Source organism: Amycolatopsis marina (assembly GCF_900111885.1).
Taxonomy (GTDB): domain Bacteria; phylum Actinomycetota; class Actinomycetes; order Mycobacteriales; family Pseudonocardiaceae; genus Amycolatopsis; species Amycolatopsis marina.
In genome coordinates this window covers 1-115,343 of sequence record NZ_FOKG01000010.1, presented here as the reverse complement: position 1 = coordinate 115,343, position 115,343 = coordinate 1, and the positions used below count along the sequence as shown (strand labels likewise).

General features: G+C 67.0%; 93 protein-coding genes, 1 tRNA gene and 2 pseudogenes (1 of these 96 running past the window's edge). 35 read left to right on the top strand and 61 right to left on the bottom strand.

Annotated elements, in window-relative coordinates; genetic code table 11:
* The 4 genes from BM199_RS17775 to BM199_RS17760 form a co-directional block, all read right to left on the bottom strand.
* Positions 1–11,096, bottom strand: partial view of a scabin-related ADP-ribosyltransferase gene (locus BM199_RS17775; RefSeq protein WP_091674378.1) — the beginning only. The gene continues 45,097 nt to the left of window position 1, outside the view; 11,096 of the gene's 56,193 nt are visible here — the first part of the coding sequence; the start codon lies at positions 11,094–11,096; its stop codon lies beyond the left edge, outside the window.
* Positions 11,097–11,167: 71 nt separating this feature from the next.
* A complete protein-coding gene (locus BM199_RS17770; RefSeq protein WP_091674377.1) occupies positions 11,168–11,482 on the bottom strand; it encodes a hypothetical protein in 315 nt (104 codons plus the stop codon).
* Positions 11,472–11,918 carry a YbaB/EbfC family nucleoid-associated protein gene (locus BM199_RS17765; protein ID WP_091674376.1) on the bottom strand — a complete coding sequence of 149 codons (447 nt, stop codon included), beginning with the start codon at positions 11,916–11,918 and terminating at the stop codon, positions 11,472–11,474. The genes BM199_RS17770 and BM199_RS17765 overlap by 11 nt, the downstream gene beginning before the upstream one ends.
* Positions 11,919–12,120: 202 nt before the next feature.
* Positions 12,121–12,384 (bottom strand): hypothetical protein, encoded by a 264-nt coding sequence (locus BM199_RS17760; RefSeq protein ID WP_091674375.1) that lies wholly within the window; start codon positions 12,382–12,384, stop codon positions 12,121–12,123.
* A 385-nt stretch (positions 12,385–12,769) separates the two neighbouring features.
* Here BM199_RS17760 and BM199_RS17755 point away from each other — a divergent pair, with 385 nt between their 5' ends.
* Positions 12,770–13,084: a hypothetical protein gene (locus BM199_RS17755; protein WP_143101851.1), complete on the top strand. Its 315-nt coding sequence runs from the start codon at positions 12,770–12,772 to the stop codon at positions 13,082–13,084.
* Positions 13,085–14,430: 1,346 nt separating this feature from the next.
* Here the strand turns inward: BM199_RS17755 and BM199_RS17750 are convergent.
* Positions 14,431–15,171, bottom strand: coding sequence for a hypothetical protein (locus BM199_RS17750; RefSeq protein WP_177242667.1), 741 nt, complete (start codon positions 15,169–15,171; stop codon positions 14,431–14,433).
* Positions 15,172–15,333: 162 nt separating this feature from the next.
* On the opposite strand from BM199_RS17750, the gene BM199_RS17745 reads away from it, so the two are divergent.
* Positions 15,334–16,284, top strand: coding sequence for an SseB family protein (locus BM199_RS17745; RefSeq protein WP_177242666.1), 951 nt, complete (start codon positions 15,334–15,336; stop codon positions 16,282–16,284).
* A gap of 92 nt (positions 16,285–16,376) precedes the next feature.
* A complete protein-coding gene (locus tag BM199_RS17740; RefSeq protein WP_091674371.1) occupies positions 16,377–17,606 on the top strand; it encodes a S8 family serine peptidase in 1,230 nt (409 codons plus the stop codon).
* A gap of 71 nt (positions 17,607–17,677) precedes the next feature.
* Here BM199_RS17740 and BM199_RS17735 read toward each other — a convergent pair whose 3' ends face one another.
* The 4 genes from BM199_RS17735 to eccD all read right to left on the bottom strand — a co-directional run bounded on the left by BM199_RS17735 (position 17,678) and on the right by eccD (position 21,343).
* Complete coding sequence (locus BM199_RS17735; RefSeq protein WP_091674370.1) at positions 17,678–17,971, bottom strand: hypothetical protein; 294 nt, start codon at positions 17,969–17,971, stop codon at positions 17,678–17,680.
* Between the two features lie 50 nt (positions 17,972–18,021).
* Positions 18,022–18,348, bottom strand: a complete 327-nt coding sequence (locus tag BM199_RS17730; RefSeq protein ID WP_091674369.1) for a WXG100 family type VII secretion target — start codon at positions 18,346–18,348, stop codon at positions 18,022–18,024.
* Between the two features lie 166 nt (positions 18,349–18,514).
* Complete coding sequence (eccB, locus tag BM199_RS17725) at positions 18,515–19,936, bottom strand: type VII secretion protein EccB (protein WP_091674368.1); 1,422 nt, start codon at positions 19,934–19,936, stop codon at positions 18,515–18,517.
* A gap of 6 nt (positions 19,937–19,942) precedes the next feature.
* Entirely contained in the window at positions 19,943–21,343 is a 1,401-nt protein-coding gene (eccD, locus tag BM199_RS17720) for a type VII secretion integral membrane protein EccD (RefSeq protein WP_091674479.1), read from the bottom strand.
* 110 nt (positions 21,344–21,453) lie between these two features.
* Here eccD and eccCa point away from each other — a divergent pair, with 110 nt between their 5' ends.
* A complete protein-coding gene (gene eccCa / locus BM199_RS17715; RefSeq protein ID WP_091674367.1) occupies positions 21,454–25,410 on the top strand; it encodes a type VII secretion protein EccCa in 3,957 nt (1,318 codons plus the stop codon).
* Between the two features lie 51 nt (positions 25,411–25,461).
* On the opposite strand, the gene BM199_RS17710 is transcribed toward eccCa, so the two are convergent.
* On the bottom strand, positions 25,462–26,502 hold the full coding sequence (locus tag BM199_RS17710; protein WP_143101848.1) for a hypothetical protein: 1,041 nt from the start codon (positions 26,500–26,502) through the stop codon (positions 25,462–25,464).
* Positions 26,499–27,650 (bottom strand): type VII secretion protein EccE, encoded by a 1,152-nt coding sequence (locus tag BM199_RS17705; protein ID WP_245788430.1) that lies wholly within the window; start codon positions 27,648–27,650, stop codon positions 26,499–26,501. The genes BM199_RS17710 and BM199_RS17705 overlap by 4 nt, the downstream gene beginning before the upstream one ends.
* Positions 27,651–27,857: 207 nt before the next feature.
* On the opposite strand from BM199_RS17705, the gene BM199_RS17700 reads away from it, so the two are divergent.
* Positions 27,858–28,790 carry a sigma-70 family RNA polymerase sigma factor gene (locus BM199_RS17700; protein WP_245788429.1) on the top strand — a complete coding sequence of 311 codons (933 nt, stop codon included), beginning with the start codon at positions 27,858–27,860 and terminating at the stop codon, positions 28,788–28,790.
* A 132-nt stretch (positions 28,791–28,922) separates the two neighbouring features.
* Here BM199_RS17700 and BM199_RS17695 read toward each other — a convergent pair whose 3' ends face one another.
* The 5 genes from BM199_RS17695 to BM199_RS17675 form a co-directional block, all read right to left on the bottom strand.
* The gene (locus tag BM199_RS17695) at positions 28,923–29,552 is read right to left on the bottom strand and encodes a hypothetical protein (RefSeq protein ID WP_143101847.1); all 630 of its coding nucleotides are present in this window, start codon (positions 29,550–29,552) and stop codon (positions 28,923–28,925) included.
* A 205-nt stretch (positions 29,553–29,757) separates the two neighbouring features.
* A complete protein-coding gene (locus BM199_RS17690; RefSeq protein ID WP_091674364.1) occupies positions 29,758–30,672 on the bottom strand; it encodes a carbohydrate ABC transporter permease in 915 nt (304 codons plus the stop codon).
* On the bottom strand, positions 30,669–32,024 hold the full coding sequence (locus tag BM199_RS17685; protein WP_091674363.1) for an ABC transporter permease subunit: 1,356 nt from the start codon (positions 32,022–32,024) through the stop codon (positions 30,669–30,671). Before BM199_RS17685 ends, BM199_RS17690 begins: the two co-directional genes overlap by 4 nt.
* 11 nt (positions 32,025–32,035) lie before the next feature.
* Positions 32,036–33,346, bottom strand: a complete 1,311-nt coding sequence (locus BM199_RS17680) for an ABC transporter substrate-binding protein (RefSeq protein ID WP_245788428.1) — start codon at positions 33,344–33,346, stop codon at positions 32,036–32,038.
* Positions 33,347–33,483: 137 nt separating this feature from the next.
* Positions 33,484–34,680 (bottom strand): ABC transporter ATP-binding protein, encoded by a 1,197-nt coding sequence (locus BM199_RS17675; RefSeq protein WP_091674362.1) that lies wholly within the window; start codon positions 34,678–34,680, stop codon positions 33,484–33,486.
* A 326-nt stretch (positions 34,681–35,006) separates the two neighbouring features.
* Between BM199_RS17675 and BM199_RS17670 the strand changes: the two genes are divergently transcribed.
* Both BM199_RS17670 and BM199_RS17665 read left to right on the top strand, forming a co-directional pair.
* Positions 35,007–35,690, top strand: a complete 684-nt coding sequence (locus tag BM199_RS17670) for a response regulator transcription factor (RefSeq protein ID WP_091674361.1) — start codon at positions 35,007–35,009, stop codon at positions 35,688–35,690.
* Positions 35,687–37,054, top strand: a complete 1,368-nt coding sequence (locus BM199_RS17665; RefSeq protein ID WP_091674360.1) for a sensor histidine kinase — start codon at positions 35,687–35,689, stop codon at positions 37,052–37,054. The genes BM199_RS17670 and BM199_RS17665 overlap by 4 nt, the downstream gene beginning before the upstream one ends.
* A 46-nt stretch (positions 37,055–37,100) precedes the next feature.
* Here BM199_RS17665 and otsB read toward each other — a convergent pair whose 3' ends face one another.
* The 6 genes from otsB to BM199_RS17635 all read right to left on the bottom strand — a co-directional run bounded on the left by otsB (position 37,101) and on the right by BM199_RS17635 (position 49,079).
* Positions 37,101–39,647, bottom strand: a complete 2,547-nt coding sequence (gene otsB / locus BM199_RS17660) for a trehalose-phosphatase (protein WP_091674359.1) — start codon at positions 39,645–39,647, stop codon at positions 37,101–37,103.
* Positions 39,648–39,801: 154 nt separating this feature from the next.
* The gene (locus BM199_RS17655) at positions 39,802–41,496 is read right to left on the bottom strand and encodes a BCCT family transporter (RefSeq protein ID WP_143101846.1); all 1,695 of its coding nucleotides are present in this window, start codon (positions 41,494–41,496) and stop codon (positions 39,802–39,804) included.
* A 267-nt stretch (positions 41,497–41,763) separates the two neighbouring features.
* Positions 41,764–42,156, bottom strand: coding sequence for an ectoine synthase (locus tag BM199_RS17650; RefSeq protein ID WP_091674358.1), 393 nt, complete (start codon positions 42,154–42,156; stop codon positions 41,764–41,766).
* A 382-nt stretch (positions 42,157–42,538) separates the two neighbouring features.
* Positions 42,539–45,739, bottom strand: coding sequence for a tetratricopeptide repeat protein (locus BM199_RS17645; protein WP_091674357.1), 3,201 nt, complete (start codon positions 45,737–45,739; stop codon positions 42,539–42,541).
* Positions 45,740–45,822: 83 nt separating this feature from the next.
* Entirely contained in the window at positions 45,823–47,172 is a 1,350-nt protein-coding gene (locus tag BM199_RS17640; RefSeq protein WP_091674356.1) for a hypothetical protein, read from the bottom strand.
* Positions 47,173–47,198: 26 nt separating this feature from the next.
* Complete coding sequence (locus tag BM199_RS17635) at positions 47,199–49,079, bottom strand: bacterial transcriptional activator domain-containing protein (protein WP_091674355.1); 1,881 nt, start codon at positions 49,077–49,079, stop codon at positions 47,199–47,201.
* Positions 49,080–49,786: 707 nt separating this feature from the next.
* On the opposite strand from BM199_RS17635, the gene BM199_RS17630 reads away from it, so the two are divergent.
* From BM199_RS17630 to BM199_RS17600, 7 genes are all read left to right on the top strand, one after another.
* The gene (locus tag BM199_RS17630) at positions 49,787–50,197 is read left to right on the top strand and encodes a cold-shock protein (RefSeq protein ID WP_091674354.1); all 411 of its coding nucleotides are present in this window, start codon (positions 49,787–49,789) and stop codon (positions 50,195–50,197) included.
* Between the two features lie 276 nt (positions 50,198–50,473).
* Positions 50,474–51,478 carry a ferredoxin family protein gene (locus BM199_RS17625; RefSeq protein WP_091674353.1) on the top strand — a complete coding sequence of 335 codons (1,005 nt, stop codon included), beginning with the start codon at positions 50,474–50,476 and terminating at the stop codon, positions 51,476–51,478.
* A gap of 60 nt (positions 51,479–51,538) precedes the next feature.
* Positions 51,539–52,471 (top strand): ABC transporter substrate-binding protein, encoded by a 933-nt coding sequence (locus BM199_RS17620; RefSeq protein ID WP_091674352.1) that lies wholly within the window; start codon positions 51,539–51,541, stop codon positions 52,469–52,471.
* Positions 52,468–53,520 carry a FecCD family ABC transporter permease gene (locus tag BM199_RS17615; protein WP_245788427.1) on the top strand — a complete coding sequence of 351 codons (1,053 nt, stop codon included), beginning with the start codon at positions 52,468–52,470 and terminating at the stop codon, positions 53,518–53,520. Before BM199_RS17620 ends, BM199_RS17615 begins: the two co-directional genes overlap by 4 nt.
* Positions 53,521–53,531: 11 nt before the next feature.
* Positions 53,532–54,587: a FecCD family ABC transporter permease gene (locus BM199_RS17610; RefSeq protein ID WP_218160356.1), complete on the top strand. Its 1,056-nt coding sequence runs from the start codon at positions 53,532–53,534 to the stop codon at positions 54,585–54,587.
* A gap of 13 nt (positions 54,588–54,600) precedes the next feature.
* Entirely contained in the window at positions 54,601–55,455 is an 855-nt protein-coding gene (locus tag BM199_RS17605; RefSeq protein ID WP_091674350.1) for an ABC transporter ATP-binding protein, read from the top strand.
* A gap of 237 nt (positions 55,456–55,692) precedes the next feature.
* Entirely contained in the window at positions 55,693–56,826 is a 1,134-nt protein-coding gene (locus tag BM199_RS17600; protein WP_091674349.1) for a BTAD domain-containing putative transcriptional regulator, read from the top strand.
* A 54-nt stretch (positions 56,827–56,880) separates the two neighbouring features.
* Here the strand turns inward: BM199_RS17600 and BM199_RS17595 are convergent, their stop codons facing one another.
* Both BM199_RS17595 and BM199_RS17590 read right to left on the bottom strand, forming a co-directional pair.
* Positions 56,881–58,011 (bottom strand): S1 family peptidase, encoded by a 1,131-nt coding sequence (locus BM199_RS17595; protein WP_091674348.1) that lies wholly within the window; start codon positions 58,009–58,011, stop codon positions 56,881–56,883.
* An 86-nt stretch (positions 58,012–58,097) separates the two neighbouring features.
* Complete coding sequence (locus BM199_RS17590; RefSeq protein WP_091674347.1) at positions 58,098–58,856, bottom strand: thaumatin family protein; 759 nt, start codon at positions 58,854–58,856, stop codon at positions 58,098–58,100.
* Positions 58,857–59,116: 260 nt separating this feature from the next.
* On the opposite strand from BM199_RS17590, the gene BM199_RS17585 reads away from it, so the two are divergent.
* From BM199_RS17585 to BM199_RS17575, 3 genes are all read left to right on the top strand, one after another.
* The gene (locus BM199_RS17585) at positions 59,117–61,498 is read left to right on the top strand and encodes a helix-turn-helix domain-containing protein (protein ID WP_177242665.1); all 2,382 of its coding nucleotides are present in this window, start codon (positions 59,117–59,119) and stop codon (positions 61,496–61,498) included.
* Complete coding sequence (locus BM199_RS17580) at positions 61,495–62,313, top strand: glycoside hydrolase family protein (protein WP_091674345.1); 819 nt, start codon at positions 61,495–61,497, stop codon at positions 62,311–62,313. Before BM199_RS17585 ends, BM199_RS17580 begins: the two co-directional genes overlap by 4 nt.
* Positions 62,314–62,473: 160 nt before the next feature.
* Positions 62,474–63,115, top strand: coding sequence for a hypothetical protein (locus BM199_RS17575; RefSeq protein WP_091674344.1), 642 nt, complete (start codon positions 62,474–62,476; stop codon positions 63,113–63,115).
* Positions 63,116–63,180: 65 nt separating this feature from the next.
* On the opposite strand, the gene BM199_RS17570 is transcribed toward BM199_RS17575, so the two are convergent.
* Both BM199_RS17570 and BM199_RS17565 read right to left on the bottom strand, forming a co-directional pair.
* The gene (locus BM199_RS17570; protein WP_091674343.1) at positions 63,181–64,695 is read right to left on the bottom strand and encodes an MDR family MFS transporter; all 1,515 of its coding nucleotides are present in this window, start codon (positions 64,693–64,695) and stop codon (positions 63,181–63,183) included.
* A 195-nt stretch (positions 64,696–64,890) separates the two neighbouring features.
* On the bottom strand, positions 64,891–65,988 hold the full coding sequence (locus BM199_RS17565; RefSeq protein ID WP_091674342.1) for a hypothetical protein: 1,098 nt from the start codon (positions 65,986–65,988) through the stop codon (positions 64,891–64,893).
* Between the two features lie 157 nt (positions 65,989–66,145).
* Here BM199_RS17565 and BM199_RS17560 point away from each other — a divergent pair, with 157 nt between their 5' ends.
* Positions 66,146–66,940 (top strand): ArsR/SmtB family transcription factor, encoded by a 795-nt coding sequence (locus BM199_RS17560; RefSeq protein WP_091674341.1) that lies wholly within the window; start codon positions 66,146–66,148, stop codon positions 66,938–66,940.
* 9 nt (positions 66,941–66,949) lie between these two features.
* Here the strand turns inward: BM199_RS17560 and BM199_RS17555 are convergent, their stop codons facing one another.
* Positions 66,950–68,212: a cytochrome P450 gene (locus tag BM199_RS17555; RefSeq protein WP_091674340.1), complete on the bottom strand. Its 1,263-nt coding sequence runs from the start codon at positions 68,210–68,212 to the stop codon at positions 66,950–66,952.
* The gene (locus BM199_RS17550) at positions 68,212–68,970 is read right to left on the bottom strand and encodes an alpha/beta fold hydrolase (protein ID WP_091674339.1); all 759 of its coding nucleotides are present in this window, start codon (positions 68,968–68,970) and stop codon (positions 68,212–68,214) included. Before BM199_RS17550 ends, BM199_RS17555 begins: the two co-directional genes overlap by 1 nt.
* Positions 68,971–69,028: 58 nt before the next feature.
* On the opposite strand from BM199_RS17550, the gene BM199_RS17545 reads away from it, so the two are divergent.
* Positions 69,029–69,733: an IclR family transcriptional regulator gene (locus BM199_RS17545; protein WP_091674338.1), complete on the top strand. Its 705-nt coding sequence runs from the start codon at positions 69,029–69,031 to the stop codon at positions 69,731–69,733.
* 80 nt (positions 69,734–69,813) lie between these two features.
* The gene (locus BM199_RS17540) at positions 69,814–70,785 is read left to right on the top strand and encodes a TIGR01777 family oxidoreductase (RefSeq protein WP_091674337.1); all 972 of its coding nucleotides are present in this window, start codon (positions 69,814–69,816) and stop codon (positions 70,783–70,785) included.
* A gap of 156 nt (positions 70,786–70,941) precedes the next feature.
* Here the strand turns inward: BM199_RS17540 and BM199_RS17535 are convergent, their stop codons facing one another.
* The 14 genes from BM199_RS17535 to BM199_RS17475 all read right to left on the bottom strand — a co-directional run bounded on the left by BM199_RS17535 (position 70,942) and on the right by BM199_RS17475 (position 86,554).
* A complete protein-coding gene (locus tag BM199_RS17535) occupies positions 70,942–71,736 on the bottom strand; it encodes an acetoin reductase (RefSeq protein WP_091674336.1) in 795 nt (264 codons plus the stop codon).
* 34 nt (positions 71,737–71,770) lie between these two features.
* On the bottom strand, positions 71,771–72,103 hold the full coding sequence (locus tag BM199_RS17530; RefSeq protein WP_091674335.1) for a putative quinol monooxygenase: 333 nt from the start codon (positions 72,101–72,103) through the stop codon (positions 71,771–71,773).
* A 30-nt stretch (positions 72,104–72,133) separates the two neighbouring features.
* Positions 72,134–73,159: an NAD(P)-dependent alcohol dehydrogenase gene (locus BM199_RS17525; RefSeq protein ID WP_091674334.1), complete on the bottom strand. Its 1,026-nt coding sequence runs from the start codon at positions 73,157–73,159 to the stop codon at positions 72,134–72,136.
* 26 nt (positions 73,160–73,185) lie between these two features.
* On the bottom strand, positions 73,186–73,911 hold the full coding sequence (locus BM199_RS17520) for a metal-sulfur cluster assembly factor (protein WP_091674333.1): 726 nt from the start codon (positions 73,909–73,911) through the stop codon (positions 73,186–73,188).
* A gap of 1 nt (position 73,912) precedes the next feature.
* The gene (locus tag BM199_RS17515; RefSeq protein WP_091674332.1) at positions 73,913–74,911 is read right to left on the bottom strand and encodes an amidohydrolase family protein; all 999 of its coding nucleotides are present in this window, start codon (positions 74,909–74,911) and stop codon (positions 73,913–73,915) included.
* A 189-nt stretch (positions 74,912–75,100) separates the two neighbouring features.
* Positions 75,101–76,540: an AAA-type ATPase lid domain-containing protein gene (locus BM199_RS17510; protein ID WP_091674331.1), complete on the bottom strand. Its 1,440-nt coding sequence runs from the start codon at positions 76,538–76,540 to the stop codon at positions 75,101–75,103.
* 125 nt (positions 76,541–76,665) lie between these two features.
* Positions 76,666–78,264: an alkaline phosphatase D family protein gene (locus BM199_RS17505; protein WP_091674474.1), complete on the bottom strand. Its 1,599-nt coding sequence runs from the start codon at positions 78,262–78,264 to the stop codon at positions 76,666–76,668.
* Between the two features lie 158 nt (positions 78,265–78,422).
* On the bottom strand, positions 78,423–81,473 hold the full coding sequence (locus BM199_RS17500; protein WP_091674330.1) for a M14 family metallopeptidase: 3,051 nt from the start codon (positions 81,471–81,473) through the stop codon (positions 78,423–78,425).
* Between the two features lie 159 nt (positions 81,474–81,632).
* Positions 81,633–82,199 (bottom strand): hypothetical protein, encoded by a 567-nt coding sequence (locus BM199_RS17495; protein ID WP_091674329.1) that lies wholly within the window; start codon positions 82,197–82,199, stop codon positions 81,633–81,635.
* A 95-nt stretch (positions 82,200–82,294) separates the two neighbouring features.
* A complete protein-coding gene (locus BM199_RS17490) occupies positions 82,295–83,242 on the bottom strand; it encodes an NAD(P)/FAD-dependent oxidoreductase (RefSeq protein WP_091674328.1) in 948 nt (315 codons plus the stop codon).
* Positions 83,243–83,307: 65 nt separating this feature from the next.
* A complete protein-coding gene (locus BM199_RS17485) occupies positions 83,308–83,709 on the bottom strand; it encodes a cupin domain-containing protein (RefSeq protein WP_091674327.1) in 402 nt (133 codons plus the stop codon).
* Positions 83,710–83,813: 104 nt separating this feature from the next.
* Positions 83,814–84,419: a flavoprotein gene (locus BM199_RS17480; protein WP_091674326.1), complete on the bottom strand. Its 606-nt coding sequence runs from the start codon at positions 84,417–84,419 to the stop codon at positions 83,814–83,816.
* 128 nt (positions 84,420–84,547) lie between these two features.
* Complete coding sequence (locus tag BM199_RS34950; protein WP_281245712.1) at positions 84,548–84,670, bottom strand: hypothetical protein; 123 nt, start codon at positions 84,668–84,670, stop codon at positions 84,548–84,550.
* 231 nt (positions 84,671–84,901) lie between these two features.
* The gene (locus BM199_RS17475; RefSeq protein ID WP_091674325.1) at positions 84,902–86,554 is read right to left on the bottom strand and encodes an AMP-dependent synthetase/ligase; all 1,653 of its coding nucleotides are present in this window, start codon (positions 86,552–86,554) and stop codon (positions 84,902–84,904) included.
* Between the two features lie 189 nt (positions 86,555–86,743).
* Here BM199_RS17475 and BM199_RS17470 point away from each other — a divergent pair, with 189 nt between their 5' ends.
* The 3 genes from BM199_RS17470 to BM199_RS17460 all read left to right on the top strand — a co-directional run bounded on the left by BM199_RS17470 (position 86,744) and on the right by BM199_RS17460 (position 90,859).
* Positions 86,744–88,213, top strand: a complete 1,470-nt coding sequence (locus BM199_RS17470) for an MFS transporter (RefSeq protein ID WP_143101844.1) — start codon at positions 86,744–86,746, stop codon at positions 88,211–88,213.
* Positions 88,214–88,325: 112 nt separating this feature from the next.
* The gene (locus BM199_RS17465; RefSeq protein ID WP_177242664.1) at positions 88,326–89,519 is read left to right on the top strand and encodes a YcaO-like family protein; all 1,194 of its coding nucleotides are present in this window, start codon (positions 88,326–88,328) and stop codon (positions 89,517–89,519) included.
* Entirely contained in the window at positions 89,516–90,859 is a 1,344-nt protein-coding gene (locus BM199_RS17460; RefSeq protein ID WP_091674322.1) for a TfuA-like protein, read from the top strand. The genes BM199_RS17465 and BM199_RS17460 overlap by 4 nt, the downstream gene beginning before the upstream one ends.
* 51 nt (positions 90,860–90,910) lie before the next feature.
* Here BM199_RS17460 and BM199_RS17455 read toward each other — a convergent pair whose 3' ends face one another.
* The 4 genes from BM199_RS17455 to BM199_RS17440 all read right to left on the bottom strand — a co-directional run bounded on the left by BM199_RS17455 (position 90,911) and on the right by BM199_RS17440 (position 94,628).
* Positions 90,911–91,675 (bottom strand): SDR family NAD(P)-dependent oxidoreductase, encoded by a 765-nt coding sequence (locus BM199_RS17455; protein ID WP_091674321.1) that lies wholly within the window; start codon positions 91,673–91,675, stop codon positions 90,911–90,913.
* 11 nt (positions 91,676–91,686) lie between these two features.
* Positions 91,687–92,196: a quercetin 2,3-dioxygenase gene (locus BM199_RS17450; protein ID WP_091674320.1), complete on the bottom strand. Its 510-nt coding sequence runs from the start codon at positions 92,194–92,196 to the stop codon at positions 91,687–91,689.
* 292 nt (positions 92,197–92,488) lie between these two features.
* Positions 92,489–92,562 (bottom strand) — tRNA-Pro (locus BM199_RS17445).
* Positions 92,563–92,672: 110 nt separating this feature from the next.
* Complete coding sequence (locus BM199_RS17440) at positions 92,673–94,628, bottom strand: aconitate hydratase (protein ID WP_091674319.1); 1,956 nt, start codon at positions 94,626–94,628, stop codon at positions 92,673–92,675.
* Between the two features lie 218 nt (positions 94,629–94,846).
* Between BM199_RS17440 and BM199_RS17435 the strand changes: the two genes are divergently transcribed.
* Positions 94,847–95,278: a fluoride efflux transporter FluC gene (locus BM199_RS17435; RefSeq protein WP_091674318.1), complete on the top strand. Its 432-nt coding sequence runs from the start codon at positions 94,847–94,849 to the stop codon at positions 95,276–95,278.
* A complete protein-coding gene (gene crcB, locus BM199_RS17430) occupies positions 95,275–95,649 on the top strand; it encodes a fluoride efflux transporter CrcB (RefSeq protein WP_091674317.1) in 375 nt (124 codons plus the stop codon). Before BM199_RS17435 ends, crcB begins: the two co-directional genes overlap by 4 nt.
* 21 nt (positions 95,650–95,670) lie before the next feature.
* Here the strand turns inward: crcB and BM199_RS17425 are convergent, their stop codons facing one another.
* The 3 genes from BM199_RS17425 to BM199_RS34945 form a co-directional block, all read right to left on the bottom strand.
* Positions 95,671–96,624, bottom strand: coding sequence for an LLM class F420-dependent oxidoreductase (locus BM199_RS17425; protein ID WP_091674316.1), 954 nt, complete (start codon positions 96,622–96,624; stop codon positions 95,671–95,673).
* Positions 96,625–96,664: 40 nt separating this feature from the next.
* A complete protein-coding gene (locus tag BM199_RS17420) occupies positions 96,665–98,752 on the bottom strand; it encodes a S9 family peptidase (protein ID WP_091674315.1) in 2,088 nt (695 codons plus the stop codon).
* A gap of 169 nt (positions 98,753–98,921) precedes the next feature.
* Positions 98,922–99,221: an ArsR family transcriptional regulator gene (locus BM199_RS34945; RefSeq protein ID WP_091674314.1), complete on the bottom strand. Its 300-nt coding sequence runs from the start codon at positions 99,219–99,221 to the stop codon at positions 98,922–98,924.
* A 24-nt stretch (positions 99,222–99,245) separates the two neighbouring features.
* On the opposite strand from BM199_RS34945, the gene rocD reads away from it, so the two are divergent.
* Positions 99,246–100,469, top strand: a complete 1,224-nt coding sequence (gene rocD, locus BM199_RS17410; RefSeq protein WP_091674313.1) for an ornithine--oxo-acid transaminase — start codon at positions 99,246–99,248, stop codon at positions 100,467–100,469.
* A gap of 286 nt (positions 100,470–100,755) precedes the next feature.
* On the opposite strand, the gene BM199_RS17405 is transcribed toward rocD, so the two are convergent.
* The gene (locus BM199_RS17405) at positions 100,756–101,538 is read right to left on the bottom strand and encodes a class I SAM-dependent methyltransferase (protein WP_091674312.1); all 783 of its coding nucleotides are present in this window, start codon (positions 101,536–101,538) and stop codon (positions 100,756–100,758) included.
* Between the two features lie 126 nt (positions 101,539–101,664).
* Between BM199_RS17405 and BM199_RS17400 the strand changes: the two genes are divergently transcribed.
* Positions 101,665–103,044: a DUF2252 domain-containing protein gene (locus tag BM199_RS17400; RefSeq protein WP_091674311.1), complete on the top strand. Its 1,380-nt coding sequence runs from the start codon at positions 101,665–101,667 to the stop codon at positions 103,042–103,044.
* 4 nt (positions 103,045–103,048) lie between these two features.
* Here the strand turns inward: BM199_RS17400 and BM199_RS17395 are convergent, their stop codons facing one another.
* From BM199_RS17395 to BM199_RS17380, 4 genes and pseudogenes are all read right to left on the bottom strand, one after another.
* Positions 103,049–103,678 carry a formylglycine-generating enzyme family protein gene (locus tag BM199_RS17395; protein ID WP_342741716.1) on the bottom strand — a complete coding sequence of 210 codons (630 nt, stop codon included), beginning with the start codon at positions 103,676–103,678 and terminating at the stop codon, positions 103,049–103,051.
* Positions 103,668–103,865 (bottom strand): DUF397 domain-containing protein, encoded by a 198-nt coding sequence (locus tag BM199_RS17390; protein WP_091674309.1) that lies wholly within the window; start codon positions 103,863–103,865, stop codon positions 103,668–103,670. The genes BM199_RS17395 and BM199_RS17390 overlap by 11 nt, the downstream gene beginning before the upstream one ends.
* Positions 103,828–104,727 (bottom strand): helix-turn-helix domain-containing protein, encoded by a 900-nt coding sequence (locus BM199_RS17385; RefSeq protein WP_091674308.1) that lies wholly within the window; start codon positions 104,725–104,727, stop codon positions 103,828–103,830. Before BM199_RS17385 ends, BM199_RS17390 begins: the two co-directional genes overlap by 38 nt.
* A 55-nt stretch (positions 104,728–104,782) precedes the next feature.
* Positions 104,783–105,055: pseudogene (locus tag BM199_RS17380) on the bottom strand (FAD-dependent oxidoreductase); the annotation flags it as partial.
* A gap of 60 nt (positions 105,056–105,115) precedes the next feature.
* Between BM199_RS17380 and BM199_RS17375 the strand changes: the two are divergent.
* The 7 genes from BM199_RS17375 (at position 105,116) to BM199_RS17340 (ending at position 112,506) form a co-directional block, all read left to right on the top strand.
* Positions 105,116–106,573 carry a recombinase family protein gene (locus tag BM199_RS17375; protein WP_177242663.1) on the top strand — a complete coding sequence of 486 codons (1,458 nt, stop codon included), beginning with the start codon at positions 105,116–105,118 and terminating at the stop codon, positions 106,571–106,573.
* Between the two features lie 687 nt (positions 106,574–107,260).
* Entirely contained in the window at positions 107,261–108,475 is a 1,215-nt protein-coding gene (locus BM199_RS17365; protein WP_177242662.1) for an AAA family ATPase, read from the top strand.
* Positions 108,472–108,678 carry a hypothetical protein gene (locus tag BM199_RS17360; protein WP_091674303.1) on the top strand — a complete coding sequence of 69 codons (207 nt, stop codon included), beginning with the start codon at positions 108,472–108,474 and terminating at the stop codon, positions 108,676–108,678. The genes BM199_RS17365 and BM199_RS17360 overlap by 4 nt, the downstream gene beginning before the upstream one ends.
* Positions 108,678–111,239, top strand: a complete 2,562-nt coding sequence (locus tag BM199_RS17355; protein WP_091674302.1) for a hypothetical protein — start codon at positions 108,678–108,680, stop codon at positions 111,237–111,239. The genes BM199_RS17360 and BM199_RS17355 overlap by 1 nt, the downstream gene beginning before the upstream one ends.
* Positions 111,236–111,484, top strand: a complete 249-nt coding sequence (locus BM199_RS17350; protein WP_091674301.1) for a hypothetical protein — start codon at positions 111,236–111,238, stop codon at positions 111,482–111,484. Before BM199_RS17355 ends, BM199_RS17350 begins: the two co-directional genes overlap by 4 nt.
* A gap of 48 nt (positions 111,485–111,532) precedes the next feature.
* The gene (locus BM199_RS17345) at positions 111,533–112,177 is read left to right on the top strand and encodes a hypothetical protein (RefSeq protein WP_143101843.1); all 645 of its coding nucleotides are present in this window, start codon (positions 111,533–111,535) and stop codon (positions 112,175–112,177) included.
* On the top strand, positions 112,174–112,506 hold the full coding sequence (locus tag BM199_RS17340) for a hypothetical protein (protein ID WP_091674299.1): 333 nt from the start codon (positions 112,174–112,176) through the stop codon (positions 112,504–112,506). Before BM199_RS17345 ends, BM199_RS17340 begins: the two co-directional genes overlap by 4 nt.
* Before the next feature lie 484 nt (positions 112,507–112,990).
* Here BM199_RS17340 and BM199_RS17335 read toward each other — a convergent pair whose 3' ends face one another.
* Positions 112,991–113,185, bottom strand: a complete 195-nt coding sequence (locus BM199_RS17335; RefSeq protein WP_091674298.1) for a hypothetical protein — start codon at positions 113,183–113,185, stop codon at positions 112,991–112,993.
* Complete coding sequence (locus tag BM199_RS17330; RefSeq protein WP_091674297.1) at positions 113,182–113,412, bottom strand: hypothetical protein; 231 nt, start codon at positions 113,410–113,412, stop codon at positions 113,182–113,184. The genes BM199_RS17335 and BM199_RS17330 overlap by 4 nt, the downstream gene beginning before the upstream one ends.
* Before the next feature lie 135 nt (positions 113,413–113,547).
* Here BM199_RS17330 and BM199_RS17325 point away from each other — a divergent pair, with 135 nt between their 5' ends.
* Complete coding sequence (locus BM199_RS17325) at positions 113,548–113,724, top strand: MerR family transcriptional regulator (protein ID WP_091674473.1); 177 nt, start codon at positions 113,548–113,550, stop codon at positions 113,722–113,724.
* Between the two features lie 135 nt (positions 113,725–113,859).
* Here the strand turns inward: BM199_RS17325 and BM199_RS17320 are convergent, their stop codons facing one another.
* The 5 genes and pseudogenes from BM199_RS17320 to BM199_RS17310 all read right to left on the bottom strand — a co-directional run.
* Entirely contained in the window at positions 113,860–114,105 is a 246-nt protein-coding gene (locus tag BM199_RS17320) for a hypothetical protein (RefSeq protein WP_091674296.1), read from the bottom strand.
* Positions 114,102–114,227: a hypothetical protein gene (locus tag BM199_RS34940; protein WP_281245711.1), complete on the bottom strand. Its 126-nt coding sequence runs from the start codon at positions 114,225–114,227 to the stop codon at positions 114,102–114,104. The genes BM199_RS17320 and BM199_RS34940 overlap by 4 nt, the downstream gene beginning before the upstream one ends.
* Before the next feature lie 94 nt (positions 114,228–114,321).
* Complete coding sequence (locus BM199_RS17315; protein ID WP_091674295.1) at positions 114,322–114,957, bottom strand: FAD-dependent oxidoreductase; 636 nt, start codon at positions 114,955–114,957, stop codon at positions 114,322–114,324.
* Between the two features lie 41 nt (positions 114,958–114,998).
* Positions 114,999–115,163: a hypothetical protein gene (locus tag BM199_RS33900; RefSeq protein ID WP_177242661.1), complete on the bottom strand. Its 165-nt coding sequence runs from the start codon at positions 115,161–115,163 to the stop codon at positions 114,999–115,001.
* Positions 115,160–115,343, bottom strand: a pseudogene (locus BM199_RS17310) (IS701 family transposase); the annotation flags it as partial. The gene BM199_RS33900 and the pseudogene BM199_RS17310, both read right to left, overlap by 4 nt.

The window sequence follows — 115,343 nt, the reverse complement described above, 5'->3', positions numbered from 1 at the left end:
GAGGACCTGTGCTGAGCCGGGGGAAAACGCACCTGCTCCGCCGCCTCCGGTGCGGGCGCCGCGTGGAGGATTTTCCGTCGTTGGTCGCTGAGCGCGGTGAGCACATCCGGATCGGTGACATCGGCCGCCTGCCGGTCCCATTCCGCGAGCTCGCTGCGGACGACGGCGGACTCCGCAGTGTCCAGCGACAGTACTAGATAATCGCCTGTACCGGGGGCCCGCCAACTGGTCGCCAGGCCGGTCTCACCGTTTTCCCAGCCGTTGATGACATCTCCCACCGGCCGATAGCCTCGCGCGATCAGACGATCGATCACGTTCTGTGCCTCGGACGCGAAGCGCTGGCCCGAAGACAGCACCGCCGAGTACCTCGGTAGTGCGGGGAAGTCGTTGTCCGCGCCGAGTGCCTGCGGCAGCACCATCGCACCACGCACCCCGTACACGGCGTCGCGCAACGCTCCGGTGTCCGGTGTGGCCTCGACCTGGGCGAGCAGTTCGGCCAACTGCTGCCAGTCCGCGATATCCCGCCGAAGCAGTTCTTCTGCCTCACTCAGCGCCCCGAACGTGGCAACTCGCTGCGCGACCGAGTTGTCCGCACCTTCGGCGGATACTTCGATCACCGCCGGGGTGAGCTGCTGGATCCTGCCGTCCACCACCTCGAAACGCGGAGGCGTGACCCGCTGCTGCCGGTACCGCAAACTCTGCTGCACCACGTAGTACGTGTCCACCGACACGCCACCGAACTGCCGGCGCACGAGACCATGTCCTGTATCGGCCACCACCCCGTCCTGCACACTGACCGGCATCGCGCCGAGCAAGACCTGCGCGGCACCGTCCGAGGGGGAAACAGCATCCGCTCCCGGCGGAGGGGTAAGGCCGAACAACGGGACCGCGCCGGGACTCGTCAGCCAGTCCACGTACTCACCGACGAGTGCGGCGACACCTACGGCGTTGTCCGGCGCTGTCGTGGTTTCGCCTGCCGTGGTGGTCGGTCCGCTGGTCAGGATCGGCACCCAGTCCGGGGTGAATCCGGAACCGGGAAGTGGAACGAAACGTCGTGTGGAGTCACCGAGTTGCGAAAACTCCACTTCGACACCCGCGACGACGGTCCCATCGGGCAGCCGGCGGAAGAGCGTGTCCTGTTCGATCGTCTCGGACACCCCGGAGCGCACGAGCTCCAGTTCGGCCGAATCGGGCAGCACACGGTACAGGTCCCAGCCCGCCCCATGCCGGGAGCTGCGCCACTGCAGCGGCGGAGCATCGGCGAGCTCTGTCTCGGTGATCGGCGCGGTCTCGACCGCTCGGTCCGCGGCCTCATCCTCGTCCAGGTCATCGAAAACAGCAGCGTTCGACGGCAGGTCAACGGGTTTTCCTGTGGAGTCGAACCAGTACGTGAACTCATCGTCCTCGTCCACAATGGTCAGCTCGACACGGAGGCCCAACCGTGCCGCGACATCCCGGGCCAGCTGCTCAGGTGTGGGACCGCGGCCCAGCGTGTTGGCAAGCGGCAACGGGCCGGGGTCGACGCCGGTCGCCCGCACGAACTGCCGTACCACCCGGGCCTGTTCGAGCATGTCCCCGGCGCGATCGGCCATTTGTATCCAGCGCGTGAATGCCGACGCGGCCGAGTCCTCGGCTCGCTCCCTCGCCTTCAGATCGCGGGTGCGCAGAGCGGAGACATGAGCCGCGCGACGGGCCTGTCGCAGTTCCTCGCTCCGCTGCTGAATCCCTGCGGCGATTTCCCAGGCCTGGCCTGCTGCCTCATATGCGGCGCCCACCGCGTCTCGCTCGCCGGCGCTGGTGGCTCGCTGTGCTGCCGTGCCGATGTCGTCCCATACATCGACGACTAGCCGCTCGACACCGGCGGCAGCCCCGATCGACTCGCCGAACAGCACACCTTCCCCAGCCGAACGCAGCCGGACGAGCATCCCGGCTCTCGCCCGGCCGTCGAGGGCGCGAGCGGCCTCGTGGACAACGGCATCAGGAAGGCCTGTGGTATCCGCACCGCCCTCGACGGCGTTACGGAGCAGCACTTCCAGCTCCAACGTTGGCGGGCCGCCATTCGGACTCTCGTCGGGGACGTTCAGCCGGCTCAAACCATCCGGCTCGGGCACCGCGGACAAGATCTCCGAGCGTTCATCGCGCAGCCGCTCCCGGAGGTCCGGATCAGTGGCTTCGGACTCACGGCGCAACAGATCCGCGGCCTCGCCGCGAGCCACCGACGCCTCACCGGTCCCCAGCACGACCACGACCTGCCTGCCGCTGCCTCGCTCACGCCACCTTGTCGCCACACCGGCGTTCCAGCCCGGATCGATAAACTCGGCTTCCGGGTCGTACCCGCTGTCGCGCAGTCGCTGGAGCACCTCCTGCGCTTCGTCCAGGAAGGCCCGCCCGCCCGGTAGGCGGATCAGGTACCGGGCCGCACCGTCGTCGGCATCGGCGGTGCCGACCGCACCGTCCGGCAGCAGGTATGCCGCCGAGTCGAGAGCCACCTGGTGCAGCGGCCGGGCAGCGGGGTCCATCGCCATCCGCACCGCGTCGTTGTTGAGCGGCCCCAGCGGGGTCAGCGTCTCGCGGAGGTGGTGCAGGACCGCACGGATCAACGGATGGTCCCAATCGCGATCCTCGCGCGGCACTCCTCGCAGTTCGGCGACGGCGGGGCGCATCACCCAGATGTCCCCATCGGTTTCCCGCAGCACGGGCGGAGTGATCGTGACCGAGGGTTGTGCCTCCTCGTCGACGGCGCCGGTGGTCTCGCCGTCCTGGAAGTCGAAGAGCGTATACACGTCGGTGCCGTCGAAGTGCAGGGTCACACCCCCGCCGTCGTGCGCGGTCAGCTCGGGCGGGCCGTCTCGCAGCTCGGGCGGTGGAGACTCCGTCGCCTCCGCCATGGTCACGGTGACCGGTTGCTGCTGTTGCGCCTGGAAGAGGTCAACGACGTTGTGACCGCGGTGAACTCGCTGCCCACCGGGTCCGCTCCGGCTCAGCTCGCGCAGCGCGGTGTCGAGCAGGTTGTTGATCTGCTCCCACCGGTTGCCGAGCAAGACGGGTCCCGGACGGGACAACAAGATCCGGGACACCTTGGCCTGTCGCCAGCTCGTCCCGTCGTACATCCACTGCCCCGGCTCGACCACGACCGTGCCGGATGGGGCGCCGAAATCCACCTCAACGGCTTCCGTCGAGCCGTCCGCACGGTGCAGCAGCCTCCTCTCGCCCGTCGCCCCACTCACGCCGACGACACCACCGTTGGGCCGGCCGTCGTGTACGCCCGCCAGTGCGTGGGCCAATATGTCCGCGTCGGTGGACAGCACGCCGGGGATCGGGCTCTCCTGCTGCGCCTTCCCGGTTGCTTCGTAGACCCGGAATGCCCCGGGAAGCGCCCGCCAGACGTCACCCTGCTGCGACGCTTCCTCCCCGCGAACGCGGCCGCTCTCGACCGGCATGCTCGCGGCGTTCACCGGTCCTGGCCGTAGTTCCCATGCCTGAGCGCGCGCACGAGCCAGTGTTGCCCGGACCGCCCCGACCAGCTGCCGGGGATCGTCCGGCCACCCTCCGGCCGGCAAGACGATCGTGTCGGGTGTCAACTGGGTCCAGCCGGCGCTGGTGAACTTGTATTCGCCCGCAATGATGCGAAACTCGTCGTTCAGGTCGGGGTCGACCTGATAAATCTCCTCACGCGTGGATCCGTCGGCGTAGGTGACGATGACCGGCTGGTTGCGGGCGGTCACGGAGACGCCGACTACATCGCTCGGCTGCTCGTCTGCCTGCTCGTCCGGCGCCCCACCACGGTGGCCCTGCAGCGCGGCGAGGTCGTAGTCGATGGCGAGTGCGACACCCGCCGACGAGCTGGTGGCCGCGGCTGCGCCTCCCTGTCGGAAGGCGATCACCCGCCCGGTCGGCAACACCTCGACGGCGATCTCGAACTCTTCGTCCTGCTGTTGATGCACACCGGTCAGCAGCCAGCGACCCGCGATGGGCAAGGCGTTCTGACTATCGGGCGTGGTGGCGGCCGCCCTGGCGACACCTTCGACGGCCGCGAGGATGTCCGCGTCCGACCATTCGGCTAGGGCGCTGTCGTTCCCGATTTCCTCTCGCCACCGGTCGAGCAGGGGCTGCCGCTCGTCGGGCTGGATCGCGATGCTCTCGGCGTTCGGCATGTCCGGGCGCGACTCCCGGTACTCCTCGCTCTGCCAGATGTCGCCGACTCGCAGCGATTCACCCTCTTGGTACCGCCGTACATCGGACGTCGATGTGGCGGACGAGAGTCCGGGTACGGCTCCGGCGGCGCGGGCCCGCGCCGCTGACGCCGCGATCTCGGCCTTCCTTTCCGGCGTCAGCGGTTCACCGGCGCTCGCCCGGCTGCTCAGCTGTTCCGACTTCGCGTCGGCTCGCCAGAACTCCTCCATACCCACGACCTCGGGGGTGCCCGGCACCACAACGGCCTCGTTCGGCACCGGCACGAAGACCGAACCGACAGCGGAGACGTCCACCCACCTCCCGCGAACATGAAGCTCGATCGAGCCGTCCGGTCGCGGCAGGTTGGCGTGTTCGAAACCCCATGAGGCACTGTCAGACGAAACACCTCGATGAAGCACTTCCCCGTCGCTCCACAGGTCGAACAGGCCGGTGTCCACGTTCCAGACCCAAGCAAGGCCACTGGTAGGTACGACCAGCGGTTCGGACGACGGATCGACATCCGCCTTCGGCCGAACCGGTTCGTCAGTGCTGATGTCGTCTTCGTCGTCCGGCGGAAGTGCTCCGTGAATACGGTGCTTGATCTCGATATCCGAGACAGCGGCGCCGGAATCTTCGGACTGCGGTCGGCCACTCGAAGGAGTTGCCCCCTCGACGAGTGACGTGCCCGGCACTCCGTCAGCGGAACCCGTGTCATCGGTGATCTCTGACGAATCACCCCTGTGCACGTTCTCCGCCGAACCCGAGGAACCGTCGGCGGGAACGGGAAGGTTCTGCCCGGTGTTGCTGAAGTTGTCCGAGAGAAACTCGTCCAAGGACATTCCGTCGTCGGGTTCAGCCGTCGCTGTGGCCGTTCCGTCCCTGGCAGGAACGTCGGTCACCGGGCTTCCACGAGACGGGGGTGCCTCCGTCGCGGCCGAACCTTCCGGAACGGGCGCCGAGCCGGAGGAGCTCTTACCGGGTAACACCGACACCGGAGCAGGGGAGTCGCGCCCGCTGTCACCGCCGTGGGCCGCGATCCAGGAGTCCATCGACGCCGCCGCATCGTTCACACCACCCGAATCCGATGACTGCGGCCTGCTGGAGAGGCCCGGAATGGCGTCGGGATTCTGTACGAGTACGCGGTTGATCTTGCCGTTCGACCACATCTCAACAGTCACCCTGATCGGGACCCCGTCGTGGTGCACGACGCCGCGCAGGAACCACCAGTCCTGGTAACGACCGCTGTGCCGGGTTGCTGTCGCCTCCGTCGGATTGTCCACGACGTCCCGCGCCACTCGTTGAACGGCCGCACGGAAATCGGCCAGTGACATGCCGTCCGGAATCCGCACGGATCCGTCACGCAGCTTCGTCCACAAATCCCAGGTGAATCGGACGTCCTCGCGCGCGGGCAGCCCATCCATGCCGTCAGGTTCGGTAGGCGGATCTGTGGCGGGAGCTGCGGACTTTTCCTGACCGCCACGGGACCCGACGGTGCGGGAGACGCTCGCATCGGTAGCCGACGACGAGGGTGCCGTTCGCTCCTCGCGTGCCGCGGCCGCCGCGTCAGCGGCCCCGACGACCCGTGGCGCTCCGGGCACTCCCGAAGTGTGGTGCGGCAGCGGCACGAAGTCCGGAGTTCCCGATCGCGAAACATCGACCCAGATTCCCCGCGCCGCGGCGATCGTTCCATCCGGCCTCGGAACAGGCATCTCGGTCGCCCGTGAGACGGGATTCTCCTGCAGGTACTGACGAAGCTCGGCCGGGATCGACGTGACCAGCTCCCACCGTGGCGGTCCGCCTCGTTCGCCGGGCCGCTCCTCGTAAACGTCCCAGCCACCATCGGAGCGCGGCCCGAACCGCACCGGGAGCGCCCCGCCCGCCGATACGCCGGGCAGCAGATCGAAGTGCAGTTCGCGGCCGTTCTGGTCCTGAACCACCTCGGTCAGATCCCATCGGCGGGTTTCGCCGTTCCAGGACCATTCCAGCCTCGAGGTCACTCCGTCGGGCACCACGTCGCCCGTATTACCGGCGACCACTTCGGAATCCGTGCCCGGATGTTCAGCGGGCCAGCCCGGTCCCTCGCCGTCGCCGACCCAGAGATCCCGGATCTTGCCACTCGTCCAGACGTCCAACGTCACCGTGACAGCGTTGCCCTGCCCGTCCAGGATCTGCCCCCGCACCAGAAACCGATCCTTGTACCGCGCCACGGTCTCCGACGCCGGGCTGTCGAACGCGTCCCGCGCCACCTGCTGAACGCTCTCGACGAAGTCTGCTGGCGACATCTCGTTGGGCGGCACGAGTTCGCCTCGATGAATCGCCCTCCGCAACCAGCGGGTGACCCCGACGTCGTCCGAGCGCGGAACACTCTTCTCGTTCACGGCAGCCGCACCGTCCGGGCCGGCGGAGTGCGATTCGCCGACCGTACTGGCGGTGGAAGTATCCACCTCGTCAGCAGCGGACGCGCTGGTCTCGGATTCGGACGCGGCCAGTTCGGCGTCGGGGGCAGACAGGGCCGCCGTAGGGTCGGTGACCGTCGGACGAGGTGTGGTCGGCGACTCCTGGTGGCCCTGCTCCCATCGGTCAGCGCGATGCTGTGCGTCCCGGTGGTCGACGTGCTTGGGCAGCCGGATACCGTCGACGCCGTCCGGTGTTCGCACGGCGGACAGGATCTCTTCTTCCCGACGAGCCAGCGCCGACTGTCGCTGTGTGTTCGCCGGGCTGTCGATCTCTGCCTGGTGCAGTCGCGCGGTGACGTCGCGTGCCGCGCTGGCGCTCGGCGTCTCGAATCGAAGCAGGACAGTCTCACCGTCGGGTCCACGCAGTCGAACCACGAAACCGGGATCACCGAACGCGGCCCAGCCATTGATCGCCGAGTCGACCTGGTATCCACGCCCTGCCAGTGCCCGCAACACCGTTTGCGTATCCGAGACGAAAGTCTTCTCGAACGGCAGCCGCGCCGAGTACCGTGCCGGCTCCTTCATGTCCGGCTGGGCGGCAACGGAGTCCAGTACATCCGGGGTGAGCGCCGCACCCTTGACCTTGCGGACCGAGTTCAGCAGATCACGCGCACCTGGATCGGCCTGGACACGCAACTCTCCGGTGGAGAGCAGCCCCATATCATCAGCGGCCCGACCCGCCATCTCCAGCGCCCGGCGCCCGACGGCCGTGTTCCACAACCGCATCGCACCAGCACTCTCGGGGCCCTGTCCGGAAACACGAACCTCCAGCAACTCACCTTGCTTGGTCAGCTCGACTTTTCCGGCGGGCATCTCGTTGTCGAAGACAACCCGGACATCCGCGACGGCTCGCGACGTGTGCAGCGTGAAAACGTCCCCGTTTCCGGGGGTGACCGCGACCGACCCCTGCGGACCGAACATGGCACCCGGCTCCGGTCGAGCGACCTTGCCGTCCAGCCAGTCCCGGAAGGCCTGCGCCATCGTCTCGGCCTGGCCGGTGGTCTCATTGCGGATCTTGACGAATTCCGGGGGTGGGTTCTCGGTTGACCGATTCGCCGTGTCAAGGGCATTGTGCCGGAGGCGAACCAATTCCATTGTGGAATCTCCGCGCCCTGGGACACCTTCCCGCAGTGCCCGGACACCGGCTTCGATGCCTCCCCGCAGATCCTGCTGGGGGGAGTCGCTGACAGATTGCGTCGAGACTTCGAGCTGGTGCGGACGTCTCATGCGCAGAACGCCCGAATCATCGACGTGATAGTCGGCCGCCAGGACACGAACCTTTCCCGGGGACACGTCGGCACTTGCGATGATTTTGACCGGAAGCCTGGTTCCCTCCGGATCAACGAAAACCGCTATACCGTCCGCTTCGGAAACCCACTGCGGGAGAATCGCATCGGACGCCGTGTCACTCTGCCCCTCCGAATACATTCCCGACAGCACGCGCCCGATGTGCCCTTCGGGATTGGCGATATGCGAAGGTTCACCACTGGCGTCGTGAACCTCGATCAGCCTGGGCAGCACCTGCCAGACGTCACCTTCCCGTGCGCCGGCAACACGAGTTTCACCGACCATCTGGCTGGTCGGCTGCGGTGCCGCCATTTTCGCCTTGGCCCACGCGGTGAAGAGGTCCTTCGCGACGTCCTCGACAATGCCTACGATGTCGGCCGGGCGACCTTTCGTCCCGATCGTGATCGTGGTGGGAGTCGACTGGATCGGTCCGGCGGGAGTCATCTCGAACTCCCCTGGTGTCGCTACGGCGTCCTGCGGGCCGCGGTTCGGATCCAGGATGATTCGGCCGTACTGCTGTGCGCCGTCGCTGTAGGTCCAGTTCAGGTACGTATGCTGGTTGCCTTGGTTGTCGATCTGAGTGATCGTCTCGACCGTGACGACCTCGAGCGGGTTCCCCCCGAGCAGCTCCGCGAGCACCTCCTTTCCTCTGCCCGCGAGCTTGGAGAGCACGGCATAGACGGAACTCTCGGTTATCGCGGCATTCGACGTGGTCGCAGTGGAGCCGGCCTCGGACGAGGATGAGTCCGCCGACGGCTGTGTTTCCTCCGGCCGGGTCTCCTCCTGTTGCCGCGCAACGGCGTCGGTGGCGACGCTGCCGGGCCGATCGGCATCGGACTTGTCGGTGTCGGCGTCCGTTTGCGCTGCCGATTGATCTGTGGACTCGACCAGGCGAGCAGGTGGGCCTTGCCCTTCGCCGCTGTCGGATGCCGCTGCCGAGTCGGCCGGAGCGTGGGTGTCCGGTGTGGACTGCTCTGATGTGGACGCAGCATCCGACACCTGCTCCCGCGTCGCCGTCTCCGAGGACTCCGACGATTCCGGCGAAGGACCATTCTCGGTCCGTCGTGAGGACTCGTCGGCAAGGGGAACCGACGAGGGCTCACGAACCGCTTCCGCTTCGGAGCCGACCACCCCGTCCGGTTGTTCCGTCGTCGCGTCCTGAGCACTCTGCTCGGACGCGACCTTCGCATCGTCCACGGCGCCGGTCACCGGAGTTGCGTCCGGGCCGGTAGGTGGCCCACCGTCATTCGAATCCGCGCTCGTGGCCGAGGTTTCCGCATCGGCTCGCGGGTTCTGCACCACGGCCCCATCCGGCTGGCGTGCAGGTGTCCCCTCCTGCGTCGTCCCCTCCGCCGGAGACTGGATCACTCCTGGCTTCGGCGCGCTACTCGGCGCGTCGGAGGTGCCGGTCCGCGAATCCGCCGCCGCGTGTTCCTTTCCGGACTGCTCACTGCCGGGCGCCGTCGCACGCTCGTGTCCGGCGGACACAGACGATCCCGATGCACCCCCACCAGTCTTTGGCGCGGCTGTTCCACTCGCAGCGGCGGGCGCGGCAGCGTGCGCCGGGGAGGACGCACCCGCTCCCCCGGCGAAGGCAGCTGCGGCGTGCGAGGCGGCGGCAGGTGGGACGGGACCGATGGCCGCCAAGCCGATCCCACTCGCCGACATGACCTCGACGGGACCCAACAGGCCGGAAGTCGCATTTATGCTGTACGACAAGTTCCGCACATTGTCGAAGAGGTCGCCACCGTGCCGCGCGACCCCAGCTTCCCAGAAGGCCCCCGCAGCCCCTTCCGCCATGCTCTTGATCAAGCCCTGCTTGCTGAACCCCTCGGTCTCGACCGTGCCGCGACCAGGGCGCCCCGCAACGGCAGCAGACCCTTCCGTGTTTGCCACGTGTGCGAGACCCTGGTCGGCGCTGTAGGCAAGAGCACCACCCGCGGCCCCCATAACTGGCCAAGTAAGCCCTCGTGCCGCCCCCAGCGGTGCGCCGCCGAGGAAACCGTTCATGCCGGCCCTTCCCGCGTCCCCCCAGGAGAAGGTGGAGCCGGAAATGCCGAGTTCCTTCAGTAAGGCGTCGCTTATCATCGCGCCGCCCCCATAGATGCCGACCCCGAATCCGGCACTGGCAAGGCCGAAGCCGGCCATCCGCCCGCCCAGGGTGCTCCAGGTGGAGACCTGGTGCGTCGCCATGTTCTGGACGAACGGCCGGGCTGCGGGCGCGACCCGTGCCAGGTTCGCCGCTGTAGGGCTGGTCAGCGCCCGTCGTACCGCAGGCGTCATCAGCTGCCTGATGAGCAGCGGGCTGTGGCCTGCGGCGCGGGCTGCCGCGGCGAGGCTTCGTTGCGCACCCGCCGACCACGCGTGCCGGGCGAGCGCGTTCGGCAGGTAGTTCATCGGGTTGAACATTCGGCCGGTAGCGGCGGCTCCCCCTCGCACCACACGGCCGGCGGCCGCGGCCGCCACGTGGGCTACGGTGCCGACCAGGTCTTGGGCGAACATCGCGGAGCCGGCGAGGCTGCCCCGCGTACCCCCGGCGCGGGCGGTCGCGCCCAGAACACCAGGAGTGTGTGAAAACTGCTTGATAGCCGTCCGTGCCCGGAGACTGCGAATCGCGGCGGCGATCGCTGCCATAAGCGCCTTGAGAGTTGCGTACCTCATTCCCATTTTACCCAAGGCGACGAGTATCTGTGCGGGATTCACGAGAATGGCAACCACGGCGAAAAAGAGTTCCGTCAGCAAGGCGAATATTTGCGCGGCGGACTGCCCAACACCCTTCGCTGCATTGACAGCCATTTGCATCACAACACGGGCAACCTCGAGGAGGGCTCGGACGATACTCCCGGCCGCTAGGGCGAACTCGGCCATCTTGCTGGCGAACACCACGGGCCCGCCGTCGCCCATCCACATCGCCTGGACACCACGAGCAGCATCAACTGCGCTCGTTACGAGATCGTTGATGCGTGTTGCCTCGTCCATATAGTGACGAGCTGCGGCCATGAGTGGCTCGAGCGGTGTCTTGGGAATCTCTCCGACCAGCAGCTTCATGCCGGGAGTCGCTACCTGCGGGATGCTCAGGCCGCTCCAGCTGTTGAACTCCCCGATGAAATCGTCCAGCATGCCGGCGAATTCCAGGCCCGCTGTTTCCACAACGGTCGCGGCCTCCACCGCACCCGACATGTCTCAGCCCCCACCAGACAGGGCAAGCATGCACGGTGCGGCCGCGGTACGCCCGCGATCAGGACGGCACATCAACGGGGGTCCTCGCACCGGACCACCCGCTCCCCATTGAGCTTGTCCGTGGTCACCATCACGCCGACCGCGCTGATCACCGACTCACCCAGGCTGGCGATTCCCGGACCCAGTTTCGTTGACAGTACCTCGTTGATCTCATCCACCACATCTTGTGGGAACGTATCCGCTATCGCTATATCAACCTTTGTGTCGTCAACAAAAGTAACCTCCGGGGCCTCCACAACTACCCCGAAATCCATCGCGAACGCTTCCAGCGACTTTCCCGCAGAGACGGCACCGCCAGCGTCGGGAATATCGATGTCACCAGCCATTGTCACCCTTCCGCTCGGCCATGATCTCGGCATCCGTCTTGAGCATCTGGCTTGCCATGTCGTCGGATTCCACGTTGTACTGCCCCTGGAGTTCAGCGACCTCCGGCGGAATCTGCCCGGCCATGAGCTCGTGGGCCTGGGTGACGACCTCGCGCACCGCCTGCTCGTTCGTGGTCAGAATCGTCGACCTGAGTGTCTGCGTGTCCGGATTCCGCAAAACTCGGGGATCGATTTCCAGGTCCACGAGTTGGCCGCGAGGGCCGACTACGACTTTCACCATGCGGTCCTCGGACCAGGCCGTGCCGCTCAGTTCGAGCATCTGCTCCTGAGTGTCGGGAATCCGCTCCATCGACTTCTTGAGATCGTCCATGATCCCCTGTAGCACCGAGCTACTGGGCAGCCCGAAATCCTCGAAAGCCGCACTTTTCGGTTCCATCTGCTCTCCCCAATCCAGCCAGCGCCGTATTTAAGGCCAGTTTAGGCAGCCGTTGAGCTTGCCGCCTACGCCGAACACCCGTACCTACCGTTGCGAAATGACAGCAAACGCGCAGGTCACGTGGCGTTCCGTGATCGCTGCGAGGTTGCGGTACGGGGGCACTACGGGAACGAGCAGGGAGCCAGCCACGCGGCGGCCGAGGTCAGTTCGCGGCGCCGAAGGTGGGTGGCGGTTCCGCCTGGCGTCGTTCCTGCTCCTGCCTGCGCGCGGAGACCACCGGCCCGCCAGGCGTTTGCACCTCCCAAGCGGCCTCATCCGCGACCACCCGCGGCTGCTCCTCATGGGACACCGGCTGCGACACCACCTGGCGAGCGCTCTGGTCGGCCTGCACCTGCGGCTTGACACGCCGTTCCGGCCTGCCCGGCCGCGATGTCGCAGGACGTAGAGCGGTGGGAACCTCGGTCATTCGACCATTTACACGTTCGCCACCGACACGGCCCTCGAACACGGGCGAGGTCCCGCTCTCCACGCCAGCGACGAACTCCGAGGTCCGAAGCTCCTGATTTCGCTGGCGTTGGGCACGCCGAGCCCGCCGCTCTTCCTTCAGTCGCTCCATATCAGTCTGCACAGGCCCAGACCGGCGATGATTCGACAATACCGGCGGTGCGCCACCAGACGAACTGGACGGCCCCCTTGTCGGGGCCTCAGCACTGCCTCCCGGCCGTGTCCGCCTGCCGTTCTGGCCAATGACCGGCGAGCCGACCGCTCCACCAGGAGACTGGAACGCATCCTCGGTGGCGGACCGCCCTACAGACGCATCGCCATCCTGCCGCTGACGGCCCGGGGCGCCGATGGTCTTGCCCTGCTGTTGCTGCCCCACCGCGGCCGAGGACATCGCGGACATCATGCCTGGCGGGAGCATGGTCCCCGGCGGGAACTCCATCGTGTCCAACGGCAGATTGGTGTTGTTCTGCGGATCGAGCGGCGTGTCCACCACCGGCGGCGTGGTGGAGACGTTCGGTGGCGCAGGCTCGGCGGGCAGGCTCGGAGATCGGGGCGGACTCGCTGACGGCATCCGGGGAGCGCTCGTGAGTGGCGGCGCGGCAGGCGGTAGCGCGGAAGGCGCGGAAGGAACACCAGGAGGGGTCAACCCGGGGGCCGGCTGAAACGCGGGGGGCACAAGTCCCGTGGGTGCGGTGGGCCCCGATGTTGATCCTCCCGGTGCAGGGATACCAGACGGGTCGCCCACCGCGTCACCGAAGCCGGGTGAACCAGCATCACCGGCGCCCCCGAGTTCCCCTGCACCCCGCGCGCCGAGCGAGCCACCCTGATCCCTCGTGCCGGATCCAGCGAACTGGCCGGCGCCCGGGGCGATGCCCGCTCCCGCGAACTGTGGGACGCCCCCAACAGCCCCACCTGCGCCTTCACCGTCCGAAGGTAGGCCCCCTTGCCCTTGGGCGCCCCCGCCACCGGCACCTAATCCCGGAGCTTGTCCCGCACCGGTCGAGACCCCATTTCCTGCTCCGAATGCCGGAGGGCCCCCAAGGCCTCGAGCGCCCGCGAATGTGGGTGCCCCGCCCACTCCGGTAGCTCCGGTAGGAGCGCCACCGGTGAATGTTGGTGCGGGAGGTGCCGCACTGGCGAACGGCGGCGGAGCAGGAGGCGCTCCACCCCCGAACGATGGCGGAGCGGGGGGCGGCCCACCGTAACCCCCCGGTGGTGGCGGCATCCCGAAGGCGCCCGGATGCATGATCGCGTTGATCGCATCAAAAGTTCGTGGCAGCGAGGATCGCATCAACGACAAATAGGGCTCATAGTCAGCGGCCATGCGAAGGACCAGGTTCTCGGCAGCCGTGTCGAACCGCTGCTTCACCTCCTTCGCAGTTTCAACTCCGAGCATGCTGGCGACCAATGCTCCGGGGACAGCACCAGAAGCATACTTATCAAGATATTCGTCGTTTCGTTGCGCCTCAGAAAGGGCCGTTTTGTACTCTTCGTAGAGTTCGACCATTTCTTCCTGTCGCTGCTCGGCTGAGGCAGCAAGACCTCGCAGCGCCCCTGCCACACCATCCGCCGAGACGACACCGTCATCCAGATTTCTGACTAAATGGCCAACCTTGCTGAGAAAGACGTCTCTTGCCGTGGGCGCCTCGAAATCAAGAGAGAGCGTAGCGTGTTCCAAGACTGTACGGGAATCCCGAAGCAGAGCACCCATTCGATCCCATTGCCCCGCCAACGCCGCCATGACTGCCGGCTGCTCCCCGAGGACCTGCTGCCGGTAGTCTTCAATACCGAGGCCGTCTTCATAGTCCGGGTGCATTGGGTCATCCGTGTCTCGATACGAGTCCGGATCCACACCGTACGGTCCGTCATACTCGACATCGGGCATCGAGACCCCCCATCACTATAAAGAACAAGCGCCAACACCAGGCCGACGCATCTCTCCAGGCGAGCACTTCAGCAGCTTGCGCTGCCCATGATTCACCTCGACTGGATTCACATCGACCTATCCCTAATCATTGCTGCCGATCTCATCCCTAGCCTCCTCAACCTCCTCATTAAGTTCGTCAAATACATCGTCCATACTCATGGCGTGCCCATCGGTGCTCACCGTGAAGTGGCCCGTGGTCTCGCCGTCCTCGGCCCGACGGTAATAGTGCACAGTGTCGTCCTGATAGTTGTGCACCTCGTGGGCAACGCTGCCAGTTTCTTCGTTGATAGTCTGGTAATCGATGCCGATCACTCGACCGGACGAGTCGCGAAGGATCACCGTGTTCTCTTCGTTCCCGGAACCCTCGAACTGCTCGGGATCAAACTTCTCAAGCTCGTCGTTGAACGCTTCACTGTACTCTTCGTTCGCCTCGTCAGAGCCACCCATCATCGTTTCCTCTGGAACGATATGCGGCGGGAGGTAAGCGGGCTTGTCGGCGCGCGGATCACCGAACATGAACCTGAAACCGTTTTCCAGGTCGGTCACACCGAAGAGGTCGGCCATACCGTAAACTGCGGACGACAGACTTCGGAAGCTCAGTGCGATATTGGGGTCGTTCTGACCCTGAAGCGTTACCGCCTTGTTGTAGATGTTCTGAGCTTCACCTCCCTGTGCAAACTTTCCGGAGCTGATCATTGAATGATCACCCTGGCCGGTGAGACTCACATCAGACCCAACTGTCAGCTGGAAGTTGGAGGCCAGCTCCTCGAGCGTGGCACCGCAACTACGCAGGCTCTCCTGGTTGACATCGATGGTTCCCATGGAAGCACTCTCCCGTACGAGCTGACCGTGGATCTTGCGTTCGGGCCCAGCGGATGGAATCCGCGCCCATCCCCAGAGAAGCACCACGTGTCAACCCCGGTACTGGATGGACGTACGCCGCGCCCTCCGGGTTCCATTGCATCGCGATGGGATGATGAGCACATGGAGTTCAACTGGGAGCCCGCCAACGAGGCGGAGAGGTCCGTTGTCGCGGCGCTGGAGCGTGGTGCGGGGCAGGAGGTCGCGCGGCTGCTGATGTCTGAGCCGCTGTACGTCCCGGATATGCGGGACGGCGACGCCGAGAACGGCTGGTTGCTGCGGCAACGGCTCCCCCTGCCGGAGCAGCACGTGCTCGTCTTCACCTCTCCCGAGACATTGTCGTGGGTACTCGGTGATCTCGTGTCACGACACTGGAAGACCAGCTTCGGCGAGTTGCGGGAGCAGTGGCCGGGGACGGACTGGCAGCTTGCCGTCAACCCCGGGACCCCGTTCGCCGTGTTCCTCCCCATCGACGGGGTACCGAAGCTGGCCGAAGGCGAGGAAACCCTCCTGCCACTCGAGGAAATGCGGCAACGAACGACCGAACAGGCGCTCATCCATATGCGTCAGGCGTGTCGAACGGAGCTTGCTGGCACCTCCGCCGGAGACCGGAATTCGTCCGCGGCCCACACGCTCGATGATCACGAGCCGGCGAACGAGCTGGAGAGTCAACTCCACGCGGCCACCGCGCAGCGCGACGGCGACAAGTACCTCGAATCGCTGGTCGACGGTTCCGTGATCGTGCCTACCACGGAACCAGTGCCCGACCCCGCACAAGCGCCAGACGCGCTCATCCCATGGCGGATCATCTTGGAGGACTCCATTCCGACGATTCCGGTCTTCAGTTCGAATACCGGCCTGGACCGCCTCGCGCCCCCGGAATCCTCCCGTATCCAGATTTCGTTTCGCGAACTGTTGGCGAACTGGCCCAGTGAGGAACAAGCCTTGTGCGTCAATCCCGGCATGAGCACTGAACTATTCCTTCCTGGTGACGCGGTGCTGGGCCTCGCGTTCACGATTCTGGAGGCCGGGGAGTCCCTAGCGGGAGAACACCAGCCGGAAGCCAGGCCTTGAGCTGGTGGTCGCAGCCGGATTCTCTTGCCTCGCGTAAGTAAGGTTTCACTGTGCACGGAAGGCGTGGTTGGCGAGTTCTCCTCATCGCGGCGATGAGTGCCACCGTATGCGCATTCGCGCCACAACAGGCGATCGCGCAACAGTGCGTACCCGTCGGCGACCGGCTGGCACCGGTGCCGTGGGCACAGAACATGCTGGCGCCGGACAAGGTGTGGCCTCTGAGTACCGGCGCGGGCCAACGGGTCGCGGTTGTCGCCACGGGTGTCGCGGACACGCCGTTCCTCGCCAGCGCGCTCATCGGCAACACCGACGTCGCACCAATGGACGAGAACAGGCAGGACAGCGGGCGGGTGGACTGCCTCGGCATCGGCACCGGTGTAGCCGGGACTGTCGCCGGACAGCCGGTGCAGGGCGCGGGTTTCCGAGGACTGGCGCCGGGCGCGCGAATCCTGTCCGCGAAGGCTGTCGGCGACGCGTACCCGACCGGCAGGCAGCCACCGAACAGTGTCGCGCCCGGGACATTGGCCACGGCGATCGATTGGTCAATCGACCAGAACGCGACGATCATCGTGGTCGCGTCGATCACCTACGAGGACAGCGAGCAGCTGCGTGCGGCGGTTCGCCGGGCCGTGGACAGCGACGCTGTCGTCATTGCTGCCGTGGGCGAGGCCAACCAGAACGAACCGACCGGCGCTACGCCCTATCCCGCGGCCTACGAGGGTGTGCTCGGAGTGGGGGCGATCGGCCAGGAGGGCACGGTCGCCCAGGAATCTCGAGCAGAACACGTCGACCTGGTCGCACCGGGCGCGAACATCGTCACCACGTACCCCCGCGATGGACTCGGTTCGGCCTCCGGTACCGCCTTCGCGGCGGGATACGTCGGGGGCGCCGCGGCCCTCGTCCGGGCGTACCGGCCGAACCGGAGCGCGGCATCAGTCGTCCACCAGTTGCTGGCGACCGCGACGCCTGCGCCGGAAGGCGTCGGAAGCGCGAGATATGGCCACGGTATCGTGAACCCTTACCTGGCCACTCTGAACCGGACCGTGGACGGCAATCCTGTGCAGCTGCCGACCATGACCCCCGCAGTTGTGACCGCGGAGGAACTCGCCAGGCAGCAGAGCTGGGCGGCGAGCAGCAGTCTGGCCTTCACCCTGGCCGGAGCGGCACTTACCGTGGCCGGACTGCTGACCGGGATCGCGGTGTTCGGGCCACGTGGCCGGCGCCGCCGCTGGCGCAGCGGGTTCGCCCCGGTTCCGGCAGCGCCTTCCGACACGGTGTCACCCAGCCCGCCAGGTGGGCTGTTCGACGACAAGCGCAGGTAGCCCTCCGAGGTCATCGAACACAAGAACCGGCCGCGAAGCCTGAGCTCCACGGCCGGCGGTGCCTGTTCAGTTCAGACGAACAGGCTGCTACAACGCACGTCGGCGGCGATCATGTCCTCGCCGCACTGCTGGGTAACCACGCTGCTGCGCTGCTCGGCGATTGCGCCCGCCTCGATCTCCGTGTTGCACCGCTTCTGCGCGACCAAGTACGCCTTTTCGGCGGCACCTTCCCATTCCGACCCGCAGATCTTTTTCATCCTCACGCCCAGATCGTCAATGATCCGTCGCTGTTCAGCTGAGCATTGCGCTTGCGCCTGCGACAGCATGTCGGTTGCCCCAGACGCATACCTGATCTGTTCGACCATTGAACCCAACATCCTTCCTGTTAGTGTCCACAAGCTCGGTTGAAGACTGATTAGAGTCGGGAAAAGTGCATACCGCCGCCGGCCTGGACGGCAACCTGCTGCGCCCCGGCATCCTCATCGGCCGCGGTCATGTTCCTACCTGCCTGCAGGACGTTGGTTTCCAGCTCGTCGAGGTGCGCACACAGACGCGTGGTCGTCTCGCTGGCCTGACACCGATAGGTGTTGTTGCCATCGGCCCCGGAACCTGTCCAACCCACCTTGTAGATGCCCTGCTGGGTACTGGTGATGCGATTCTCCGCCGCTCGGAGCGATTGCTTCGCCTCCTCGATGGCGGCCCCCAGCTCAGCGATCGCGGTCGCGGTAAGGTTAATTGTCACGCCTGTCACCCCAAAAGATGTTCGGCTACATTCCCAAGCCCGATGATGCAGGCCCTCGCTGACAAGGTAACGGCACCCGTCAAGGCGACCGCTCGCAACAAAAGCGCAGGTAAGAGGCCCGGGACCCGCCAACGCGCAGGCATGTGCGGACCGGGTACGGAAACCGTCAGCCCGTGCCGGGTACCGGTGCGGGAATCAGCGCCGCCTCCGGAGACAATGTCGGACCGGCTGGGATCCGCTGCACCAGGGCAGCAGGCATGGGCACCGCGTCCGCGGGTTGGTAGCCAAGGCTTGTCAGTACCTCGTCTGACGGCACGGGAAAGCGCAGACCGACATCGGTGACCAGGTTGACCGCGCCGGGACCGGCGCGATCGCTCGGCATGGCCCGGACGACCGCGATCTGCCCCGGGGGTACCAGTACCTGATCGGCGAGCTTCGTCCCGGAGCTGGACTCCCTCGTGGTCTCGATGCCGTCCTCAATCGCCGAGATGTCACCGCCGAGTGACACCTCCGGCGCCGCTGTCGAGCCGGATGTCTCCGAGCACAGGGCTGCCCTGCCGTCACCGGGCACCAGCACGAGCTGCGGCGGCGCCGGCGGCGGTGCCGGATCGCCCGACACCGGCGCGAGCGCGTCGACGGTGGGGATCGAGTTGGCGACCGACGGAGCGATCTCCTGTGCCTCCACCGCGTACTGACCACGCAACAGTCGCATCTGTAACTCGGTCAGCGGGGCAAGGCCGCCGTCGAGTACCAGATAGTACTGTTCGCCGTCACTCACCGCGTGATAAAGGAGATCCCCGACGCGCCTGCCCTCTGCGGCAGTGGACATCGCGCCTCGCCCACCGACCTCGATGGTCCCGATATCCTGCCCGGCGGGAATTCCGTTGAGCCAGGCTGTACCGACCTCCATGATCGTGTTCCGGGCGCCGAACAACGATCGAATCACCCCGTCCGGATCGTCCCCCGAAATCCGGTAGCGGTGATCACGCCACAGCAGATAATGCGTGCCGTCAGCCGCATCCCGCACCAGCAGGCCACGCTCACCCAGCGGAACTCCCCCGGGGACCTGGCCACCGACCACCAATCCCGTCTGGGTGATGGGGGCGCCGGCCGCGTCCTGGCGCGGTATCGAACACATCGTCCACGGCGTGCCCGCGACACGATCCGTCGGCGGCAACGAGTCCGGCGCACCTACGATGCCGACTGGCACCTCACGCGGAATACCCGCGAGACTGCTCCCGGCCACCCGGTGTGTCTCGGCGTCGGATGCGCCACTGATCAGCCGTGCTGACGCATAATTGATCACGGGGCGCAGGGTGTCGTCCCGATAGACATAGCGGGTGCCGGTCTCGCGCTCGATGATGATCGAGCCATCGGCCTTCCAGCTGGTGCCGCCGACCCCGGTGAACACCCCGATCACCCCGAAGATCGCGGCCACCAGAACCGCGATCATCACACCGCCGAAGACGGCACCGACGCCCCTGCGTAGCGGCGTCTGCTCCGGGTCGGTTTCGCGCACGATGATCGAGGAGATCACCCGTTGCATCATGAACTGATACGACTGGAGCTGGTCGCGACGTGAGGCCATGCCGGCTCAGCCGATCCCGGCCATCAGGCCCTGCACGAAGGTGAAAAAGCCGGTGATATAGCAGGTGAACGGGACGAGCGCGAGAATGGCGACGACGTCGAACACGTCAGCCAGACGGCCCAGGTAGGGCGACGGATTCCGCTTGCTGTAAGTGAGGCCCGCGAAGGCCACCATTCCCGCGATCGCTGCCATGCCCAGCAGTAACAGCGTCCGGCTCGTATTGCTTTGCGCACCCACGACGAACGTTGCCATCAGCATGGCGGCCACCGCCATGCCGCTGATGAGCAAGGGAATCCGCTGGCGTGGGACGGCGAACAACCTGGAACGTAGCAGCAGTGCCACCGCGACCGCACCGAGCATGATCAGCCTGGCACCGCCACCGTGGACCGCCAGGAAGACGGAGCAGACCGCCGCGACCGTCGCGAGACCGAGCAGCAGCCCCGACAGGATTTCGTCGGTCCGGGCAGCGGCCGCGAACACGGTGGGCGGCGGCGGCAACGGCTCGTCGCGGAGCAACTCCTCGGCGCTCTGCGGCAACGCGGGCAGCGGGAGCCGGCCAAGCCTGATCGCCAACAGCGGGTATCCGGGCAACAGTCCGATACCGACGGCGAGCACCACCGCCGCAGCGCCGTCCGGCTCCATCGAGGTGGCGAGCAGGGCACCGAGCGCACCCAGGACGGCGACCGCGACAGCCGCCGCGAAAATCCTCGCCGTCGCACCGACGGCGAGGTAGCCGACGACACTGAACACCAGCAGAGTGATCGAGGCCAGCAGCAACTGCGGCGCCCCGAACGCCATCGGACCGAGATGGTCGGGACCGGTCAGCAGCCAGCCGCCGATGAACGCGTAGGGCAGAGCACAGCCGGCGAACACCGCACCCGCACGGGCGTCCGGAACCGCACCGGCCACGGCCACCCCGAGGCCGGTGAGTACGGCCGCGACGCCGAGCATGGTCAGGCCCGGTACCAGCCAGGCGGGTTCGAACGCGATGGTGACGAGCGTGCCGGCGAGCAGGATCGCGCAGGACGCCGCGAGTCCGCATCGGCGGGTGGCGTCGTGTCCCCAGCTTCGGCCGTATCGGCGGGCACCGCTCGCGATGGTCTCGACGACGTCGTCGTACTCCAACTCCGGCCATTCCAGATTGCCCGGAACGAGATGCATCACCTCGCCGTCAAGGACCTCCTGGGCGCCAAGGGTCTTACGGCCGTCCAGCTGATCGCCCGTCGGCCGACGCAACAACCATCCGCCGTGCCGTTCCCCGGCGTCGGGCGCATCGTCGCCCGCGTGCCGCAGGATGTAGGGCAGCAGTTCCGCGACCGGCACATCCTCGGGCAACGCGACATCGATAGTTCGGTTGGGCGTCGCTATCGTCACCTTGGCGAGCGCCGCGCCCGAAGCAACAGTCATCGCCATCCGTTCTCCGTGAGCATCGAGTTGCTTGAATGGTACTTACCGCGCTCAACCACCGAGCGCATCGCCGAGACGCACAGACACAGCGAAAGCTAGGAGAGTCGATCTTGGGAACGGTGATCGTCAAACGGCCACTACGGCAACCGGCGCCCGAGCTGCCCTCCGGCCAGGTGCTCCTGGAGCCGCCGCCCGAGAACCCGTCCCCGGGCAACCGCAGCTGGGGCCGGTTGCTGATGATTCTGCCGATGCTCGGTATGGCGGGTGGGATGACGCTCATGATGGGGGCGGGCCGTGGAGCTGGTCCGATCATGTACATCGCGGGCGGCCTGATGGGTATCGGGATTCTCGGCATGATCGGCTTCCAGGTCCTCAGTCAGCAGGGACAGGGCGCCAGCAAACAGGAAATGGTCCTCAACCGCCGACGCTACATGCGCCGTCTCAGCCAGCTCCGGGCCCAGGTACGCGACACCGTGTCCCGGCAGCGCGAGGCCATGTTCTACCGGCATCCCGATCCGGATCGGCTCTGGTCGACCGTGCAAAGTGGCCGCCTGTGGGAGCGCCGCAAGGGAGACTGGGACTTCACCGTGGCCAGGATCGGCGTGGGATCTCAGGAGTTGGCGACACCGCTGGTCCCGCCGGAGACCAAGGCGATCGACGAACTCGAACCGCTGTGTGCCATGGCGCTGCGCAAGTTCGTCACCAGCTACTCGACGGTGCCGGACCTTCCGGTGGCGGTCGCGCTGCGGGGCTTCGCGCAGATCTACCTCACCGGTGAGCGTGAGCGTAAGCGCGCACTCGCCCGCGCCATCACCGCGCAACTGGGTGCGTTCCATGCTCCGGGCGATGTGCTCGTGGCCTTCTGCGTCCGACCCGACGAGCGGTCGGACTGGGAATGGGCCAAATGGCTACCGCACGCGCTGCACCCCGCCAAGATGGACGCGATCGGTCAGATCCGGCTCGTCGCGACCAGCGTCACCGCACTCGAGGCGATACTCGACGACGTGCTGGCCAATCGGCCGCGGTTCGACGCGAACGCCGCGCCCATCGACGGTGCCGCCCATCTGGTGGTCTTCGTCGATGGCGGCGACACCTCCAGCTCCGAACACCTGATGATCGAAGGTGGAGTCGAGGGTGTGACGGTGGTCAACCTGGCGGATCAACCACCTCGGCTCCTGGACTCCACCACGCTGGTGCTCGACATCGCCGAGGACGGGACGCTGACCAGTCGGACCATGGACGGTACGGGAACCGTCGGCCGGGCCGACGCGTTAGCGGCCGACGATGCCAGAGGACTGTTCCGTGGCCTATCGCCGTTGCGACTGTCCGCGTTGTCGGTGCGCGATCAGCCCTTGTCCGGCACGCTCGAACTCACCGAACTACTCGGCCTCGGAGACCCGTTCGAATTCGCACTCACCAGGTCGTGGGCCACTCGATCCAATCGGGACCGACTACGGGTCGCGATCGGTATCCAGTCCGACGGCAGACCGATCGAACTGGACTTGAAGGAGTCCGCGCAGGACGGTATGGGGCCACACGGGTTGTTGGTCGGCGCGACCGGCTCCGGCAAGTCGGAACTGCTGCGCACCCTGGTGCTCGCGCTCGCGGTGACCCACGATCCGGAGATCCTCAACTTCGTCCTGGTCGACTTCAAGGGTGGCGCGACCTTCACCAAACTGGATCGGCTGCCGCACACCAGCGCCGTGATCACCAACCTGGCCGACGAGCTGGACCTGGTCGATCGGATGCTCGACGCCATCCAGGGCGAATTGCTGCGCCGGCAGGAACTGCTGCGCAAGGCGGGCAACTACGGCTCCCAGCGGGATTACGAGAAGGCACGCACCGCGGGCGCGCCGCTGGACCCGCTGCCGGCACTACTGGTGATCGTCGACGAGTTCTCCGAGCTGCTCACCGCAAGGCCGGACTTCATCGACATGTTCGTCCAGATCGGCCGGGTGGGCCGATCGCTCGGTGTACACCTCCTGCTGGCCTCCCAGCGACTGGAGGAAGGCAAGCTCCGGGGTCTCGACTCGCACCTTTCCTACCGGGTCGGGCTGCGTACCTTCTCCGCAATCGAGAGCCGAGCAGTTCTCGGCGTGCCCGACGCGTACCAGCTGCCACGCTCCCCCGGGAACGGCTTTCTGAAAACCGGCACCGAGGAGCTGACCCGGTTCAAAGCGGCTTACGTTTCCGGAGTGCACCGCAGCGTGGGGGCCGCCCGGACGGTCACCAGCAGGCAGGTCGATTCGGTGCAGGACTACACCACCAGGTATACGGTTCCGCGAGTCTCCGAGGAACCAGAGCCCGCACAGGCGGAACCGGCGGAGTTCGGCGACACGCTGCTGGACGTACTCGTCGAACGGATGGAGGGCCAGGGCACAGCGGCGCATCAGGTCTGGTTGCCACCGCTCGCCGAACCGCCGACGCTGGACCAGCTGCTGACCCCGCTGCTGCGGGATCCGGACCGAGGGCTGACAACGGAACAACAGGATCTCCGCGGCACGCTGCACGCCGTGGCGGGAATCATCGACATGCCGTTCGAGCAGCGGCGTGCCGTGCACCGAATGGATCTGGCCGGGGCGGGTGGAAACGTGGTGGTGGTCGGCGGTCCACAAAGCGGCAAGAGCACCACCGTACGCACGATCATCGGCAGTCTCGCACTCACTCACACCCCTGCCGAAGTGCAGTTCTTCTGTCTGGACTTCGGCGGCGGCGGTCTCACCGCCATGCGCGATCTTCCGCACATCGGCGGCGTCGCCACGCGGCGTGAGGTCAACAAGGTCCGGCGCAGCATCGCCGAGGCGCACAACCTACTGACCGAACGCGAGCAGCGCTTCGCCGAGCACGGCATCGACAGCATGGCCACCTACCGTCAGCTGCTCCGAGAAGGACGCTTTCCCGACGATCGATTCGGCGATCTGTTCTTGATCGTGGACGGATGGACAACCCTGCGCACCGAGTTCGAGAACATGGAGGCCGTCGTCACGGAACTGGTCAACCGAGGCCTCGGCTTCGGCGTGCACATCGTCGCCGCATGCAACCGCTGGATGGATCTGCGGATGAACATTCGCGACATGTTCGGTACCCGGGTGGAACTACGCCTCGGGGACGCGAGCGATTCCATGGTCAACCGCCGGAAGGCGGCGAGTGTGCCCGAGCAGTCGCCGGGGCGCGGGCTCACCCCCGACGGCATGCACTTCCTCGCCGGGGTGCCCCGCGTGGACGGTGAGGCCACGGCCACGGACCTCGCCGAGGGCGTCCGGCACTTCGTGCAGGAGGTCACCGAGGCGAGCTCGCAGCCTCCCGCGCCCCGCGTACGACTGCTGCCCCCCGAACTTCCCTACGGCGCGCTTCCCCCCGCGAACAGCCGTGGCCTTCCGATCGGCATCGCCGAGACCGATCTGCGGCCGGTGGCCCTCAACTTCGAGGCCGAGCCGCACCTGCTGCTCTTCGGCGACGTCGAATGCGGAAAGAGCGCGTTCCTGCGGGCGTTGGCCACCAGCATCATGGGCCGTTACGGGCCGGAGCAGGCGCAGATCGCGCTGATCGATTTCCGCCGCAGCATGCTCGGGCTGGTTCCGGACGAATATCGGATCGGCTACGCCACCACCAAGGCCACCGCGCAGGAGATGGTGCAACTGACCGTTGACGCGATGACCAAGCGGCTACCCGGCGGCGACATCACGCCCGAGCAGCTACGCAACCGGGACTGGTGGAGCGGGCCAGAACTGTTCGTGCTGGTGGACGACTACGACCTCGTCGCTCCGAACGCACATGACAACCCCATGGTCCCACTCCTGGAGTTCATGACCCAGGGGCGCGACATCGGCCTGCACCTGATCGTCACCCGACGCTCGGGGGGCGCCGGCCGGGCCCTGTTCGACCCGGTTCTCTCCCGCATCCTGGACTTGGCTTCACCGGGCATCCTGATGTCCGGCAGCAAGGAAGAAGGGCCGCTGATCGGCAATCTGAAGGGCGAGCCGCTACCTCCCGGCCGTGGCTGGCTGGTCACTCGCAAGTCCGGTGCCCAACTGGTTCAGCTTGCCTACCTACCTGCGGAACACTGAGGGCCAGGCACCCTCGATGGTTCCAGACCGGGCCGTCCCGGCCGCCAGAAATCAGTGGCGGCCGGGACGGCCCAGCGCGCTGATCTCGGTGCTGGTCGGGTCGGTCCAGACATAGCCGACCTCGGTCCCGCTCAGCACGGCGAGCATGTCGTCGTGCAGCATCTGCACCGCGTGGCAGGCGTGCTGCTCCAGCCCTCGCCATGCGGCGAGCGTGGCTACCTCCTGCGCCGCCAATCGCTGGGCCAGCAGCAGATCGGCCTCGTGGACCAGTGCCATCGTGTCCGGCGCGAGGCCACGTATCACCGACAGCTCGGTCTGCCAACCGGACAGGTCAGCCGACTGCGGCTGTTGTCCCGGTGCCAGATCCGCCACCCGCAGTACCGGTGCGTCCGGGGAGGCGACCGAATCAACCGGCGTGCCCGGTTCGACCACCGCCACCCGGTCACCTCGTCCGGTCGCCCACTGCCCGAGGTGTTGCCACTGCGCCGGGCGAGCGGTGAGCACCACCACCCGCGCCCCGAAACCGAGGGCACGGAACGCGACGAGTTGCGCCGCCCACAAGTCGCCGAGCACGACGGCACGGACGGGCCGGGGCCGGAACAGCGTGACCGGCACGGGTGCGCCGGACTGGTCTCGTCCCAGCGCGACGCCGAACGAGGTGGCGGTCAGCTGGAGTTGATCGAGCGCGGCGGCCGGGGCCAGGTGCCTGCCGATCCGCAGCCGGGACAACCGGCGGTGCCGCCGCGACCGCCACGCTTCGGGCTCGTGTTCCGGCCGCGGTGGTTCGCCGCCGTCACCGGGACCGGGCACCGGGGGAAGCGGGGCGGCACTGGCCAGCGCAGTCTGCTCCGGTCGCGCCCGCACCTCGCCGATGGCTGCTGGTGTGGCCGCTCGTTGTTTTTCTGGGTTCTGCTCGGCCTGCGGCTTCGACTCCTGCTCGGCGGGCGGCGCGGCAGGCGCGGGTGCCAACACCGGCTGCGTCTCCTGCTGGGCGGCAGGCGCGGACAGCACCTGACCGATCCTGCCCGGTGTCGCCCCTTCCGACCAGGGCTGCTGCCCTGCGGGCGGCTGGCCGCGCCCTGGTGAATTCACCGTGCCCCGCCTCCCGTCGGTGCCGTGGCGTAGACGGCCGCGGCCTGTTCACCGTCCAACCGGAACAGTTCCCCACCCGCCTGCCGGGTCAGCCGCATCGCCGTCTCGCAGGCCTCCCCCAGCCCCGAAGCAGGTGCGGAAACGCGGACCAGGCAACGGATGTCACTGTCCTGGTGAGCGGGTTCGAGGAGGAACGTCACCGTGACGCGCGCCGCTGGCAGTGCTCGCAGGGCCGCGAGCAGCCCGGCCGCGCGATCGGGGCCCGGCCAGGACCGCAGCCAGAAGCAGGCGTGGGACAGTCCCGTGGAGTGCCATGCCGTCCACTCCTCCCGGATCGGCACGGACGGAGAAGCCGACCCCAACGCGCAGGACCGGGCGAGCGCGTCGAGCACACCGTCCGCGTCGAGCACCCGGTTCGGCAGTCCGCGCCGCTTGAGCACCCGCCCGGTTCGCCGGGTCAGCTCGGCCAGCACCACGGGAACGCCGACGTCCGCACCGTCGGTCCCGGCAACCGACTCGGCCACGAGTTCGGCGTCCAGCCGCACGGACACCCAGGTCACCTGCCGGACCTCGCGTGCTCCGACCCCGGCGGAGGCGGGCCCGGCTCGCCACGATGGCTCGCTCTGCGACACCACCTGCATGACCACCCCCGGCTGTTCGGCATCGGCGGCGAGCCGGACCAGTCCCGCGAGCGGTACCGGTGGGTGAATCTTGTCCTCGGGGGCGGACACCACCTCGAGTACGGTGAACCAGCCCGCACCGTCGGCGCCGAGGCCCATTGTCGTGTGCGCCGGACCGTCGACGTCCTCGACGACGAGGTCAGGTGCCAGCTCGCGCAGAGCGGCCAGACGCGGATCGTCGACGTCGGCGGCGATCACGCCGCGCCTGCGGCGAAACCGCAACCACGCTCCGAACCGCTCGGTCCACCATCGCCCCCCTGATCGCCCGAACGCGACCACGACGGCGAGCACACCGATCACCACCCCCGCGATCCTCGCCCAGTCCTGCCGCACGACCACGAACAGCAGGACCACCTGGACGATCTCGAACACGAGCAGCCGCGACACGCCGACGGGCCCCAGAAAGCCGGGGCGCCGGCGACGGCGGAACCACATGTCCACATCGGCCACACCCGAGTCGGTCACCACACGACACACGTTATCGGCGCGGGTCAACACGGCGGCCGCACACCCCTCCCGTAGTCCGCCCGCACATCGACGATTGCCACACCGTCGGTGACCGTCCTCACCTGCGGTTTCGCCGCGGTGGCGGAGTCGGCGGCAGAGCAGGGGAATGTGAGCACGCCCGCGCATCCTGAACGGGAACGGGCGAGGCCTGCGCACGGGGAGGCAGTGGTGGCGGAAACACGAGACGACATCGAGGAGCCGGTGGTCTCCATCGACCTGGTCGGGACCTATCTCCACGGAATCAGTCGCACGAGACTGCTCACCCGCTCCGAGGAGGCAACCCTGGCACGGCGTATCGAAGCCGGGCTCTACGCGGACAGGCTGCTCAGCGAAGGCCAGGACCGTTACGACGAAGCAGAACTGCGGATCGTGGCGCAGGACGGCAGGGCGGCCAAGAAACGGCTGCTCGAGGCCAACCTGCGCCTGGTGGTGAGTATCGCCAAGCGGTACACCGGACGCGGCCTTGCCCTGCTCGACCTCATTCAGGAGGGCAACATCGGGCTGATCCGCGCGGTCGAGAAGTTCGACTACACCCCTGGGTTCAAGTTCTCCACCTACGCCACGTGGTGGATCCGGCAGGCGATCACCAGAGCCATGGCCGAGCAGTCCCGCACGATTCGCATTCCCCTGCGTGTTGTGGAAAAGGTGAACCGGGTCAACCGCACCCGGCGGGCCATGTCGATCCAGTTGCAGCGCGAGCCGACACACTCAGAAATCGCCGAGGAGCTGGCGGTTCCCGTCCACGAGGTGCTCGAGCTGCTCTCGTTCGAGCAGGAGCCGCTCAGCCTCGACCAGGACTTCGGCGAGGCCACAAACCGTCCGCTCGCCGAACAGATCGCGAACGATTCGCGACCGGATTCGGCGGACACCATCTCGAACCGGGTACTCCGTCGCGAAGTGGACGGCCTGCTCGCCAGGCTCACCCCGCGGGAACAGCACATGCTCCGGCTCCGCTTCGGTCTGGACGGAAGCCGTCCGCGCACGCTGGACGAGGTCGGCCGGGAGTGCGGTGTCACCCGCGAGCGAGTCCGGCAGATCGAGAAACGGACGTTGGCCAAGCTGCGCACTCCCTCGTCCGATGAGCTGGCCACTGCTTCCTGACGAACGAGGACGGACGGATCGCGGCTGCACTGTCCAGAACAGACACACGATCAGGCACTTGTGCCGAGCAGGTTCGTGGACCTGCTCGGCACAAGCACATGACGCGGCGAATCGGGTCGCGGTACGGCCGGCTCACGCCCTCCAGTTGATCGGATCCGAGCTGTAGCCGGCAGATCCGCGATTGTAGGTGACGGCCGTGATCTCCCCGCTCCGTGAGCCCACCAGGACACAGGACTCGATGCTGGTCCCGGTGTTCCCGCCGGTACGGGGGAACGACCGCTCGACGCATTCGTCCAGGTCACCGATCAGCACGATATTGGAGACCTTGCCGTCAGCCGTACGCCCCTTCAACCGGATCTTGTCCCTGTGGCCGAGCTGCACGTCACCGACGTTGCGTGCGGTGTACCGGACGTAGTAGGGAACGATACCCGCGGAGTCGTCGTCGCCGAACTTCTTGTCGAACGCGGCCTGATCCCCACGCTCGATGGCGGTCACCGTTATCGCGACCATCCCATCACCCTGCTCGGCCTCATACGGGATGACCGCCTTCTCGCCGAGCTTGAGTTCGGTCCCGGGCGGTGTGCTGCCGTCCGACCGCTCCCCCGCCGGGTTCCCGTCCGCACTGCCCGGTTCCGCACTCGAACCCGCGGCCGACGAAGGGGCTTCGGCCGCTTCCTCGCTGTCGCCGCCGCAGGCGGAAACCGTGACCACTGCCGCGGCCGCCACCGTGGCAGCGACCACCTTGGCGCGCATGCGCCTCATGCCGTTCTCCCTCTCGTCAAATCTGTCTGCCCGCACGCACTCGTCGAGCCGTTGTCATGCATATCATCACGCCCCGCACTGCCGTCCTGCCGCACGTCCACGGACTGTGCACACGCGGCGATATACCTGGTCGTGAGGCAAATCCCGGCCCTACCTACTTTTGGGTACGGACCAGGTACGGACGCCACTCACGACAGCCGACCGGCTACTTCGTGGACCCGGCGAGCACGCCCTGCACGAAGAACCGCTGCAGCGAGAAGAACACCGCCAGCGGAACCAGCATCGACACGAAGGAGCCCGCCGCGAGCATGTCGATGTTCGAACCGAACTGCCGCAGCTGTGACTGCAACGCCACCGTGATGGGCTGGTTGTCCGTGCCCGCGAACACCAGGGCGACCAGGAGGTCGTTCCACACCCACAGGAACTGGAAGATGCCGAGCGAGGCGATCGCGGGCAGCCCGATCGGCATGATAACCCGTCGGAACACCACCCACTCCGAGGCACCGTCCATTCTGGCCGCCTCGAGCAGGTCCTTCGGCACTCCGGAGAAGAAGTTCCGGAGCAGGAACACGCCGAAGGGCAGCCCGAACGCCACGTGGAAGAGGATGACACCGGGCAGGGTCCCGAAGATGTCCACGGCGCCGTACAACTTCGCCGTGGGAATCAGCGCGACCTGGATCGGCATCACCAGCATTCCGACGATGCCCACCATCAACCAGTCACGACCGCGGAAGTCCATCCAGGCCAGGGCATAGGCGGCCAGCGACGAGATCACCACGACCAGGAGCGTCGCGGGAACCGAGATCAGCACGGTGTTCCACAGCGCCGACAGAACCGTGCTGTCGGCGAGGAGCTGCTGGTAGTTGTCCAGGGTCAGCTGCGCAGGCGCGGTGAATATCGTCCACCAGCCACTGTCGCCATTGTCGACCTCGCTCCGCAGGGACGAAATGAGCAGTCCGAAGACCGGCATGAGCCAGAACAACGCGACGAGCACGAGGAAGCTTTGGAGTAGCCGGGATCCCAGCAGGCCGGCGAGGCGCGAGACCGCGCTGCGGCGCGGTGGCCCGGACACCTCCGGGTGGTCGATCCGCTCGGGAGGCGGAGCCAATGTCACGGTCATCCTGTTCGCGCCTTTCGGAACCGTCGGATGTTGAACACGATCGCGGGCACCACCAGCAGGAACAAAATGATCGACAGCGCACTGCCGAGCCCCTGGTCACCACCCGCGCCGAAGGACACCTGCCACATCAACAACGCGAGTACGTTCGCCTCCGCCTGCGACGAGCCCGGGGCGACCACGTACACCAGATCGAAGATCTTGAGCACATTGATCACCAGGGTGACGAAGACCACGAGCAGTATCGGGGCCAGCAGCGGCACGGTCACCCTGCGGAAGACCTGGCCTTCCGTGGCTCCGTCCACTCTGGCCGCCTCAAGCGCGTCTCGCGGGATGGCGGCGAGACCCGCCGCCATGAAGGTCATGGCGAAGCCGGTCATGATCCAGATCCAGGCGGAGATGATCACCGGTGTGACCAGATCCGGGCCCAGCCACCCGAGGCCGCGAAACGGCTCGGCGAAGTTCTCCGCCGGAAGCCGCATCGTGTACGGACCGGGCGGCAGATCGGCGAAGATGAAGGTGCCGTCATCGGCGGTGGTGGCAGTCGCCACGACCTGACCGTCGCGCACCGCCTGCACGACGACCTTGGGCATGCCCCGTTCCCCGGCGTCCACTGTGCCGTCGGTACCGCCGGAGGAGACATCCAGCCAGACGCTCCCGCGCAGCTCTCCCGGCTGGACGTCCGGCAACACCGCGGTCTGCGTCTCCGCGGGCATCGACTGGTCCCGGATCCCGACCATGGGAAGCGCGACGACCTCGCCCGCCTCCGCCGGATGCGTGGTGACGAAACCCGCGTCGGATTCGCCGACCAGTTCCTCATCCCTCGGACGAGCTCCTGGGTACTCCGATGACTGGACGAACATGTCGTGGACGGTGACGACCGCGGCATTCGCGACCCCGAGGTCGGGATCCTGGTCGTACACCAGACGGAAGATGACCCCGGACGCGAACAGCGAGATCGCCATCGGCATGAACAACACCAGCCGGAAGGCCGTCGACCACTTGATCCGCTCGGTCAGCACCGCGAACAGCAGACCGAACGCGGTGACCAACGTCGGGGCGACCAGCACCCAGATGAGGTTGTTCTTCAGTGCGATGCTGGTCCGGTCATCGGTGAACGCGTCGATGTAGTTGTCCAGTCCGACGAAGTTCTCCCCCGTTCCGTCGAAAAAGCTGCGACCGAGGGAGAACACCAGCGGATAGGCGATGTACAGCGCCAGCACGATGACACACGGAAGGAGGAACAGCGCCGCCTTCCGGCCGGACCTGCCCTGGATGTCGGAGACCCAGCGTTCCTTGGATTCGGTGTGGCCGACTTCCGTCGCGTCGGCCACACCTGCGTCGTTACCTGCCATGAGAGCTCAGCTCACTCCTGGAACGCTTTGGCGGCGTTGTTCTCGAGATTGCGCATGGCTCCCTCGATGTCGCCCGGATCGGCGACGAAGTCCTGCAGGTCCTTCCACATTCCCGAACCCTTGGTCGCACCGAAGGCCGACGGTGCGAGATCCGACATGTCGAACCGCAGGTTCTCCCCGGCGTCGAGCAACTGCTGGGCGAGCTCGCGGGTCAGTTCGTCGGGGTACGCACCCACATCGAGACCCTTGTTGGGGGAAAGGAATCCCCCGCGCGCGGCCCAGACCTCGGCTGCCTCCGGCGAGGCGAGGAACTTCATCAGCTCCTCGGTGGCCGCGTCCGCGGTGAACGCCACCGCGGCGTCGCCACCGACAACCACACTCGGATCCGCACCGTCGATGCGCGGGAACGGGAAGAAACGCGCGTCGTCGCCGAGTTGGGCGGACGTGCTCGCCGTGATCACACCGGCCACGAAGTCACCTTCGTAGACCATCGCCGCCTTCGGCTCGTTGCCGAACACGTTGCTCACCGAGGTCGGGAACTCGGTCTGCAGGGCACCCCGCGATCCTCCGTCGAGGAACTCCGGCTTCAGGACCTCGCCCAGCACGGTGAGCGCCTCCCGCACCGACGGATCGGTCCACGGGATCTCGTGCCTGCTCAACTTGTCGTACATCTCGGGACCGGCCGTCTGCAGATAGATGTTCTCGAACCAGTCCGTCAGCACCCATCCATCGGCTCCGCCCACGGAGAACGGCGCGATGCCGTTGTCGGACAGCGTTTCCGCGCTGGCCAAAAGATCCGCCATGGTGGCGGGCGGGGTGACGCCGGCCTCGTCGAACAGGGCGGTGTTGTACCAGACGGTCGACTTGTTGGCGGTCTTGAAGAACACCCCGTACGGTGTGTCGTCGACCGACCCGAGGTCGGACCACATCTCCACATAGTTCTCGTTCAGAACGTCCTGGGTCTCCGCACTCAGGGGCTGCAGTGCGCCGGCGCGAGCGAACTGCGTGATCAGTCCGGGCTGCGGGAGGACGGCGACGTTCGGCGGAGTCTTTCCGTCGACCCTGGTCTGCAGCACCGTCGGCAGATCGTCGGTGGCGGAGGTGTAGGTGACCTCGGCCCCGGTCCGCTCCTCGAACAACGCCAGCACCTCTTCGAAGGCGGCCTGTTCGTCACCCGACCACACTCCGGCCACTTCGAGCGTCTGTCCGCTCAGGTCGGCGGACGGCACATCACCTCCCTGGTCTCCGGACCCTCCACATGCGCTCAGCACGAGCGCAGTGGCGGCGACAACGGCGGCACCAGCCAACTTCGTGGTTCTCACGGTTTTCTCCTCAATGTGGACTATTCAGATGAGTGTTATTCACGCGACGTACGTCACCGGTGCACGCGTCTCACCTGCATCGGCCAGCCGCGAGTAGCCCTCCGGGCCACCCCCGTCCGGCCGATCGTGATTAACCCTCAACGGTTCCAGATGGACGCGCCGGTCTTGGGGTCGAAGAAGTGCATGCGCGCGGTATCCACGCGAATCGCGACCTCCTGCCCTTCGAAGACGCGAGTACGAGGGCTGAATCGTCCTACTAGGACAGTGGAGTCTCCGTCACGCTCGACATCGGCGTCACCGAGATCGCGGGCGAGCTCCTTGGTGTCCTCCGTCACGACGGGTTTCGACTGCACCGGAAAATGCACGAGCACGTCGGATCCCATTGCCTCGACGAGATCGGCGACCGAACTCATCGTGTTGTGCGGGCCCGCGTCGGTAAGGGTCGCGTCCTCCATATCCTCGGGACGGATTCCGAGAATCACGTCCCGACCCAGATACTTCTTCAGCGAAGGACGCTGTACCAACACGCTGTCGGGCAATTTTAGGACATGCGCACCGACCTCGACCACGTAACCCTGGCCGTCCCGGTCAGTCAGCCTGGCGTTCATCAGGTTCATGCCGGGAGAGCCGATGAAGCCGGCGACGAAGAGATTGACCGGTCGGTCATAGAGTTCCTGGGGCGGCCCGACCTGCTGCAGCACGCCGCGCTTCATGACCGCGACCCGATCACCCAGCGTCATCGCCTCGGTTTGATCATGTGTGACGTACACGGTCGTCACGTTCAGATCGCGTTGCAACCGGGCGATCTCCGCCCGCATCTGCACCCTGAGCTTCGCGTCGAGATTCGACAGCGGTTCGTCCATCAGGAACGCCTGCGGCTTGCGCACGATGGCGCGTCCCATCGCCACCCGCTGCCGCTGTCCACCGGACAGGTTCTTCGGCTTCCGCTGCAGGTGCTCATCCAGGTCGAGCACCCTGGCGACCTCGCGAACCCGGCTGTCGATCTCCTTCTTGTTCAGCTTCCGCAGGGTCAGACCGAACGCGATGTTGTCGTACACGTTCAGATGCGGATACAGCGCATATGACTGGAACACCATCGCCACGTCGCGGTCCCGTGCCGGGATCTGGTTGACCAGCCGATCACCGATCTTGATTCCACCGCCGCTGATCTCCTCGAGACCGGCGATCATTCTGAGTGCCGTGGTCTTTCCGCATCCGGAAGGGCCGACCAGCACCAGGAACTCGCCGTCGGCGATTTCCAGATCCAGCCCGTTCACAGCGCGTGTGCCGTCCAGGTATTCTTTGTCGAGCTGGGTGAGCACGATGCCCGCCACGGGCCCTCCTCGTCATTGATGAAGGTGACTCTCGGCAGTAGGCCGCCACGGCAGGTCCGTGGTGAGCGCAACCGTAGGAGCACAACCCCTAAGCGACCCTTAAGAAGCGAGAGCAATTCGCTTAACCTGGATCCCGCCGCACGCACTCGACGGTCGCCGACACGAGCCGGAGCAGCGTTCGCGTAACCCGTACCCCGCCCGCACACCGCCCGGTGTGGCTCGACCGAGACGGTCCTGACCTGCGGGAACCCTGGCGTATCAGTCGAACTCCGGTCGTGCCTTCCTGCGGCTTGATTGCCAGCGGGAGGGACCACCCTGGGATTCTTATGTACTCGGTCCTGCTGGTCGAAGACGACCCCGCGGTGCGGGCGGCGATCGTGCGCACCCTCAACTCACACAGCTACTCGGTGCTCGCGGTCGGCACCGCCGCCGAGGCGTTGCGGGAGACGGCGTCGAGCAGATGGGACATGGTGGTTCTCGACCTCGGCCTACCCGATCTCGACGGCAGCGCCGCGTTGCGGATGATCCGAGGCGTCAGTGATGTTCCGGTCATCGTCGCCACGGCGCGCCGGGGGGAAGCCTCCGTCGTCCGACTGCTCGACGACGGTGCCGACGACTATGTGGTCAAGCCGTTCTCCGGCGAACACCTCCTCGCACGCATCCGGGCGTTGTTGCGCAGAACCACACCCGCCCATTCACCCGGTGGCGTCCTCGAGGTCGGAGAGTTACGCATCGACGTCGGCACGCGCGTGGTCTCACTGGCCGGACGCGAGCTCACTCTCACCAAGAAGGAGTTCGACCTGCTCGCCTATCTCGCCGAGCAGCCGGGCCAGGTGGTCACCAAGCGCGCGATCACCGAGCACGTCTGGCACGACAGTGATCCGGGGAGCGTCCAGAGCATCGACGTGCACGTCTCCTGGCTGCGTCGCAAGCTGGGGGAAACCGCCGCGGCGCCGAGGCATCTGCACACCGTTCGTGGCGTCGGCTTGAAGCTGACCACCCCCTCATGACCGTCGTCTTCACCAGATCAGCCCTGTTCTCGTCGACGCTCACGCTCGTCACCGTTCTGCTGACGGCGGTGGTGCTCGACCTGACGTGTACACGGCGGAGTGTCGGCGAGGACTATCGCAGGCAGGCACATCTCGTCGGCGCCGTCGTTCTGGTCAGCACCGACGGGGCCGACATCGGCCGGGTACTGGCGCGGGCCCCCGCGGGTGCGGAGGGAAGGCTGGCTGTGCATTTACCGGACGGCCGGTCATTCGGGACGTCCGGCGCACCACAAACTCAGGTCGCCGAGGTGGCTGGGACCCGGCGAGCGCTCGCCTTTGACGACTCTTGGTCGGGCGAGTCCACCTATCTCCATCCGGTGGTCATCAGCGACACGGAGGTGGCGGTGGTGGAGGTACGCATCCCGGTGCGCTGGTTCAGCTCCGGCTTCGGCACCAGGTTCGCTCTGCTGCTGATGGCCGGGCTCGCGAGCATCGCACTCGCCCTGACATTGGTGCGTATCCGGACGAAACCGGTGGTCGATGCCACGGGCGCGCTGGCGAAGGCCGCGAACCAGTTGGAGCCCGATGCGCTGCCTGTTTCCCTGTCGCCACGCGTCCCCGAGGACCTCCGAAGCCTGCGTGCCGGTCTGATCGCCATCGCCGGACGCTGGGCGAACCTGCGCACGGACGAGCGAAAGCTCATCGCCGACCTATCGCACCGGCTCCGCACGCCACTCACGGCTCTGCGCCTGGACGCGGAATCGTTGGTGCCAGATGTTGTCAGCGAGCGCATTCGCCGATCGATCAACGCGTTGGAAACCGAGGTCGACGAGGTCATCAACCGTTCCGATGCTCCCCCGCCTCCGGCTGCTACCTGGTGTGACCTGGGTGCCGTGGTGCGGGAACGCATGGGGTTCTGGACCACGCTCGCCGAGAACCAGGCCCGTGAGAGCCTGGTGGATCTGACGTCCTCCCCCACCGAGATCGCATTGCCGGAAAAGGCCCTGCGGAGCCTGTTCGACGCCCTGCTGGTCAACGTCTTTCACCACACCCCGCCAGGCACGCCGTTCGCGGTCGTCGTGGTCTCGCATGCGAACTGGGTGACCTTGGTCGTCGACGACGGCGGTAAGGGCATCGCCGATCCCGAGGCGGCTCTACGACGTGGATCCAGTGGAGCCGGGTCGACCGGACTCGGCCTGGACATCGCGCGGACGTGCGTGGAGGAGATCGGTGGGTCGATCCATCTCGAGCAGAGCTCGCTGGGCGGCGCGCGCGTCCGGCTCCGGTTCCCCGAAGCCGGACGCCGCGCGACGAGCGAGGCGCCACGAGCCTGGCGGCTCGGGAAGCGAACACGCCGGGAGTGGACCGATCACGCGGTGCCGTGACGCTCTCCCGCCTCGTCCATGCCCGCTGGCATCACGCGAGCATCAGTCACCCGGACAGCAACTGTGCGCAGCGGATGAGTCCGACGTGGGAGTACGCCTGCGGATGGTTGCCAAGTGATCGCTCGGCGACCGGGTCGTACTCCTCGGGCAGCAGGCCGGTCGGTCCCGCCGAGTCCACCAGGTGCTTGAACAGTTCCTCAGCTTCAAGTCGGCGACCGGTCAGCAGGTAGGCCTCCACCAACCACGCCGTGCAGAAGTGAAAGCCGCCCTCCTTGCCCGGCAGGCCGTCGTCTCGTCGATAACGGTACACAGTGGATCCGTACCGCAGCTGCGCCTCTGTCGCGAGCACGGTCGCGTGGAAGCGCGGGTCCTCCGGATCAAGGAGCCCGGAAAGCCCGATGTGGAGCGTCGCGGCGTCGAGGTCGTCACCGTCGTACGCGGTGGTGAAGGAGCCTACTTCGGCGTTCCACCCGTGTTCGAGGACATCGGTGGCGATCGCCGCACGCAGCTCGGCCCACCTTTCCCGATGGGGCTTGCCCAATGTCTCGGCCAACCGCAACGCACGATCAACGGCCACCCAGCACATGACCTTGGTATACACGTGGTGGCGCGGACGAATCCGCTCTTCCCAAATTCCGTGGTCCGGTTCCTGCCAGCGGCGGTCGACCGCCTCGACCATCTGGGTCACCAGTGCCCACTCCTCCTCCGACAGCCAACCCCGTTCCGCGCCGAGGTCGGTGATCAGTTCGACGACCGGGCCGAACACGTCCAGCTGGACCTGCTGGCCGGCAAGGTTGCCGACGCGCACCGGACGGGAACCGGCATAGCCGGGCAGGGTCTCGATCACCGCCTCCGGTCCGAGCGTGGCTCCACCGAGGGTGTACAGCGGATGAAGACGTTCCGGCCCCGGGAGCTCCGCGAGAATCCTGCCCAGCCAGCCGAGGAATCGTTCGGCGGGCTTCACCGATCCCAGCGAAACCATGCACCGGGCGGTGATGGCGGCATCCCGGATCCAGCAGTAGCGGTAGTCCCAGTTCCGGATACCACCGATCTCCTCGGGAAGGGAGGTGGTCGCCGCGGCCAGGATCGCACCCGTTGTGTCGTGGCACAGTCCGCGCAACGTCAGCGCCGACCGGGCAACCAGGGACCGCTCGACCTGAGGCAGTCGCCGGTCGTTGAGCCAGGACACCCAGTAGGCGCCCGCCAGCGCCCGCCGGGTCGGCTCCGGCAGGTAGTGCGGGCGGGCGCTGGTGGAACCGCACCGAAGCTCGAGTACCACCGAAGCCTTGCCCGCGGGGTTCACCACGGCACGCGCGGTCTCATGTGGACCATCCTGGTCGATCGACCAGCGGACCCCCGGCGCGTACAAGGTGATCGGATCCGATGTCCCGACGACCCGCAGACAATCCCCGTCCGGGACCAGCTTCACCGGGATCTGTCCGAACTCCGGCCGGGGCGCGAACTGAACCACGGCCGGAACATCGCCGGTGATCACCCGAATGAGATCCGTGCGGAAATCGGAGCCCGCATGGTCCAGGTAGTCCGTCACCCGCAGACCGGACCAGCGGGTCTCGACCGTCATCGTGCCGGGGAGGTAACGCTGTCCGAGCGGCAGGCCGGTGCGCGCGGGGGACACCGTGAAGTGGCCTGCCGTGGTGCCCCCGAGCAGCTGCGCGAACAACGCCGAGGAATCAGGTTCCGGATAGCACATCCAGCTCACCGCGCCGTCCGGAGTGACCAGCGCGATCGAACGCTCGTTGGCCAGCATGGAGTGCCGCTCGATCGGTGTCGCCTGTTCCCCGTGCAGCCAGGCATGTCGTTGCTCCTTGAGCAGCGCGAGAGCGAGAGCTACATCCTTGGGGTCGCGCAGCCGGTAGTCGGCGATCGTGTCACCTGGACCGACCTTCACGGACAGATCACCGGAAGCGAGCCTGCCGAACGCGTTCTCGTCCGAAGGACCGTCCCCGATGAAGACGGTGGCGGTGGCCGCACTGTCCCTGCGCACGGAGTCCAGCGCGCGTCCCTTGTCCGTGGGGACAACGGTGAGCTCGACGACCTCGTTGCCCTCGACCACCTGCACTCCGGCGAACTCGGCGCCCCGGACCTCGTCAAGGGTCCGCTGTGCGGTGTGTCGGTCCGCATTGCGGACATGCACGGCGAAGCCGGCAGGCTTGACCTCGAGCGTGACCCCTGTTCTGTCCTGGATGAGCTGTTTGAGCCGCTCGTGCAACTCCTGCTTGTGGCTCAGGGCGCCGCGATCCAGTTGACGAACGAAGCCGGCGTCGAACTCCGAACCGTGACTTCCGACGAGCTGGACCTCGGCGGGCAACCGGGAGAGCGTGGCGAGGTCCCGCAGTGCCCGCCCGGAGATCACCACAGCGCTGGTCTCGTGCAGGGCGGCAAGACCGCGCAGGGCCGCCACGGACTCGGCCAACGGCTTGGCCGCGTCAGGATCCGACACGAAGGGCGCGAGAGTGCCGTCGTAGTCACACCCGACGAGGAGGCGTGGCGTGCGCGCGATTCTGCCGATCTCCTCGCGCAGGCCGGCCGGAAGCGTCGCCACCTCGTCCAAACCAAGTCCTGTCGTCAACATGTGCAGAACCGTATCCGCCTACGTGGAGCTCACCGGCTTCCTTCAGCGAACCGAGCACGTTCGTTAATGCTCTCTTCAGGATGTCCCGCGTCGACTGCTGACGTGAATCGAGGCCGCCGCCCGGCACATTCCGGGCGGCGGCCTCGATCTCGTACTACGTGAGAACCTCACTGTCCTCGTTTGCCGAGGATTTGATTACCGGCACTTCTTTGCTCCGCAACTTGCGCGGCGACGGGAGCAGTTCCTCGTCTGTCACATCCTCTCTCAATGCCTTCACCAGACAGAACATCATCAGGAATGCGATGACAAAGAATGGGAGCCCGAGCACGGTTATGACCTGGGAGAGCGCATCCAATGCCTCACGTCCCGTAGCGGCGATCAGCGTCGCCGCGACCACTCCCTGCAGTACCGCCCAAAAGACACGTTGCCTCGTCGGCGGATTCCACTCGCGCCCTGAACACAGCATGTCTATCACCAGCGACGCCGAGTCCGAGGACGTCGTGAAGAAGACCACGACTATCAGCACCGCGACCGCCATGACGAACTCGGTGGCCGGGAAACTGTCGAGAAACGCGAACAAGGCCCCGGCCGTGTCGCCGTCCTGCACGACCGGCTCGACCAGCTTCCCCGGATCGCCGCTCTCGATCCGCATGGCGGACATCCCGAAGACGCTGAACCACACGATGCTGAACGCGACCGGGGCGCCCAGCACACCGATGACGAACTCCCTGATCGTGCGCCCCTTGGAGATCCGGGCGATGAAAATCCCCACGAACGGCGCCCAGGTGATCGTCCAGGCCCAGTAGAACACCGTCCAGCCGCCCTGCCAGCCCCAGTTGTCACCGGAGAACGCGTCGTTCCAGAACGACAGGGGCACGAGGTGCGTCAGGTACGTTCCGACCGTCTCGATGACTCCCCGCAGCAGGTACACCGTCGAGCCCGCGATCAGCACGAAGACCAGCAATGCGACCGCAAGCCCGATATTGATGTTGGAGAGCCGCTTGATCCCCTTGTCCAGCCCGAGCGCGACCGAGATGACCGCGACGACCGTCACCACAGCGATGATGACGACCTGGGCTGTCCGGCCTTGCTCGATGCCGAACAGCGCACCAAGGCCGGAGTTGATCTGCAGGGTACCGAGCCCGATCGAGACAGCGACGCCGAACAGGGTTCCCAGCACCGCGGTGATGTCGATGATCTTCCCGATGGGACCGTTGATGCGGTCGCCCAGCAGCGGCTGGAAGATGGAACTCACCCGGAACGGCAGCTTCCGGCGGTACGCGAAGTAGGCGAAGGCCAACGCGGGAAGCGCGAAGATCGCCCAGGTGTGCAGACCGAAGTGGTACAGCGTGAATCCCATCGCCTCCTCGCCTGCCGCGTTGCTGAGCGGCGCCGCCGCGCCGGAGGGAACCTCCACCTGCGCGATCTCCTCGGCGCTGAGTCCTTCGAGCACCTCGGGCTGAATTCCGGACTGCGGCGGGTTGGCGTAGTGATTGATCGGCTCGGCGACGCCCCAGAACATGAGAATGGTGCCGATTCCGGCAGCGAACAGCATGCCGAACCAGGTGACGTTGCCGTACTCCGGCCGGGAGTCTTTTCCACCCAGGCGAACATGGCGGTATCGGCCACATGCGATCCAGATCAAGAACACCAGAAAAGATGTGACACCGAAAATATACGTCCAACCAAGGTTTGTCGTGATGAACTCCGACAGCGCCTTGAAAGTCGCGTCAACGGTATCGGTGAAGAGAATCGAAATCGCGACGAACGCGACCGTCAGTATTGCGGAAACAAAGAAGATCGTGGGGTTTGTTCGTAGGCCGAGCTTTTGTTGCAGCCATATGAGCATTCAGCTTTCCCTTCGGATGTCGCCTGAATGACGAGGGAAGCTACGGCCCTGCGCGCCCATTGTCAACAATCGGCTGCAAGCGAGAGTCGCGGCCGTGGGGGAAAATCGGAGGTTGGGACCTACCTCCCCACGACCGCGACTCTCCCGTACCCGAACCGCAGTTCGTCATCCACGGTTCTCGGGAAGCCACTGACCAGCAAACACAAGGCTCTTTACCGCGTATTAAGATGCGTATACACGGTCAGCGAGTGGGCGTATCGCGAGTGTCTAATCCGCTTCCGTGATGAGCGGGTAGACACCGTTCTCATCGTGCACCTCCCGCCCGGTCACCGGGGGGTTGAAGACGCAGACAGCCCGGACGTCCGTCGTGGGACGGACCTCGTGCTTGTCCTGGTTGTTCAGTAGGTACATGGTTCCGGGACGCAACTGGAAGACCTCTCCCGTGGCGCTGTCGACAAGTTCCCCCTCGCCTTCGACCACGAACACGGCCTCGACGTGATTCGCGTACCAGAACTGGTTGACCGTTCCCGCGTAGAGCGTGGTCTCGTGCATCGAGAAACCAACCTTGTCCCCCGCGAGGATCAGCCGCTTGCTGCGCCAGTTCGCAGTTTTGACATCGGCTTCGGTTTCGTTGATCTCAGCAATCGTACGGACGATCACGGTCTTCTCCTCTACGTGGTCTGCGGATGACGCGCCCTGAGCGGTTTCAGGTGCCCATACCTGAAAATCGTTCGTCACACGGGTCGTTCGGAAATGAAGGACGCCGATCCCCGCCGAGCGATAATGAGAGGATCACCGGTGGCGCTGACATATTCCTGCCACCGGTGTTCGGCATTTTCAGCAGCGAACAAGCTGATGGGAGCCGACGGGACCGTGCTGGCGCGGGCGCACTACTGGTCTCCTGGCGCGCCCACCACGCCGCTCGCCGCTCTCGTCCGCCGCTTCAGCGATGGTGCGTCTGCAAGTACCCCCGAGCAAGATCGCCAACGCCGCCAACTACCCCCAACGTCACTCTTCCGGGAAAGTGCCCGGCTGGGGGGTCCTAGGCCGACAGCTCATCGGTCTTCAGCCGCGCACGTAACTGGCCGGCATGCCCGTGGTCCAACTCGGTCAGAATCCCCAACGCCTGTTCCCAGCACTGACGCGCGTCAGCACTCCTGCCAACGGCGACGTACGCGTTGCCAAGAGTCTCGAGAGTTTCCGCTTCCGGAAGCGCCGCGTGTCCCTCCCGGTGGCGCGCACAGGCTTCCTCCAGCACCGAGATCGCGTCCTGGTACTGCCCGATGCTCACCAGAGATTCCCCCAGACTGTGCATCCACACAGCGGCGATCCAGTTGTTCGACTCGCCGGAGTTCAGGTCCAGGGCACGACGGAAGCAGGCGATCGCCTCGCTGTGCCTGCCGAGGCGCTGATACACCGCGCCCATGTTGTTGAATACCACCAACTGCATGTCGTCGTATTGCAGTGCCTCGTTGAAGTGCTCGAGGGCTCGCTCCCAGTCCTCACGCATCGCGGTGATGATGCCCAGATTGCTCAACGCCCACGACTCCTGCTCTCGGTCCCCGATGACGCGGGTGAGTTCCAATGCCCGAGTGACGACCTCCTCAGCCTGATCGAGGTCGCCGAGCTGCCCGTATGCCGAGGACAGGTCGAGCAGTACCGAGGCCTCGCCGAGGTGGTCTCCCGATCCGCGGGCGGCCGCGAGCCCGACCTCACCCGTCCGGATCCACAGATCCCAGTCCCCGATCCGGTCGAAGTAGTCCCGCAGCACCGAGGACAGCTGCCATGCGGTCTGTGGAAAGCCCTGTTCGTGAGCCACCGTCACCGCGGCGACCAGCGCGGCGCGCTCCGCCTCGAGCCACTGGAACGCGTCCTCGTCCTTGGCGAACTCCGGCAGCGGGGCGGATGGCGCGTCGTCCAACACCGGCCGCCTCTTGCGCAACGCGGGAGCGAACACCCTCGCCGCACCGGCGGCGTGCAGGTACCACCGCAGGATTCGGCTGAGCGCCTCCCTGCGGTCGTCCGCCGACTCCTCGGTGAGCAGGTCGCGAGCGTAGTCCCGCAACAGGTCATGCAACCGATAGCGCTCACCGGACACCGCGATGACCAGATGCTCCTCGACAAGGTGATCGAGCAAACCGCGTGCCGTGCCCGCGTCGATCCTGGCGAGTACGGCGGTCGATCCTGCGGTGAAGTCCTCACCGGGATGCAGGCCGAGCAGCTTGAACACCCGCCGCGCTTCGGGGTCGAGAGCTTGGTACGACAGATCGAATGCCGCCCGGACCCGGCGCGTCCCCGCCGCGAGCTCACCCATGCGATCGGCGGCTTCCTCCAACCGCGACGCCAGATCACCCAGCTTCCACGCGGGCCTGGACTGCAGGCGTCGGGCGACCAGCGCCACCGCCAGCGGCAACCTGCCACACAGGTTGATGACGCGGCGGGCGGCGGCGATATCCGTGTGTACCCGGTCCCGGCCCAGGATCCGGACGAGCAGAGCTTCCGCGTCGGACATGGCGAACACGTCCAGCGGGATGGTGTGCGATCCGTCGAGGGCGAGGGAGCGGCGACTGGTCACCAGCACCAGGTTCGCCGATCCCGCGGGGAGCAGTGGCTGCACCTGGTCCAGGCTGACCGCGTTGTCCAGCAGCACCAGCACACGCTTGTCGTGGAGTCGATCGCGGTACAGGGCGGCTCGGTCGTTCACGTCTGGTGGAATCTGGTCACCACGCACTCCCAGCAGATGCAGGAACGAGCCCAGCACCGGCCCTGGCTCGGCAGGTGGCTCGTTCGCGTGACCATGTAGGTCCACATACAGCTGTTGCTCGTAGTAGTTGTTCCTGACCTGCAACTCATGGGCGAGATGCACGGCCAGTCGTGTCTTGCCCACTCCGGCCATGCCTTCGATCGCGATGATCGGAGCGGCCGGCCCACCTTCCAGAGCACTGCTCACCAGGCCGTGCAACACGCTGAGCTCCTGGTCCCTGCCAGTGAAGTCGGCGATGTCCGGCGGCAACTGCCGATGCGCACTAACCGGAGCGTCGTCGTTCGCCGCGGCCTGCGGCACCTCCTGACGCAACACCCGCTGGTGCGCATCGAGAACCTCGGGGCCTGGATCGGCCCCGAGCTCCTCGGCCAGGCGTTTGCGCAGGTCGGCGAACACCGAAAGTGCTCGACCCTGCTGGCCGACGCCCATCAGCGCGATCATCAACCTGGCCTGGGCGATTTCGTTCAGTGGATCGGATTCGACCACCTGACGCAGCAACGGCAGGACATCGGCGTGCCTGCCGAGTTCTTCCGCGACCCTGGCATAGTCGATGACCACGTCCTGCCAGTCGGTGGACAACGCCACGACAGATGGATGAATCCGCAGCGCGGGCTGGTCGGCCAGCGGCGCCCCGCGCCACAGGCTCAGCGACTCGCCGAAAACAGTGAACGCCGCCAGCGGATCTCCGTCTCGCATCGACCGGCGCGCCTGCGCGGCCTGCTTGCGAAAGGCCAGTAGGTCGAGCTGGTCCTCGGTGACCTCGAGCTGATACCCGCCAGAGGTCGCGAACAGCAGTTTGGACTGCGCGGCGTCCGACCTCGCCGACTGCAGTCGCCTGCGCAGCCGGGACATGTTCGTCTGGAGCAGCTCCACCACCTTGGGCGGCGGCTGTTCCCCCCACGCGGCCTCGATCAGCGCGTCCCTGCTGACCGGCAGGTTGGGCGAGAGAGCCAGCAGGCCGAGCAGCAGACGCTGCCTGGCCGACCCGGGATCGACTTCTTTCCCGTCGACCTCGATCGTCAGTGGTCCGAGCACCCGCACCCACAGGTCCTGACCAGGTGCGGGAGCGGATCGGCCAATCCGCAGCAGGTCTTCGGCTTCGCCCGCGGACAGTTCCAGAGCCGATGCGAGCCTGCGCAATGTACCCGCTCTGGGCGCGACAACGCGTCCCTGCTCGAGATCCCGCAGTCCGGCAACGCTCAATCCCGCGAGATCCGCGGCCTGCTGCTGTGTCAAGCCCGCGCGACGGCGGAACAGTTTGATCACTTCGTCCAAGCGTCGCCGCGTACTGCCCATCGCACCCACCATGTTCATCGCCTCTCCACCGGCCTTGTCCCATGGACGCGGCGTCGATGGGATTCGTTCCAGGGGATGTGCAGGATCCGGACTCGCCAGCCGGAAGAGCCAGCGTGTTTCCACTCTGTCATACCGAATCTTCGAGGCAGCGCCCATGCCCAGACCGCCGGAACGCCACTTCATGAACAGATCGTGCGCGCGCCAGCAAGAACCGTGCGCGCCAGCGCAAGCTGACGAGTAACAGCGGAGTGATGTGATGCTCTGGGTCAGCGCATTCGCACGAATTCCTCCGTGTCAGCAGGGAATCCGGGACGCTCGGCGTGAGCGTGTGTTCCTGAGACGGCGCTCAGGAACGAAGCTCGTAGCGAACCGGCGAGGGGATGCTGCTCGCGAGCGAGACTCAGCCGAGACAGGACCGTCTCATCGGTGTCCACGCAACACTCACCGTTCGGCGTCACCCGTTCGAGTTGCTTGCCCGTCTCTTCCACGACTCGGTCGCGGTCGGGCAGCAACTTCCTGGTCATCGCCAGATGCGCCGCACTCACCTCGGCGTTCATCCGGAACAACAGATGGTAATCGGCCAGCCAGGCTTGCTTCGCCACCGACTTGTGCAGCCAGCCGGCAGAACGCGGCACGGACGAGGCGTGCCCCAGGCCGGCCACCCGCAGAATCTGGTCGGACAGGCTCGGCCTGCTCACCAACTCCGACAGCGTCGCTTGCTCGGTCCTGAGCAGACCGGGAAGCAGCCGGAACAGGTGATCGCGAAAACCAGGCGCACCGATACCGAGCAGCAGATCACGCCTGACGTACTCGACGTTCCGCGCAGAACTCGGGGGCACGTCCCCGAGTCGCCAGTGCACACTGAATCGGGCGACGGCATCCGTCGGACTCGTGCCGCCCGACCGTCCGCGCACCAGGTCCTCGGTGAATTCAGCCAGCAGCTGCCGCACGACTCCCAGCAGGGCGGTGGCAACTGCGGCCCGTTCCCGGCCTTCCTCGCCCGAGGGGCTGAGATCCCCTGCACAGATCGGCTCGAGTAGCTCGTTGACGGCCAGTTCGACCGCCTCGCACTTCTTCAGCACAATCAGCAGCGCGGCCTCGCCGGCACCGCTGGTATACGTGCGCACGGAGGAGTCGGAGAAGACTCCTTCGACCACTGCGAGAGGCTGCCCTGCCCACTGGACCCGCACGGTGGGCACGTTCCACCTGACCAACGACGCGAAAGCGTCCCGGCTCGGATGGCCGGTGGCGCTGATCTCCGCGAGTTCGCGGAAGTAACGAAGGAAGTTTCCGCGGCTCTTACCAGTGACGAGGGCGGACAGGCTCCGGGCCGGTTGGGCACGGAGATAGGCGTGCCGTTCCTGCATGTGCTTCGCCACCGAAGCACCGAGCAGGCCGAGTGGTACGAGCAGGCGAGCGGCTCGGTCGGGTGCGAGGCCACGAAGGTCGTCGGGCAGGCGCGGAAGGACTCTCTCGTTCAGTTCCCGGATCAGCTCTTCCGGCTTCGAGCGCCCCGACAGAACCGAATCGTTGAGTTCCCGGAGTCGAATGAGCGTCCAGTCGTTGACGAATCGAATCAGCCTGTCACCGTCGATTCGGCCACCGGAAGGCCACATCCATCCTCCTCGTAGCCTGGTCATACTCACAACAGCCACAACTCACGATCGCGCCTGAGTTGCGACAGCAGAGCGCTGGTCTCGGGCTCCAACCGAGCATGCCGCACACCCGAGGACAACTCCGAGAACATCTCCTGCACGGCTCGGGGTAACTTGCCCGCGGCGTGCTGATGATGGAACAGCAACAACGTTCGCCACAGGCCTTCTGTCGCCGGAAACAGGGAAATCCCCTGCCGCAGGGTCCATTCGACGAGCGCGAGATTCCGTTCCTTCTCGGCGAGTTCGGCGGCACGGCGCACGGTGTGCACAACGATCGACGTCGCTCCCGACGTCAGCGCCATCACCTGCTCCGCGTACGGGCCGACGCCGCCAGGGGCGAGCGGGCCACGGATGAGCGCGAGCGCGCTGTGCAACCGAGCCAGCTCGTTGACCGGTTCCGCCGCGTCGACCAGTGCCTGGAACAGGTGCCAGTCGACTCGGACGTCCGCGGGTATCCGCCAGTTGCCACTCGCCTCATAGACCATTGGCAACCGGGACTGCCCGATCGGTAGCCACACGTAGTCACCTGCCACGGCCTCGGCCGGCGAAACGCCAGGCATCGCGGTGGCAAGCGCGGCCGTCGACAAGCCGTCGGGCAGCAGACTTTCCAGGATCAGTCGGGTGATCACCGGGTCTCTTGTGGTCACGTCCGCACCAAGGGCGACGACCTCCAGTCGTCCGAGCAGGCGCACCTCGACCACTGCGGGCCACAGCGCGGCCCGCTGGGCGTCGGTGGTCACCGGCGCTGCGAGCGTCCGGATCGTGTCGCTCCAGGCACGCGGCAACACGACACCACGTCGGAGAGGTTCGCGTGGCTTCTGCGTCGGCACCTCGATGACCTCCGCCGAAATGCTCGGATACGCACCAGCGGTTGCTTCCCGGTCGTTCGCCGGAGGCGCGGCCGGCCTGCTGAGCACGATCGTCGGCTCGTCGTCGGAGGTCGCCCTCGCGGGAATGAGCAGGTCGTCTCGGTAATCGCCGAAGAGCCGCAGTTGCGTCTTCTCGACCTCAACCACCGCCGGTGTGACGGACAGCCCCAGAGCGGGTACGGACAGGGCGTCCTCGGACACGGCCTCCAGGATCCAGCCCGCCAACGCGGAAGGGCCGACACAGAGGGCGGTGCTTCTTCCACCCGATTCGGCGAGCAGGGCGCGCACCCGTTGCGCATCCCTGCCCATGGGTGGTTGCGCCAGCACGATGACCGAGCCCTGCACCGGCTCCACCGCGTCCTCACTCCGGAGCTCCGCCAGTGTTCGCAACGACGTCACGCGTCCTGGCTCCGGAACACGCACGTCGGTCTCGAAGCCGACCAGCACGACGTCGATCTGCCGCGACCACGGGTTGCTGACCAGATCGAACACGAAACCGTTGGCGATGCGGCAGGCCAGTCCCTGGTCACCGCTGATGCTGATCAATCCGGGGGCGGCCAGCAGGTCGACCAGCACACTGGCGTCACCGGCGGTACCGACCTGAACGAATGCGGTCCTGGGTGGCGGGCCGTGGTGTAGCTTGCCCAGCTCGGCGAGATCGGCCTCCCAGCTGCCCCCCAGCGGACCACCCGCGGCCAGCTTCCAGGGCAACCGCGGCGGGGTGGCGGCAGGGCGGACGAAACGGACCAGTACTTGACTCCCGCTCACCATCACGGTGTGCGCCCTGGGAGCGTTCAACTTGGCCAACATCGACAGCGCGGATTGCACCGCGACAGCCAGCGCCGGATCCCGCACCTCCCAGCTGCCCGGTGCCGTCCCGGAGCCCTCGCGGCGGCGGCGCCATTTCCTGCGCGCCACATCCGTGCCTGCCGCGACGATTCCGACAACGACACACGCAGCGGTCACCCACAACACGAGAACGAACGCCTGCTGGTGCATGGGTGGTTTCCTGCGCTCCTGTGTCGCCAGTTGGTGAAGTGGATGAAGACGGCCGGGTCAGTACCGGGGAAGACAGGCTTCGGCAGTCTCCCGGCGGGGGATGTGGCGCTGCGCGGGCACGGGAGCCCGCCGACACAGGGCCTCCTGGGAAGAGATGGTCCCGGTGTCACGGTCCACAACGGTCTCCTGCAACCAACCGGTTCCGCCACAGTCGCCGCATTCCGGATCATGCATCGTCATTTTCGGACCCTCCATGGTCGAGCATCGGGCGCAAGCGTCCCTACCTTCCGAACGGACGCACGACCGCGCTGGTGTTGACTCGAGTTCCGGACAGTTCCCATGGTCCCGGCCGACGCTGCCAATCGCGGTTCCAGCGAGGTTCGAGAGCCGAGGAAGAAAACAGCAGGTCAGGCGGATACGCAGCGGCCAAACCGCAGTTCGTACGGAGGAGCTACGGGGCCCGGAATCGGGTACGGACGCGCTGACCCGCAGGACCGGCAGCCACGTCCAATGTAGATCGCATCCTGCTGCGCCGATCGGCCTAGGCACGCGGCCGGTCCTGCGCGCGGGAGGACGGGTCGCACCACCCGACCTGCGCACGCACGCCGTCACCCCAGGTCTCCGTGGCCCTTCGATAGCATCGCGCCGGTGGAGCTCACCGGCTGAGCAGCACCTGATCAGTACAGCCAGGAAGGGATGGGGTCGGGATGACGTTGACCACGGGCAAGGTCGTGCGGTTCGACGAGTACAAGGGATACGGCTTCGTGGCACCGGACTCCGGCGGCGAGGACGTGTTCATCCACGTCAACGACCTCACGTTCGACAAGAGCCACGTGACGCCCGGTCTGCGGGTCCAGTTCGAGATCGAGGACGGGGAGCGCGGTCTCAAGGCGTCCAGGGTGCGCCTGCCGGAGTCGGAGGCCCGCCGGGCGGCGCCGATGAGCGCGACCAAACCCGTGGACGACGACATGTGCGATGTGCTCTCGGAACCGGAGTTTCTGGAAGAGGTCACGGAGATCATGCTGCGTGCCGCCCCGGCCATGACGGCCGGGCAGATCGTCGCGGTTCGCGAGGAGTTGACGCGCGCCGCGCGCGCCCGTGGCTGGGTGACCGGCTGAACGCATGGCGGCCATCCGCGCAGCAATTACGTGCGCGGATTCCCCTGTCGCGCATCTCGGCTTCGTCACTGTTCGTCGAACCGACATCCGGGCACCCGAATGGTGATGGTGACGTCGTAACTCGAACCTTCTTCATTATTGCGGTTTCCCCTTGAGTACAAGGGTTCGAGGACGGCGCACCAACCCGTCGGCGCGGCACTGCGCGGGTTTAGCGGTGCCACGAGTAGGGTAGGCTAACTAAACAAGGTGCCTTTCCGTTTCGAGTTGAGGTCGACGATGTCTTCTGTTGCCGCGCTGAACGCTACGCAGTCCGTCGCGCGCCTGGGCAGAAGCAAGCGTGTCGACGCCTGCGCGGCGGTGAGCGCAGGTCTCGGGGAGCCGTTGGCCGGAAGTGCGGGGACGACCCGCGCCTGGTTGCTGCTCGAACACCCCGGCCCGTGGCCGATCGGCGCGGTCGAGCAGGCGGTGGGGGGCGACCTGGTGGCCGAGATCCAGCGGAGGGCGCCCGGGGTACGAGTGGTGCTGATCCGCCGTTCCGGCGGGCGCGATGTTCAGCGCCCGATCTGCGTGCTGGTCTACAGCTTCGGCCCTTCGCCGTGGATGCGTCAGGCCCGCATCGGCGACTACCGCGAAGTCCTCGACATCGATCTCGAGGGCCTGGCCGCCGGGGTCGAACCTGACTTCGGACATCCGCGCTCGGATCCGCTGTTCACCGTGTGTACCCACGGGAAGCGAGATGCTTGTTGTGCCGAATTCGGCCGCCCCGTGCTTCGCGCGATCGGCGGCGAACACGACGAGGCATGGGAGTGCACGCACATCGGCGGGGACCGCTTCGCGGCCAATCTGGTGTGTTTTCCGCACGGCTTGTACTACGGCCACCTCAACCCGATCTCCGCTCTCTCGGCGGCGAACCGTTACCGCGACGGGCGTGTCCAGCTGGCGAACCTGCGCGGCAGATCCGGGCAGCCATCGTCAGCTCAGGCCGCCGAGCATTTCGTTCGGGAAGCGACCAATCTCGACGGCGTGGCGGACGTGGTCGCGGCCTCACCGATCGAGATGGGTGACGGCTTGGTCGAGGTCGTGGTGTCGGCCGGCGACCGGCGGTTCGCGGTATCGCTTCGGCGGGAGCCCGTGGGGCACGCGGTCACGGACGGTTGCGGCCAGGTCGAACCCGTGCAGCGGCAAGCATGGGCGTTGCTCGGGTTCGCGCACGACAACCGTGACGGTAACACCGTCCAGAAGGTGGACCAGGTCTTGGCACCCAAAACGCGCTTAGGTTAGCCTTGCCGAACTTGTCGCCCGAATGGGAGGCGTTGTCGACGAGGACGAAAGGCTTGCCGCATGCGCCGATCGATCGGCCTTTTTCTGGTTGCTCTGCTCCCACTGGCCGCCTGCTCCGGCCAAGCCGACGACGGCGAGGGTGCGGGAAACACCCGAACGGTTCAGCACGTCAAGGGGGAGACGCAGATCCCCGCCGCCCCGCAGCGGGTCGTGACCTTGTGGGCACCGACGCTGTCCGCGATGGTGGCGCTGGACGAGCCGCCCGTCGGCTACGCGTTCAACGAGGAACCCATCCACGGCGTGGATGTCCCCGAGGGCTACGACATCGGGCAGATGAAGCACGTCGGCCACTCACAGGAGCTGGATCTCGAGAAGGTCGCGGGGGTCTCGCCTGACCTCATCATCGCCACCGACCTGCACGAGGAGGTATACGACCAACTGTCCGGAATCGCCCCCACCGTGGTGCTGCGGTGGCCTGGGTCCAGCGGTTGGAAGCAGCATCTGACCGACGTGGCCGAGGTGCTGCAGCTGCGGGACAAGGCCGACGAGGCCGTGGCCGAGTACGACGCGCGGGTCGCGGAGGTCGCTGAGGCGGTAGGCGATCCGGGCGGAACCGAAGTGTCCGTTGTCCGCTTCCACACCGAAGAGCTCCGCCTCGAGGTGCGCAACTCGTTTGCCGGCCAGATCGTCGCGGACGTCGGGTTTTCCCGGCCCGCAGCGCAGGACGTAGCGGAAGAAGGCTCCGGATTCGTCCCGATCAGTCTGGAACGCTTGCCTGAAGCCGACGGCGACGCGATGTTCGCCTACACCATCGCCGACGGCGACGAGGACAAGCCCAACCTCCTCGAGCGGGCACGTCAGAACCCCTTGTGGGGCAACCTCGAAGCCGTGCGCAACGACCAGGTCCATCCGGTCGACTACAAGACATGGATCGCCAACAACTACATCGCCGCCCAAGCCGTCCTCGATGATCTCGAGGAAGCGTTCGAGTGACGCCTGCTCCGGCCGCGGCGCCACCGCGCGACCGGCAGCGCGGGGTCCTGCTCGCCAGTCAGTGGCGAGTCGCGGGAATGGCCGGTGCCGCGTGCCTGTTGCTGGCGGCGTGTTGCGCCAGCCTCGCGCTCGGTTCGGTCCCACTGCCGGTGGGCACGGTGTTCGAGGCGGTGTTCGCCTTCGACGGCTCGAATGAGCACCTCATCGTCCGCGAGATGCGGCTGCCACGCACGCTCATCGGACTCGGGGTCGGAGCAGCTCTCGCGGTCGCCGGTGGCCTGATGCAGGCGGTGACGCGGAACCCGCTCGCCGAACCCGGCATCCTCGGCATCAACGCGGGGGCGGCCTTCGGCGTCGTCGGCGCCGTTCACCTGTTCGGAGTCGTCAGCCCTACCGGGTACGTGTGGTTCGCCTTCGCGGGAGCGGCCCTCTCCGTCGTCGTCGTGTACCTGCTGGGTGGGACAGCCCGTTCGGCGACGTCGCCGGTCAAGCTCGCCCTCGCCGGCGTGGTGGTCACGATGTTGCTGCACGCCTGGACCACACTCGTGCTGGTCTTCGACCAGCGAACCCTGGACGAGGTCCGGTTCTGGCTGGCCGGATCGCTCGCGGGGCGTGGCGACACGGTGCTCGCGCTCACCGCGCCGCTGTTGCTGACCGGTCTCGCCGCGGGCCTGCTCGTCTCTCGTCAGCTCAACGCACTGAGCCTGGGCGAGCAGATGGCCTCGGCCCTGGGGCAGCGGACCGTCCGCGTGCGGATCAGCTGCGGCGCCATCGTCGTGGTGCTCGCGGGTGCGGCGGTCGCCGCGGCGGGGCCGATCGGCTTCGTCGGGCTCGCGGTACCGCACATCGCACGCGCGCTGGTCGGGCCGGACTACCGCTGGATACTGGCATACGGCGTGCTGCTCGGGCCGGTTCTGCTGCTCGTCGCCGATGTCGCCGGCCGGATCATCGCCCGTCCTTCCGAGGTCCAGGTCGGAATCGTGACCGCGGTGCTGGGCGCCCCCCTGCTCATCTGGCTCGTTCGGCGCAGGAAAGTGGCGAGCGTATGACGAGTGGTGCCGTGGATCGCAAGTCCGCCCGGCGCCGTGCGGGGCGGATTCCCGTGCGGCTGGTTCGCGTCCCGATCAGCACGCGGATCAGCGTCCGCACGCTGATACTGGTGATCGCGGCGGTCAGCGCCGCTCTGGCCACGACCATGTGGGCGTTGACGCTGGGCTCGACCGAGCTTGCGCTGTCCGAAGTCCTGCGGGCGGCGGCAGGCGCCCCCGCCGAATCCGGCCACGACTTCATCGTGAACTCGGTACGCCTTCCACGGGCGATGACGGCGGCACTCGTGGGCGGTGTGCTCGGTGTCTCCGGCGCGATCTTCCAAGCCCTGGTGCGCAACCCACTGGCGTCTCCGGATGTCATCGGCGTGAACAACGGCGCCGGATTGGTGGTCGTCTTCGCCATCGTCACGGCGTTGCCCACCGCGGTGATTCCGCTGGGGGCGTTCATCGGGGCGACGGTCACCGCCTTCGTCGTCTATGCGCTGACCTGGCGATCGGGAGTGTCGGGTACGCGCCTCGTGCTCGTCGGTATCGGGATCAACGCGATAGCGGGTGCGCTCACGACGCTGCTCATCGTCCGGTATCCGGTGGACCGGGTCTCACTCGCGGTGTGGTGGCAGGCCGGAACATTGCACGGCTCGGAGTGGGGCGATGTCATCGTTCTCGCGCTCGGACTTGCGGTGTTGCTTCCGGCGGGCCTGTGGTTCATCCGCCACGCGGGAATCCTGCAGTTCGGCGACGACGCGGCGCGAGCGCTCGGGGTGCGTGCCGAGTACGCGCGTGCCGCGTTGCTGGTCGTCGGCGCCGGGCTCGCGGCACTCGCGGTGGCGGCCGCCGGTCCGATCGGCTTCATCGCGTTGATCAGTCCGCACATCGCAAGGATGCTCGCCGGCCCGGCCACCGGTGGGGTCCTTCTCCTTGCCGGCGCCATCGGGGCGTGCATGCTGTCAGCAGCCGATCTCGTCGCGCAGCATGCGTTTCCCGTCGCGCTGCCGGTCGGTGTCCTCACGGCGGCCGTCGGTGCACCGTACTTCCTGTTCCTGTTGGCCCGTACGAATCGCTCATGAGTTCGGAATCGCCATGACCTTTGTCAGTCGTTTGCACACCGAGTCGCTCGATCTGGGTTACAAGGGCACCGATCTCATCGTGTCCGATCTGTCCCTGCAGATCCACAGCGGACAGATCACCGTGCTGTGTGGACCCAATGCCTGCGGGAAGTCCACACTGTTGCGCGCGCTCGCCCGGCTGCTCGAACCGCGTCGCGGGGTGGTGCACCTCGACGGCCAGAAGATCGCGACCCTGCCGACCAAAGAGGTCGCCACCCGGCTGGGGCTGCTACCGCAGTCGCCGTCGGCGCCGGACGGGATCACGTTGGAAGACCTCGTCGCGCGGGGCCGGTTTCCGTATCAACGGTTCTTCCGACAGTGGAGTGAGGAAGACGAGGCCGCTGTGGAGTCCGCACTGGCCATGACCAACACGACGGCGTTGCGGCACCGGCCGGTGGACGAGCTCTCCGGCGGGCAGCGGCAACGGGCCTGGATCGCCATGGCCCTCGCGCAGGAGACCGACATCCTGCTGCTCGACGAACCGACGACGTACCTCGACCTCGCACACCGGGTGGACGTGCTGGATCTGCTCGCCGAGCTGAACGAGACGCGCTCCCGGACCATCGTCATGGTGCTGCACGAGCTCAACGAGGCATGCCGCTACGCCCACCGCATCGTCGCGATGCGCGACGGCCGGATCCACGCCGAGGGCAGCCCGTCGGAGGTCGTCACCGCCGAGCTCGTCCGTGCGGTCTTCGACCTGGAGGCAGTGATCGTTCCTGACCCGATCACCTCGACACCGCTGGTGATTCCGGAAGGGCGGCGGCTCCGGCGGTCCGCGGGACGCCATGGACTACAGGACGTCGAGGGCGGTGTTGCCGGGGCGTGAAGACCGGGGTGGCGGCAGTACCGACGCGGACCGCCTTTGCCGGGCCTCCCCCGGACCGCACTTTTCCGGGAAAGTGCGAGGCCTTGCTCGTCACGCCGGTATGCCTGGCCGATTCTCGGATTCCCGGTACGGGCACCGGCCATCGATGGCCGGTGCCTGACCTGGTCCCGGCACCAGCTCGAACGCCAGCATCAGGCAGGCCACGAGCAGGTAGCCACGTGCGGAAGGGATGGCGAGATGTCCACCGGTTCGATGCTCGGGAGAGGCGCCGTTCCCGCTCCGAAACATCCGGGCGACGAGCTGATCGACGCGGCGCGCGTCCTTGCCAGAAACCGGCGGGGAGCCCGCCTTGGCTCCACCTGCGCTCCCCCGGAACCACTCACCGCGCGCGAACAGGAGGTGCTGTGCGCGGTCGGCCGTGGTCTGAGCCCCGCCGAGATCGCCGCCTCGCTGGCCGTTTCCGAGACCAGCGTGCAGGCCCGCCTATGGCGGATCATCAATCGCCTCGGTCTGAGCGACTGGGCCAGCGCCATCGTCTGCGCCTTCGACGACGCCGCCACCCCGGTTCAGAACTCGTTTCCTGCGGACACGGTCCCCCGGCTTCGGCTGTCGGTACTCGGCCCCCTACGGGCATGGCGTGGCCAGGAGCGGATCGACCTCGGGCCGGTTCGCCAGCAGGCCTTGCTGGCCGCGCTGGTGCTGCGCCCGGACGTGACCGTCAGCCGACGAGGGTTGCTCGACGCGGTCTGGGGGCTGGAACATCCGGCCGCGGAGGTGGTGCCCGTGTACGTGTACCGGATACGCAAGTGCCTGCGACGCGACGATGATCCCTGGGACGCGGTCATCGGCCGGGAGCGGGGTGGTTACCGGTTCGCCAGCCGCGGTGTCCAGGTGGACTCGACACGGTTGACCGAGATCACCGCCGAAGCGCGCGTTGCCCGCGACGGAGGCGATCTCGGCACCGCGGTGGGCCTGTACACCGGCGCACTCGAACTGTTCCGGGGCGAACCGCTGACCGGTCTGCCGGGCCCGTTCGCGGAAGGGGAACGGCGACGGCTCAACGAGCGCAGGATGACGTTGGTGTTCCAGAAGCTCGACTGGCAACTGCGGCTGGGCCGGCACGGCGAGGTGATCGACGAACTGTCCGCACTGACGTCGGCACACCCACACAGCGAGCCACTGGCCACGCTCTCGATGCGCGCCCTCTTCGACAGCGGTAGACAGTCCGACGCTCTCGCGGTGTTCGTCCGGCTACGCAATCGCCTGGTGGACGACCTGGGTGTGGAGCCGGGCGAGACGGCCAGCCGGATGCATGGTGTGGTGCTGCGCGGCGACGAAAGGGTCCGGCGTGACCGCACACGCGATGGTTGACCCGCCGGGTCACGTCGTGCGCACAATTTCGCGCCCGGCGTGACCCGGCGACGATCACGCGGTCACCAGGGACAACCCGTACGTCTGCAGAATCTCGTTCACCGGCTGGAACCAGGTCTCGCCGCCGGAACCGCAGTTGCCCCAGCCGCCGGACGTGACTCCCTGAGCCTGGTCACCGGTGATGAACGAACCGCCGGAGTCTCCTGGCTCCGCACAGACACTCGTCTTGGTCATCTGATGCACCGCGCCCTCGGCGTAGTTCACCGTCTCGTTGTGCGCCAGCACGGTGCCGCAGTGCCAGTGCGTCGTCGATCCGGACCGGCACACCGAGGTGCCGACCGGTGCCACCCACGAACCGCGGACCAGCGCGTCGCTCACCGTGCCCCAGCCGAGCACCACCGGCTCGGTCCACCAGCCGTGGCCGATGCCGACGAAGGCATAGTCGTCGCCGGGGAACGAGGAACCGCGGAACGAGCCCATCGCCGAGCCGTCCCAGCCGGTCACCGAACTACCGGCGCGACCACAGTGGCCCGCCGTCACGAAGCCGCCGTGCACCGAGAACCCGATCGAACACCGTACGTTCCCGTTGATATAGAAGGGATCACCACCGACCGTACCGGCCGCGAGGGACACCGGCTTCGGCCCGGTCTCCACGGTCACCGGCCCGGCCGCGCGGGCACGGGCGAGAAACGCGTCCAACTCGGCACCCGATGCTCCATCCTGGACAGTGACCACCACACTGCCGAGCCGGTGATCGGCACGCCAGCCACTGATCGCTGCCGGCGCCGGAGCCTGCTCGACACCGGCATCGATCGCGGCCTTGACCGCATCCAGCCGTGCGGCGCTGATCTCGGCTGGTGCTGTCACCGCACCGGTCCTCTCCACCGATTCCGCCACCGCGGAATCGGTAAGGCCGACGACGAGCTTGCCAAGGGCAGGATCGAACCAGGCACCGCCGAACGCGGCACCCGCCGCCTGCTGCGCGGCGGGCAGCACCCGGCTGGCAACGGCTTCGTCGGCCAGCCGGGTGCGTGCCTCCGCCACCGTGAGGCCGAGATCGCGTTGCATCGCCGAGACGAGCCCCGGGGACATGGCGGCACCAGCGGTGCCGATGGCGGTTCCGGTGGTGATGGCGGTGAGCGCAAGACAGGCCGTTGCGGCCAGCGAAAGTAGCGTTCGACGCATCAGAACTCCTTATGGGTGGGGTCCGGGAGTACGACGTGCCCAACAGAGCTTGGGTTGACGTCTGATTATTGTCTAGACCATTTCGGTCAGATTCCGCGATGGAACGTCACGGTGAAACCGCTGCACTCCCGGCACTGCCGCACGACCTGGTTTCCCGGCTCGGTGTCGTGTTTGGACCAGGAGTAGGCCTTCGGGCAGCGACTCGCGACGGCATCGCTGTACGGAGTCCTGGCGTCCCGGTTGGGACTGGTACACAAAATCGCCCTACCGGTTCCGTCCCTGGTCAGGTTCTCGGGCGGACAGACTTCCAGCAACCGGTTCGAGCAGCCGACATCCTCGCACTCGGTGGAGTCCGGCGGCACCCTGGCGTCGCGAGGCTCGATGGTGATCGGCAGGGACACGGCGTTGACGTAGCTGACGTTGTACCAGGGAGCCAGCCCGTCGTTGCGGTCGAAGTTGAACTCCGCCAGACTCGCCGGCTGCTCGCCCGTGACACACCGGTCGGCCAGGTTCCCGCAGTCCCCGACCACACAGTGGAACGTGCTGCCGGGGCTGCCGGTACAGCCCTGGCGGGCGAAGAACTTGCCACGCCAGTAGGCCGGGTCACCGGACTCGGGGATGGTGACGGTCGCCTGCTGGCTGTCGTGCAACATGGGCAGCCCGGTGAGATTTCGCGATCCGTCGGCGTTGACCGCGCTGCCGATCCAGATCGGTTCACCGGAACGGTTGACGAAGGTGACAGTGTGATCGGCCGCCGCCGTCGCCGTGCCGGTGCTGACGGCATTTCCGGACAGTGCGGCCGCGACCGTCATCAGGGCCAGCGCCGCGGACAAGATCCTGCGCATTTTCCGCCTCCTGGGCTGCTTGGTGCTCGCCATCGACTTTGGCCCGCCTGTGCCTTTCCGGTCTTCACGGTCCGACCACAGAACTTTCGTCGGGTTCCGCACGACAAAGCGAGACAGGCTTGCGCCGAGCCGGTTGACGCACTCGTTGCCATGCTTATGCTCGCCATGTGCCGAAGCAGTCCATGGCGACGCCGTCGCACGTCTGGCGCAGTCGCGCAGTCGCATCAGCACCGGCGACTCAGTGCCCGTCCACTCTGGCGATGACATTGACGAACGCAGGCAAACACCTCCCCCACGCCGTCCGGCAGGCCGAACGGGCGCTGTCCGACTCGCGCTGCCTCCGCAACGCCGACTGTGTCTTCGACGCACTGACCGGACTCGTGCTCGCCGGTGAACTGGTCATCGCGAACGACGCCGTGACACACCTGGAACACCTCGGCCGCCCGGACAGCTCCTTCACCGACCGCCTCACCCTCGTTCGCGGCCGGACGGCCCGCCGCCTTGGCGACCTGGACACCGCATGGAACCTGTACGAGTCACTGCACACAACGGTCAGCGATCCGGCACTCAGGCCAACCGTCGTCGCCGAAACCACAGAACTACTCCGCGATCGGGGCGAGCCGGTCGCCGCGCGGGCCGTGCTGACCGAGCATGGCGTGGATCGGCGAGGCCGGGAACCACCTCGAAGACCTGAGCTGCTGTGTGCCCGCGGGGCGATCACCATGGCCGCAGGCGACTTCGGTGCGGCGCTGGCCGATCTGCTGGCCTGCGGGCAGAAACTGCTCCGGCGGGGCGTGCTCAACCCCGCGAGCTCGCCCTGGCGGCGCAGGGCGGCCTGGTGTGCCCATCTCATGGGCAACGCGCGGCTGGCGACCGAGCTCGCGGAAAAGGACCACAACGCTGCCCTGCTCTGGGGCGAGCCGCGGACCATCGGGCTGGCGCTGGCCACCCTCGCCGTCGTCACCGGCGCCGAGAACGAGATCGAGTTGCTCAGCGAGTCCACGGAACTCCTCGAGACTGCCGGAGCGGGGTTCGAACTCGGCGAGATCTCCTACGGGTTCGGCAGAAAGCTCGTACACAATGGCCAGCAGGCCTTCGCCCGCGAACAGTTCAACAAGGCTGTCGCCCAGTTCCGGCGCTCCGGGAACCTCCACCGCACCGCACGGGCCGAGGCCGAGCTCGCGCAGCTCAGCACGCCGCCCGAGGCAGAACTCACGCGCAATGAAATGCGAATCGCGAGTCTGGCAGCCGTGGGTTACAGCAACCGCGACATCGCCGCGAAGCAGTTCCTCGCGGTCCGCACGGTGGAGTGCCACCTGTCCCAGATCTACCGGAAACTCGGCCTCCGCTCCCGGGACGAACTCCGGACACGGATGTTCGATCAGGTCGGCACCAGCGTGCCGGACACCACGGCTTTGCCGTACGTGCCCGGCGGCATCGCCCTCGCCGCCATGGCCGGTGCACCATCACCGGAGCGGGCCTGTGCCCTGCGCGCCGTCATGCTGGCGAACCAGGGCAGCGATCGAGCGGATGTCGTCCGGGATGCCGTGTTCGTCCTCCAGGCTCCGGACGGACGCGACCTGCTGTCCTTCTGGTGCGCCGTTCTGGCCCTCTTCCACGCCGGTGCGACGGATCTCGCCGCACAGCACTGTGATCGCGCCGCGGCTACTCCCCACCCGGACGCGGACGAGGTGTACCGGGAGTGCGTGACCGCACTGCGGGGGCGACTGGCCTGGCTGCACGGCGACCCGGCGACGGCCGCGGATCTCCTGCGCGGTGTGGCCGACCGCAACGTCCATCCACCACTGCGCGATCTGCTGACGGCCTGGCAGGTAGCCGCCTCGATCGACCTCGGCGACCTCGACGAGGCCCACAGCCTGATGCTGAAAGACAGTTACCACCCTTCCGCACCCGACTTCGCCGACGCGCCGGAACTGTTCGCCGCACTGGGCAGCCTGGAACTGGCGGCTCAGCGCCACGACATAGCCCGGGCGGCGTTCCTCGCCAGTGGAAGCCTGCTCACCGCGGCCGGGGTCCGCAATCCCGCCGTCATTCCGTGGCGGTCGCAGGCCGCGCTGTGCGCGGACGCCACGGGACGGCGCAGGCTGGCGGTGGTTCTCGCCAACCGGGAACTGATGCTGGCTCGACGATGGTCCGACACGCGGACGGTGGGTGTGGCGACCCACGCCTGTGCCGTGGTGGTGGGTCGGACACCCGACGACGTGCGCGAAGCCGCCGACATCCTCGCCGACTGCCCGGCGAGGGGGGAGTTTCTGCGGGCGCGCTACGACTACGCCCAGTTCCTCAGCTCCGCTCGCCGGTACGGGGAAGCCCGAGCGGTGCTGCGGACCGTCGGCGACCACGCCGCGAAGTACGGCTACCGAAGATGGTCCGACCAGGCGAAGGCGACACTGCACCGGCTGACCCAGCAGGCCAGGACCCGTCTGACCACACAGGAATGCAAGATCGCGGAACTCGCGCGGGCCGGGCTGAGCAACCGCCGCATCGCCGAACAACAGCGCCTGACCCTGCGAACCGTCGAATTCCACCTGTCTAGCGTCTATCGCAAACTCGGAATCTCCGGCCGGCGTGAGCTCGCGATCGTACGAACTCCCGCACCCGACCAGCCGGAGGCACCATGACTTCATTCGTCCGCGGGCTCGCGGTGACCGTGCTGGCGCTGCTCAACACCCTCGCGTTGTGCTCCTCGGCCGCCTCCACCGAAGCCCTGGCCGGCAAGAAGGGGGTCAGCGTGAACACCGTCGCCGGGGTGAACGAAGCCCTTCGCGACGTACGTGTCGACTGGTTCTACAACTGGGCCGCTGATCCGCAGGGCGTCGCAAAGCCGGGCGATACCGAGTTCGTGCCGATGATCTGGGGCTCTGGTTCGGTAACCCCCCAGCAGTTGGAGAGGGCCAAGTCGCTCGGCACCACCCTCCTGGGATTCAACGAACCGGACATGGCCGGACAGGCGAATATGTCGGTCGAGCAGGCTCTCACGCTGTGGCCCCAACTCGAGTCGACGGGGATGCGCCTCGGCGCTCCCGCGGTCGCCTTCGGCGGCGACCAGCCCGGCGGCTGGCTCGACCGGTTCATGAGTGGTGCCGCCGCCCGTGGTTCCCGGGTGGACTTCATTCCCCTGCACTGGTACGGCAGCGACTTCTCCCCGGCCGCGGTCGACCACCTCCGGGGATACCTGCGGGCCGTCCACGAGCGATACGGCAAGCCGATCTGGCTCACCGAATACGCACTTATCGACTTCACCCACGGCACACCGCGCTATCCGACGGAGGAAGAGCAGGTCGCCTTTGTCAAGAACTCGACCGCCATGCTCCAGGGGCTTCCGTTCGTCGAGCGCTACGCCTGGTTCACCCTGTCCACCGCGACCGCACCCACCGGCCTCTACGACGACGCCCGCGCCAACGCCAGTGGGACGGCCTACCGCTCAGCAGGCTGATCCCGCCGAGCGCCCTGCTGACCTACGGCAGTTGGAGCGTTCGTCGTCCTGATTGGATGGTTGTGCGGCACCGGCGACCGCGGCGCCCGGAGCACGCGGGCCGCATCTAGGGTGAGATCGTGCACGGGCGGTCGATCGGTATCGCGGGAGGCGACAGGACATGACGTTCGCCGTGGGGATCTTCGACCTTTTCACCTACACGGTTCCTGGCTTGTCCTACCTGTCACTGTTCACCTATTTGGCTTGGCGGTTCGGTCTGGTCGACGTCCAACTGCTCGGCAGGTCGAACACGCTCGTCCTGGTGATCGGTGTCGTCGTGGTGTCCTACGTCCTCGGCCATGTCGGCGAGGGGATCAACGCCATTCTGCGACGCATGGTTCGCCGGCGGGAACTGCCCAGTGGCGCCGATGCTCGTACCGAGTTCGTCGGCCGAGTCCCGGCCGCCGTGGGAAGGTCCTTCGTCGATGCCGACCGGGCCATCCTCCTGGCGGCCATATCCTTACACGAACGGGAACTCGTCGCCGAAATCGACCGGCTCAGGGCGAGTGGGCTGATGATCCGCGGAATCGGCGCGACATTCGTGCTCGGCGCGGGAGTAGCGGCTGTGGAAGTGTTCACCGGCGGACGCTGGCTCATCGCCTGCCTCGCACTCTTGACGCTGTCACTCATGGCCATCGCGTCGTTGCTCCAGTCGCGGAAGATGCACCGATGGGCGGACCTGCGAATACTCGAGATCTGCTTCTGGATCCCGGACATCGACGAACGACTGCGAGCTCAGCAGTTGACAACGAAAGCCGCATAGGCGAGCGCCGATTCGCGGGCGCCTGGGCAGCCGTTGACCTGTCACGACTGTCCGGCGCCCTTCGGTCACGTCTCGGCGGCGGCGACGAACTCCTCCTCGTCCGTGTCTCCGCTGGCGGGTTGCCCGGCGTCGTCGTCCTCGCCGTCCTCGGCGGCGCCGGCCTCATCCGCCCCGCGTAGCAGCAGCGCAACCGCGACCATCGCCAGGGCGATTCCTGCTCCGACGGCGAACGCCAGCTTCATCCCGCTCAACTGCGCCGGCGCGGCAGCGACGCCGTCGGCGACCAGGTGGCCGGAACGCGCGGACATCACGGTCACCACCAGTGCCGTACCGAACGCCGCGGCGAGTTGCTGCAGTGTTCCGAGCATCGAGCTGCCGTGCGAGTACAGGTGCTGCGGGAGCGCGCCCATGCCGAGGGTGAAGACAGGGGTGAACGTCGCTGCCAGGCTCACCATGAGCAGCGCGTACAGCCCCAGGACCTGCCAGTAGGAGGTCGTCATCGAGATCTGGGTGAATCCGCCCAGGGCCAGCACCACGCCGATCGAGCCGGGGAGCACGAGCGGCTTGCTGCCGAAGCGGTCGAACAACTTGCCGACGGTCGGTCCCAGCAGGCCCATGGCCAGGCCGCCCGGCATGACCAGCAGGCCCGTTTCGAGCGGACTGAGCCCACGCAGGTTCTGCAGGTACAGGGGCAGCAGGATCATCGATCCGAGCATCGCCATGAACGCGATCGCCATGAGGGTCAGCGCCAGCGCGTAGGTGCGGTACCCGAGAGTGCGCAGGTCCATCAGCGGCACACCCTTGCGCTGCAGCGTGAGCTGACGGACCGCGAACACGGCGATGGCCGCCAGCCCGGCGACGACGACGCCGATACCGATCCCGATCTGGCCGTCGGCCTCCCCGAACCTGCTCAGGCCGAACACCAGGCCGCCGAAACCGAGTGCGGCCGTGCTGACGCTGAACCAGTCGATGGAACTCACCTGCGGCTCACCGATGTTGTCCAGCTTGCGGAGCCCGGACCAGCCCACCAGTGCCGCGATGGGCAGCACGACCACGAACAGCAGGCGCCAGGAACCGAACTGCAGTATCAGTCCGGACACGGTGGGCCCGAGCGCGGGCGCCACCGAGATCGCCAGGGTGACGTTGCCCATCACCCTGCCGCGATCGTGCTGCGGCACGACGATCATCAGGGTGGTCATCAGCAACGGCATCATCACGGCCGTGCCCGCGGCCTGCACGATTCGGCCCAGCAGCAGCACCTCGAAGGTCGGCGCGACGGCGGACAGAGCGGTCCCCGCGAGGAACACCCCCATCGCGGTCGCGTACGCCTGGCGCGTGGTGACCCGCTGCAGGAACCAGCCGGTGATCGGAATCACGGCGGCCATCGTCAGCATGAACGCGGTGGAGACCCACTGTGCCGACTGCTCGGTGACATTCAGGGAGTCCATCAGCCGGGGAATGGCGTTGATCATGATGGTCTCGTTGAGGATCACCACGAACGTGGCCAGCACCAGCAGCCGCACCACGGCCGGTGTGCGCCCCGCTCGCACGGCCGGTCGTTCCTGAATCGCATCTGACATGGCAGTACCTCGCTGGGTCCTCGGTCACCGTCGCCTCGCAGCAAGGCCGCCGGCACGGACTGGATGGGTGTCACCGATACAGACCGGCACGCTTGGTCAAACTCATCGGCGGTCGCGAGTGTTCCTCATCCTCGCGCGAACCTCATCCGAATTTCGATCACACCCAACGCGGCGCTGATCGTTTTCGCTACGAGTTCAGTCTTGCCTCCGCGACGGCGGAGTCAGCGCGCGCAGTGTCCGCTGCAGCCGGGCGAGCGCGGGGGGCGCGTGCTGGCCGACGGCGTCGGTGATCTCGTCGAGGACGGCCCAGTACTGCTGTTTCTCTTTCCAGTCGATGGTGATCGAGGCGATTCGCGCGGTGCCGCAGCGCACCGCCAGGCGAATACCCACCACGGTGTGCTCACCTTCGTAGGCCGGCTGGTCATCGAGGCATCGTGCGGCGGCCAGTTCTTCGAGTAGCGCGGCGTGCTCCGCCCGGGCGGCGACGTACGGATCCGGTCGGCGGTCCCGCACGGCGTCAGCGGTCCGCTGCAGGGTCATGGCGACAAGTGCCACGATCCCGGCCTTGACGACTTCCTTGATCACCGGCTCCCCGACCGCCAGCGCGGCCACTGGTGCGGCGCCGACGGCGACGCCCACGAGCACGGCGATCTTCACGATGAACCGAAGCAGGCGGTCCAGCAGCCCGTGGTCCTGCGCGGCCTCCGCCTGCCACAGCTGTGTGCGCAGCTGCTCGACCCCCTTCAGCGCCGCATGTCGCTCACCCGGGCTCAGTCCGCCGTGCCGGACGAGTGACGCGACCACGGTGTCGACGTTCTCTGACGGCAGGTCGAGGATGTCCGCCACCTCATCGAGCGGCAGAGCGGCCAGACTCGACATCGCCACCAGCTGTGGCATGGCCTCTTTGACGGTTTGCCGGGAGCGTCCGCGGGCGGACAGCCGCAGCTGCGCCTCGGCATTGGTGAGCAGGTTGTCGAGATCGCCGACAACCTCGCGGAGCGCACGGCCGGCGAGCCGGGTGTCGCCGACCGCGCGGGCGGCCGCACGGGTCTCCTCGTGCTCGAGTAGGTGATCCAGGGCAGGTGGGCCGGCCGGGGAGGTCATCTCCTCCGGACGCACACGCCGGTCCCCCACCACACCGGCAACGGGCTTCTCCGGGGGCTTCGCTGGCCGCGCGTCCAGCCGCTCGGCCTCTTGGCGCGCCCGCGCGACGACGGAAGTCTCCTCGGCCTGTTTGCGCCGGAGATCGTCGAACAAGTCCCGTCGCTGCGGACCAGGCGTGAAGTAGCTCATCGTCCCCCCTGCGAACAGCCGACACACTATTCAACCGCGAGATCGAGCTCGCTCAGTCGCGCCTGGCAGGTTACGGCCAGTGCCGGGGATTGACATGCAGCCGTCTGGCTGCCTAAAGTTGAAGGCAGCCAGACGGCTGCATGTTGGGAAGTGCGAGATGGACGAGGTGTTCAAGGCGCTGGCCGATGCCAGTCGTCGCCGGTTGCTCGACGATCTGAACGCACGCAACGGGCAGACCCTGCGGGAGTTGTGCGCGGGGCTGGACATGGCGCGGCAGTCGGTCAGCAAGCATCTGGCCGTGCTCGAGGCGGCCAATCTGGTGACCACCGTCTGGCGTGGCCGCGAGAAGTTGCACTACGTCAACGCCGAGCCGATCAACGCGATCGCCGAGCGCTGGATCGACCGCTATCACCAGGGACGAATCGACGCGCTCACCGATCTGAAGCAGGCATTGGAGCAGGAGTCCATGAGCGACAACGAGTTCGTGTACACGAGTTACATCAAGACCACGCCGGAGCGGCTGTGGCAGGCGTTGACCGACCCGGCGTTCACGAAGCGGTACTGGGGTTGCGAATTCACCTCGGACTGGACCGCGGGATCACCGATGACCTGGCACCAACTCGGTGAGCAACTGGAAGATCCCGAGCAGGTCGTGCTGGAGTCGGAGCCGTATCGGCGGCTGTCGTACACCTGGCACACATTCACGCCGGAGTTCGCCAAGTCGGTCGGTCTCGACAACGAGGTGTCAGCACGCGTCGCGGCCGAGCCCCGGTCGAAGGTGACCTTCGACATCGAGCCGGCCGGGGAAATGGTGAAGCTGACGGTGATACACGAAGGATTCGCGCCGGGCAGCACGGTGCTGGAGATGGTCAAGGGCGGGTGGCCGTCGATCCTGTCCAGCCTCAAAACGCTTCTCGAGACCGGGGCGCCGTTGCCCGAGCCGGTGGAGTGAGCGGCCGGCTCAGCCCGCGGAGACGGGCCACCGCAACGGCAGGTGCGTCACGCCGTTGATGAAGTTCGAGGTGAGTCGCGTCGGTGGACCCGCGAGTTCCACCTCGGGCAGCCGGTCGAGCAGTTCGGTGAAGAAGATCCGTAGCTGCAACCGGGCGAACTGGGCGCCAAGGCACACGTGCGGTCCCTGCCCGAACGCGAGATGTTCGTTGCCTTCACGGGTGATGTCGAAGCGGTGCGGCTCGGGGAAGGCGCGTTCGTCGAAATGCGCGGACACGTGGTAGACCACCACCTTGTCGCCGCGCCGGATGCGCTGCCCCCGCAGCCGCACGTCCTCGGTGGCCGTACGGCGGAAGCTGAGCACGGGCGGATGCCACCGCAGCATCTCCTCGACCGCGCCCGCTAGCAGCGCACGGTCCGCGCGCAGCCGCCGGTACTCCCGCGGGTGCTCCGCGAGCGCCAGCACACCACCCGGCAGCGCGCTGCGCACGGTGTCGTTGCCTGCGATCACCATGAGGAAGAAGAACATCTCCAGTTCGGCGTCGTCGAGCGAGCGGCCGTCCACCTCCGCCTGCACGAGCGCGGTCATCAGGTCGTCCCCCGGCCGGGCCCGTTTCCGCTCCGCGAGGCGGTGCGCGTAGTCGAACATGTCCCGCAACATCGCGGGAGAGCGCGGGTTCACCGGTTTTCCGTCGGGCCCACGCACCACCTCGGCATGCTCGGGGTCCTGGTAGCCAATCACCCGGTTCGTCCAGTGCAGCAGCAGTTCCCGGTCCTCGAGCGGGACACCGATGAGGTCGGCCAGGTTCGCCAGCGGAAAGTCGTCGGTGACGTCCACCGGAAGATCACACCGACCACGCGCGGCCACCCGGTCGAGCAGCACACGGGCACGCTCGGCGATGGTCGCGGCGGACCGTTCCAGCCTGCGGCGGGTGAAGACGGCCGACACCAGCCTGCGCAGCCGCAGATGCTCGGGCGGGTCCATGTTGAGGATCATCCTGCGAATGAAGGCCAGGTCGGCGGGTTCCGGATCGCGGATCTGCGTCGCGCCGAGCCAGGACGAGAACAGCTCCGGCGTGCGCAGCACGTACCGGACGTCGTCGTAGCGGGTGATCGCCCAGTATCCGGGCCCGGCGGGCCAGTCGAGCACCTCGTGCTCGTCCTGCCAGGCCACCGGCGCCGTGTCGCGCAGGTTCCGGAAGGCTTCGTGGGGCACCCCTGCGCCGAAGACCCGCGGGTCGAACACGTTCGGCAGGCCGGCGGCCGCCGTCATCACCGCGCTCCCAGGAAGTCCTCTATCGCGGTGGCCAGGGCCACCGGTGTCTCGTCGATCGCATAGTGCCCGGCGTTGCCGAAGACCACGATCTCGCAGTTCGGGTACCACTTCTCGAACGTCGCCCGCATGGTGTCCGCGCCCAGCGCTGGGTCGTGCTCGCCCGCGATGACCCGGACGGGCACGTCGCGGCCCTCGATCTCGCCGTGGAAGTCCGTCCGGGCCCACGCCTGGAGATACTCGGCGATAGCCCTCGGGTCCGAATGCTCCAGCGAGTGGCGGACCGTCGCGTCCAACCAGGTCCCGGTGAGGCGGTTGCCCGTCGTGAAGTCGATGATCGCGCGCCGGTTGCCCGGACTGTCGGCCGCGCCGGAGAACAGCTCCCAACTCTGCTCGTCGAAGGGCACACCGCTGGCGGGAACCGGTGAGATGCCGACGAGCGCACGCACCCGATCAGGCGCGTCCGCCAGCACCCGCTGCATCACGCTGCCGCCCATCGAGTGACCGACGAGCGAGAAACGGTCGAGTCCCAGCTCGTCCGCGAGGCCGATGACGTCGGCCGCGGCCTCGGCGATCGAGTACTCCCCCGGCTCCGATCTGCGCGCTCCGTATCCCCGGTAGTCCGGGAAGAGATAGCTGAACCGCTCTCCGTCCAAATAGGGCTGCAGAGGCCGCCATGCGCTCGCGGAACCGAACCATCCGTGCAAGGCGATGACGGCGTGGGCTCCATTGCCGACACGCTGGACTTCACTGGCCACGCGTCCTCCGAGTGCTATATTCGCTCCATTGGTGCTGCTTTCGCACCCTGCGAGGTGAATGGTGAAACACGCCACACACGGTGTCAACCGTCCGCCGTCCGCCTACTCCCAAACTCTGGGGCGGGGATTGCGGGTGCTCGAGATCCTGCGTGAGAACCCCGGCGGGCTCGGCGTGAACGGGATGGCCGCGGCGCTCGGCGCGCACCGCACGGTCATCTACCGGCTGCTCGGCACGCTGCGGGCACACGGACTGGTGGCGCAGGAGGCCGATGGTCGGTTCCGGCTCGGCGCGGGCCTGCTCGAACTCGCCGGCGGCGTGCGTGCCGACCTCCGGGTTGTGGCCGAGCCCCGGCTCGCGGAGCTGGCGGACGACGTGGGCGCGACGGCGTTCCTGACACTCGCCGAGGGAGACGAGGCGGTCAACACCTGCTCCGTCGAACCGCGTCGCGCGCAACTGCACGTCGGCTACCGGGTCGGGGTGCGGCATCCGCTCACCGTGAGCGCCGCCGGTATCTCGATCCTCGCCGCCCGGCCGCCCGCCGCGGGTGAGCGCGCCGCGATCGCCCGCGCTCGCGAACGTGGTTACGCGATAACCGCGGGAGAACTGGAACCGGGTGCGTGGGGGCTGGCCGTCGCGCTTCCCGTGCGAGACGGCGAAGCGGAGGCCAGTGTCGGCGTGGTGGCGCTGACCGAGTTGGACACCGAACGGGTGGCCGGCGCTGTCCGCGCGACGGTGCGGGCGATCGCGTCGCAACTGATGTAGGGCCCGGCACCAGGCATGCCGCCGCAGCCGCGGGGGCGGGTGGCACGCTACGAGACCGACGTTGACGGAGGGGACGGGTCATGAAGGTCGTACTGCCGGGCGGCACCGGGCATATCGGCGGGTTCCTGAGCCGGGCGCTGGGCGCGGCCGGACATGAGGTGGTGGTGCTGAGCCGCCGGGCCGGCCTCGGGAACGCGCCCGGTGTCCGCCATGTTCGCTGGGACGGCCGGACCGCGGGGCCGTGGGCCGACGAACTCGATGGCTGCGATGCGGTGATCAACCTGGCCGGTCGCAGCGTGAGTTGCCGCTACAGCGAGGTGAACCTGCGGGCGATGATGGACTCGCGCGTGGAGTCCACCCACGCCGTTGGCGAGGCGATCGAGAGGGCAGTCAGGCCACCGCGGGTATGGCTGCAGATGAGCACCGCCACCATCTACGCGCACCGCTTTGACGCCGCCAACGACGAGGCGACCGGCATCATCGGCGGCGCCGAGCCCGACATCCCGCAATACTGGGCGTTCAGCGTCGAGATCGCCAAGGAATGGGAGAAGGCACAACAACGGGCCGCCACACCGCACACGCGCAAGGTCGCGCTCAGAACGGCCATGGTGATGAGCCCGGATCGCGGAGGAATCTTCGATGTGCTGCTCCGGATGGTCCGGCTCGGCATCGGGGGCCCGGTGGCCGGAGGAGCTCAGTTCGTGTCCTGGATCCACGGCCGCGACATGATCCGCGCGATCGATTTCCTGCTGGAAAGGGACGACCTGCACGGGCCGGTCAACCTCGCCGCGCCCGCACCCCTGCCGCACCGCGACTTCATGCGCGCGCTCCGCGCCGCGCGTGGTGTTCCGATCGGCCTGCCCGCGACCAGATGGATGACCGAGATCGGCGCGTTCGTCCTCCGCTCCGACACCGAACTCCTCCTCAAGAGCCGCCGGGTGACCCCCGGCCGCCTGCTCGACGCGGGCTTCTCGTTCGACTTCCCACACTGGCCGGACGCGGCAGGCGACCTGGTACGGCTGACCAGGAAACAGCGGACCGGCTTACGGTGACCTTGATCCATCGCGACAGCCGCGCGGCATCCCACGAGGGGCCGTGAACGGCCCCAGCGCCATGCTCCCGCTCAGGTCGCGGGTGGGTGCGGGGGCCGCCGCGAGCTCTGCTCTTCGGCGGCCCCGCGACCCGGCCGTTCCCCCGCCGTCTGTGGGTCAGGAGAACTGGATGCCCCCGTCGATCATCACCGACTGACCGGTCATGTAGTCCGAGTCCCTCGAGGCGAGATAGGACACGAAGCCGGCCACATCCTCGGGAACCGACACCCGGCCGAGGTGGATCAGTTCGGAGTACTTCTTGATGGCCGCGCCCTTGTTCAGGCCCTCGTTCTCCGCCAGCTTCTCGTCAATGTGGTCCCACATGGCCGTGCCGACGATGCCCGGGCAGTACGCGTTGACGGTGATGTCGTACTGTGCCCATTCCATCGCAGCCGCCTGAGTAAGCCCACGCACGGCCCACTTGGAGGCGGAATAGGCCGCGAGCAGCGGGAACGGCCGGTAGGCGACGATCGACGCCGCCCCGATGATCTTCCCGCCACCGCCCTGTTCGATCATCTGCTTTGCCGCGGCCCGGTAGCAGAGGTAGACACCGCGCAGGTTGATCGACATCAGCCGGTCGAAATCCTCGGGTTCGGTGTCCAGCAACGGTTGCACATCGGCTACCCCGGCGTTGGCGACCATCACGTTCAGCCGCCCGAGATCGGTCGCCACGCGATCGACCATCGTCTGCACGGCGTCCGGATCGGACACATCCGCCACGACCGTTGCCGATCGCCTGCCCATCGCCTCGATCTCGGTGGCGACCTCCTTGAGCTGGCCACTGTTCGTCTCGATGTCGTTGACCGCGACGTCGAGACCGTCCGCGGCCAGCCGCAGAGCTATGCCCTTGCCGATACCTCGAGCAGCACCCGTGACGAGCGCGACTCGCGGTGATCCTTCGTGTACGTCCATGATCTACTCCATTTCGTCGAGCAAGAAATACGGGCTATTCCACGTTCTCCACCGACATTTCGCCGAGCCGGGACCAACCGTCCTGCGGCAATGCGGCATTGATGATCAGTGGGGTTTCGGTGAGATACGGCGGCAGCGTTCGCTGTGCGGTCTTGAAGTGCGCGGAGTTCACGTGCGCCGCACCGGCGTCCTCGTCTCGGAAGGCCTCGACCAGAACGTACTCGTTCGGGTCTTCCACGCTGCGAGCCCAGTCGTACCAGAGGCACCCTGGTTCACCGCGCGTTGCGCTGGTGAAAGCGCCGGCGATTTCCGGCCACTGATCGGCATACTCGGGCTTGATCCGGAATTTCGCCGTTATAAAGATCATTCTTTTCCTCGATGCTTGTTCGGAGACGGGTCAAGGGGTGAGGATCGCGCGGCCGCGAATGCGGCCGGCGTCGAGGTCGTCGAGGGCGTCCTGGAAGTCCTCCAACGCGTACTTGGCGGTGTGCAGCCGGACTTTTTCCTGTGCGGCGAGGGTCATCAGCTCACACAGGTCCGTGTAGGAGCCGACGAGGTTTCCGACGAAACTGACTTCGCTGGAGATGATGTCGATGGTCGGGATGTCGAGGTTCTCGCCGTAGCCGACCACGTGGTATTCACCGGCACGGCGCAGCATTCGCGCACCGTCTGTGGTGGCACCACCCTCCCCGACGAAGTCGATGACGCATTCGGCGCCGTTCCCGCCGGTCAACTCGAGCACTTCCGCGACATGCCCGCCGTCCGCGACGATTCCGTGATCGGCCCCGATCGCCGTCGCCAGCTTCACGGCTTCGGCATTGCGGTCGACGATGACGAGTTCGGCCGCGGTGAGTGCCCTGAGTACCTGGATCCCGATGTGCCCGAGTCCCCCGGCGCCGATCACGACACACCGATGCCCCGGCCGGAGTGTGCGCGCGGCCTTCGCCGCCGCGTGGTAGGCAGTCAGACCCGCGTCGGCGAGGGCAGCGACATCGGCGGGCTCCAAGGAGTCGTCGATGCGGACGACACTGCGCGCGGACGTCTTGAGGTACTCGGCATACCCACCCGCCGTGTCGATCCCGGGGAACAGGGACTGGCGGCAGTGCACGTCGTCACCCGAACGGCAGGCGGAACACAGACCGCAGGTGATCAGGGGATGCACGATCACCTTGTCGCCTTCGGTGACGTTGGTGACCGCGCTACCCACCGCGTGTACCCATCCCGCGTTCTCGTGGCCGATCGTGTAAGGAAGGGTCACGCCTGACTTCTGTGCCCACTGACCTTCGAGAATGTGTATGTCGGTTCGGCAAACCCCGGCCCCGCCGATCTTGACGATCACGTCGTGCGGCGCGGTGACCTCCGGTGCGGGCAACTCCGTCATACGGAGCTTCTCCCCGTATCCGACGACCTGGACTGCTTTCATGGTTTCTCCTTGAGGATTGTCCGCACCTATGTGTCCTGTGTGGACGAAAAGGCATGGTCGCGCGTGGAATCCGGATAACGGGTTCGCAGCAGACCGCGGCAGAAATGGGCGTTACCCTCGATCGAGATCCGGACCGAACGTGCGAACCGCAGCCGCAGCGGAATCTCTTCGGCCGGATAGGGGTTTCCGTGGTCATCCACCAGCACACGCTCGGTCCCGGCACAGCTCAGGCCGATCGCCTCCCGGCGTCGCAGGAGTGCCTCCGTCGCCCGCTCCGCCGGCAGCTCGCCGATGGTGACCTCGTGCAGGCTCTCCTCACGACGGCCGGGGTCGCTGCGCAACAGGGCGCCCAGCGCTCGTTCCACTGCCGCGGTGTGCGCCTTACGGCGGAAGGTCAACCGGAGGTCGTCGAGATCCCGCGCGGCTTCGATGCCGAATGTTCCCTGGTAACCGGCGTCCGCCGCGATACCGCGGTTGATCCGGTCCGAGTCGTGGTGATCATCGAGCATGACCACGACCTCGTTCGCTTGCGGAAGCCGGGACAGGACGTCCTTGGCGTCGGAGACCATCAGGTAGGCGAAGTTCGGTGCGCAGAACGAGGTCGGCAGCCTGAGATGCACGGTCACGACGCCCGCGGGCGTCACCGTCAGGGAGCGGACGAAGCCGAGATCGGTGATCGGCTCGTCCAACTCCGGGTCGACAACCTCGTCGAGTGCCGCCCAGGCGGCCTGTTCCAGAAGTTCAGTGGTCATCTCAGGCCGCCGCCCTTTCGGCGACCGCGAGGCTTTCCGGCACGTCGATGCCGTACATCGCGGCGGCGTTGAGGCCGAGGATCTTCTTCTTCTGGTCCACGGTGATCGGTGCGTACTCGGTCATGTCCTCCGGAATCTGGAAGTCGACGAAGCGCTCGACCAGCCATCGGGGCGTCCAGAGCGCGTAGTCGCTGGAGAACTGGATACGGTCCTCGTCGAGCCAGTACAGCAGCTCACCGATGATCTGCGCGAAGTACCGGGGCCTGCTGTGGATGAACGGCATCGCGACGGCCAGACCGGCGTGCACATTCGGTTCCTGTGTGGCGATCCAGCAGAAGTCCTCCAGTCGTGGCAGGCCGCAGTGCTCGACGACGAAGTTGAGCTCCGGGAAGTCGGTCGCCGCCTTGTCCACGTCCGCGACGTCGAACGCGTCGCGATCCAGCGGCCGGATCGTCGGTCCTTTGTGGATGTGGATGTTCCGGATGCCCAGTTCCTGACAGGCTTCCAGGTAACGGTAGGACCACAGGTCGTCCAGCTTGTAACCACGCGAACCATCCCGCCACTCCGCGGTGTAGAGCTTGCAGCCTTTGAGCCGGAACCGTTCCGCGTCGCGACGGAGCTGGTCGAGCCCCGCCTGTTCGAGGCGCGGGTCCCAGCAGTGGTTGTAGGTCAGCTTGTCCGGATACCGCTCGGCGAGGGCGAACGCCTCCTCGGCCTGACCGAATCCGGTGCGATAGAACGCCCCGAGATGTGCGGGCTGGAAGATGGCGTGATCGACATACCCATCGGTGAACAAGTCCTTCATCAGCCGATCGCCACCGTAGTAGAGGAACTCGTCGTACGGCCACAGTTCCGACTCAGGACTCAGATTGCGGTGGTAGTCGTAGAAGCAGTCGATGAACTGCTTTCCGTGGATGTTGAGCCGATTCTCGGGCCGTGCGTCCCACAGGGCGATGTGCGCATCGAGGATGAAGTACGTATCGCCGTCCTTGCTGTACATGTGCATCCTCCTGATTAATGGTGGATTCGCTGCATTGACAGGGACACTAGGCGCGGCGAGCCGAGGTGCGCACCATCGAACGTCTCACTTTGAGACGATCGTCATTTCCTCAAGATTCGTCTACAAAGGACATGATGCTGTCGGGGCCGCAGGGAAACCACTCTGTGCTTTGGTTTTCCGACGAGGTGGTCAGTCGCGTGTGCGGATACCGTACTGCGTGATCTTGCGATAGATCGTCGCTCGGCTCATGCCAAGCAGCTCCGCGGCGCGAGTGACCGTCACGCCCGGCTCGGCGAGGCAGCGGGCGATCTCGTCGCGTTCGAGGATTTCGATCCGGCTCAACGTGCGCGTCGGGCCGCACAGCACCTCAGGAGACAGGTGCCGAGCGTCGACGACGTCGCTCCTGTTCGCGGCCTCGCGCACCACCCGGCGAAGCTGCTCGGCATTGTCCGGCCAGTGGTACGTGCGCAACACACGGACCGCCGCGGGCGTGAACCGGACCTCGCGGCCACGGGCTCGTCGGCCGAAGTGTTCGGCCAACGCCGGGATGTCGTCCGGTCGGTGTCGCAGTGGTGGGAGCTCCACGACCGCGTCGACGTGGCTGGCGAGGGCGTCCGGAATCGACGCCGCGTCGCGCGCTGTGACGGTGAGCGGCCGCCGAGCGTGTGCCGCGACGATCCCGCCGAGTTCGGTGGCCGCCCACGACGGCAGCACGTCCACCTCGGCCGCGATGACACTGGTGTTGTCCTTGCCCAGTTCCGGTGTCCACAGGGTCAGCCACGACTCGGTGTCCCGGGGGTCCGGGGGCCGGGCGTGCAGGATCCGATCGTGCGGCCGCAGGCGATGCAGGGCCGCGGCCAGCAGGGTCGACTTGCCGACGCCCCGTTCGCCGACGACCCCGACGGACAGGCCTTCGGCCAGCGCGGCCCGCACCTCGGCCGCGGCGGCGTGCCACGGGCCGGAGAGTTCCGGCACGGACTCCGGCCGTGCTGCCGCGTTCATCAGGAAGACATCGCCGCGAGGGGTCGGACGTGGCCGCATCCCGTGGCCGCGCGACAGCATCAACGCCGATGTGTGCCCAGCGGCGGTCTGCGCGAGAGCGAGCAACAGGTTCGCGGACTTCTTCGACCAGGTGGTCAGGTTGACGCTTCCGAGAAGGCGCCCGTGCACGGGGTCCAGCACCGGCACGGCGGCACAGGTGTACTCCCACAGCGCGGTGCAGTAGTGCTCGTCGCCGCGAACCAGGGACGGGGTGCGGTCGGCCAGCGCGAGGCCGAGGCCGTTGGTTCCCGCCTCCCGTTCGGAGAAGGCGAAGCCGGGAGCGAGGTAGGTCTTGTCGAGGGCGTCGATCAGCGCGCGGTTGTTGCACACGCGGCTGAGCACGTGACCGTCCTCGTCGGTCAGCATCAGGCTGATCGGCTCGTTGGCGAGCGTCTCGTGCAGACCGTGGAGGACCTCCTGGCCGCACTGGAAGAACAACGACTCGTCGTCGACGGTGCCGATGAAGACCGGATCAACCCTCTCCGCGGGCGCCCCGTAGTCATGGCTCCGCCGCCACGATGCCGACAGCCGCGGCGTTCGCGCGACCAGCGCGCCACCCGTTCGGGCCCAATCGACGAGCTCATCCATCGCGCACCTCCTTGTGCACTTTCCTGGGCCTGCAGCGACTGTGACACAGGTGACCAGCCGCGCGGTGTGGTCGCCGTCTCAAAATGAGACACCGGCGCGCATACGGCCTGGCAGGGCGAAGGAGGTCAGGGGGTGAGCGGCAGCCGGGAGTGCTCCACCAGTCCGCGCGGGCCGGCGCGCTCGAGCACCGCCACCGCGTCGCGACCGTACAGGTCGAGAGTCATGATCGCGTTGCCGAAGTACGGACCGACCCTACGTTCCCACTCCACAGGCAGCGACGGTACCCCTGCCCTGCGCGCCAGCCACCGGGTCAGCCGGGTCACGGTCCGGGACCAACCGGCGCGGAAAGGTACCCGGACCACGCGGGGCGCCATGTTGTGGACCGGCGAACACGTCAGCTGATGGACCGCCGAGCGGACCCGGTCCGGAAACGCCGCCTGCGCCACGTAGGAGTGGTGGACGTCGCCGGACAGCACCGAGATCGTCGCGGGATGGACGTCGGCCCTGCTCACCCGGGCGATGAGAGCGGCCAGCCGGTCGAACGACGTGCGGAACGCGGCCCAGTGCTCGAGGTCGACGGCCTGACGGATCCGTTCGGCCCACCTACCCCTGATGCCCTCGCGGCGACACGCCAACTCGTTCATCGACTCGAGGTCGGAGATGGCGGGTGGCAACAGCCACGGCAGCGACGACCCGATGAGCAGGTGATCGAAATCGCCCTCGGCGTGCTGCTCGACCCATGTGAACTCGTCTTCGTCGAGCATCGAGCGGCGCCCTGCGCCCAGGATGCGCCCGGCCCTGGTGTCGACCACGAGCAGCCGGATCCGCCCGAACTGCCGGTCGTAGCTCCAGCGCGCCTGTTTCACACCTTCCAGTTCGTCGTCGGCGACCTCCGCGAACCTGCGCAGCGCCTCGGTGCGGTCCCCCGGCTGGTCGAGCACCTCGGCGACCACCGGATCCGTGGCCAGTGCTTCCGGCCCCAGGTTGCCGAGGTGCTGGTAGACCCAGTACGACATGAACGCGCCACGCAGTCGCTCGGCCCACCACGGTTGTCGCCGCATCTGCTCACGCCAGACATCCGACGTGTTCCAGTCGTCGCGCACGTCGTGGTCGTCGAAGATCATGCAGACGGGGATCGTGGAGAGGAGCCACCGCACGGACGGTTCCGACCAGGTCTCCCGATAGAGGTGGGCGTATTCCTCGAAGTCCGCGACCTCGACGCCCGGCGGCCGGCTCAGGTCGCGGCGCTGCGCGAGCCAGCGCCGGGTCTCCGCGGTGGTCTCGTCGGCGTACACCTGGTCACCGAGCAGCAGCAGCGCCTGCGGCCAGTCGCGCTCGGATAGCTCCCGCATCCGCTCCGCGTACCGGATCAGGGCATCGTCACCGAGAGAGGGATGCGTGCTCGGCTGGCGGCAGGAGCCGAAGACCAGCCGGAAGTGCCCTTCGTCGCCGGGTAACGTCCGGATCCGGCTGGCCGGGAACCGGCTGCCCGGCTCCGGCCACACCGTCCGGTCGTCGAGCCGCACCTCGTACTCGGTACTGGTGCCCGGTTCGAGGCCGGTCAGCACGACCAGGGCGTAATGGTGGCCGCAGACCTCGAACGTCGGCACTCGCGCGGTGTGGACCGCGACGACACACGGACCGCTCGTCTCGACCCACACGGTCGCGGACGACTCGTCGACGTGCCGCAGCAACGGCCCGAGCAGCAGTTCAACGTGTGTCACGAACGGCAAGGCTAATCGCTCGGTCCCGGATACCCAACGAGGACGAACGGGAACCGGTCACCGGTCGTGAAGCCCGACAGGTGTTCGAACACGAGTCGGCGATCACGACCGGTGACACATGTGCTGGCCACCGCCATCCTGCATCTCTGGTTGACGCGTTATGTGGCTGGTTCGAGCAGGTGGCGCAGTGCGTCACCGAGCACCTTCGCCCGCTGTTCGGCCGTCGCAAGGGACTCCAGTCCGAAACCGAGATACACGCTGTCCTCCGTGGTGACCGCGGCGGCGCGCGGTTGCACCAAGGACCGCGACCGCTGCCACGCCGCTCCGGTGTCGGCACTGCCCTCCGGTGGCGGTGCGATGGCCCACGGTCCGAGACCGTCCTCGAATCCGCTCTCCTCGGCGACCTGGCCGTCAACGGTGACGGACGTGTCGTCGAGGAAGGCTCCCACCTCACCACTGGACGGATCGGTGACATAGCTGACCGCGACCTCGACCTGCTCCCCCGCGTACCGGGACAGGTCGAACGTGGCCGGTCCCCACCCGGAACTTCCGGTGAAACCGTTCCAGGAACCACTGGTTCCCGAGGGCAGGCAGGAGTCACCGTCGACCGTCAGGTACCGCTCCAGCCACGGGTGCAACGCGAGCAGGAAACCCTGCTCACACTGCGTCGGCACTGTCGAGGTGGCCCTGCCCTCGGCGTCCGCGAGCGTCGTCCACCCATCCGTGCCCACGACTCGAGCCTCGACCATGACGAAGTCGTAGCCGGTCTCCAGATCGTAGGAGAGGTTCAGCCCGAGCGACGCGGCACCTGCCGACGACAGGTCGATCGTCCGCGTCAAGCGCTGATAGGACTGGTCGTCGTGCAGTGCGCCCGCGTACCACTCACCGCTCAACGGCTGCTCCGGCTCGGGCCCGGTCGGTACGTACCGTGCGGCCTCGCTGCTCCTGAACTGCGGGAAGTCCTCCTCCGGCAGCACGTCACCGGTCACCCGGAACTCGCCAGGTCGCTCCTGGTTGCCTGCCCCGTCGCCACCCACGAGCGAGAGGTTGCCCGCCAACGGCCGTCCGGTACCGGTGACCTCGTCCGGGGAGTTCACCGAGCTCCGGGAGAATCCGCCGAGGTAGTACTGGTAGAAGTCGTTGGAGAAGACGCACAGCCGGAACGAGCTCGACTCGGGCGCACACGGCTCCTCGGCATTGTCGAAGAACAGCGAACCATTCGGCCCGAAATAGCCCGCGTACTCACCGGTGTGCAGCAGCTTGCCACCCTCGTTCAGGAAGTCCCGGACAGCGAGTGTCGTGTCCTGCTGCACCTTGGCCACGATGTTGTCGCCCGCGCCCGGCTCGCGCTGCGTGACCACGTTGTCGCCGGTGTACCAGACGACCGCCTCGTAGTGGGCGAGAACGCCGAGCGGGTCCGGCGCGCCACGCTGGGTCATGTCCCAGACGTCGTAGGGGATGTCGTTGGCCTCCAGCGCCGCGGTGTACGCGTCGAGATGACGCGGACCGGGGGCCTGCGGCACCGCGTTCGGCACCGGCGGGTCGAAGCCCTCGTAGTCCTCGTTGGCGAGGACCAGCACCGGCTTCGCGGCCGTCCGCTCGACGGTGTACGTGAACGGTTCGGTGCGCTTGCCATGGGATTGGAACACGACCTCGACCCGGTCACCGGGTCCCGCGCCGCGGAGATCGGCCCGCACCTCCTCGTAGTGGACGTCGAAGCCGTCGCCGTACCGCTCGCCGCCGTCCCATTCACGGGCGAACGCGATACGCGTCCTGCCATCGTTGATCCGGTAGCGGACCAGGACCGGCCCCGGTCGCCGCTTGGCGATCGCGGACACGGTCTGGGTTTCACCGAACGAGGTGCTGACGGGCTTCGCGACGATCTCCGGTGCGGTGTTCCCCAGATGCGACTTCGGGTTCGCCGGGTCCGCCGTGGAGCGGGCGATGTCGAGCGCGAACGGCAGGTTGCGCTCGAACTCCTCCTGGATCAGCTCCTCGTCATCGGGAAAGTTGAACCCGCTCTGGCAGTCTTCCGGGCGCCATTCGTCGTTCGGATCGCTCCGGCTCGCGGCCTGGCATGTGGTCTGCTCCGGGGTGAAGCTGATGATCCCGTAGCGGGCCTGTGCGTGGTTGGTCGTTTCGCCGTTGGTCGTGTACAGCTCGGCTGAGACATCCGGGTCGAATCCGTCGACGCCGGGCTTCGCGTCGGTGCCCGCCAGCGTTTTGGCGATCAGGTCGTCGGGTGAGTCGGTGTTGACCTGCCAACCCACCCCGTAGAGCAGCAGCTGCGCCGCCGAGTGGTAGTTGACCAGGAAGCTGAAGTCGACCTTGCGAAAGAGATCGTCCAGCGCCCGCGTCTCGGGTTCGGAGTTCGGCGCGGGACCGCGATAGGTCTGACTGGTCGGGTTCGGTGAGGAACCCTCGTTGTCGTAACCCCAGGTGTAGTCGAAGTTCCGGTTCAGGTCCACGCCGTCGTTGACGGTGATCGCCCCGTCGCCGTCGTTGTCCCTGAGGTTCTTGCGCCAGAGCCGGTTGCCCTCGGTGAACGTGTGGTCGTAGCCGTCGGGATTGACCACGAGGACGAACCAGTACTCGTTGCGGTTGAGCAACCGGGTGATCTCGCGGTCGGACCCGTAGTTGTCGATCATGTGGTGCATCAGCCGCCGGTTCGTCTCGACGGTGATCCACTCCCGCGCGTGCTGCGTGGAGCTGTACAGTGATGCGGGCTTGGCGCCGTCCGGAAGGAACCGGGCGCCGAGTGTCAGCTTCACCGCCAGGATCTCCCGACCCTGCCGCGTCTCACCGATTGGCACCAGCTTGGCCAGGTGCGGGTTGTCGGCGACAGTGCGCCGGATCTCCTCCTCGATACCGCCGGGACCGCTGTACGGCCGGTACACGCCGTCCGCGGCGGTCTCCGGAGCGGATCTGGTACGCGCGGCCGGCTCCTTCGGGCGCAGCTCGATCCCGGTGGACCGCAGCCGTTCGCGTTGCTGGTCGGTGAGGATCAGCTCGACCCCGCCTCCTGGCACGTCCAGCACGTCGATTCCCTCGGCCCGGAGATCATGCACCTCGGCCGGAGCCAGCTCGGCAGCGTAGGCCCGGAGGTCTCCTTCCGCACCGGCCGGGGGCGCCGGAGCGGCGGAGCCCGTGGTGGCGGATCCACCGACCAGGGCCGCGGCGAGCAGCACGACAACGTATCTTCGCCTCATAGCCTGACCTTTCGCTCAGCGAACGACCCAGTTGAACCCAGGCGCACACGCATTGCAATGGCCCATTCGTCGCAAAGTTCGCCCCGGTGTGTCAGGCCCTGACGGAGCGCGCGCACGGTGTTCGGCGCCGGCTTCGGGTGCCCGGCCATCCTGGTCCCGCTACGCCTCCGGGAGCTCCCGGGGCGGCTCGTCGCCCAGCGAGTCGCGGGCCGCGGCAACGAAATCCTTGCTTGTCCGGAATCGCGCCCGGAGAACGTCGGCACGGGCGGCGCGGTCGAGCTCGGCAGCGCAGTCCTGCGTGCCGGGGTTCGCGTCGAGAACACGCCGGTGTGTCCTGAACTCGTCACCGATACTGCGCACGACATTGGCCCCCTCGGCCGCGACCCGGTCGGGCCCTTCGAGCTGGACCCGGATATAGGCCTCGTCCAGCCCTCGGCGAGCGGTGAAACCGGCCTCCCAGCGTGAAGATCCGGCGAATGGCGCCGCCAGCCAGCCTTCGTCGAGCACGCGGTAGGCCGCATCGGCCTGAGAGAGGAACTGTTGGTACGCCTCACGTCGCAGCTCACGCCGTTGTGCACCACGCTCCTCCGCCTGCTGTTCTCGCGCCAGCAGCCGCTGGTGCCGCAGCTGCCTCCCGTTCGACCAGGCCGAGACCATCCCGGTCAGCGCCGCCGCGGCGAGTGTGGACAACGAAGTGATCAAAGCGACCGCTACCGTGGCATTCACGCCGTCATCATGCCGTACCTGTTTCCTGGCCTCAGCAGCCGGAAATGACGAACCCCCGCCGGTGAGGATCACCGGCAGGGGTGTCGAGCCACTTTCTAGGCAGGGACAGGGTCGGGCCGAGTGGTGGTGTCGGTGGCGACCAGGTTCTTGTCGGCCGCGATCGCGGCGATCGTGCCGCTGGACGTAGCCGTGCTGACAAAGGGGGTCGGCATCGGCAGGCTCGCCCTGTGTGCCATGTCCCCGGCGGCGTACACACCCGGGACACTGGTCAACTGGAAGTCGTCGACCGCCACACAACCGTCCGGCAACAACTGGCATCCCAGCCTGCCGGGCAACTCGGAGCGTTGCCTGAACTGGGACATGGCGAAGAGTCCGTGCCGGGGAAGCGACTCGCCCGATTCGAAGACCACATTCTCCAGCCGCTCGCCGTTGGACTCCAGCCGGACGACCTTCTCGCCGCGGACCGCCACGCCGTTGTCCGCCAACCGGGCGAGGGTCGATCCGTCGAGCTCGTCGCCGCGACCGTCGGCGCACAGGACCACGTCGGAGCTGAACCTCCGCAGGTGCAGTGCGAGGTCGACCATCAGGGGATCTGAGTACAGGACGGCGATCGGCGTATCGCGGATCTCGAAGCCGTGGCAGTACGGGCAGTGGTAGACACCGCGCCCCCACAACTCCCCGATGCCCTCGATCGGTGGCAGGTCGTCGGCGAGGCCCGTGGCGAGCAGCAGACGCCGCGCCTGGACGGCCGAGCCGTCCGTCAACGTCAACTCGAACCCGTCGCCATCTTTCAGCGGCCTGGTGTCGTCGACCGTCACGTTCCGGATCTCCACAGTGGAGTACTGGTCGAGTTCCGAGTGGGAGATCTTGCGGAACTCACTTGGCGGTGTGCCATCACGAGTGAGGAAGTTGTGCATGTCCGCGGCGGGTGCATTGCGGTACTCGCCGGAATCGATCAGGAGGGTCGGCCGGAGCGCGCGGCCGAGGGTAAGGGCAGCGGAGAGACCGGCCGGTCCACCTCCGATGACGATCACGTCGAACACTGGGACCTCCTTGAGGTCGGCTTGACTGTTCGTGCTGGCATGTGAGTGGACGCGGCTTGGCGTCACTACTGCTGTTCGGGCCTTCGCACGTGCATGCCCTCCGCTTCCGCGTTCTGCGCCACTGCCGCCCCTGTCCTGCGCAGTTCCTCTTCGGGGCTGAACATGATGACCTCGGTGTGGGCCTGGTGCTTCAGCGGGACGTGGCCGGGTGGGGTGTAGAACGCATCGCCTGCCTCGTAGACCTCTTCCTGGTCGCCGAGGCGAACGGTCATCCTGCCCTTGATGACATATCCCCAGTGCGGGCATTGGCAGCGGTCTTCTGGCAGTCCTTTGAGGAGCGAGGTGGCATCGATGTCCTCGTCGAACACGGTGAAGTTGGCCGAGTAGCCGTCGAGAATCTCGAATCGATCCCTGACGGGGCCGACCTCCTCGATCTTCGATGCGCTGTCCCATGAAACCTTAGGCATGTCTGTAGCTCCTTCGTTCGATCGAGCGGCATCGGCCAGGTGTGGGAAACGTTAGGCGCAGCGATGCCCGATGCCCATCTCTCAGATTGCCGAGTCCGCGCCGGTCAGTTTCGACCCGATTCGCGCTTGTGCTCGGCGACGGTGGCCAGCACGTTGCCGGGAATCTCCCCAACTCCGGAACCCACGGTCCGGCTGGCGCGCGAAGCGACGGGGCCAGGTTCCAGGACATGATGTCCGTCGCCGCGAAGGGTGTCGACCGCCCGGCGTACAGCGGGACTGGTCCACATGCGGGCGTTCATACACGGCTGGAAGTAGACGCCGGGACCATGGGCACAAATCAGCGCGGTCACCAATGTGTCGGCTATACCGGCGGCAGCTTTGGCCAGGGTCGTTGCGGTGGCGGGCGCGATCACCAGGGTGTCGGCCTGTTGCAGCAGAGTCACATGAAGTGGTTTGTCGATCCAGTCCGCGTCGGTGTACAGGGGTACCGGCAAGTCGGAGACGAACAATGCGGCCGCGGTCCGAGTGGCGACCACGGTGATGTCGTTGGCGTAGCGCAAGGCCTCCTCCGCCAGTTCCCCGGTCGACTCGGCGGCGCTTGAGCCACACACTCCGATCAGCAAGGAGCCCAGAGGCATGGCGGTCATGATTTGCCCGGACGATGACTGCACCTGTGTGCGCGGCTCGTCATTGGTGGAATTTCGTGTCATCCGTCATTCCTTCATGTGCTGACGCGACCGACCGCGTAACCGCTTTTTCTGCTCACAGAGGCACCGTGAAACTGCGCCATAGACATTAGGGTGGTGCCGCGTTCGCGGCACCACCCTAAGAGTTTGCCTTAGCTGTCGCAGGGCTCTCCGGCCATGACCGACGGAGCGGTCGCCGCGTCGGAGAAGTCGACCGAGGTCGCGCCGGCAGCCGTCAGCAGCTCGTTGTCGGAGATCTGGGCGATGTCAATCATTGTTTCCTCCATTTTGTTGAGGGAGTAATTGCCCGGACGGGCAATTACAATAATGTCGCCGTCAGACCTGGAATACCACTCCTGGATTGCGGCGGATGTTGCCCGGCTCGCGGGTCGCGCGATGACAGCATCGAGTACGCGGTAGTCCACATTGCTGCTGCCGCCGTGCTGGGGGCACGCAGCGACGAGCAGAGGGCGGAGAGCGGGTAAACGCAAGCGATCGGTGCCACGTCAGGTGGTCGACGCGTAGAGGGCGTCGATCTCGTCTGCGTACTTCTCCGCGATAGACCTGCGCTTGAGTTTCATCGTCGAGGTCAGTTCCTCGCCGCCGGCTTCCCAGAATGTCGGCAACACCGTGAACTTCTTGATCTGCTCGATCCGGGACAGTTTCTGATTGCCCGCGTACACACTGGCTCGGATCTTCTCCAGCACCTGCTCATCCTTGGCCAGGATGACCGGATCCGCCGCAACACCGACTTTGCTCGCGAACGCCACAGCGGCGTCTGGGTCCAGAGTGATCAGCGCTACGTTGTATGGTTTGTCGTCACCGACGGCCATCGCTGGTCCCATCAGCGACGTGCCCTCCGCAATGGCGTGCTCGATGTTGCTCGGCGACATGTTCTTCCCGCCGGAGTTGACGATCAGTTCCTTTTTCCGGCCAATGATCCGATAGTTGCCGTCATCGTCGGTTTCGGCGAGATCGCCGGTGTGCAGCCAGCCGTCCGGGTCGAGCGCTTCCGCGGTCTTCGTCGGGTCCTTGCGGTAGCCCCGCATCATCCACGGCATGCGCACCAGTAACTCGCCGTCCTGGGAGAGGCGTGCCTCGGCGCCAGGGGCAATCGTGCCGATGGTGCCGATCCTGGACCCCGAAGGAGATGATCCCGCACCGAAACCGCACTCGGACATGCCCCAGCCAACGGTGACTGGCACCCCGAGCTTCTGCCAGAAGGCGTAGACGTGCTCCGGGATCGCCGCGGTGCCCGTCAGCGCCCACTTCAGGCGGTCGAACCCGATCTTGACACGGATCGCGTCCAGGAGACGCGGCTCGCCCGCCGCGAACGCGGCGGCAGCCTTCTCGTCGGTCAGCAACTCTCGCTCGAGATGGGCCTTGAGCTTCTCCCACGTCCGTGGCACGGCCGCGAAGGTGGTCGGATGTACCTCGGCGATCGCCTCCGTAAGCCGACTGGCGTCGGCCACGCTGATGACCTGCGCGCCGCGCGCGATGGCGTAGTAGTGGCGGAAGAAGCGGTCCCCCGAGTGACTGGAAGGGAGGTAGGAGATCGCCGTATCCCCCGCTTCCAGTGGCCAGATGGTGGCGATCGAGTCGATCATCCGAAGCCAGCCCCGGTGTGTGTGCTCGACACCCTTGGGCGGGCCGGTCGTCCCTGAGGTGTAGATCAGACACAGCAGGTCGTCCGGCTCCACCGCACGCCAGGTGGCCTCGAATTCGAAGCCCGACGCGGGCCGCAGCCGGTCCAGATCACCGTCCTCGACAACCAGCAGGTGTTCCAGCGGGGCTCCGGATGCCTTGATCCGGCCGGCGAACTGCCGGTCGCAGACCACGACCTTCGTACCGGCATGGGTGAGCAGGTAGTTGATCTGCTCCGGCGAGCTCGTGTTGTAGATGGAATACGTGGTGGCGCCGAGATGGGAGGCCGCGACCTCGGTCAGGTTGAACTCGGGGCGGTTGGTCAGCATGGCCGCGAATGTGTCGCCCCGCTTCACTCCGAGCGACGCCAATCCGGAGGCGATCCTGCGCACCTCGTCGCCGTACTCCTTCCAGGTCAACCGGATGCTGTCGTCCGGCGTGCGCAGCGCGACGTCTTCCGGATGTGCCGCCACAGTCCTTTGGAACGCTTCGGGGAAGGTTCTCGGTCGCGACATTTCGTGGTCTCCTCAGTTCAGTGGCATTCTGATCTGATGCTCCGATCGCTCCGGCAGGCGTCTCTTAAATTGCTTTGCCGTGCTACGCAATCTTGAAGGGTATGAACGGAACCGAAGTTCCCTATCGTGTTTCAGGGTGAACAAAACAGGAGTTCACATCCCGACAACTCGGTAACCTCAGGAGACACGGTGACGTCATCACGCCCACCCACTCGACGGTGGCTCGCACTGGCGCTGTTGGCAATGACCCAGTTCGTACTCGTCGTCGACACCGCGATCGTGATCATCGCCGCCCCATCGATGGAGGCTGACCTGGGGTTCACCCCCGAGGGACTCTCGTGGGTAGCGAACGCATACGCCCTCGCCTTCGGTGGCTTGCTGCTACTCGGCGGCCGCGCCGGCGATATCGTGGGACGTCGCCGAATGTTCATCTGGGGCCTTTCACTGTTCGCGGTGGGCTCGCTGGCCGGTGCGCTCGCCACCTCACCGCTGTGGCTGATCATCGCCCGAGCGGTACAGGGCATGGGTGCCGCGGCAGTGTCACCCGCGGCACTTGCTCTGGTCATGACCCTGTTCACGGAACAAAAAGAGCGGAACAAGGCCCTCGGTATCTGGGGGTCGGTGGCCGCCACGGGCGCCGCCACCGGATACGTCTTCGGTGGCCTTCTCACCGAGTGGTTCGGTTGGCAGGCGGTGTTCTGGGTCAACCTCCCCATCGTGGCCGTGGTGGTGCTGCTGGCTCCACAGTTGCTTCCCGAGACCAAGGATGCGGTCCACCGTTCGTTCGATATCGCCGGAGCCGTCACCGTCACCGGAGGTGTTTCGCTGGCGGTGTACGCGTTGATCAATGCCGCACATGTCGGCTGGGCCTCCGCGCAGACGCTCGGCCTGTTCACCGCGGCCGCGGCACTGCTTGCCGCGTTCGTGGCGATCGAGGCACGCAGCAGTCAGCCGCTCATCTCGCTGAAAATCTTCCGGATCGCGTCGCTGCGCAACGGCAACGGTCTCACGCTGCTCACCATGGGCGCCATGACGCCCATGTTCTTCTTCCTCACCCTGTATCTGCAGCACGTACTGGGCTTCACACCGATTCAGGCCGGGCTGGCCCAGATGCCGGCGGCGGTGTGCTTCGCACTGCTGGGAACCCATGTCGGCAAACTGGTCAGCCGGATCGGATACCGCATCCCGGCAACGGTCGGCGGACTGATCGCCGGGGCAGGCATGTTCTGGTTGGCCCAGGTCGAGGTGAACGGCAACTACTTCACCGACGTGATGGCACCGCTGACCATGACCGCGTTGGGTGCCACGCTCGGCGTCATCTCGCTGATGATCGCCGCCACCGCCGAGGCACCGCTGGACAGCGCCGGCCTGGCTGCGGGACTGGTCAACGTCACCCAGCAGATCGGCGGCGCGGTCGGGTTGGCGGTGCTCAGCACGGTCGCGGCGACAGCCAACTCACGGGCGACCGAGCGAGGCGGTGACACCCTGTCGTCGTTCACCGACGGAGTCAGCACGGCCCTCACCGTCGGTGCTGGAATCGCCGTAGCCGCCGGCGTGCTCGCCCCGGTGCTGCTGCGGAAGGCGCGCCGAGGAACCGCCGCACCCGATGATTCGGCCACAACGCTCGCGGAGAACGAAGTCGCGGCCGCGGGACATTAGCCACAGTTCGGGTAAGCAACGGAATGCGCTGTCGGAGCCCCAAACCCGGAGGACAATGATGGTATCTCCGCACGTCGCGTCGAGTATTGGTCCTGTCGTCCTCCCTGGCACGTTGCGGGACCGTTCCCCCGAGGACACATGGGAGTTCGTGCGGCCCAGGATGCGTGAGTACGGGGTCACCAGGATCGCCGAACTCACCGGCCTCGACATCATCGGCATGCCGGTGTACATGGCCGTGCGACCCCTCGCGACCACAGTGGGTGTAAGTCAGGGCAAGGGCGCTACTCCTCTGCTCGCACGACTGTCCGCCGTCATGGAAGCCATCGAGATGTCCGTCTGCGAGCGGTACTTCACCACGCCCGACGCCTTCGTCGCGCAGGCCGTCGAGCTCGATCTCCCGTACGCCACATCGGAGACAACCCCCACCGAGCGCTCGATCATCTCCGATCGCTTCCCGCTGCGCTGGGTCCCGGCGGTCTCCCTGGCCGATGGGGAGCCGACGTTCGTCCCCCTCCGCTCGGTCGCGATGGATGGCGTCTCCGACGGCACCTGGCGACCATCGACGCAGTTCTGCTCGGCCAATGGACTGGCCAGCGGCAACACCCTCGCCGAAGCCACGATCCATGCGCTGCTCGAGGTCATCGAAAGGTACTCGACAGCGGGTGTGGCGAAAACGCCCATCCGACAGCGAAAAGTGCTGGATCTACGCACCCTGCCCGACTGCTGGAGTCGGGATCTCGTCGAGCATCTCCATGACATCGATTTCTGGGTGGAGGTCGTGGACTGTTCGGTCGTACCAGGCGTGTCTGCGTTCGCCGTCTTCCTCTGGCACCCCGACATGCCGAGTCTCTATGCGGGATCTGGGAGCCATTTCCTGCCTGAGATCGCTGTCCAGAGAGCGTTGACCGAGGCGGTCCAGAGCCGCATGTCGGTGATCAGCGGCACCCGCGAGGACATCGGGAGTGTGTCCTATCGAGGCGTGCGGCGTCCCGTCCCGCCCCTGCCCGTCGAACCGAACCACTCGTGGAACGCGATCCCCACTCCACCAGTGGATGCCAGCGTTCCGAGCGCGGACATGCTCGCCTGGCTGGTCGACCAGGTGAGCGTGATGTCGGGTCGTCCGGTGCTGCGCGTCGATATGACCCCGCCCGGGGAACCCTTCGCCGTATGCAAGGTGGTCGCGCCCGGGCTTCCTGAGCTGCTTCACGAGGCGAACGAGGAGCTGCCCCGTCACCCCGATCCGGAGGACACGCAACCGCGGCCGACGAGCACCCATCCGCACGACAGCGGCGAAGGAGCCTCATGACGATCCACGTGTTCGCCGGGCCCTCACTGTCCGGCTCGTCCGTGCTCGACCTGGACGGTGTATGCGCACACCCCCCGATCGCTCACGGCGATCTCTACCGTCTTCGGCCGGGAACCGACGACTCTGTGCTCATCGTCGATGGTGTCTACCAGCACACCGCACCGGTCCGGCACAAGGAGATCCTCGACCTGTACGCGGCCGGTGTCCCCATCTACGGGGCCGCGAGCCTTGGTGCGCTGCGCGCATGCGAACACCAGGACCACGGTATGACCGGACTGGGCACCGTATTCGCCTGGTACAGGGATGGCCGGCTGATCTCCGATGCCGATGTCGCGCTCACGCACGGCGATGCCGATGTGGGCTTCCGGGCCTTCACCCACGCGCTCGTGAGCATCATCGGCGTGACCGACCGGTTGGCGGCCGCCGGCCATCTCGATCCGACCGCGGCTTCACGGGTCGTCGAGCTCGCCCGGTCGCTGCACTTCAGCATCCGCACCAACGCGGCCCTGCTGGCGTCGGCAGGCGAGCAACAGCTGGCTGATTCGGTGCGGCTCGTCGTCGACGAACTGCGCAACGACCGGCTGGGCGACATCAAGCGAATCGACGCCGAGAGCGCGATCCACGACCTTCTTGCCGGAAGGGTGCTGGCGCCATCAGCCGGTGAGATCGAGGTACCGCTCACCACTTACCACAAGGAGTGGCGGCTCCAGCACACCCCGGCCACAGCCGATATCGATGGCCCGACCCGACGCCAGTTGCTCGCCTACGCGCAATTGTTCCTCCCGGACTTCCCGGACCGCCACACCGCGCACGTGCTGGCCAATCTGCGCCCTGAGTACCCGGAGGTCGGGCTCGCCGCGTACGGCAGTTCACCGGCGACCGGGTACGACGTCTTCCTACCGCCCTGGCTGGATGCCCTGTCAGCCGATGAACTCGTTCGCCGCGGCATCCTGGCTCGTGGCGAACTGGAGACCCTCGACGAACACGACCGTGCGATTCGGGTACTCGTGCGCACATTTCGGAGACGCTCGGGGCGGCTGGTCTACGACGAGGTCCCGCCCGAACTGGATCCCGACATGACGGAATTGACACAGCAGAGCGCCAGGCTGCTCCGCTTGAACAGTCAGGCGATGCGGCGCAACCCGAAGTTCCACCCGGGCGACATCCCCACCGACCTGATCGATGCGAAGTTCGCCGAGCTGTGGCGCACGGACGAACTGCCGACCCACGTGCTCGACCGCGGTTTCCGGTCCCTCGAGGAGTTCCGCGAACAAGCACGGCCGTACTTCATCGCCGCCCGAGCGTTCGTAGCGATGCGGGACGAGCCGTTGAAGGTCTGAAAGGGAGCGATCCGCACTCCAGGTCCGGGCTTACGATGACACGTCCTGCCCTCACTGCCCACCGGTGACCCGCACAACCTGGCCGGTGATGTTGCCATTGGCAGTCGAGCCCAGGAACAGGATCGACTGAGCGACATCGTCGGGTGTGGACAGACGTCGCGTCGGTGTGGCGTCGGTGACGGCGTCGACAAGGCTGGGCGGCAGCGACCGAAGCGCCCGCTCCGTCGTGGTGATGCCCGGCATCACCACGTTGACCAGAATTCCGGCAGGCCCGAGTTCGGCGGCAAGGCTGCGGCACAGTCCGTGCAACCCGGCCTTGGCCGCCGCGTAGGGTCCGGTGCCGGTCGAGCCATGTTCGACCGCTCCGGAAGAGATCAGCACCATCCGGCCTGCTTCGCGTCGGCGCATCCCTGGCAGTACCGCGCGAACCACGTGGAAGGCGCCCTCGAGGTTTTGCCGGAGGATGTGTTGCCATTGCCCTACCGGAATGTCTTCGAATGCTGTGTCCGTGCCTGGGGTCCACTCTCCGGCGTCGTAGGCATTGTTGACCAGCACGTCTATGTCGCCGGCCCAGCCTTGCACGGTAGCGACCGCCGCCGCGATGCCGGACGGGTCACCGAGGTCCAGCGCGACCGGTAGCGCCTGTCCGCCCACCGACCGAACCTGTCTGGCGGTCTCCTCGGCAGCCGCGCGATCCTTTCGGTATGTGATACCGACTTGAGCGCCGGTAGCGCCATACGCCACCGCGGTCGCCCGGCCGATCCCGGCGGACGCACCGGTGACCAACGCGGTCACGGCGCCTCGAGTTGTGTGCATATTTCCCTTCCTCACCGCGGGTCCGCATGCGTTGTGGCGTCGTCGACGATCGGTGATGGCCCCAGCACCTCGACGCCGTATCGGGCGGCTGCGCTGATCAACCTCGTTGTGTCGACGGGGCCGGACGGTGCTGGTGGCAGGTTCGGCGAGAGGGCCGGTTCTCCCGTTTCGGCGAACCACTGCTCGAAGCCACCAGGCGTGATGAGCGCGAGGAAGCGGCAGGTCGGCGATGTTGCCCGGTAGGCGTGTGGGAGTCCGCGTGGCGCGAAGGTGAGTGAGCCGGCCTGGGCGTGGTAGTGCCGCCCGTCGATGTAGATCCTCAACTCCCCTTCCAGAACGAGGAAGGCCTCGTCCTCCCGAGTGTGCCGATGCAGCGGTGACGCTGTGCCCTGTCGGCACGTGTGTTCGGTGAGGGAGAACTGTCCCGCGGTGTCCTCCCCGGTTGCCTTGAGCCGTAACAGCGCCCCCATGTGCCACAGGGCACGTGCATCCGCGCTGGTGGTCTGGAACGGAGCGTGCATCTCGAATCCTCCACATGGTTAGTAGGTACTCACTAACCTGACCATAATGAAGGTTGACGGCCAAGGCAAGTTCGTCTTTGTCGAGTGATCGAGGACATTCGGCAGACGAGCAGGCCCGGCTATCGGGCGGCGATGAACGCCGCCAGCACCGATCTGCACGTGCCCACACCGATGACAGATGCGAGTGTCACAGTGCCGCGCCGGGTCGCGCTGGACCGTAGACCAGATCCGCACCTACAGCACAAAAAAAGCGGGTTCCCACAGCTCTGAACTGCAAGAACCCGCTTGCCGGTCGGGCTGACAGGATTTGAACCTGCGACCCCTTGACCCCCAGTCAAGTGCGCTACCAAACTGCGCCACAGCCCGGCCATCGCCCTGCGTGCTGACGATGGGCGCTAGCTTAGCGTGTCCGCTTCAGCGCCCGTGAGGCAGGGGCGAACGTCGGGCGCGCGCCGACGCTGACCTGGAACAACGGCTCAGACCATCGACGCCAGCAGCGGGATCCGGCCGCCTGCCATGACGGCTTCGACCTGACGCTCCGACAACCGGTGGTGCAGCCGGTACTGCTCGTCCTTGGTCACGTTCCGCGCCGTCAGCTCCGGGCTCTCCGACAGCCCTTCCCGCAGGCTCTCCAGCTCCAGCGTGTCCCCCTGATCGATCCGTTCGTAGTCGGCCGGGTCGACGAACTCCAGCGCGAGGATGCCGAAGTTCGCCAGGTTCTGCCAGTGGATCCGCGCGAAGGACTTCGCGATCACCGCGCGCAGTCCCAGATGCCGCGGGGTGATCGCCGCGTGTTCGCGCGAGGACCCCTGCCCGTAGTTGTCGCCGCCGACGATCAGGTGGCCGGGGCCGTCGGCCACCTCGCGCGCCCGCTGCGGGTAGGTCTCGTCCACCTGACTGAAGGTGAACTCCGACAGCATCGGGATGTTCGAACGGAACGGCAGCGCCCGCGCTCCGGCCGGGGAGATCTCGTCGGTCGAGATGTCGTCCGGGACCTTGAGCAGCACCGGCGCCTCGATCCGGTCCGGCAGCGGCGGGAAGTCCGGCAGCGCCGAGATGTTCGGCCCCTTCACCAACTCCTCCCTCTCGGCTTCCCCTGGCTCCAGCGGCGGCACCAGCATGTCCGTGTTCACCGATGCTCGCGACGGCATTTCCGGGCGCACGTATTCGATCCCCAGCCGCTCGGCGACCTCTCTCGGGTCGGCGATCACCCCGGTCAGGGCCGCCGCCGTCGCGGTCTCCGGCGAGCACAGCCAGACGGCGTCCTCCTTCGTGCCCGACCTGCCGGGAAAGTTCCTCGGGAAGGTGCGGAGCGAGTTGTGGCCCACCGCGGGCGCCTGTCCCATCCCGATGCACCCCATGCACCCGGCCTGGTGGATCCGCGCCCCCGCCGAGATCAGCTCGAACGTCGCCCCCATCTTCGTCAGGTCCGCGAAGATCTCCCGTGACGACGGGTTGACGTCGAAACTCACCGAGTCCTCCGTCTGCCTGCCGCGCACCATGTGCGCCGCGATCGCGTAGTCCCGCAGCCCCGGGTTCGCCGAAGAGCCGATCACCACCTGGCCCACGTCGGCGCCAGCCACCTCGCGTACCGGCACCACGTTGCCCGGTGACGACGGCTTGGCGATCAGCGGCTCCAGCGTCGACAGGTCGATCTCGTCGGTGTCGTCGAACCGTGCATCCTCCGCGGGCAGCACCTCCCGGAAGTCCTCCTCGCGGTCCTCCGCGCGCAGGAACTCCCGCACCGCCTCGTCCGCCGGGAACACCGTCGTCGTGGCCCCCAGCTCCGCCCCCATGTTCGCGATCACGTGCCGGTCCATCGCCGACAGCTGCGCCAGCCCCGGCCCGTGGTACTCGATGATCCGGTTCAGCCCGCCCTTGACTCCGTGGCGACGCAGCATCTCCAGCACCACGTCCTTCGCGGACACCCACGGCGGCAACTCACCCGTCAGCCGCACGCCCCAGATCCGCGGCATCTGCAGGTACAACGGCGTACCGGCGATCGCCATCGCCACCTCGAGCCCGCCGACACCGATCGCCAGCATTCCCAGCGACCCACCGGCGCACGTATGCGAATCCGACCCGACCATCAACTTGCCCGGGATGCCGAACCGCTGCATGTGTGTGGGGTGCGAAACACCGTTGCCCGCCTTCGAGAACCACAGCCCGTACCTGCGGCACGCCGAGCGTAGGTACGCGTGGTCCTCCGCGTTCTTCTCGTCGGCCTGCAGCAGGTTGTGGTCCACGTACTGCACGCTGACCTCGGTGCGCGCCCGATCGAGATTCATCGCCTCCAGCTCCTGCATTACCAGGGTGCCGGTGGCGTCCTGGGTCAGGGTCTGGTCGACCCGCAGGGCGATTTCCGCCCCCGGCGTCATCTCCCCGCTGACCAGGTGTTCGCTGATGAGTTGTTCTGCGACGCCGTGTCCCATGCTGACCTCCCGGCCACGACTACCCGAAGGGGCGCGAAGCCAATCCCGCGGATAGATTCCCCGGGAACTACCCCGCGCACTTTCCCGGGAAAGTGCGCGGGGGCAAGCCCGGGACCTGGGACGAGAGCTTTCGGACTCGCACTTTCCCGGGAAAGTGCGATACCCCGCGCGCGCAACTACCGCACTTTTCCGGGAAAGTGCGAGGGGTGAGGAGACGGATGGGCCGGAGAGTGGGTGAGCCACACCGGTGGACGGTGCTGCTCGCGGTCGCCGTCGGCGGCGCGCTCGGCAGCCTCGCCCGGTACGGGCTCGGCCTCGCCCTCCCGCACGAGCGCGGCCAGTTCGGCACCGCCACGCTGCTCGCCAACATCGGAGGCTGCCTGTTGATCGGCGTGCTGATGATGCTGATCATCACCATCCGGGACCCGCACCCGCTGCTCCGCCCGTTCGCGGGGATCGGCGTGCTCGGCGGCTTCACCACGTTCTCCACTTTCGTGGTCGAGGCCATGGACTCCGCGCTGACCGGCCGCCCGGGGCTCGCCCTGCTCTACGCCGCGGTCTCGGTGCTCGCCTCCCTGCTCGCCGTCGCGCTCGGCATGCGCGCCACCCGCGTCGCCGTGACCCACGTACGCCGAGGGGCGACACCGTGACCGCGCTGCTGGTCGCCGTCGGCGGAGCCCTCGGCGCCATCCTGCGCTATCTCGTCGACCAGCGCGTCCGGCGCAGCCACCGCACCCTGTTCCCGTGGGGCACCCTCGTGGCCAACATGACCGGTTCCGCCCTGCTCGGGGTCCTGGCGGGCTGGGCACTCGCCGGTGGCCAGCCGGACACCGTCCGGGCACTGGTCGGCGTCGGCCTGTGCGGCTCCCTGACGACGTTCTCCACGTTCGGCTACGAAACCGTCCGGCTCGTGTCCGAACGCGCCCGCCTCCACGCCGTCGCCAACGTCGTCGTCACCGTCCTCGCCGGCTTCGGCGCCGCCGCGACAGGCCTGGTCGCCGCGAACGCGATCTGGGGTTGACGCGCGCTCGCGGCGAACGGATCAGGACCTGGGAGCCAGCCCCTTGATGTGCTCGAACGGGTTGTCCCCGGTCGGCAGCAACGCCATCACCGGAGTGTTCAGTCCGTTGTCCACGTAGGACTGAACCTTGTCTCTGCACTCGTCGACACTGCCGTGCACGATCAGGTCGTCCACAACATCGTCCGGGATGAGTTCACCGGCTCGCTTGCGGTCCCCCGCCTGCCACGCCTCGTGCATCGGCGCCAGCGCGTCCCCTCGGCCCAGCCATTCGTGGAATGCCTTGTACACCGGCACGGTGAGGTAGCTACTGATCAACATACGGCCCAGGCCACGTGCGGCGTCGGCGTCCTCCGTCGGGCACACGAACACCCGCGCCACCAGTTCCACGTCCGGGCCGACCTCTGCCCGCACCGTCGGCACGTCACCCGGCGCGAGCCAGTTCGTGATCGCGCCGTCGGCCTCCCGCGCCGCCAGTCGCAGCATGCCGGGACGCAACGCCGCCAGCATGATCGGCGGCGCGGGCTCGGGCGCCCGCTCCAGACGGAACTTGCTCACCGAGAACGTCGGGTACTGCTCGGTGACCTTCTCCCCCGCCAGCGCCGCCCGCAGGAACCGCAACGTGTCCCTGCTCCGGCCGAACGGCTCGGCGAACTCCGCCGCGTTCCAGTTCTCCACGATCACCGGCGATGACGTACCGATCCCGAGGACGAACCGGCCAGGGGCGCACTCGGCCAGGGTCGCCGCGCTCATCGCGAGCAGGCCCGGCCCGCGTGTGTACACCGGAACGATGGCCGTGCCGAGGCGTAGCTGCGGCGCCCACTGCGATGCCAGCAGCAGTGGGGAGAACGCGTCGGTGCCCGCGGTCTCCGCCGACCACGCGTCGGTGTACCCGAGGTCGGGCAGCTGCTCGATCAGCTCACGGTGTTCGGCCAGCGGGACCCCGGTGAGCGGGATCGTGATTCCCCAACGCTTCATACGCTCCATCCTCGGTCGATCGGTGACGTCCTGGCCCGGATCAGTGCCCGACGCGGGCGTCCAGCTCGCGCTTGATCCAGTCGATCTGCAGCCGCATCATGTTCTCCGCGACCTCCTCGGCCTGCGGTGTCATGTGCGTGCCCCCGGCGAGCGGGAGGAAAGTGTGCGGCCTGCCCGCCGCCAGCAGCGCCGACGACAGTCGCAACGCGTGCGCGACGAACACGTTGTCGTCGGCCAGCCCGTGCACGAGCAGCAGCGCGCCGCGCAACTCCGGGGCGTCGGCGATCAGCGAGTTCCGGCGGTAGGAATCCGGTTCGTCCTGTGGTGTGCCGAGGTAGCGCTCGGTGTAGTGGGTGTCGTACAACGACCAGTCGGTCACCGGCGCGCCGGCAACTGCCGCGTGAAACACGTCCGGCCTGCGCAGGACTGCCAGCGCCGAGAGGTAACCGCCGTAGGACCAGCCGCGAATCGCCACCCTGTCCAGATCCAGATCGGGGTATTCGGCCGCCACCGCGTGCAGCGCGTCGACCTGGTCGGCCAGCGGCACTTCCGCGAGCTTGCCCGCGATCTCCCGTTCCCACTCCGGTCCGCGTCCCGGGCTGCCTCTGCCGTCGGTGATCAGCACCGCGAAACCCTGATCCGCCAGCCACTGTGCGGTGAGGAAGGCGTTGCGGCTCTGCAACACCCGCTGCGCGTGCGGCCCGCCGTAGGGATCGAGCAGCACCGGCAGTTTCGCCGAACCCGCGCGGTGACCGGTCGGCAGCAGCAGCGCCGCACGCAGGCCCCGCTCGCCGACGGTCAGCATCGCCACCTTGGGGGCCGTGCCGGGGTCCACAGTGTACGAAGCAATTCCGGCGACCGGTTTTCCGTCCCGCAGTACCGACACCTTGGGCCCACTGCGGGACATGCTCCAGGACGACAGCACCGTCAGCGCGGCGTTCCCACCGCCGATGTGCACTCCGTCCTCAGTGGATAGACGTTGCACCTTTCCACCGTCAGTGCGATAAACGTGGATCTGGGTGGGATCGTCCTCCGACGCACTGAACAGGACCTCCTCGCCCACATCGAGGACCGAGCGAAGCTGCATGCCGGGTTCGGTGACCGGCTCGCCGTCGATCAGCAGCCGGTAGTTCCCGTCCGCCGCGCTCACCCGAACCAGCCTGCCGTCACTGGTCCAGGCGGGCACGCCCTGCACGATCTCCACCCAGTGCGGGTCCGTCTCGGTGTGCAGCAGCTTCGTCGAACCGTCGGCGGGGTTCACCTCGTGCACCTCGAGGCGGCGCTGATCGCGCGGCTGCACGGCCAGCAGCGGTGCCCCACCCGCACTCCAGTGCACCGCCGCCAGGTACTCCCAGTCCCCGCGCTGGACGTCCACACGCGTTCCGTCGAGCCCCAGGAACGCCAGCGACACATCGACATTGACCGTTCCGGCTGCCGGATACGACACCGTGTTCGGGGGCAGGCCGGGATTCGCCGGATCGGCGATCGTCCAGCGCGGCACCGCCGCACGGTCGGTGCGCTCGACCAGGAGACTCTGCCCGTCCGGCGCCCACCAGTAACCACGGGCGCGCCCCATCTCCTCGGCCGCGATGAACTCCGCCAGCCCCCAGGCGATGTCCTCTCCCGGTTCGTCGACGAGCATCCGGTCGGTGCCCGCGGCCAGGTCGAGCACGCGAAGCCTGCGGTCCCGGACATAGGCCACGTGCGTCCCCGCCGCGTTGGGCCGCGGGTCCACCACGGAGTCGTCGACGCGCAGCGTGACGTCACCGGAACGCAGGTCCGCCGTGTAGAGCTTGCCGGACAGGGAGAACGCCGCCATCGTGAGCCCGGAATCGGTCGCGTAGCCGACCACGCCGCCGGAGGCGTTGCGCGTGCGCTCGCGCCTGGCCCGCTCCTCCGGCGGCAACTCCTCCTCCCCCGGCAACAGCGCGACAGCGTCCACGATCTTGGACTCCACGCCGGACGCCAGATCCTGGGACCACAGGCTGTGCCTGCGGTCCACACCTGATTCCGCCCGCAGGAACAGCACCCGGTCGCCGTCCGGGGACACCCGGAACTCCTTCGGCGCACCAAGGGTGAAGCGCTGCGTACGAGCCTGCTTACGAAGGAAGGAGAGGTCGTCGGTCACGGGTTGACACTCTGTCAGAAGGACGCCCGGGTGTGCCAACACTCGAAGTGGGGCACGTCACCCGCTCGTGCCCCACCGGCTCACTTCACCGCGAGTTCAGCGAACCTGTCCAGGCAGCGAGGCCAGCCTCCGTCGACCCCCTGGCGCAGGTTGGTGCCTGTCTGCTGCGTCATTCGTCGTCATCGCCATCCTGTTCCGCCGCCGCGAACGCGGTCAGCGCCTCGGTCCACATCTCGTCGCGATATGCCCGCAGCCCGGCGACTCCTTCGAGTCGCAGGCGGTACATCCGCCGCGTTCCGCGCACGTGATCGGTTACGAGACCGCAGTCCTTGAGCACCTTGAGGTGCTGGGACACCGCGGGGCGGCTGACAACTCCGAAAGTCAATGGGTACGCAACGATTCGCCGGACACCGGCGAGAACTACGCAACGAACACAGGCAACAAGCAACGTGTCGCGGATGAACCACACGTGGACTGCCCTTAGCCTGAACGCATGACGACGTTCGCCGACAGCACCACCCGTACCGCTTCCGACTTCATCGCCCTCGACGAGCAGTGGAGCACGCACAACTACCACCCACTGCCCGTGGTCATCGCCGAAGCGGAGGGCGCGTGGGTCACCGACGTCCACGGCGAGCGCTACCTCGACTTCCTGTCCGGCTACTCCGCGCTGAACTTCGGTCACCGCCACCCCGCGCTGGTCGAGGCCGCGGTCGCCCAGCTCGGCCGGGTCACCCTGACTTCGCGCGCCTTCCATCACGACCAGCTCGGACTGTTCTGCCGCGAGCTGGCGCAGCTGACCGGCACCGAACTCGTGCTGCCGATGAACTCCGGCGCCGAGGCCGTCGAATCCGCCATCAAGGTGGCCCGCAAGTGGGCGTACCAGGTGAAGGGTGTCCCGCAGGGCGAGGCCGAGATCGTGGTGGCCGGGTCCAACTTCCACGGCCGCACCACCACGATCGTGTCCTTCTCCACCGACGACACCGCTCGCGCGGACTTCGGTCCGTTCACCCCCGGATTCAAGGTCGTCAAATATGGCGACGCCGACGCCCTCACCTCGGCGATCACCGAGCGAACCGCCGCCGTACTGCTCGAGCCGATCCAGGGTGAGGCAGGCGTCGTCGTGCCACCGGACGGCTACCTCGCCGAGGCACGCAGGCTCTGCGACGAGGCAGGCGCCCTGCTGATCGCCGACGAGATCCAGTCCGGCCTGGCCCGCACGGGCACGGTGTTCGCGCTCGACCACGAACGGATCCGCGCGGACCTCTACACCCTCGGCAAGGCTCTTGGTGGCGGCATCATGCCGCTGTCAGCCGTCGCCGGACGCCGCGACGTGCTCGGCGTGCTGCGTCCGGGGGAGCACGGCTCGACCTTCGGCGGAAACCCGCTCGCGTGCGCGGTCGGCCGCGCCGTGATCGCGCTACTGGAGACCGGCGAATTCCAGCAGCGTTCGGCCGCGCTCGGCGCGCACCTGCACAACCGGCTCGGCGAGCTCGTCGGCAACGGTCTCGCCGAGGTGCGTGGCCGCGGCCTGTGGGCAGGCATCGACATCGCTCCCGGTGGGCCCACCGGGAGGGAGGCGTCGCAGGCGCTGGCCGCCAAGGGTGTGCTCTGCAAGGAGACCCACGACAACACGCTGCGCCTCGCACCGCCGCTGGTCATCTCCGAGGAGGAGCTCGACAGCGGCCTCGACGCCATCGCCGAGGTGATCCGCTAGGCACGCCACTTTCCCGGGAAAGTGCGGTACTTGCGCGCGCCAGGTATCGCACTTTCCCGGGAAAGTGCGATCTTCAGGTCTGCACTTTTCCGGGAAAGTGCGGTTGGGGTGGATCGACGATGGACTGTCCGACTGAACAACATGATCCTCGTCTGCGCTCGCCACCACCGGGACCTGCGCAACACCGCACACCGCCCACCCAGCCGACGCGGTCCGGACATACCGCGTCAACGCCAAGCGCGCCGAACACCCACACCATCCCGATAGGGGGACCGACGGTCCGTGCTCAGCCGGGTCGCTGACCCCATGCGGCGACGGTCAGCCAGCAGTAGTCGAGGAACTCCGGCGCGTCGTACAGCGCATAGGCTTCATCCAGTTCGGGCTGGGTGATCAGGCCCGTGTTCACCGCATGCGTCTCGACCAGTTTGATCGTGGCCTTCAACCAGCCCGCGAGCGGCGAGCCGCCCCTGGCCGGCAGCATTTGGCCCTCGGTACCGCACCCACGCAGGCCGGCCCGTTCCAGTGGCAGCGGCAGTGTGCGCGCCCACGTGGTGTGCGTGCCGACCTGTTCGGTCATCACCCGGCTCAGCGTCTCCATCGACCTGCGGGTCGCGGGGGTGGAGGACAACTCGGGCAGCGTGCTCGCCGACTCGATGAGCAACCACCCGCCGGGACGCAGCCAGGACGCCAACCTGGCCAGCACCGCCTCGCGGTCCCGGAGATGGTCGAGCACGAACCTGGCGTGCACGAGGTCGAACTCCCCAGGCTGCTCGTCCGTCGTGACGTCGTGGTGACGCACCTCGATGCCCAGCTCGGTCAGCGGGCCGAGGAACGCGGTGCTGACGTCGGTGGCCAGCACGTTCGACGGCCCAGCCAGTTCGGCCAGCTTGCGCGCCACCGACCCGGCACCCGCGCCGATCTCGAGGCACCGCCAGCCATCACGAACGCCGAGCCGGTCGAGGTTTCGGACGGTGAACGGGTCGAAGATCCGCTCGAGCAGCGTCAGCCGCTCGTACTCCTCCAATGCCTCGGTGTCGACGAACTCGGCCCAGCCAACGGCTTGCGACATCAGGGTTCCTGTCCATCCAGGTGTGCGGGTGATCTCGGGCGGGGAGGAAGTATGGAAAGCACCAGCATGGCACGGTACGTCCGTACGTAGGGTGGCAGTGAAGACCAGATCATGAAAAGAGGCGAGATGACGACGAACGATGTGGTCGATCTACGTAGTGCCGTGTCCCCCGAGGACGTGTACGCACGCGGGAAAGCGCTGCGCGAAGCCACACCGCCCACCGCGCACGACCACCCTGCCGCCGGCCCGCGGCGGCCGGGCGTCGTGGACTTCGTCGAGGCGAGCAACGAGGGCAGGCTCGCCGAGTTGCTGCCCCTGCGCATCGCGAAGATGACCGCGTCGCCGTTCGCGTTCTTCCGTGGCGCGGCCGGGCTCATGGCCGCCGACCTCGCCGGCACCCCCGCCAGCGGACTCACCGCACAGCTATGCGGGGACGCCCACGCCGCGAACTTCGGGCTGTACGGCACGCCCGAGGGCGAGATCGTCATGGACATCAACGATTTCGACGAAACCCTCCCGGGGCCGTGGGAATGGGACCTCAAACGCCTCTGCGCGAGCCTGGTGCTGGCGGGACGCGAAGGCGGCGTCGGTGAGAAGGACTGCCTCGACGCCGCCGAGGACGCGGTGAAGTCCTACCGCCGGATCGTCCGGGAGCTGGCCGAGATGCCGTTCATGCGGTCGTGGAACGCGCTGCCGAACGCCTCCGCGCTGAACCGGGCCAAGGCGGACGAGCTGATCGACGACTTCGAGAAGGCGGCGGCCAAGGCGCGCAAGAACACCAGCGCGAAGATCGCCAGGAAGCGCGCACAGGAGTACGACGACGAGGCGACCGGGCTGCGCAGGCTCAAGTTCATCGAGGACCCACCGATACGTACCCATGTGGACGAGTCGACAGCGCAACACATCATCGACGGCCTGGAGTCCTACGTAGACACCCTGCGGGAGTCACGACGGAACCTGATCACCCGTTACTCGGTGTCCGATGTGGCCTTCCGTGTCGTGGGCACGGGCAGTGTCGGGCGCCGCAGCTACATCGCGCTGCTGCACGGAAACGGCGACGAAGTCCTTGTGCTGCAACTGAAAGAGGCATGCCAATCGGCGCTGGAACCGTTCCTCGACATCGGGTCCACCGAGCACGAGGGCAGGCGCATCGTGCACGGCGCCCGGCTGGTGCAGGCCGAGACGGACATCCTGCTCGGCTGGACCACCATCGAGGGCAGGCCGTTCATCGTCCGGCAGTTCCGGAACCTGAAGGGCGACATCGACCCCACCAGCCTGGACAGTGACCACCTCGACGACTACGGCAGGCTCGCGGGTGCGCTGCTGGCACGGGCGCACGCCCGCTCGATCGACCCGAGGCTGCTCGCGGGCTACCTCGCCGAGGACACCGACCTGGACGAGGCGATCGGCCGGTACGCGGTGCGCTACGCCGACCAGACCGAGGCCGACCACGCCGAACTGCTCACGGCGGTGAAGAACGGCCGGTTCCCCATCGAGGAACTCTGAGCCCTCACGCCACGGTCCGGGCCAGCCGGAAGCCGAGGTCGTCGATGGCGAACGTGGGGTGGCTGCGGCGGCGCACCGACGCCCCGCATCCCCGCGCCGACTCGGCCCAGCCCCCGCCACGGAAGATGCGGTACTCGCCGTAGACCTCCTCGTCGTAGAGGTCCCAGCACCACTCCCAGACGTTGCCGAGCATGTCGTGCAGCCCCCACGGGTTGGGCGCCTTGCCGCCGACGTCGTGCACCCGGCCCCCGGAGTTGTCCGCGTACCAGGCGATGTCGTCGATCTCGCCGTACCGATACCCGCTGGTGCCCGCCTTGCAGGCGTACTGCCACTCCGCCTCGGTCGGCAGGCGATACCCCTCGGCCGACCAGTCACAGGTCACCTCCCCACTCGCGTCCCGGAGGTAGGCCTGCCGCAGGCCCGATCGCGCCGAGAACTGGTTGCACAGCTCGATCGCGTCGAACCAGCTGACGTTCGTCAGCGGCAGGGAGTCGTCCGCGTTCGTGACGGGGTACCGGCCGAGCAGGAAGGGATCGATCTCCACCTGCCAGCGCGTGCCGCGCCGGTCGTCGCGAAGATCCACGGTCCCGCTGGGAATGCGGACCATCGGCGGGCCCGGCGAACTATCGGACACGCGTACCGGCAAGGAACGCGCGCCACGTCCGAGCAGTCACCCGCAACGCGCCCGCCTCCGGCGACTTGGAATCCCGCAGACCCACCAAGTCACGCCGGAAGTCGACCTCGACACAGTCGCCGTCGCCGTCGGCATCGCTGTAGCTGCTCTTACGCCAGTCCGGGCCGGAACGGTGCTGCTGGGTCATCGCGGTCGGTCTCCACTCGGTCGTACTCACTTGCCAGGCTGGCAAGCCACTCCCGAGATTGTCCCCCATTCAGGGCGTGCACGGCGAGTTCGTTGAGCACCTCGGCGTACCGGCGGATCTTTTCGGCCTCCTCCAGGAACAGGCTGGCCGTCAACGTCTTCGCGTACGCGACGGGACGGTGTTCGCTGAACCGCATCAGCCGGAATGAGCCACCGAACACGCCGACCGGCATCGTGGCCGACTCGATCACCCTGACCTCACAGCGCGGCCACGAACTGGCCAGCGCGAGGTGCAGCAGCTGCTCGTTCATCAGCCGGGCACTGCCGACCATGGAACGCAACGCGCATTCGTGCACGAAGAACCCCAGCCGTGGCGGGCGCTGCCGGTGCAGTATCCGCTGGCGGGCGAGCCGGGCGCGCACCCGTATCTCGAACTCGTCGCCGGTCGGATGCTTGCCCCAGCGCAGCAGTTCCCGCACGTATGCCTCGGTCTGCAGCAGTCCCGGGACCACAAGCGGTTCGTACGAGGCGATCACGTCCGCCGTCGTCTCCAGCTCGATCAGCGAATACAGCTCGTCCGGCAGCTTCTCGCCGTGGTCCTGCAGCCGGTACTCCGCATCGGACTGCCGCGCCAACCGCAGCAGCCGGTCCCGCTCGCGCCTCGGCGCATCACATCGCGCCAGGTAGACCGCTACATCGATGTCGGGCGAGCTCCGGGACCCGCCCTCCATCCTGCACACCTTGCTGGGCGACCAGCCCAGCGAAAGCGCCAGGCGCTGGGCCGTCAGCCCCGACTTCTCCCGCCACCGCTTCAGTTCACTTCCCAGTTCCCGCGCCCGTACCGAGGACCCCTGCGTGTTCATGCGAGCACGCTAGAGCGAACCGCTCACGGATTTCCCGCGTGGCGCGGGAAAATCATCACAACGGAGGCGAGGTTGCCAACCCCGCAACATCGGCCACCTCGTCGGCGCACCCCCAGGAGAGGGTCACGCCCGCACCGCCGTGGCCGTAGCAGTGGATGACGTCGTCCACGCGGTCCAGCCGGACCTCGGGGCGGGCGGGGCGCAGGCCGACCTTCGTGCGCAGCACGGATGCGTCGGCGAGCTCCGGCACCAGGGCCCGGCAGCGGCGCAGGATGCTCTCGGTGACCGCCTGGTCGGGCTCGGTCTCCTCCATGCCCGGTTCCTCCGTGCCACCGCAGACCGCGTACGTGACTTGCTGTCAAGCGGCACCTAGATGATACTTCCCGGCATGACCCATTACGTCGCGCTGTACTGCCGGATTAGCCAGGACAAGCGAGGGCGCCGTGAGGGCGTCGAGGCGCAGGAGAAGTGGGGCCGAGAGTACGCCGCGGCAACCTGGCCAGACATGCCGATCGAGGTGTTTACCGACAACGACATCACCGCTGCTGACCCAGGGGTCGAGCGCCCCGAGTTCAACCGGCTGCGTGAGTGGATCAACGATGGCCGGATCGCGCATATCTGGAGCGTGGAGCAGTACCGGTTCGTACGGCAGGAGGTCGAGTGGTTCAAGGTCGCCGCTGAGCTGGACAGCGCCGGGATCACCGAACTGCACACGAACAGGGACGGGACCGTGCGCGTGCAAGACGAGATCGCCGGGATTAAGGCGGTGCTCGGCGCCGGGGAGGTTCGCAGGCTGAAGCGCAGGCTCAACGACCGGTTGACCGAGATCGCCGCATCGGGAGCGCCGCCGGGTGGGGGTCGCCGCTTCGGCTACCGTCCAGCGGTGCGCGACGACGGCGCCAGGACGCTGGAGATCGTGCCGGAAGAGGCCGAGATCATCCGCGACACGGTGGATAGGATCCTCTCCGGCTGGGGGCTCAACAGCATCGTCAAGGATCTAAAGGACCGCGGAGTACGGGGTCCGCGGGGCGGCGCCATCAGCCCGGGCGCTATCAAGTCATGGATCAACTCGCCCACGATCGCCGGGCACCGCGTCCACCAGGGCCGGATCGTGGCCCGCGGCACTTGGGAACCGATCGTCACCGAGGACATCTGGCAGGCCGTCAAGGCTCGGCTTGCGCAGCCACGCCGGGTCAAACTTGCTGACGGTGGCACCATCGACGTGAACGAGAAGTACTTCGGCACCTCGACCGGCCGCAAATACCTGCTGACTGGCGGGCTCACCGCCTGCGGGGCGTGCGGAGCTCCCCTATACGGCACCACTCGAAAGTACGGCGGTACCAAGCTCCCGTACTTGCTGTGCCGGCCGGAATCCCGCGGCGGCAGCGGCTGCGTGGGTATCAAGATGGACGCCGTGGAGAAGCACGTGGTCGACACCCTGTTCGCCGAGCTCGACCGGCCCGAGTTCCTCGACGCTATCGGCGCCGACGACCACGGCCAGTTGCGCGACAAGATCACAGCGGATCTGACCGCGCTCGACGGGCGCCGTAACAAGCTGGCCACAGAGTGGGGTGCTGGCGATCTCATGGACTCGGAGTGGGCGTCGGCGCGTCGGTCCATGGCCGAGACCGAGCAGCGGCTACGTAGTGAACTGGCCGCCATCCCACCACCAATGGCCGGGATCGACATCAACACTGCCCGGCAGGCATGGCCCGACATGCTGCTCGATGAGCAGCGTGAGTTCCTACTCCTGTTCATCGAGCGCGTCACGGTCAACCGGGGCGCTCGCGGACGCTGGACACCGATCGGCGAGCGTGTCGAGATCGATTGGCGCCGCCTGCGCTAGAACAAATCACAATCGTGTAGTCTGGCACTCGTCAACTCAATGCTGCTGCATTGGTGATCCCCGTAAGCGGTAGTCACGCGGGTAACCGACACCGTGCATCGGCCAGAGATGGAGTAGCCGGGCCACCGCGGCGCGGAGTACCCCTCGGCGGGATGCCGACGGCAAACGCGCGCACCACTTCTCCTGGAATTCATTCCAGGAGACAGGTGTGTCCGCATTCCCCCCGATTGATCGCGCCGCTAAGGCCCGCGCTGAACATCAGCGCCGTGCAGCCCTTCGCGCGATAGATGACCCCGCCCAACTCGCCCGCGCTGCTCGTATCGTCCGAGCTGCTCTGGCACGTCAGCGTCTTACGTTGGCCGACCTCACCTCCGACTTTCGGGAGGTGGCGTAGCGTATGCGGGCAGAAGAAAACCGCCTGGGCGGGGCAGTCGCCCAGGCGGCTCTCGAAACACCCAGCGTCCACCATGAAGCCGGATACCTCGAGTTTAGTCGAGAGACCGTTGGCCGTGTCGGACCTCCCTGCGGATGTCCCCTCGACCATCACGAGTGCGGCGTAGACCTGCCGTTGCCGCCGACGCTGCCGAATCTGTTGGCATCCCGGTCGACCTGGTACCACCTGCGGGCTGCTGGTCTGCTCGACGCCGAGGGCCACCTCGAGCGGTTCCTGGGATCGCAGGGGGTGGCATGACCTGCCCCACCGGGAGGCACGTGTTCCTTCCCGACGACCCACCCGCACTCGTTTCCACACAGCGCGCCGAGTGTGGAAACGAGTGCGAGGACCTGACCAGCGGAAACACTCCCGTTTCCACAGATTCCACGGTTTCCACAGATCTCGACCTGCTGGCGGGGATCCGCAACGGCGAGTGGCTCGACCGTCAGGTGTTCCCGCCGCTCAACTACGCGGTGCCCGGACTCATCCCCGAGGGCGCGATGGTCCTGATCGGCCCCCCGAAGGTCGGGAAGAGCTACTTCCTCGGCGGGATCCTGCTGGCCGTCGCCGAAGGCGGGTACGCGCTGGGGAAGATCCCCACCGGACCGAGGAAACCGGTGCTGTACCTGGCCCTTGAGGACGGGGATCGGCGGATGCAGAAGCGGTGCCGGGAGCTGCTCGACGACGGACCGATCCCCGGACGGTTCAACTACGTCACCAAGGTGCAGCCGCGGCAGGTCATCGCGACGATCCAGGCGTTCCTGCAGCGGCACCCGGACACCGTGCTGGTCGTGCTCGACACCCTCGGCAAGGTCATGCCCGAGGCGCGCCCGGGGGAGTCCGCGTATCAGCGGGACTACCGCATTGCCGGTGCCCTGAAAGCCATCGCCGACGATCACCCTGGGCTGGCGCTGGTCGTGGTCCACCACGACCGCAAGGCGGCCACCGAGGACTTCGTGGAGTCGGTGTCTGGCACCAACGGTCTGGCCGGGGCGATGGACACGATCTGTGTTCTGGTCCGAAAGCGACAGTCCACTGAGGGCGTGCTGAAGGTGACCGGCCGGGACGTGCCCGAGGCCGAGTACGCGCTGAGCGTGGCCGACGGCAGGTGGACGCTCGACGGGGGAGACCTGGCCGAGGCAGCCGTCACTGCGAGGGACCGCGAGGAGTCCGCCGGACTCGGGGACCGCTCCACTCAGATCGTTCGCATCGTCGGGCAGCACCCGGACGGGATCGGCCCGACTCGTCTCGCGGTCGAGCTCGGTATCGAGCCCAAGCACGCGGGGGAGTACCTGCGGCGCCTCGAGCAGTCCGGCCGCATCACCAAGGGCGGGCGTGGGATCTACCGACCTGCTCACAGATCTGTGGAAACCGTGGAAACCGTGGAAACGCCTGGTGGAGAGCTTCTGCAGTTTCCACACGGCCCCGCAAGTGTGGAAAACGACTATCAACCGGAGGACGTGTCATGACGGAACCGATGTTCATCCCGGTCGGCGACCTGCTACCCGAGATCGCCCGCACCGAGCCCTGTTCGAAATGCACCGGGGGGCTCGGAGTGACCGCCACCCCTCCAGAGGAGTGGAACGTCGTTGTGGGTCACTCCTCCACCTGTCCGACGCTGCCTGAACTCACGAGGGCACGGATGCGGCGTATCGAGACGGGAGCGGCGTGATGGCTGCACAAGATCTCGTCTTCACGATCCTCGGCATCGACAAGGCCAGCGACAAGTTCGATCGGGTTGGGGATGCGATCGACCGCATGACCAGCCGGGGCGTCAAGGCCCTAGGCGGCTTCACCGTGGCGTCCGCCGCTTCCGCGGCGGCGGTTGGTGCGGCGGTCGGTGCACTGCCCCTGGCGTTCGTGGGTTTGGGTGCGGTGGCGCTCAAAGAGAACACCAAGATCAAGCAGTCGTTCGAGGACCTGTCCGGCGCAGTCAAGACTGGTATCGCGCAGGACGCCGCACCACTCGCCGACGAGTTCGTCGGTGCGGCGCAGGATATCGGCGCGGCCTACCAACGGCTCCGGCCGGAGCTGTCGCGGGCGTTCGCGGCGAGCGCACCGCACGTCGAGACCCTCACTGCCGGCGTGATCGGGTTCGCAGAGAACGCCATGCCCGGCATGGTGCGCTCTGTCGAGCGCGCCGGGCCGGTGATGGATGGGTTCGAGTCGCTCCTGAAGGACGCCGGCACCGGGCTAGGGGAGTTCTTCGACATCGTGTCGCAGCGCTCGGACGAGGCAGGGCAGGGGATCGAGCACTTCGGGGATCTCGTCCGTGGCGTACTTCCCGAAGTCGGCGGGATCCTCGGCGACCTCACCGGACTATGGGCCGAACACGGCGACGAAGTAGCCGACGTCGTCACCCGGCTGATCGGTGTCATCGGCGACCTGTCGGGCAATGCGCTACCCCTGGTGTCCTCCAGCCTCGGGCACGCGCTGGGCATGCTGGACGCCGTTCTGAGCATCATCGAGCCCATGACCGGGATCCTCGGCCCGGCGATCGGCGCGTGGGTGTCCCTGGCTGTGGCCATGAAGGGCCTTGCCGCCGTGCAAAGTGTGATCGGCGGCGTGACCTCGTCGGTAGTCGCGTTCGGTTCCGCCACCAGGGACGCTGAGAAGCGGGGCCGCGCGCTGAAGCTGGCCGGTGTCGGAATCGCTCTCGGGATGGGCATGGCGCTGTCGAAGGTGTCCGCGCTGAACCCGGAGGTCGAGGCACTTGACGAGGGTCTGAAGGACTGGGTCAAGACGGGCAAGGCCAGCGGTGAGGCGGCGCGGGTCCTGGGCGCCGACATGGAACACCTCGGTCTCGGCATCGACCAGGTCAACGCCGGGGGGATCGAGAAGTTCATCGGGAACCTCGTGGAGGGCATCCCCGTTCTGGGCAACTTCCTGCAGGGGCTGGACTCCAGTTTCGCCCGCGGTACCGAGCGGATCGACGCACTCGATCAGTCTCTGGCCAACATGGCGGCATCGGGCAACCTCGAAGGCGCTGCGGAGATCGTCAACCGCATCGCCAAGGAGACCGGCAAATCACTCGACGAAGTCATGGCGTCCTTGCCGGGCTACCGGGCCGAGCTCGAGCAGGCCGCCGCTGCGACGGCGAAACTCGGCACCGCGTCGTTCCAGTCGAAGCCGGGCGTCGACGCACTCGAGGAGTCCCTGGGAGTTCTGGCCGATCAGACCGCGGACACCTCTGACAAGGCCGACGCGCTCAACGATGCGTGGCGCCGACTGTTCGGTGTCGCGCTCACGATGGAGGAAGCGCAGGCCGCGTTCGAGGGTGGCCTCGACGAGATCGGCGAGTCCATCAAGGGCGTGAAGGAAGAGTCCGAGAACTGGCGCGGGGAGCTACTCAACGCCGCAGGCCACGCGAACATCACCACCGAGGCTGGGCGGGCACTGTCGGAGCAGTTGATCCAGCAGGGCGAGGATTACAAGACGCTGGCGCAGACCGCATTCGACACCGCCAGGTCACAGGGGAAGTCGCAGGAGGAAGCGACCGCGGCCGCCGTAGCCGCCACGACCGAGCGGCGGGACCAGTTCATCCGAGAGATGCGCCAGATGGGATTCAACGCCGACCAGGCGCGGACACTCGCGAACCGGTATCTCGGCATCCCTAATGACGTAACCACGGCGATCACGAACCCTGGGATGTTGACGGCGATCGCGGCAGCACGCGACTTGATCAACGCCTACGACCGGATTCCCCGCCACATCCGCACCGTGGTTGAGACCGTCATGCCCGGACCGTTCGGGCTGGCGATGTTCGGCCAGAGGGCACTGGCCGGCGGCTTCGCCACGGGTGGCGAGATCCGCGGCCCCGGTTCGGGCACATCGGATTCCGTCCTTGCCCGCGTGTCCAACGGCGAGCACGTTCTCACCGCCCGAGAAGTGCAGGCCGCTGGCGGGCATGGAGCGGTCGAGCGGTGGCGCAATTCCCTCACCTCTGGCCGACAGGCAGCCGTAGGCGATGCGCTCGGCGGCGTGATCGGTGGCGACGGCGAGGCCGCCAACTGGTGGCCCTCACGACTCCATCACCGGCCCACTGCCAGCGCCAGTGCGCGGGCCGCTGCCGTCGCATTCCAGCGCAGCAACATCCGCTTCCCGCAGCCAGCGTCGAAGGTGGAGGTCACGATCAACACCACCGGCGCGGACGAGGAGTTCGCGCGTGCCTTGCGCAAGATGATCCGAGTGCGCGGCGGCAACGTCCAAACGGTGCTCGGGAGGCGACCATGAGCACCCAGGCCGCCGAAGTCTCCACGGCAATCGCCATGATGCGCGCAGGGCTCCATGGCGACACGGTCGCGCAACAGGCACTCCTCGCCACCACCGACCTCGAATCTCTCGTGATCGAACTCGCTGCCGTCGCCAACAGCTTCGGCGTCCACCTCGCCGAGATCTGCGGAATCGACCTCGACGACGACCTCCTCGCCGAGTTCCAGACCTGGATGCGACAGAACCCGGAGGACATCGAACGATGAAGCGCGCGTCGCGTTCGCGATTTTCGCCAGACGGGATATAATTTCCGCATGGCGAAAGTAGAAGCAGATGGGCAGCCGAAGTGCATGAACTGCGACGTGCCCGTCAACGTCAACAGCGACGGCGCGTACCGGTACGCAATCCGACGCGGCCGGGTCATCTCGTGGTGCTGCGGAGAGCAGTGCGCGATCGTGCTGCGCGTCAAGCGGCTCCAGCAGCGCCACTGCCCCGTATGCCGTCAGGTCATCGAACGTACCGACCCCACCGGTCGGCCCCCCTCGTTCTGTGGCGACAAGTGCCGACGTCAACGTGAGCGCGACCTTGACCGCGCCGTTAGGGCGCTGGCCCGCGGCACCGTCCCCGACCGCCCCGTGGGCTTCGGTGGAGCTACCGAGTGGCTCGACCGCATCGACACCGAACTCGCCGACGCCGAGCAGTTGTTGGCGCACTGGACGGGAGACGGCCCCACAACACCCACAGGCACAGTCAGCCCCGATGCCCGCGCCGGACTCGTCCAGCGCGTCAACGTGCTCCACCGACTCCGCGGTATGGCCAACCAGGCCGTGGGCGAGGAAAACCGGCAGGCGCTCATCGAACGCCGTCAGGAACAAGCACGCCAGATCGCCGAGGACGAACACGCTCGCGATAACGCATGGCGTGACGAGCTGCTCAACAGCAAGGAGACCCTGTCATGAGCATCCGCATCAACCGCGGCAGCGGCGAGCAGGAGCCGCTACAAGCCGGTGAACGCGCCTGCACCGTCCACATGGGAGACGGCAGCATCTGGCGAATTGCCGGTGACATCCCCCATCACATCGACCGGCAAGTCGAACTGGTGGAGCGGCACCTGCACCGAGGCCGCGTTGAGCACGAGCTGCTCGCCGTCATACGGCAGGTCGTTGCCGACGCCGAGCGGTCCGAGTACAGGGCGGCCCCCACTGCCTCCCCGGCGCGCAGTGACCTCCCCGTCTCCTGGTACGGGCAGGTCGCATACACAGCAGGCACCGGAGGCCTGTTCTTCTAAGACCGGTGGCGCTTCATCCGAACTGCGAACCCGGGCAGCGCCACCCAATCGGCCCCGGCGCGTCCCCCTTCCAGCGCGCCGGGGGCCGTCTCCCGTCGAGATAGATGCAGCCCGAATCCATCTTTGAACTTGGCGCCAGAATCCCCAGACCCGTACACACAGCGGGAAGCCTTCGGAATGGGTCACGAACGTGCTGGTCATCAGCGCGTGGTGGGTGCCCCCCGCCTGCCCCCAGGTCCCACCCCTGCACCAGGTGCTCGCCTGGTGCAGGTCACCTCGATGACCAACGCGAGTCCATCGAGGCGATGGAACTTAGCCGTTGGTGTCTGGCCTACAACTGGCTCGGGTGCCTGGGGGTCCAGTGGCGGGGGCAGGGAGGGGGCAGGGGTAGCACGGGCTGACCAGCAACGACGTGACCCCGCCCAGAGCCTCCTTTTCTCTCCCCGAGAAAAGTTCTTATTCGCGGGAATTTAGTCGTGGGGGACTAAGTCGAGGGGTGCAGCATGCGGCAGACAGGGCACGTCGGTGGGTCGACCATCCGCAGGTCGTAGCGGCTCTGCTCGGCCAGCGATCCACAGCCGGTGAGCACCCATCCGACTCCGTCGACCACGCGGTGTTCGCGGATGATGTGGCGCCGCTGGCTGGCCGTCTCCCACCGTGGTTTCGTCCGGGGGCTCATGGTCGGCGCGCCCGCTTCGTCTTCTCGTGCAGGGCGACGAACGTGTTCACTCCGAGCTGCTTGCCGTTCTCGTCGTCGACGATGACCGGCGGGGTGGAGCCGATTGCGATCGCGAAGCGTGGGCCGCCGTCGTGCATGACGACACCGGTCTTGACCTGCACCCGTTTACCGGCTGCGGTATGTCCGCTGACCTGCGTGAATGTGACCCACTCCGGTCCCTCAGCCATGCCGCCCACCTCTCGTAGAACGTGGCAATCGTGGCATTCGTTGCATAACGACGCAAGGTGATGTGTTCGTAGGTGTTCGTGGGGAACGTGACATAGCAGGTGAATTAGTCACGAGTGCGTGTGATCGTTGCGGGCGTGTCCGCGAAACTGATCCCGACCGGCGAGGCTGCGAAGGCCATCGGCGTTGATCGCGGCACGCTCGTGCGCTGGCACCGAGACGGGCTGGTCACGCCAGCGTTGGTGACGCCTGGTGGTCACGCACGCTGGGACCTGGACGACCTGCTGAAGCAGCTCCGGGAGATGCGGAAGTAGTTTCTCGTCCGATCGGACTGAAAACTCAGCCCTGCGCCCCCAGGTGTACGCGGTGCAGGTGGTTGAAGTACAAATCCTTACCTGAACCACCAGGCAGTGCCCGGTACGTCGGAGTGACGTACCGGGCACTATCTGTCAGGTGTCCTGCTCGCCCCGGATCTTCTGGGCCTCGGACAACAGTTCGCCGAGGTCGACGCCGAGTGCTTCCGTGGCGACGAGCGCCGAGAAGTAGCGGCGAGACAGGTTGTTGCGCCGCCTCACTGCCTCGTGCACACAGCTGAGGACCTCGTCTTCCATCCGGGACATGCGCTTGTGGAGGGTGATGGTGGAGACGAGAACGGCGGCGACCAGCAGGCCGATGAGGACGTAGAGGGCGATCATCGGGCCGCCTCCTCGTTCTCGATGGCGGCGATCATGGCCTCGATCTGCTCGAGGCGGCGCCGGATCGCGTGCAGTTCGGCGGCCAACTCAGTCACGCTGGGTGTGGTCGTATCGTTACTCATGGGTCGGAACCTCGATTTCCGATCAAGGCCCTCGGTTGGTGTGCCAGCACCTCCGGGGGCCGCGTTATCTGCGTACCTCCCTAAGGCAACACTCCTATTCGCCGTGTGGGAGCACGTAGGTGAAGTCGTCCTCGTCCACGATCCACTCGCCGAGGCCGGGGTCGGCCACGTGCACCACCTGCCCCCGCGCGGGGACCACCGTCTCGTCGGGCACCAGTTCCCGCGCGCCGAGACCGGCGGCGTTGACCACCAGATCGACGCCATCGGTGTCCAGGCTCTCGACGTGGCCGTACTCCGTGCGCACCCCGGCCGCCTCTGCCCGCGCGGCCAGCCAGGGTAGGTACACGGCGGTGTCGATCAGCGGCGGGCTGAACTCCAGCGCGTCCACCCATGGCTCACCCACGTCGGTGCGCCGGATCATCCCGCCCACGGCGTCCGCCCAGTCCGGCACCGGGCGATGCTCGCGGCGCAGCAGCCTGCCGGGCACCGATCGCACGCCGGTTCCCGGCTCGGCGGCCAGCCGCCGGAACTCGGCGACGCTCACGGCGGTCCACCGGCCGGTCCGGTTCTCCGGTTCACAGTGGCGGGGGTAGACAAGCCCGCCCGCGACCATGGAGGTCGTGTCCTGTGGTGCGGCCGCGGTGCGCACGGTCACCCGCGCTCCCCGTTCGGCCAGTCGCAGGGCACAGCTCAGCCCGATGATGCCGCCGCCGATGACCGTGATCCGCATGAAGCTGGTGTCCTTCCGGTTGTCTAGTACTGCAACGGCAGTTAAGGAAGTGGGTAGCCGCGGCGTTTGTAGTGGCTGAGGCGGGCTTGGTGTTGTCGTCGGCGGCGGAAGCGTGACCAGGACCAGATGTGTTCGGCGGCGTCGGCGACACGCAGGACCAGCTTGGTGAGCAGGCGCCGGATCTCCGGTAGTGTAAAGCTGATCATGTCTGGTTCGGCGATACCGATTCCCCTTTTATGGCAAGGGATTTGGCGACGGCGAGCCAGGCGTGGGCGAGCATCGACAGGGTGATGTGGGCGTACCACGCCCGCCAGGACCGGACCTGGTAGTGATCCAGTCCGGCTTCGTTCTTGGCCTGCTGGAAACACTCTTCGATCCGCCAGCGC

Coding starts and splice junctions, on each gene's coding strand:
- BM199_RS17320 (WP_091674296.1), bottom strand. CDS start 114,105: ATGATCGCCCTCTACGTCCTCATCGGCCTGCTGGTCGCCGCCGTTCTC.
- BM199_RS17605 (WP_091674350.1), top strand. CDS start 54,601: ATGACCTTTGTCAGTCGTTTGCACACCGAGTCGCTCGATCTGGGTTAC.
- BM199_RS17365 (WP_177242662.1), top strand. CDS start 107,261: ATGACCTGCCCCACCGGGAGGCACGTGTTCCTTCCCGACGACCCACCC.
- BM199_RS17740 (WP_091674371.1), top strand. CDS start 16,377: ATGAGTGCCACCGTATGCGCATTCGCGCCACAACAGGCGATCGCGCAA.
- BM199_RS17655 (WP_143101846.1), bottom strand. CDS start 41,496: ATGCTCATATGGCTGCAACAAAAGCTCGGCCTACGAACAAACCCCACG.
- BM199_RS17375 (WP_177242663.1), top strand. CDS start 105,116: ATGACCCATTACGTCGCGCTGTACTGCCGGATTAGCCAGGACAAGCGA.
- BM199_RS17485 (WP_091674327.1), bottom strand. CDS start 83,709: ATGCCTAAGGTTTCATGGGACAGCGCATCGAAGATCGAGGAGGTCGGC.
- BM199_RS17335 (WP_091674298.1), bottom strand. CDS start 113,185: ATGAGCCCCCGGACGAAACCACGGTGGGAGACGGCCAGCCAGCGGCGC.
- BM199_RS17770 (WP_091674377.1), bottom strand. CDS start 11,482: ATGGCTGGTGACATCGATATTCCCGACGCTGGCGGTGCCGTCTCTGCG.
- BM199_RS17315 (WP_091674295.1), bottom strand. CDS start 114,957: ATGCGGATCACGGTCATCGGCGGCGGCATCATCGGGCTGAGCTGTGCC.
- BM199_RS17540 (WP_091674337.1), top strand. CDS start 69,814: ATGAAGGTCGTACTGCCGGGCGGCACCGGGCATATCGGCGGGTTCCTG.
- BM199_RS17625 (WP_091674353.1), top strand. CDS start 50,474: ATGTCTTCTGTTGCCGCGCTGAACGCTACGCAGTCCGTCGCGCGCCTG.
- BM199_RS17745 (WP_177242666.1), top strand. CDS start 15,334: ATGGAGTTCAACTGGGAGCCCGCCAACGAGGCGGAGAGGTCCGTTGTC.
- BM199_RS17435 (WP_091674318.1), top strand. CDS start 94,847: ATGGGCCGGAGAGTGGGTGAGCCACACCGGTGGACGGTGCTGCTCGCG.
- BM199_RS17595 (WP_091674348.1), bottom strand. CDS start 58,011: ATGCGTCGAACGCTACTTTCGCTGGCCGCAACGGCCTGTCTTGCGCTC.
- BM199_RS17665 (WP_091674360.1), top strand. CDS start 35,687: ATGACCGTCGTCTTCACCAGATCAGCCCTGTTCTCGTCGACGCTCACG.
- BM199_RS17645 (WP_091674357.1), bottom strand. CDS start 45,739: ATGAAGTGGCGTTCCGGCGGTCTGGGCATGGGCGCTGCCTCGAAGATT.
- otsB (WP_091674359.1), bottom strand. CDS start 39,647: ATGTTGACGACAGGACTTGGTTTGGACGAGGTGGCGACGCTTCCGGCC.
- BM199_RS17640 (WP_091674356.1), bottom strand. CDS start 47,172: ATGTGGCCTTCCGGTGGCCGAATCGACGGTGACAGGCTGATTCGATTC.
- BM199_RS17695 (WP_143101847.1), bottom strand. CDS start 29,552: ATGAGGCGCATGCGCGCCAAGGTGGTCGCTGCCACGGTGGCGGCCGCG.
- BM199_RS17585 (WP_177242665.1), top strand. CDS start 59,117: ATGACATTGACGAACGCAGGCAAACACCTCCCCCACGCCGTCCGGCAG.
- BM199_RS17555 (WP_091674340.1), bottom strand. CDS start 68,212: ATGACGGCGGCCGCCGGCCTGCCGAACGTGTTCGACCCGCGGGTCTTC.
- BM199_RS17630 (WP_091674354.1), top strand. CDS start 49,787: ATGACGTTGACCACGGGCAAGGTCGTGCGGTTCGACGAGTACAAGGGA.
- eccD (WP_091674479.1), bottom strand. CDS start 21,343: ATGACTGTTGCTTCGGGCGCGGCGCTCGCCAAGGTGACGATAGCGACG.
- BM199_RS17530 (WP_091674335.1), bottom strand. CDS start 72,103: ATGATCTTTATAACGGCGAAATTCCGGATCAAGCCCGAGTATGCCGAT.
- BM199_RS17535 (WP_091674336.1), bottom strand. CDS start 71,736: ATGGACGTACACGAAGGATCACCGCGAGTCGCGCTCGTCACGGGTGCT.
- BM199_RS17475 (WP_091674325.1), bottom strand. CDS start 86,554: ATGTCGCGACCGAGAACCTTCCCCGAAGCGTTCCAAAGGACTGTGGCG.
- BM199_RS17350 (WP_091674301.1), top strand. CDS start 111,236: ATGAGCACCCAGGCCGCCGAAGTCTCCACGGCAATCGCCATGATGCGC.
- BM199_RS34950 (WP_281245712.1), bottom strand. CDS start 84,670: ATGATTGACATCGCCCAGATCTCCGACAACGAGCTGCTGACGGCTGCC.
- BM199_RS17690 (WP_091674364.1), bottom strand. CDS start 30,672: ATGACCGTGACATTGGCTCCGCCTCCCGAGCGGATCGACCACCCGGAG.
- BM199_RS17360 (WP_091674303.1), top strand. CDS start 108,472: ATGACGGAACCGATGTTCATCCCGGTCGGCGACCTGCTACCCGAGATC.
- BM199_RS17565 (WP_091674342.1), bottom strand. CDS start 65,988: ATGAGCTACTTCACGCCTGGTCCGCAGCGACGGGACTTGTTCGACGAT.
- BM199_RS17510 (WP_091674331.1), bottom strand. CDS start 76,540: ATGGATGAGCTCGTCGATTGGGCCCGAACGGGTGGCGCGCTGGTCGCG.
- BM199_RS17440 (WP_091674319.1), bottom strand. CDS start 94,628: ATGGGACACGGCGTCGCAGAACAACTCATCAGCGAACACCTGGTCAGC.
- BM199_RS17355 (WP_091674302.1), top strand. CDS start 108,678: ATGGCTGCACAAGATCTCGTCTTCACGATCCTCGGCATCGACAAGGCC.
- BM199_RS17635 (WP_091674355.1), bottom strand. CDS start 49,079: ATGCACCAGCAGGCGTTCGTTCTCGTGTTGTGGGTGACCGCTGCGTGT.
- BM199_RS17560 (WP_091674341.1), top strand. CDS start 66,146: ATGGACGAGGTGTTCAAGGCGCTGGCCGATGCCAGTCGTCGCCGGTTG.
- rocD (WP_091674313.1), top strand. CDS start 99,246: ATGACGACGTTCGCCGACAGCACCACCCGTACCGCTTCCGACTTCATC.
- BM199_RS17670 (WP_091674361.1), top strand. CDS start 35,007: ATGTACTCGGTCCTGCTGGTCGAAGACGACCCCGCGGTGCGGGCGGCG.
- BM199_RS17515 (WP_091674332.1), bottom strand. CDS start 74,911: ATGTACAGCAAGGACGGCGATACGTACTTCATCCTCGATGCGCACATC.
- BM199_RS34940 (WP_281245711.1), bottom strand. CDS start 114,227: ATGAGTAACGATACGACCACACCCAGCGTGACTGAGTTGGCCGCCGAA.
- BM199_RS17755 (WP_143101851.1), top strand. CDS start 12,770: ATGGTCTTGCCCTGCTGTTGCTGCCCCACCGCGGCCGAGGACATCGCG.
- BM199_RS17575 (WP_091674344.1), top strand. CDS start 62,474: ATGACGTTCGCCGTGGGGATCTTCGACCTTTTCACCTACACGGTTCCT.
- BM199_RS17400 (WP_091674311.1), top strand. CDS start 101,665: ATGACGACGAACGATGTGGTCGATCTACGTAGTGCCGTGTCCCCCGAG.
- eccB (WP_091674368.1), bottom strand. CDS start 19,936: ATGGCCTCACGTCGCGACCAGCTCCAGTCGTATCAGTTCATGATGCAA.
- BM199_RS17525 (WP_091674334.1), bottom strand. CDS start 73,159: ATGAAAGCAGTCCAGGTCGTCGGATACGGGGAGAAGCTCCGTATGACG.
- BM199_RS17385 (WP_091674308.1), bottom strand. CDS start 104,727: ATGAACACGCAGGGGTCCTCGGTACGGGCGCGGGAACTGGGAAGTGAA.
- BM199_RS17685 (WP_091674363.1), bottom strand. CDS start 32,024: ATGGCAGGTAACGACGCAGGTGTGGCCGACGCGACGGAAGTCGGCCAC.
- BM199_RS17455 (WP_091674321.1), bottom strand. CDS start 91,675: ATGCACACAACTCGAGGCGCCGTGACCGCGTTGGTCACCGGTGCGTCC.
- BM199_RS17340 (WP_091674299.1), top strand. CDS start 112,174: ATGAGCATCCGCATCAACCGCGGCAGCGGCGAGCAGGAGCCGCTACAA.
- BM199_RS33900 (WP_177242661.1), bottom strand. CDS start 115,163: ATGATCAGCTTTACACTACCGGAGATCCGGCGCCTGCTCACCAAGCTG.
- BM199_RS17460 (WP_091674322.1), top strand. CDS start 89,516: ATGACGATCCACGTGTTCGCCGGGCCCTCACTGTCCGGCTCGTCCGTG.
- BM199_RS17390 (WP_091674309.1), bottom strand. CDS start 103,865: ATGACCCAGCAGCACCGTTCCGGCCCGGACTGGCGTAAGAGCAGCTAC.
- BM199_RS17765 (WP_091674376.1), bottom strand. CDS start 11,918: ATGGAACCGAAAAGTGCGGCTTTCGAGGATTTCGGGCTGCCCAGTAGC.
- BM199_RS17330 (WP_091674297.1), bottom strand. CDS start 113,412: ATGGCTGAGGGACCGGAGTGGGTCACATTCACGCAGGTCAGCGGACAT.
- BM199_RS17570 (WP_091674343.1), bottom strand. CDS start 64,695: ATGTCAGATGCGATTCAGGAACGACCGGCCGTGCGAGCGGGGCGCACA.
- BM199_RS17750 (WP_177242667.1), bottom strand. CDS start 15,171: ATGGGAACCATCGATGTCAACCAGGAGAGCCTGCGTAGTTGCGGTGCC.
- BM199_RS17545 (WP_091674338.1), top strand. CDS start 69,029: ATGGTGAAACACGCCACACACGGTGTCAACCGTCCGCCGTCCGCCTAC.
- BM199_RS17590 (WP_091674347.1), bottom strand. CDS start 58,856: ATGCGCAGGATCTTGTCCGCGGCGCTGGCCCTGATGACGGTCGCGGCC.
- BM199_RS17580 (WP_091674345.1), top strand. CDS start 61,495: ATGACTTCATTCGTCCGCGGGCTCGCGGTGACCGTGCTGGCGCTGCTC.
- BM199_RS17735 (WP_091674370.1), bottom strand. CDS start 17,971: ATGGTCGAACAGATCAGGTATGCGTCTGGGGCAACCGACATGCTGTCG.
- BM199_RS17405 (WP_091674312.1), bottom strand. CDS start 101,538: ATGTCGCAAGCCGTTGGCTGGGCCGAGTTCGTCGACACCGAGGCATTG.
- BM199_RS17345 (WP_143101843.1), top strand. CDS start 111,533: ATGGCGAAAGTAGAAGCAGATGGGCAGCCGAAGTGCATGAACTGCGAC.
- BM199_RS17425 (WP_091674316.1), bottom strand. CDS start 96,624: ATGAAGCGTTGGGGAATCACGATCCCGCTCACCGGGGTCCCGCTGGCC.
- BM199_RS17500 (WP_091674330.1), bottom strand. CDS start 81,473: ATGAGGCGAAGATACGTTGTCGTGCTGCTCGCCGCGGCCCTGGTCGGT.
- BM199_RS17450 (WP_091674320.1), bottom strand. CDS start 92,196: ATGCACGCTCCGTTCCAGACCACCAGCGCGGATGCACGTGCCCTGTGG.
- BM199_RS17480 (WP_091674326.1), bottom strand. CDS start 84,419: ATGACACGAAATTCCACCAATGACGAGCCGCGCACACAGGTGCAGTCA.
- BM199_RS17760 (WP_091674375.1), bottom strand. CDS start 12,384: ATGACCGAGGTTCCCACCGCTCTACGTCCTGCGACATCGCGGCCGGGC.
- BM199_RS17620 (WP_091674352.1), top strand. CDS start 51,539: ATGCGCCGATCGATCGGCCTTTTTCTGGTTGCTCTGCTCCCACTGGCC.
- BM199_RS17600 (WP_091674349.1), top strand. CDS start 55,693: ATGTCCACCGGTTCGATGCTCGGGAGAGGCGCCGTTCCCGCTCCGAAA.
- BM199_RS17520 (WP_091674333.1), bottom strand. CDS start 73,911: ATGACCACTGAACTTCTGGAACAGGCCGCCTGGGCGGCACTCGACGAG.